This is a genomic window from Faecalibacterium sp. BIOML-A1, assembly GCF_009679715.1.
In the GTDB taxonomy this organism is placed as follows: domain Bacteria; phylum Bacillota; class Clostridia; order Oscillospirales; family Ruminococcaceae; genus Faecalibacterium; species Faecalibacterium taiwanense.
In genome coordinates this window covers 1-115343 of the sequence record NZ_WKZJ01000002.1, presented here as the reverse complement: position 1 = coordinate 115343, position 115343 = coordinate 1, and the positions used below count along the sequence as shown (strand labels likewise).

Annotated in this window: 106 protein-coding genes, 1 tRNA gene, 1 pseudogene and 3 riboswitches (1 of these 111 running past the window's edge); of the genes and pseudogenes, 27 read left to right on the top strand and 81 right to left on the bottom strand. The window is 57.7% G+C overall.

Translation table 11 applies throughout. From position 1 onward, the window contains the following. The 8 genes from GKG36_RS02780 to GKG36_RS02745 form a co-directional block, all read right to left on the bottom strand. Nucleotides 1–830, bottom strand: partial view of a hypothetical protein gene (locus tag GKG36_RS02780; RefSeq protein ID WP_120120597.1) — the 5' end (the start) only. The gene continues 1054 nt to the left of window position 1, outside the view; 830 of the gene's 1884 nt are visible here — the first part of the coding sequence; the start codon lies at nt 828–830; its stop codon lies off the left edge, out of view. Between the two features lie 12 nt (nt 831–842). After that, nucleotides 843–1226 (bottom strand): hypothetical protein, encoded by a 384-nt coding sequence (locus tag GKG36_RS02775; RefSeq protein ID WP_005944627.1) that lies wholly within the window; start codon nt 1224–1226, stop codon nt 843–845. A 71-nt stretch (nt 1227–1297) separates the two neighbouring features. Then, nucleotides 1298–1513: a hypothetical protein gene (locus GKG36_RS02770; protein WP_097775085.1), complete on the bottom strand. Its 216-nt coding sequence runs from the start codon at nt 1511–1513 to the stop codon at nt 1298–1300. A gap of 13 nt (nt 1514–1526) precedes the next feature. Continuing rightward, the gene (locus tag GKG36_RS02765; RefSeq protein ID WP_154256053.1) at nt 1527–2531 is read right to left on the bottom strand and encodes a N4-gp56 family major capsid protein; all 1005 of its coding nucleotides are present in this window, start codon (nt 2529–2531) and stop codon (nt 1527–1529) included. Between the two features lie 22 nt (nt 2532–2553). Further along, nucleotides 2554–3645 carry a ribosomal-processing cysteine protease Prp gene (locus GKG36_RS02760; protein ID WP_154259007.1) on the bottom strand — a complete coding sequence of 364 codons (1092 nt, stop codon included), beginning with the start codon at nt 3643–3645 and terminating at the stop codon, nt 2554–2556. 16 nt (nt 3646–3661) lie between these two features. After that, nucleotides 3662–5476, bottom strand: coding sequence for a hypothetical protein (locus GKG36_RS02755; protein WP_154259005.1), 1815 nt, complete (start codon nt 5474–5476; stop codon nt 3662–3664). A gap of 12 nt (nt 5477–5488) precedes the next feature. Beyond that, complete coding sequence (locus GKG36_RS02750; RefSeq protein WP_097775082.1) at nt 5489–6937, bottom strand: phage terminase large subunit; 1449 nt, start codon at nt 6935–6937, stop codon at nt 5489–5491. After that, nucleotides 6934–7215 (bottom strand): chemotaxis protein, encoded by a 282-nt coding sequence (locus tag GKG36_RS02745; protein WP_097775081.1) that lies wholly within the window; start codon nt 7213–7215, stop codon nt 6934–6936. Before GKG36_RS02745 ends, GKG36_RS02750 begins: the two co-directional genes overlap by 4 nt. Before the next feature lie 381 nt (nt 7216–7596). Between GKG36_RS02745 and GKG36_RS02740 the strand changes: the two genes are divergently transcribed. Next, complete coding sequence (locus GKG36_RS02740; RefSeq protein ID WP_120120600.1) at nt 7597–8967, top strand: NCS2 family permease; 1371 nt, start codon at nt 7597–7599, stop codon at nt 8965–8967. A gap of 138 nt (nt 8968–9105) precedes the next feature. Here the strand turns inward: GKG36_RS02740 and GKG36_RS02735 are convergent, their stop codons facing one another. From GKG36_RS02735 to GKG36_RS02680, 12 genes are all read right to left on the bottom strand, one after another. Next, nucleotides 9106–9309 (bottom strand): hypothetical protein, encoded by a 204-nt coding sequence (locus GKG36_RS02735; protein ID WP_097775079.1) that lies wholly within the window; start codon nt 9307–9309, stop codon nt 9106–9108. A 52-nt stretch (nt 9310–9361) separates the two neighbouring features. Beyond that, entirely contained in the window at nt 9362–10549 is a 1188-nt protein-coding gene (gene gltS / locus GKG36_RS02730) for a sodium/glutamate symporter (RefSeq protein ID WP_154259003.1), read from the bottom strand. A gap of 14 nt (nt 10550–10563) precedes the next feature. After that, nucleotides 10564–11550: a TAXI family TRAP transporter solute-binding subunit gene (locus GKG36_RS02725; protein WP_243145069.1), complete on the bottom strand. Its 987-nt coding sequence runs from the start codon at nt 11548–11550 to the stop codon at nt 10564–10566. Between the two features lie 100 nt (nt 11551–11650). Further along, nucleotides 11651–11971 (bottom strand): hypothetical protein, encoded by a 321-nt coding sequence (locus GKG36_RS02720; protein ID WP_097781527.1) that lies wholly within the window; start codon nt 11969–11971, stop codon nt 11651–11653. A gap of 101 nt (nt 11972–12072) precedes the next feature. After that, the gene (locus GKG36_RS02715; protein WP_173012866.1) at nt 12073–13071 is read right to left on the bottom strand and encodes a beta-methylgalactoside transporter; all 999 of its coding nucleotides are present in this window, start codon (nt 13069–13071) and stop codon (nt 12073–12075) included. A gap of 18 nt (nt 13072–13089) precedes the next feature. Next, nucleotides 13090–14631, bottom strand: coding sequence for a sugar ABC transporter ATP-binding protein (locus tag GKG36_RS02710; RefSeq protein WP_097775074.1), 1542 nt, complete (start codon nt 14629–14631; stop codon nt 13090–13092). Between the two features lie 163 nt (nt 14632–14794). After that, nucleotides 14795–15847: a substrate-binding domain-containing protein gene (locus GKG36_RS02705; RefSeq protein WP_097781525.1), complete on the bottom strand. Its 1053-nt coding sequence runs from the start codon at nt 15845–15847 to the stop codon at nt 14795–14797. Nucleotides 15848–16333: 486 nt separating this feature from the next. Continuing rightward, entirely contained in the window at nt 16334–17695 is a 1362-nt protein-coding gene (gene mgtE / locus GKG36_RS02700; protein ID WP_154258997.1) for a magnesium transporter, read from the bottom strand. A gap of 377 nt (nt 17696–18072) precedes the next feature. Further along, nucleotides 18073–20823 (bottom strand): insulinase family protein, encoded by a 2751-nt coding sequence (locus tag GKG36_RS02695; protein ID WP_154258995.1) that lies wholly within the window; start codon nt 20821–20823, stop codon nt 18073–18075. A 651-nt stretch (nt 20824–21474) separates the two neighbouring features. Continuing rightward, the gene (locus GKG36_RS02690; protein ID WP_154258993.1) at nt 21475–22731 is read right to left on the bottom strand and encodes an MFS transporter; all 1257 of its coding nucleotides are present in this window, start codon (nt 22729–22731) and stop codon (nt 21475–21477) included. Nucleotides 22732–22940: 209 nt separating this feature from the next. Then, on the bottom strand, nt 22941–23738 hold the full coding sequence (locus tag GKG36_RS02685; protein WP_154258991.1) for a zinc dependent phospholipase C family protein: 798 nt from the start codon (nt 23736–23738) through the stop codon (nt 22941–22943). Between the two features lie 215 nt (nt 23739–23953). Next, the gene (locus GKG36_RS02680) at nt 23954–25129 is read right to left on the bottom strand and encodes an NAD(P)H-dependent glycerol-3-phosphate dehydrogenase (RefSeq protein ID WP_154258989.1); all 1176 of its coding nucleotides are present in this window, start codon (nt 25127–25129) and stop codon (nt 23954–23956) included. Nucleotides 25130–25346: 217 nt separating this feature from the next. Between GKG36_RS02680 and GKG36_RS02675 the strand changes: the two genes are divergently transcribed. The 3 genes from GKG36_RS02675 to GKG36_RS02665 all read left to right on the top strand — a co-directional run bounded on the left by GKG36_RS02675 (nt 25347) and on the right by GKG36_RS02665 (nt 27847). Beyond that, nucleotides 25347–26030 (top strand): amino acid ABC transporter permease, encoded by a 684-nt coding sequence (locus GKG36_RS02675; protein WP_154258987.1) that lies wholly within the window; start codon nt 25347–25349, stop codon nt 26028–26030. 18 nt (nt 26031–26048) lie between these two features. After that, nucleotides 26049–26861: an amino acid ABC transporter ATP-binding protein gene (locus GKG36_RS02670; protein ID WP_005944678.1), complete on the top strand. Its 813-nt coding sequence runs from the start codon at nt 26049–26051 to the stop codon at nt 26859–26861. A gap of 137 nt (nt 26862–26998) precedes the next feature. Continuing rightward, the gene (locus GKG36_RS02665; protein WP_154258985.1) at nt 26999–27847 is read left to right on the top strand and encodes a transporter substrate-binding domain-containing protein; all 849 of its coding nucleotides are present in this window, start codon (nt 26999–27001) and stop codon (nt 27845–27847) included. Between the two features lie 231 nt (nt 27848–28078). Here the strand turns inward: GKG36_RS02665 and uvrC are convergent, their stop codons facing one another. The 8 genes from uvrC to GKG36_RS02625 form a co-directional block, all read right to left on the bottom strand. Next, nucleotides 28079–29926, bottom strand: a complete 1848-nt coding sequence (gene uvrC / locus GKG36_RS02660) for an excinuclease ABC subunit UvrC (RefSeq protein WP_097781518.1) — start codon at nt 29924–29926, stop codon at nt 28079–28081. A 61-nt stretch (nt 29927–29987) separates the two neighbouring features. Then, nucleotides 29988–30251 carry an HPr family phosphocarrier protein gene (locus GKG36_RS02655; RefSeq protein WP_005920365.1) on the bottom strand — a complete coding sequence of 88 codons (264 nt, stop codon included), beginning with the start codon at nt 30249–30251 and terminating at the stop codon, nt 29988–29990. A gap of 341 nt (nt 30252–30592) precedes the next feature. Beyond that, nucleotides 30593–31840 (bottom strand): tRNA (guanosine(37)-N1)-methyltransferase TrmD, encoded by a 1248-nt coding sequence (gene trmD, locus GKG36_RS02650; protein WP_154258983.1) that lies wholly within the window; start codon nt 31838–31840, stop codon nt 30593–30595. A 3-nt stretch (nt 31841–31843) separates the two neighbouring features. Continuing rightward, nucleotides 31844–32380, bottom strand: coding sequence for a ribosome maturation factor RimM (gene rimM, locus GKG36_RS02645; protein WP_005944690.1), 537 nt, complete (start codon nt 32378–32380; stop codon nt 31844–31846). A 60-nt stretch (nt 32381–32440) separates the two neighbouring features. Next, complete coding sequence (locus tag GKG36_RS02640) at nt 32441–32674, bottom strand: KH domain-containing protein (protein WP_005934928.1); 234 nt, start codon at nt 32672–32674, stop codon at nt 32441–32443. A gap of 17 nt (nt 32675–32691) precedes the next feature. Next, entirely contained in the window at nt 32692–32934 is a 243-nt protein-coding gene (gene rpsP, locus GKG36_RS02635; RefSeq protein WP_005944692.1) for a 30S ribosomal protein S16, read from the bottom strand. Between the two features lie 92 nt (nt 32935–33026). Beyond that, the gene (gene ffh / locus GKG36_RS02630) at nt 33027–34382 is read right to left on the bottom strand and encodes a signal recognition particle protein (protein WP_005944694.1); all 1356 of its coding nucleotides are present in this window, start codon (nt 34380–34382) and stop codon (nt 33027–33029) included. A 24-nt stretch (nt 34383–34406) separates the two neighbouring features. Then, the gene (locus GKG36_RS02625; protein ID WP_097775061.1) at nt 34407–34787 is read right to left on the bottom strand and encodes a sigma factor-like helix-turn-helix DNA-binding protein; all 381 of its coding nucleotides are present in this window, start codon (nt 34785–34787) and stop codon (nt 34407–34409) included. A gap of 224 nt (nt 34788–35011) precedes the next feature. Between GKG36_RS02625 and GKG36_RS02620 the strand changes: the two genes are divergently transcribed. Together GKG36_RS02620 and GKG36_RS02615 are read left to right on the top strand one after the other, a co-directional pair. Beyond that, on the top strand, nt 35012–35926 hold the full coding sequence (locus GKG36_RS02620; RefSeq protein WP_097781517.1) for a pyridoxal-phosphate dependent enzyme: 915 nt from the start codon (nt 35012–35014) through the stop codon (nt 35924–35926). Between the two features lie 20 nt (nt 35927–35946). After that, nucleotides 35947–37281 carry an MATE family efflux transporter gene (locus GKG36_RS02615; protein WP_154258981.1) on the top strand — a complete coding sequence of 445 codons (1335 nt, stop codon included), beginning with the start codon at nt 35947–35949 and terminating at the stop codon, nt 37279–37281. A 72-nt stretch (nt 37282–37353) separates the two neighbouring features. On the opposite strand, the gene GKG36_RS02610 is transcribed toward GKG36_RS02615, so the two are convergent. The 11 genes from GKG36_RS02610 to hemW form a co-directional block, all read right to left on the bottom strand. Continuing rightward, nucleotides 37354–38496, bottom strand: coding sequence for a ribose-phosphate pyrophosphokinase (locus GKG36_RS02610; RefSeq protein ID WP_044954082.1), 1143 nt, complete (start codon nt 38494–38496; stop codon nt 37354–37356). Nucleotides 38497–38954: 458 nt separating this feature from the next. Beyond that, complete coding sequence (metK, locus tag GKG36_RS02605; protein ID WP_120020500.1) at nt 38955–40109, bottom strand: methionine adenosyltransferase; 1155 nt, start codon at nt 40107–40109, stop codon at nt 38955–38957. Between the two features lie 118 nt (nt 40110–40227). Beyond that, nucleotides 40228–40326: riboswitch (SAM riboswitch) on the bottom strand. A gap of 76 nt (nt 40327–40402) precedes the next feature. Continuing rightward, the gene (locus tag GKG36_RS02600; protein WP_154258979.1) at nt 40403–41578 is read right to left on the bottom strand and encodes a GGDEF domain-containing protein; all 1176 of its coding nucleotides are present in this window, start codon (nt 41576–41578) and stop codon (nt 40403–40405) included. 241 nt (nt 41579–41819) lie between these two features. Then, nucleotides 41820–42485 (bottom strand): deoxyribose-phosphate aldolase, encoded by a 666-nt coding sequence (deoC, locus tag GKG36_RS02595; RefSeq protein WP_154258977.1) that lies wholly within the window; start codon nt 42483–42485, stop codon nt 41820–41822. 15 nt (nt 42486–42500) lie between these two features. Beyond that, the gene (locus GKG36_RS14920) at nt 42501–42635 is read right to left on the bottom strand and encodes a hypothetical protein (RefSeq protein WP_005944717.1); all 135 of its coding nucleotides are present in this window, start codon (nt 42633–42635) and stop codon (nt 42501–42503) included. A 59-nt stretch (nt 42636–42694) separates the two neighbouring features. Then, the gene (locus tag GKG36_RS02590) at nt 42695–43315 is read right to left on the bottom strand and encodes a GtrA family protein (RefSeq protein ID WP_154258975.1); all 621 of its coding nucleotides are present in this window, start codon (nt 43313–43315) and stop codon (nt 42695–42697) included. Between the two features lie 244 nt (nt 43316–43559). Next, on the bottom strand, nt 43560–45470 hold the full coding sequence (locus GKG36_RS02585; RefSeq protein WP_097775054.1) for a bifunctional 4-hydroxy-3-methylbut-2-enyl diphosphate reductase/30S ribosomal protein S1: 1911 nt from the start codon (nt 45468–45470) through the stop codon (nt 43560–43562). A 3-nt stretch (nt 45471–45473) separates the two neighbouring features. Further along, entirely contained in the window at nt 45474–46085 is a 612-nt protein-coding gene (locus tag GKG36_RS02580; RefSeq protein ID WP_097775053.1) for a lysophospholipid acyltransferase family protein, read from the bottom strand. After that, nucleotides 46082–46759, bottom strand: a complete 678-nt coding sequence (cmk, locus tag GKG36_RS02575; RefSeq protein ID WP_154258973.1) for a (d)CMP kinase — start codon at nt 46757–46759, stop codon at nt 46082–46084. Before cmk ends, GKG36_RS02580 begins: the two co-directional genes overlap by 4 nt. 347 nt (nt 46760–47106) lie before the next feature. Further along, the gene (locus GKG36_RS02570; protein ID WP_154258971.1) at nt 47107–48399 is read right to left on the bottom strand and encodes an NAD(P)/FAD-dependent oxidoreductase; all 1293 of its coding nucleotides are present in this window, start codon (nt 48397–48399) and stop codon (nt 47107–47109) included. A gap of 86 nt (nt 48400–48485) precedes the next feature. After that, entirely contained in the window at nt 48486–49568 is a 1083-nt protein-coding gene (gene hemW, locus GKG36_RS02565) for a radical SAM family heme chaperone HemW (RefSeq protein WP_154258969.1), read from the bottom strand. A 111-nt stretch (nt 49569–49679) separates the two neighbouring features. Here hemW and GKG36_RS02560 point away from each other — a divergent pair, with 111 nt between their 5' ends. Beyond that, nucleotides 49680–50390 (top strand): Bax inhibitor-1/YccA family protein, encoded by a 711-nt coding sequence (locus GKG36_RS02560; RefSeq protein WP_097775049.1) that lies wholly within the window; start codon nt 49680–49682, stop codon nt 50388–50390. Nucleotides 50391–50719: 329 nt separating this feature from the next. Further along, the gene (locus tag GKG36_RS02555; protein ID WP_173012865.1) at nt 50720–51478 is read left to right on the top strand and encodes a M23 family metallopeptidase; all 759 of its coding nucleotides are present in this window, start codon (nt 50720–50722) and stop codon (nt 51476–51478) included. Between the two features lie 112 nt (nt 51479–51590). Here GKG36_RS02555 and GKG36_RS02550 read toward each other — a convergent pair whose 3' ends face one another. Together GKG36_RS02550 and GKG36_RS02545 are read right to left on the bottom strand one after the other, a co-directional pair. Continuing rightward, the gene (locus tag GKG36_RS02550) at nt 51591–52166 is read right to left on the bottom strand and encodes an ATP-binding cassette domain-containing protein (RefSeq protein ID WP_097781505.1); all 576 of its coding nucleotides are present in this window, start codon (nt 52164–52166) and stop codon (nt 51591–51593) included. After that, complete coding sequence (locus GKG36_RS02545; protein ID WP_154258965.1) at nt 52160–52927, bottom strand: ABC transporter permease subunit; 768 nt, start codon at nt 52925–52927, stop codon at nt 52160–52162. The genes GKG36_RS02550 and GKG36_RS02545 overlap by 7 nt, the downstream gene beginning before the upstream one ends. Before the next feature lie 597 nt (nt 52928–53524). Between GKG36_RS02545 and brnQ the strand changes: the two genes are divergently transcribed. Then, nucleotides 53525–54805: a branched-chain amino acid transport system II carrier protein gene (gene brnQ, locus GKG36_RS02540; RefSeq protein WP_154258963.1), complete on the top strand. Its 1281-nt coding sequence runs from the start codon at nt 53525–53527 to the stop codon at nt 54803–54805. A 52-nt stretch (nt 54806–54857) separates the two neighbouring features. Here brnQ and GKG36_RS02535 read toward each other — a convergent pair whose 3' ends face one another. The 6 genes from GKG36_RS02535 to thiW all read right to left on the bottom strand — a co-directional run bounded on the left by GKG36_RS02535 (nt 54858) and on the right by thiW (nt 60356). Then, the gene (locus tag GKG36_RS02535; RefSeq protein ID WP_005943194.1) at nt 54858–56243 is read right to left on the bottom strand and encodes an alanine/glycine:cation symporter family protein; all 1386 of its coding nucleotides are present in this window, start codon (nt 56241–56243) and stop codon (nt 54858–54860) included. A 233-nt stretch (nt 56244–56476) separates the two neighbouring features. Next, nucleotides 56477–56614, bottom strand: a complete 138-nt coding sequence (locus GKG36_RS14545) for a hypothetical protein (RefSeq protein ID WP_165852596.1) — start codon at nt 56612–56614, stop codon at nt 56477–56479. Nucleotides 56615–56868: 254 nt separating this feature from the next. Further along, complete coding sequence (gene thiC, locus GKG36_RS02530) at nt 56869–58179, bottom strand: phosphomethylpyrimidine synthase ThiC (protein ID WP_044953845.1); 1311 nt, start codon at nt 58177–58179, stop codon at nt 56869–56871. Between the two features lie 202 nt (nt 58180–58381). Next, the gene (gene thiE / locus GKG36_RS02525) at nt 58382–59017 is read right to left on the bottom strand and encodes a thiamine phosphate synthase (RefSeq protein ID WP_097775043.1); all 636 of its coding nucleotides are present in this window, start codon (nt 59015–59017) and stop codon (nt 58382–58384) included. Further along, on the bottom strand, nt 59004–59825 hold the full coding sequence (gene thiM / locus GKG36_RS02520; protein WP_154258961.1) for a hydroxyethylthiazole kinase: 822 nt from the start codon (nt 59823–59825) through the stop codon (nt 59004–59006). The genes thiE and thiM overlap by 14 nt, the downstream gene beginning before the upstream one ends. A gap of 15 nt (nt 59826–59840) precedes the next feature. Then, nucleotides 59841–60356, bottom strand: a complete 516-nt coding sequence (gene thiW / locus GKG36_RS02515) for an energy coupling factor transporter S component ThiW (RefSeq protein ID WP_118528981.1) — start codon at nt 60354–60356, stop codon at nt 59841–59843. Nucleotides 60357–60648: 292 nt separating this feature from the next. Further along, a riboswitch (TPP riboswitch) is annotated at nt 60649–60756 on the bottom strand. Nucleotides 60757–60943: 187 nt separating this feature from the next. On the opposite strand from thiW, the gene GKG36_RS02510 reads away from it, so the two are divergent. Beyond that, nucleotides 60944–61180, top strand: a complete 237-nt coding sequence (locus GKG36_RS02510; protein WP_154256027.1) for a hypothetical protein — start codon at nt 60944–60946, stop codon at nt 61178–61180. A 162-nt stretch (nt 61181–61342) separates the two neighbouring features. Here GKG36_RS02510 and GKG36_RS02505 read toward each other — a convergent pair whose 3' ends face one another. The 22 genes from GKG36_RS02505 to GKG36_RS02400 all read right to left on the bottom strand — a co-directional run bounded on the left by GKG36_RS02505 (nt 61343) and on the right by GKG36_RS02400 (nt 82617). Continuing rightward, nucleotides 61343–62017 (bottom strand): precorrin-8X methylmutase, encoded by a 675-nt coding sequence (locus GKG36_RS02505; protein WP_005943225.1) that lies wholly within the window; start codon nt 62015–62017, stop codon nt 61343–61345. Next, on the bottom strand, nt 62014–63510 hold the full coding sequence (locus tag GKG36_RS02500) for a cobyric acid synthase (protein ID WP_154258960.1): 1497 nt from the start codon (nt 63508–63510) through the stop codon (nt 62014–62016). Before GKG36_RS02500 ends, GKG36_RS02505 begins: the two co-directional genes overlap by 4 nt. Next, on the bottom strand, nt 63507–64574 hold the full coding sequence (locus GKG36_RS02495; protein WP_154258958.1) for a threonine-phosphate decarboxylase: 1068 nt from the start codon (nt 64572–64574) through the stop codon (nt 63507–63509). The genes GKG36_RS02500 and GKG36_RS02495 overlap by 4 nt, the downstream gene beginning before the upstream one ends. Then, nucleotides 64571–65524 carry an adenosylcobinamide-phosphate synthase CbiB gene (gene cbiB / locus GKG36_RS02490; protein ID WP_154258956.1) on the bottom strand — a complete coding sequence of 318 codons (954 nt, stop codon included), beginning with the start codon at nt 65522–65524 and terminating at the stop codon, nt 64571–64573. Before cbiB ends, GKG36_RS02495 begins: the two co-directional genes overlap by 4 nt. Next, on the bottom strand, nt 65521–66120 hold the full coding sequence (locus GKG36_RS02485; RefSeq protein ID WP_005943240.1) for a histidine phosphatase family protein: 600 nt from the start codon (nt 66118–66120) through the stop codon (nt 65521–65523). Before GKG36_RS02485 ends, cbiB begins: the two co-directional genes overlap by 4 nt. Beyond that, complete coding sequence (locus tag GKG36_RS02480; RefSeq protein ID WP_005943245.1) at nt 66114–66434, bottom strand: bifunctional adenosylcobinamide kinase/adenosylcobinamide-phosphate guanylyltransferase; 321 nt, start codon at nt 66432–66434, stop codon at nt 66114–66116. Before GKG36_RS02480 ends, GKG36_RS02485 begins: the two co-directional genes overlap by 7 nt. Next, entirely contained in the window at nt 66431–67183 is a 753-nt protein-coding gene (locus GKG36_RS02475) for an adenosylcobinamide-GDP ribazoletransferase (RefSeq protein WP_154258954.1), read from the bottom strand. The genes GKG36_RS02480 and GKG36_RS02475 overlap by 4 nt, the downstream gene beginning before the upstream one ends. Then, nucleotides 67180–67701, bottom strand: coding sequence for a bifunctional adenosylcobinamide kinase/adenosylcobinamide-phosphate guanylyltransferase (locus tag GKG36_RS02470; RefSeq protein WP_154258952.1), 522 nt, complete (start codon nt 67699–67701; stop codon nt 67180–67182). The genes GKG36_RS02475 and GKG36_RS02470 overlap by 4 nt, the downstream gene beginning before the upstream one ends. Beyond that, a complete protein-coding gene (cobT, locus tag GKG36_RS02465; RefSeq protein WP_173012864.1) occupies nt 67695–68759 on the bottom strand; it encodes a nicotinate-nucleotide--dimethylbenzimidazole phosphoribosyltransferase in 1065 nt (354 codons plus the stop codon). Before cobT ends, GKG36_RS02470 begins: the two co-directional genes overlap by 7 nt. 5 nt (nt 68760–68764) lie before the next feature. Further along, nucleotides 68765–70102, bottom strand: a complete 1338-nt coding sequence (locus GKG36_RS02460; RefSeq protein WP_154258948.1) for a cobyrinate a,c-diamide synthase — start codon at nt 70100–70102, stop codon at nt 68765–68767. Beyond that, entirely contained in the window at nt 70099–71295 is a 1197-nt protein-coding gene (gene cbiE, locus GKG36_RS02455) for a precorrin-6y C5,15-methyltransferase (decarboxylating) subunit CbiE (protein WP_154258946.1), read from the bottom strand. The genes GKG36_RS02460 and cbiE overlap by 4 nt, the downstream gene beginning before the upstream one ends. Further along, nucleotides 71283–72029, bottom strand: coding sequence for a precorrin-6A reductase (cobK, locus tag GKG36_RS02450; protein ID WP_097781490.1), 747 nt, complete (start codon nt 72027–72029; stop codon nt 71283–71285). The genes cbiE and cobK overlap by 13 nt, the downstream gene beginning before the upstream one ends. After that, complete coding sequence (gene cobJ / locus GKG36_RS02445) at nt 72026–72793, bottom strand: precorrin-3B C(17)-methyltransferase (RefSeq protein ID WP_154258944.1); 768 nt, start codon at nt 72791–72793, stop codon at nt 72026–72028. Before cobJ ends, cobK begins: the two co-directional genes overlap by 4 nt. Beyond that, nucleotides 72786–73781, bottom strand: coding sequence for a cobalamin biosynthesis protein (locus tag GKG36_RS02440; protein ID WP_173012863.1), 996 nt, complete (start codon nt 73779–73781; stop codon nt 72786–72788). Before GKG36_RS02440 ends, cobJ begins: the two co-directional genes overlap by 8 nt. Further along, a complete protein-coding gene (gene cobM, locus GKG36_RS02435) occupies nt 73778–74539 on the bottom strand; it encodes a precorrin-4 C(11)-methyltransferase (RefSeq protein ID WP_097775026.1) in 762 nt (253 codons plus the stop codon). Before cobM ends, GKG36_RS02440 begins: the two co-directional genes overlap by 4 nt. A 4-nt stretch (nt 74540–74543) precedes the next feature. Beyond that, nucleotides 74544–75248, bottom strand: coding sequence for a precorrin-2 C(20)-methyltransferase (gene cobI, locus GKG36_RS02430; protein WP_154256019.1), 705 nt, complete (start codon nt 75246–75248; stop codon nt 74544–74546). Next, entirely contained in the window at nt 75236–77188 is a 1953-nt protein-coding gene (cbiD, locus tag GKG36_RS02425) for a cobalt-precorrin-5B (C(1))-methyltransferase CbiD (protein WP_154258942.1), read from the bottom strand. The genes cobI and cbiD overlap by 13 nt, the downstream gene beginning before the upstream one ends. Then, nucleotides 77185–78204: an iron ABC transporter permease gene (locus tag GKG36_RS02420; RefSeq protein WP_097775023.1), complete on the bottom strand. Its 1020-nt coding sequence runs from the start codon at nt 78202–78204 to the stop codon at nt 77185–77187. Before GKG36_RS02420 ends, cbiD begins: the two co-directional genes overlap by 4 nt. 30 nt (nt 78205–78234) lie before the next feature. Continuing rightward, a complete protein-coding gene (locus GKG36_RS02415) occupies nt 78235–79374 on the bottom strand; it encodes an ABC transporter substrate-binding protein (protein ID WP_154258940.1) in 1140 nt (379 codons plus the stop codon). 226 nt (nt 79375–79600) lie between these two features. Continuing rightward, on the bottom strand, nt 79601–80461 hold the full coding sequence (locus tag GKG36_RS02410) for an iron transporter (protein WP_154258938.1): 861 nt from the start codon (nt 80459–80461) through the stop codon (nt 79601–79603). A gap of 117 nt (nt 80462–80578) precedes the next feature. Continuing rightward, complete coding sequence (locus tag GKG36_RS02405; protein ID WP_154258936.1) at nt 80579–81811, bottom strand: sirohydrochlorin cobaltochelatase; 1233 nt, start codon at nt 81809–81811, stop codon at nt 80579–80581. A gap of 167 nt (nt 81812–81978) precedes the next feature. Next, nucleotides 81979–82191: riboswitch (cobalamin riboswitch) on the bottom strand. Nucleotides 82192–82296: 105 nt separating this feature from the next. Then, a complete protein-coding gene (locus GKG36_RS02400; protein ID WP_347563020.1) occupies nt 82297–82617 on the bottom strand; it encodes an Hpt domain-containing protein in 321 nt (106 codons plus the stop codon). A 410-nt stretch (nt 82618–83027) separates the two neighbouring features. On the opposite strand from GKG36_RS02400, the gene GKG36_RS02395 reads away from it, so the two are divergent. From GKG36_RS02395 to GKG36_RS02340, 12 genes are all read left to right on the top strand, one after another. After that, nucleotides 83028–83112, top strand: a tRNA-Tyr gene (locus GKG36_RS02395). 101 nt (nt 83113–83213) lie between these two features. After that, complete coding sequence (locus GKG36_RS02390) at nt 83214–83795, top strand: hypothetical protein (protein ID WP_154258932.1); 582 nt, start codon at nt 83214–83216, stop codon at nt 83793–83795. A gap of 345 nt (nt 83796–84140) precedes the next feature. Further along, a complete protein-coding gene (locus GKG36_RS02385) occupies nt 84141–85607 on the top strand; it encodes an aminotransferase class I/II-fold pyridoxal phosphate-dependent enzyme (protein WP_097775018.1) in 1467 nt (488 codons plus the stop codon). A gap of 13 nt (nt 85608–85620) precedes the next feature. Then, nucleotides 85621–86478, top strand: coding sequence for a polyamine aminopropyltransferase (speE, locus tag GKG36_RS02380; protein WP_044953854.1), 858 nt, complete (start codon nt 85621–85623; stop codon nt 86476–86478). Next, entirely contained in the window at nt 86478–87353 is an 876-nt protein-coding gene (gene speB / locus GKG36_RS02375; RefSeq protein ID WP_005943304.1) for an agmatinase, read from the top strand. The genes speE and speB overlap by 1 nt, the downstream gene beginning before the upstream one ends. A gap of 36 nt (nt 87354–87389) precedes the next feature. Next, entirely contained in the window at nt 87390–88649 is a 1260-nt protein-coding gene (locus GKG36_RS02370; RefSeq protein WP_005943308.1) for a saccharopine dehydrogenase family protein, read from the top strand. Beyond that, nucleotides 88649–89866, top strand: a complete 1218-nt coding sequence (locus GKG36_RS02365) for a carboxynorspermidine decarboxylase (protein WP_097775016.1) — start codon at nt 88649–88651, stop codon at nt 89864–89866. Before GKG36_RS02370 ends, GKG36_RS02365 begins: the two co-directional genes overlap by 1 nt. A gap of 269 nt (nt 89867–90135) precedes the next feature. After that, nucleotides 90136–91350: an ABC transporter substrate-binding protein gene (locus GKG36_RS02360; RefSeq protein WP_243138973.1), complete on the top strand. Its 1215-nt coding sequence runs from the start codon at nt 90136–90138 to the stop codon at nt 91348–91350. A gap of 174 nt (nt 91351–91524) precedes the next feature. After that, nucleotides 91525–92403 (top strand): branched-chain amino acid ABC transporter permease, encoded by an 879-nt coding sequence (locus GKG36_RS02355; RefSeq protein ID WP_005943319.1) that lies wholly within the window; start codon nt 91525–91527, stop codon nt 92401–92403. A gap of 5 nt (nt 92404–92408) precedes the next feature. Then, entirely contained in the window at nt 92409–93563 is a 1155-nt protein-coding gene (locus GKG36_RS02350) for a branched-chain amino acid ABC transporter permease (protein ID WP_242821953.1), read from the top strand. Next, complete coding sequence (locus tag GKG36_RS02345) at nt 93560–94402, top strand: ABC transporter ATP-binding protein (RefSeq protein WP_154258928.1); 843 nt, start codon at nt 93560–93562, stop codon at nt 94400–94402. Before GKG36_RS02350 ends, GKG36_RS02345 begins: the two co-directional genes overlap by 4 nt. Beyond that, entirely contained in the window at nt 94395–95117 is a 723-nt protein-coding gene (locus GKG36_RS02340) for an ABC transporter ATP-binding protein (protein ID WP_097775012.1), read from the top strand. Before GKG36_RS02345 ends, GKG36_RS02340 begins: the two co-directional genes overlap by 8 nt. A gap of 220 nt (nt 95118–95337) precedes the next feature. Here GKG36_RS02340 and GKG36_RS02335 read toward each other — a convergent pair whose 3' ends face one another. The 4 genes from GKG36_RS02335 to GKG36_RS02320 form a co-directional block, all read right to left on the bottom strand. Beyond that, nucleotides 95338–96048, bottom strand: coding sequence for a response regulator transcription factor (locus tag GKG36_RS02335; RefSeq protein WP_097775011.1), 711 nt, complete (start codon nt 96046–96048; stop codon nt 95338–95340). Continuing rightward, a complete protein-coding gene (locus tag GKG36_RS02330) occupies nt 96041–97924 on the bottom strand; it encodes a DUF4118 domain-containing protein (protein ID WP_154259340.1) in 1884 nt (627 codons plus the stop codon). The genes GKG36_RS02335 and GKG36_RS02330 overlap by 8 nt, the downstream gene beginning before the upstream one ends. A gap of 279 nt (nt 97925–98203) precedes the next feature. After that, nucleotides 98204–98851: a TrkA family potassium uptake protein gene (locus tag GKG36_RS02325; RefSeq protein ID WP_097781475.1), complete on the bottom strand. Its 648-nt coding sequence runs from the start codon at nt 98849–98851 to the stop codon at nt 98204–98206. An 11-nt stretch (nt 98852–98862) separates the two neighbouring features. Continuing rightward, nucleotides 98863–100200, bottom strand: a complete 1338-nt coding sequence (locus tag GKG36_RS02320) for a potassium transporter TrkG (protein WP_154258926.1) — start codon at nt 100198–100200, stop codon at nt 98863–98865. Between the two features lie 344 nt (nt 100201–100544). Here GKG36_RS02320 and GKG36_RS02315 point away from each other — a divergent pair, with 344 nt between their 5' ends. Further along, entirely contained in the window at nt 100545–101945 is a 1401-nt protein-coding gene (locus GKG36_RS02315) for an MATE family efflux transporter (protein WP_154258925.1), read from the top strand. A gap of 460 nt (nt 101946–102405) precedes the next feature. On the opposite strand, the gene GKG36_RS02310 is transcribed toward GKG36_RS02315, so the two are convergent. The 3 genes from GKG36_RS02310 to GKG36_RS02300 all read right to left on the bottom strand — a co-directional run bounded on the left by GKG36_RS02310 (nt 102406) and on the right by GKG36_RS02300 (nt 105185). Continuing rightward, on the bottom strand, nt 102406–103893 hold the full coding sequence (locus GKG36_RS02310) for a recombinase family protein (protein WP_154258923.1): 1488 nt from the start codon (nt 103891–103893) through the stop codon (nt 102406–102408). A gap of 144 nt (nt 103894–104037) precedes the next feature. Continuing rightward, the gene (locus GKG36_RS02305) at nt 104038–104601 is read right to left on the bottom strand and encodes a chromate transporter (RefSeq protein WP_015536709.1); all 564 of its coding nucleotides are present in this window, start codon (nt 104599–104601) and stop codon (nt 104038–104040) included. Then, nucleotides 104598–105185, bottom strand: a complete 588-nt coding sequence (locus GKG36_RS02300; RefSeq protein WP_154258921.1) for a chromate transporter — start codon at nt 105183–105185, stop codon at nt 104598–104600. Before GKG36_RS02300 ends, GKG36_RS02305 begins: the two co-directional genes overlap by 4 nt. Nucleotides 105186–105332: 147 nt before the next feature. Between GKG36_RS02300 and GKG36_RS02295 the strand changes: the two genes are divergently transcribed. Next, entirely contained in the window at nt 105333–106442 is a 1110-nt protein-coding gene (locus GKG36_RS02295) for an anaerobic sulfatase maturase (protein ID WP_154258919.1), read from the top strand. Nucleotides 106443–106483: 41 nt separating this feature from the next. Here GKG36_RS02295 and GKG36_RS02290 read toward each other — a convergent pair whose 3' ends face one another. From GKG36_RS02290 to GKG36_RS02270, 5 genes are all read right to left on the bottom strand, one after another. Further along, nucleotides 106484–107602 (bottom strand): GntR family transcriptional regulator, encoded by a 1119-nt coding sequence (locus GKG36_RS02290; protein WP_154258917.1) that lies wholly within the window; start codon nt 107600–107602, stop codon nt 106484–106486. A gap of 16 nt (nt 107603–107618) precedes the next feature. Next, nucleotides 107619–108974 (bottom strand): sulfatase-like hydrolase/transferase, encoded by a 1356-nt coding sequence (locus GKG36_RS02285; RefSeq protein WP_097776425.1) that lies wholly within the window; start codon nt 108972–108974, stop codon nt 107619–107621. A 15-nt stretch (nt 108975–108989) separates the two neighbouring features. Further along, on the bottom strand, nt 108990–110498 hold the full coding sequence (locus GKG36_RS02280) for a tripartite tricarboxylate transporter permease (RefSeq protein WP_154258915.1): 1509 nt from the start codon (nt 110496–110498) through the stop codon (nt 108990–108992). Nucleotides 110499–110509: 11 nt separating this feature from the next. Then, a complete protein-coding gene (locus GKG36_RS02275) occupies nt 110510–111025 on the bottom strand; it encodes a tripartite tricarboxylate transporter TctB family protein (RefSeq protein ID WP_113991662.1) in 516 nt (171 codons plus the stop codon). A 93-nt stretch (nt 111026–111118) separates the two neighbouring features. Next, nucleotides 111119–112087, bottom strand: coding sequence for a tripartite tricarboxylate transporter substrate-binding protein (locus GKG36_RS02270; protein ID WP_005941123.1), 969 nt, complete (start codon nt 112085–112087; stop codon nt 111119–111121). 954 nt (nt 112088–113041) lie between these two features. On the opposite strand from GKG36_RS02270, the gene GKG36_RS02265 reads away from it, so the two are divergent. From GKG36_RS02265 to GKG36_RS02255, 3 genes and pseudogenes are all read left to right on the top strand, one after another. Beyond that, nucleotides 113042–113476, top strand: a complete 435-nt coding sequence (locus GKG36_RS02265; RefSeq protein ID WP_154258913.1) for a plasmid mobilization relaxosome protein MobC — start codon at nt 113042–113044, stop codon at nt 113474–113476. Next, complete coding sequence (locus GKG36_RS02260) at nt 113448–114998, top strand: relaxase/mobilization nuclease domain-containing protein (RefSeq protein WP_112144086.1); 1551 nt, start codon at nt 113448–113450, stop codon at nt 114996–114998. The genes GKG36_RS02265 and GKG36_RS02260 overlap by 29 nt, the downstream gene beginning before the upstream one ends. A gap of 12 nt (nt 114999–115010) precedes the next feature. Next, a pseudogene (locus GKG36_RS02255) lies at nt 115011–115343 on the top strand (hypothetical protein); the annotation flags it as partial.

Below are 115343 nucleotides of genomic sequence, written 5' to 3'. Positions count from 1 at the left end.
CACTGGGCGCTCTCGGCGCTCTGCACCAGCGTGCCGTAAACATGATCTCCCTCCGGGCTTACCCGCACGCGCAGCCCGTTTTCCAGCACATCGTAAACTACCAGATCCCCGTCCAGCTTTGTCCACATGCCAGCCTGCTGTGCTGCCGTGCCCTGCACGGTCACGGTGTCCCACTGGGCAAATAGCCTCTGCGCGCCCGCCGCTGTGATGCGGCAGTATTCCAGCGGCACTGCCGTCCAGTTGCCGGAGGATGCGCTGTACTCTTCCAGTGTGCTGGTGCTGGCCCATGGGTGCTCCTCGTCCTCCACCTTCAAAAAGAGCTGTCCGTCTGCAGGCTTCTCCGGTTCCTCCTTGCCGTAACCGCTCACCTCGTAGGCCTTGCCCGCAGCATCGCAGGGTGCAAACTGCACGCTCTGTCCCTCTGCCTGCCATACAGCTCCCAGTGCCGAAACACTTCCGTCCGCTGTATCAAAGGCTACCTTGTCCGGGAAGATCAGGATTTTTGTACCAATGCCCACCAGTGCCTTTTTGCCGTCGGTCACTGCCTCGGTGCAGGTCACCGGGTTCGCGCCGTCGGCATCCGGCGTGTAGATCAGATCCTTCCCGCAGACGGTCAGCAGCCCGTTCAGATGATACATGCCGTTCAGCCCGGTCAACTCCCTCAGCTTGCGGCGCGGCTTGCGGGTGCTCAGCGCCGGGAAATCCCGGGCAGAAAAATTCACGCCCGCGCTGTACTCTGCTTCCGAGCAGGCATAGGTCTCGTTCAGCCCGCCGAATACCCGCACAAGACTGCGGCTGTTCTGCAGCTTCGCTCTGTTTGCCAGAACCATGCTCTCACCTCCTTACCAGCGCCACTGGGCACCCGTCAGTGTCGGGTAGCTGCGCCGCAGCCACGCCGCCAGATCTGCCAGCAGACTGTTGTACTGGGCCTGCTCCCCGACGTAGCGGTCGGTCTCACCAAGGGCCGCATCGGTCATGGCACACAGATAATGCGGATACAGCGCATCAAAAGGTGCCGGTGCCAGCAGCACATCGTCGTCCTGCAGGCTGTCGTCCCATGCAAGGTCTGCGCCCACATCGTCGTATGCATCTGTGATGCTGTTTTTAAAAAAGCGTTCCCGCAGCATCGCGTCTGCTTCCTTCAGCCACGCCTGCCGGGTGGCCAGCGCAATGCGGCTGCCCGGGCGCAGCTCTTCGGCGCGTTCCAGCGCCTGTCCTACGGTCATATGCTCACTCTCCTTTTTATAAAGGCCCGGCCGGGCAGGCTCCCCAGCCGGGCTTTTTGTCTGTTTCGGGTTTACTGGGCGGCGTTTTCTGCCGCCGCAATGCGGGCGGCGGTCAGCTCATCCTGCATCTGGCTGTGCTCCAGCACCTCGGCCACTTCGGGCGGCACTTCCACCTCCACGCCGCGGCGGATCTTATAGTTCACACCGTTCACGCTCACGAACAGATCGCCCTTGTAGCGGCTGTTATCCTTGAACAGCCGGATGCGCACATTTTTCTTTTCAGCCATGGCTCACGCCTCCTCAGTTTGCAGCAGCGGTGGCGGAATAGCTGGACGCACTTTCAATGCGCACCATGTACTGCTCCACCAGACGCTCTGCCGCACGCATGCCCTTCCAGCCCACGGAAGCGCGCTGGTTCAGCGGGTCGTCGCCGTAGCCCAGCTGCTTGACGATGTGCTCCAGACCGCCGCCTTCCAGCTCGGTCACGCCGTAGGCGTGGGCACCCAGCACCAGCGTGCCGAACACAGCCAGACCGTCCGGGCAGGTGGAATCCTTCCAGATCTTGGCCTCGCTGGTCTCGATGAAGCGGATGTTGCCCAGCTTGCCGATCTCGCCGCGGAACATGGTGTCCGGGTCTGCGTACTTGTGCACCTCAATGAACTCCTTGCTGGTCTTCAGGTCGTAGGCAGCGTAGGGGTGGATGATGGCAATGTAGCTGTCGCCGATGGGGTCGGCGTTCATCGCGCCCAGCTGCGCCGCTGCCTGAAAGAACAGCTTCGGGGTCAGGGTGCAGGTCTTGTCCAGTGCCTTGCGGCTGGCAACGGCAGTCTCGGTGCCGCCTGCGGCCAGCTTGGGCGCATAGATCACATTGGTGCCGCCCGCCAGCACATCGCGGGTAATGCTGTCCATGGTGCGGCCTGCCTGACTTGCCAGCACACGGGTGGCCTGCACCACATTGTTGTCAATGGCGGTCATCTGCAGCACGTCGGTCAGCGGAGTCCAGCCGCCGTACTGGTGCAGATCGCTGGTGATGGTGGTCACATTCAGTGCCTGACCGTTCGGGGTCACGCCCTCGGTCAGCGGAGTGGATGCCTTGGGCAGGCTGTCGTACTTGCGGAACTCAATGGTCTTGCCGCCGTTCTGGGGCACAGGGTAGTAGTCCGCAAACTGGTCGTGCACCAGACGCGGCTCTGCCTGATCGATCAGGCGCTTCTCGTAGAAGGTCTTCATCTCTTTCGACATGGTAGCGGTGGTGTTCAGGTTTTCCGCAAACAGCTGGATGTTGAAATTCTTGTTCATGCTCATATTCCTTTCTCTTGTAAAATATTCACAATTCGATCTGTGCTCCGTGGAGCACACGGCGTTCCAGTGCTTCTCGCTGGGCGCGGGTCATGCTGGCTACATCCGGGCGGACGGTAGCCGCGCCGCCGGGCCGGATGCCGTTTTCGGTGGGCCGTGCGGCCCGCTGCTGAATGCGTTCCACCACGCCCTGCTCCACAGCCTGCGCTGCAGTGCGCAGGTTTTCGTCGTAGTGGGCCAGACGGTACGCATCCCGCACCCTCATGCCGGGCAGCTGCATCAGGCGGCGCATCTCCGGGCTGCGCAGCTCGTTCTGCAGATCAAAATCCGGCTGGCTGCGGCGCATGGCCGCTTCCTCTGCCGCCCAGCGGGCATGCAGGCTGTGCACAGCAGCCTGTGTGCTGCGGGCAAAGCTGGACAGCGGCGGCAGTTCCGGGCGCTGCACAGGCAGTTCCTGCCGGGGCTTTTCCGGCTGCAGCTCTACGGTTTTCTCTGCCGAGGCCTGCGGCACAGCGGGCGCTTCTTTTGCTTTGTCCGGCTTCATGGTGCCGGAGGCCACCGCCTGCCGGGTCTGCGCTTCGCTCAGGGCAGGGGGAGCGGCTTCTCCCTCTGCAAAGAGCTGTAGCATAAAGGTTCCCCACGGGTTGCGGCTCCCAGCGTCCACTTCGTGCCTTGAGCGGCACTCGTGTTCTGCTGGCCGCTGCCCCAGCCTCGGCTCCCTGTTTCCGCCGCAGGCGGCGGTCGCCTCCGCTGCAAACAGCTGCAGATCCATCATGCTCTCCTTTCCTCTGCGGCTCACATCTGCAAAGCGGACATTCTCCGGGTAGCGTTCGGCCAGCAGCACAAAGCAGGCTTTGGCCAGCTCAAAGGCACCGCGCACCCATTCTTCGCAGGGCGCATCCACGCTCACTGCCAGACGCGGGCCGTCCGGCTCATCAAAGGCTTCGCTGTGGGCGTTCTCTTCCCCGGCCAGCAGGTACACAAGGCCCTGCATCACGGTGCTGGCTCCTGCACAAACGATGTCCTGCCCGGCAGGCGCATAGCCTGCATGACCGGCAGCTTCCAGCCGGCAGCTCAGCCCGGCGGGGGTATCCATCTCGCTGTAACAAACTTTCATCATAAAATTCACCTCCTTTTTAATGGATGTTCATGGCACGTGCAGCGGCGGCCACCGGCAGGGCATTGCCAAGGCCCGCCAGCTTTACCGCCTGCCCGTCCTTCTGCGCAGACGCACCGCCTGCACTGCGGGCCGGTTCGTCAGGCCCGGTGCCCTGCTGGGCGATCACCGCCGCCATCTGTGCCATCTGCTGCTGCATCCTAGCCAGCTGCTGGGCAAGGGTGCCGTTCTGCCGCACCCTCTGACGCACCTTCTCAATGCCTTCAAAGTCCATCATTTCCAGTGCCGCAAGGGCGGCATCGGCATTTTCCGGCTTGAAAAATCCCAGCTGATAGCACTCCTTGGCCGTCTCGTTCTGGGAAAGACGGCTGAAGGTGCTCTTCTTGGCGGCGCTCACCACGATGTCAAAGATCGGCTCCCGGCTGCCCAGTTCCACGCCGCCCACGCTGCCGCCGGGCACCGCCCGCAGCGCCTGCGCCGAGAAGGGCACGAACCGGCTCTCGCCGCTTTCGCCCACGATGCGGAACACCCGCTGCTCGTCGTAGAACTGGCGCATCAGCTCGATGATGAGATAGCACTGCTTTGCAAAAGCACGGTAGGCGCTCTTGAGCATATCGCGGCTGAGTTTGCTGCCTGCCTCCTGCAAGGCCGCAATGGCGCTGGCTGCGGTCACACCTCCGGCAGTGCCGCCCTGCGTCATGTCCCGGTTGCCGCTGATCTCCTTCAGCTCTTCAATGCGGCTCTGGCGGTAACTCAGGCTGTTGCCCTGCAGGCCCGCCGTCTGCAGCGGACGGAAACTGTCGTCGTTGAGCCGTCCCACCACATGCACGATGTCCCGGCTGAAATCGGCCAGCTCTTCCTCGTTGACCCCTGCCGTGTCGCTGAGCACATACCGCTGCTTTGCACTCAGCAGCACGTTCTCGTCCATGGCATGGTTCATCTTGTCAATGGCCGTCTGGCAGTCCTTCATCACATCGATGTAGCCAAAGCCCGCCGGGCTGTCCTCCTCCACGAACAGCGGGTCAAAAACAAAGGGGTACTGCCCGTGGTCATACAGGCCGCTTTCTGCCAGCGCCGGGTCGTTCTGGCTGGCGTACAGCACCACGCCGTTGCAGAACTTGCAGTAGTGCAGCACCATGCGCCCCGTTTCATCCGGGCGCTTGTAGTACCAGTCCACCACCACGCTCTTGGAGCTGGTGTCCTGCCCTTCATCGTGGATGTACCGGGGCACGTCCAGCACGCTGGCGGTGTGTCCTGCCAGCTGCGGGTACTGCGCGCACAGCCGGGCCGTGTCCTCAAGGCTCAGGCTGAAAAAGTCCGGCGATGCCTGAATATCCGCCACGCCCGGCTCCCAGTAGAGCATCAGCAGGTTCACGCTGCGCACCGCAATGTCGCCAATGCCGCCGCGCATTGCAGGGTCCCAGAAGATACCGGTCACGCCGGTGCCCTGTTTGAGCTTGCGCCACCAGCAGTCGCTGTACACCTGCTCGTAGTCGGCCTGTTCCAGCACCACCGGCAAAACGCTGGAAAGTGCCCGTGCGGTGTCCTCGTCATCTGCCTCTCGGGGCAGCACGTTCGGTTCCGGGTAGTTGTCCATGGCATCGGCGTGCTTGTTGGCAATGCTGTTGAACAGCCACCCGCTGGAAGGCTGAGCCTTGCCGGGCATCATGGGGTTCTGGTAGTTCTTCCAGTGGCCCATGCGGAACCACAGCTCGTTATCCACAATACGCTTGTCCAGCGCAGCCTTGCCCGCCTTGTACCGCTGCAAGGTCTGCATGGCCTCGGCCACCTGTGCTTCACCCACGGGCAAAGCTTCGTTCTCGTAATCGTCCATTGCGTTTCTCCTTTAAATTCTGTAAAATCTTGCCCGCTTGTGCAGGTTCAGCGGGTCGTCGGGCATGGGCGGCGCAGCACAGCGCACCGGCGGGCTGATAGGGTTCTCCATCAGCACATAGCGGCACTCGTCGTAAATGTGATCCTCCTGCCGGGTGTCGATGTCCTCCACGTTGCTTTCGTCGTACACAAGGTTCGGGATCGTGCGGATAAAGTGCTTGCAGGTATTGAACACCTGAAACATCGGCCTGCCGTCCGCATCAAAATTCAGCCGGTAGTGGAACTGCATCTTGCCCGCAAGCCGGGTGTTGTCGCCGGGGGACCAGCGCAGGAAGTTCGGGCTGCGCTCCATCATAGCGGCAATGCTCTCGCCGCGGCTCTCATCAAAGATGGCCGGATCGGCAATGCCGTGGATCACCCTGCCGCGCAAAAGCGGGTCGTTCTGCTCTGCCTCCCGGATGCGCCGGGCCTGTTCCACCGGGTCGATGCGCAGGCCCTCGTTCGGCCTGCCGGTGCAGCCGTACAGCTCCTTGATGCGGTACAGCCGCCCCTCCTCGTCCGCTGCGTACCACCCCACCGAGAACGGCTTGGAAAAGCCAAAGTCGAACCCGCGGTAGATCTGCCAGTGCTTCGGGATGGTGAACGGTGCGATCACATGGGTCCAGCGCTGGTCTTCGTAGCGGGCCGGGTCGTTGCGCCATTCGGTAAACACCTGCCCGGAAAAGCTGTCCCAGCTGCCGTAGAGCAGCGCCTGCTTTTCTGCTTCCGGCATACTGGCAAGGCTTGCAAGGTAGCCGGGGTCGTTTGCCAGCAGGGCGGGGTTATCAAAAATGCTGGAAGGGATGAACACCCGCGCCCGCTGCAGCTTCTGTTCGGTGCCGTCCGGCAGCTTTACCGTGTATTCTTCGGTGATAGGCGTGCCGGGCGGTGCGGGCGTGATGAACCGTGCCTTCACCCACCCGTGGCCGATGCCGCCGGGATTGGTGGTGGCCCGCATGTACACCCGCGTGCCCGGGCCGGTGGGACGGTTGCGGCTCATCATGTAGCTGTACTCTTCCCATTCAAAGTGGGTCAGCTCGTCAAAGCCGATAAAATCGAAGGCCTTGCCCTGATAATTGGTACGATCCTTGGTGTACTGCATGGAGCCAAAGTAAATTTTTGCCCCGCTGGGGAAGTTCCACACATGGGCCGTGGCGTTGTACTGTGCCTGCGGGAACGCCCTGTGGTAGTACACCTGGCTCTTGTCCACCAGATCAGAAAGCTGCGGGTAGGTCTTGCGCAGGATCAGCGCCCGGTAGTGCGGAATGTGCACCTGCCGCAGCGCTTCGATCACCAGCGCGTCGCTCTTGCCGCCGCCTGCTGCACCGCCGTACAGCGCTTCCGGTTCCGGGCGGCTCATAAATTCGGCCTGCCGCGGCTGGGGCCTCCAGACCACCGGCACTCTTGCTTGTACAATGCTCATGGTTCTTCCTCCACCGTCGGCAGCAGCACCACGCCGCACTCCGCTCCTTCTGCCTGTGCCCCCTGATCGTTCAGGGTCTTGGCTACACCGGCCAGATCCTTGAGCACCGCCGTGGCCTCCTTGAGGTCTTTCATGGTGCCTGCTCCCGATGCGCCTTCCTTTTTTGCCGCCTTCTGCCGGGCATTCAGTTCCCGCACCTGCTGTGCCAGCAGGGTGCTCAGGGTGTCCGTGGCTCGGCTCAGGCTGGCCAGCCCTCTGGCCTGTTTTGTCTGCCCCATGGTGTTGGGTATCAGCTCCTTTCCGCCCTGGTGTGCTGGGCTATGGCAAAAGGATACCACTGGTGCTGCTTTCCCAACAGTGTGCACTTTTACAGGGCCATAGCGTATATTTTAAATTCAGAAATCCGATTCGTATACTTTTATCCCTTGTAATTCATCGCTGTTTCGTATCTTTTCAAAAGCAGTGTTTTTTCTCCATCAAAATTTGTGGCAGACCCGCAGAAAACCTTCAAAGTCATACTCATTTGCGATTTTTGGACAGAAAATGAAAAAAGTGTGTTTATTTTGTGGACAAATGCTTTTGTAAAATGTTACAATAGGTTCTGTTCTTTCCCGTCCCACGCACGGACGGGATGTTTTATCTGAATCAGGAGGTTCCTCATGTTAGAAAACATCTTTCATCTGAAGGAGAACCACACCGATGTCAAGACCGAGATCATGGCAGGTATCACCACCTTCATGACCATGGCTTACATCCTTGCGGTCAATCCCAACATCCTTTCTGCTTCCGGCATGGATTCGGAAGCCGTTCTGATCGCCACCGCGCTGGCATCCTTTGTTGGCACTGCGCTTATGGCTCTGCTTGCCAACTATCCGTTTGCACTGGCACCCGGCATGGGCCTGAACGCCTACTTCTCCTACACGGTCGTTCTCACCATGGGCTACAGCTGGCAGTTGGCCCTGATGGCCGTCTTTGTAGAGGGCATCATCTTCATCGTGCTGTCCCTCACCAATGTCCGTGAGGGCATCTTCAATGCCATCCCCATGACCCTGAAGAGCGCCGTCAGCGTGGGCATCGGCCTGTTCGTTGCTTTCGTTGGTCTGCAGAACGCAAAGCTGATCGTCAACAGCGATTCCACCCTCGTCACCTACCAGCACTTCAAGGGCGACACCTTCTCCAGCGTGGGCATGGGCGCGATCCTTGCCCTGTTGGGTATCGTGATCACCGCCATCCTGCTGGTAAAGAAGGTCAAGGGCGGCATCCTGTACGGCATCCTTATCACATGGGTGCTGGGCATCCTCTGCGAGATCGCCGGCATCTATGTTCCCAACCCCGACGCAGGCATGTACTCCGTTATCCCCACCGCCTTCGTTAGCTTCGACTTCTCCGCGCTGGGCAAGACCTTCGGTCAGGTATTCAAGACCGACTTCTCCGGCGTTGGCATCCTGAACTTCTTCGCCGTCATGTTCTCCTTCCTGTTCGTTGACCTGTTCGATACTCTGGGCACCCTGATCGGTGTTGCCTCCAAGGCCGACATGCTGGACGAGGACGGCAAGCTGCCCCACATCAAGGGCGCACTGATGGCCGACTCCATCGCCACCTGCGCAGGCGCTGTGCTGGGCACTTCCACCACCACCACCTTCGTCGAGAGTGCTTCCGGCGTTACCGAGGGCGGCCGCACCGGTCTGACCGCTATGACCACCGGCATCCTGTTCCTGCTGGCCACCATCTTCAGCCCTCTGTTCCTCACCATCCCGTCCTTTGCAACGGCTCCGGCCCTGATCATCGTGGGCTTCTACATGATGGGTTCCGCCGTCAAGATCGACTTCAATGACCCCAGCGAGGGCATCCCCGCCTTCCTGACCATTCTGGCCATGCCCACTGCCTACAGCATTTCTGAGGGCATCGCCATCGGCGTCATCTCCTGGACCCTGATTAATCTGGTCACCGGCAAGGCCAAGGAAAAGAAGATCAGCCCCCTGATGTATGTGCTGACCGTGCTGTTCATCCTCAAGTACGTGTTCCTCTAAGCCGCTGATCTTACCGCAAGCAAAAAAGCTCCCGTCCTGATGATGGACGGGAGCTTTTCTGCTTCCTGTGATCCGGAACAGCCTGCGCATTCGCTCCGGGCTGTCCGGCGTGGAACTATTCTTTTTTAGCAATCGGGGTTATTTGCGCCGCGGGTGGATATGCACTTCCGGGATAGCCACGTTATCGTAGTGGATCGGCTTATCTGCCGCCGGAGTGCCGTCCGCATCCGTATGATGTGCCACCTTGCCGGTATGGATTTCCGGCAAGGCCACGGTTTCTTCCTCATGGGGATGCTCCCGCTTTTTTCCGAGCCACGTTTTCAGATGGTGATAAAGCGACATTGCACGTCTCCTTTCCCGGTGCGGAAGCCCGCCCGAACTGTAAAGATCAGCTTCAGATAAAATTGATGAACACCGTAATGACCAGACTGTTCAAAAAGTCCGCAAACAGACTGCCCACCAGCGGGATCAGCAGATACGCCTTGACCGAGGGCGAATATTTATCGCAGATGGCCTGCATGTTGGCCATAGCGTTGGGCGTTGCGCCCATGCCAAAGCCGCAGGTGCCGGATACGATCACCGCCGCGTCGTAATCGCGGCCCATGATGTTGAACACTACCAGCACCACATACAGAATCATGAACAGGGTCTGCCCAGCCAGCAGCACGATCAGCGGCAGGGCCAGCTCTGCCAGCTGCCACAGCTTCAGGGTGATCATAGCCATGCCCAGGAACAACGAAAGGCAGATGCCGCCAATGTCATTGATCTCGCCCATATACACGGTGTAGCCGCCGCCATACTCACCCACATTGCGGATGATGGCCGCCGCGATCATGGCACCGATATAGATGGGGAAGGTCATGCCCGTCAGGCTCAGGAGTCTGGACAGCACCGTGCCGATGCCCATGGCGACGATCAGCTGGAAGCTTGCCGCCGGGTACATGGTGGTGTGGCGCTCGTGCTTCATTTCTTCTTCCACCAGCAGGCTGTCATCCTCCGGCACCACCGTGGCCAGCAGGTTGTGCCGCTCAATGAGCATCTTACCGATGGGGCCGCCCATCATGCTGCCCGCGATCAGGCCATAGGTGGCCGCTGCCGTACACAGGGTGGTGGCCCCCTGAATGCCAAAGTCCTCCAGCACCGGGCCAAAGGCACCGGCGGTGCCGTGACCGCCCACCATGGGGATGGAACCGGTGCAAAGGCCCACCAGCGCATCCACGCTCAGCAGCTTTGCCAGCCCCACGGCTACAAACTTCTGGCTGACGATCAGCACGATGACCACGCCCAGAAACACGATCATCGCTCTTCCACCGCTTTTCAGCACCTTGAGGTTTGCCTGGAAGCCCACCGAGGTGAAAAACATCACCATGCAGACTTCCTTTAGAATATCATCAAATGCAAACTCGGCAACGCCGGTCACATAGCACACACAGGTAAAAATGGCGAACAGCACGCCGCCAATGACCGGAGCCGGAATGCAGAAACGTTCCAGCACCTGCACCCTTTCCCGCAAAAATTTGCCCAGCATCAGCACCAGCACAGCAACGGCCAGTGTCTGATACATATCCAATTCGATCTTCATTGCTCTACTTTCCCTCAGTTCCCAGCCGCTTCATCGACCGTAATTCCTGCCGCCTTATAATATGCGGCCGCACCCGCATGAAACGGGATGTCAACGCCCTCTACTGCGTTTTCCTCCGGGTCCAGCGGGATGCCCAGCTGCTCTTCCAGCCCTTCCCGGCTGGAGAACAGAAGCTGTGTCAGCTGCTGCACCTGCTTTGCAGGCAGCGCGTTGCTGGCCAGCAGAACGGCTTTCACGCCCACCGTCTGCACCTTTTCCGTCTGTCCGGGATAGGTGCCTGCCGGCAGCGTAACGCCGCTGTAGGCGCTGTAAGCGCTCTGCAGGCGCTGTGCTGCCGCACCGTCTACCTTCAGCAGCCGGATGCCGCACTCGCCTGCCAGAGCGGTCAGCACCGGGCTGGGTGCGCCCACTGTCATAAAGATGGCATCCACCCTGCCCGCCTTCAGCTGGGCAGCGGCATCCTCATAGTTCAGGTTTACCATGCTCACCATCTTGTCGTTCAGACCATAGGCAGATAAGATCTGCCGCGCGTTCTGCTCCGAACCGGATTCCTCCGCGCCAATGCTCACCGTCCTGCCATGCAGGTCCTCAATGGACTGGATGTCGGAATCCGCCCGCACCACCACCTGACAGATCTCGGTGTACAGCGCCGCCACGGCACCAAAGCCCCGGCTTTCCTCCTCGTTGGCAAAGATGCCGGTCTGGTCATAGGCATCCTGCACAAGGTCTGCCTGTGCAATGGCCAGCTGCAGGTATTCGCCGGCCAGCAGACGCAGGTTCGCTGCGGAACCGGCGGTAGCCTTCAGCTCCACCTGCCCGTTATCCGTCTCATTTTCCAATGCTGCGAACCGCTCACCGAACTCCCGGTAGATGCCGCCCTCGCCAGCCACGCCGAAGCGTAGCCGTTTAACGGTCTCCACCGACGAGCATCCGCTCAGCAGTGCTGCTGCCAGCAAAGCTCCGGCCAGCACCGCCGCGAGCCATTTCTTTTTCAAGATCACCACTCCTCTTCCTGCCGCCGCAGTGCGGCAGAGCTTTTATCCTAAATTATACGCATATTGCGGGTGAAATGCAATCACCTGCTGCAGAAAAGGAATGTTCTTACCCTCCGAACAGCCCGAAGAAGCTGGTGTGGGTCACGCCCAGCACAAGGAACAGTGCGATCAGTGCAAACAGTACCCCGATGATAATATCCATCTGGTGCACGGTCAGCGGAAAATGGTCGTACATTTTTTCTTTCGCATTCACAAAATTCTTGTCACCGTTGTTGAGCAGGCTCTTTTTGCCCTCCTCAAAATCCGCCTTCTGCGCGGCCAACTCTGCCTGCTCCTGTGCAAGCTGTTCTTCCCGGGCCGCAAGGGCAGCTTCCCGCCGGGCAAGCTCCTCTGTGAACTGCTCCCTTGTTCGGTTTTCCTGTGCCATAAGCACACCTCCTGATGGTGTTTTTCTTTATGATACCACACAAATGCAAATAAAAAAAGCGGGCCGCCTGCCCAAAAGCAGACGACCCACAGAAAAAGCTCTTACTTCTTTGCCAGATACTTGCGGATATCGATGGCCACAGCCACAATGATGACCAGGCCCTGAACGATGTAGGTGTAGGAGGAGTTCACGTTCATGAACTGCAGAGCCACCTTCATCAGTTCAAAGACCAGAACGCCGACCAGAACGCCGGGCACAGTGCCGACACCGCCGGTGGTGGAAACACCGCCGATGGTGCAGGCTGCGATGGCGTCCAGCTCATAGCCCTGTGCGGTGTTGACGGATGCGCCGCCGGACTTTGCAGCCAGCAGGCAGCCTGCCAGACCGAACATGCAGGAAGCCAGGATGTAGATGCGGATCTTGGTGGCGTTGACGTTGACACCGGCCACCTCAGCAGCAGCTTCGTTGCCGCCGATGGCGTACATGTACTTGCCGTGACGGGTCTTGTTGTACAGGAACCAGAAGCACCCGGCCACGATCAGAGCGATCCAGATCAGCACAGGCACACCGATGATGGTGTTGGAGGCCAGAGAGGTGAAGTTTTTGTTCAAAGAGCCGATGGGGGTACCGCCGGTGTACACCAGGCAGATACCGTAGACCACCTGCTGCATACCCAAGGTAGCAATGAAGGGCTGCACCTTCAGGTAGCTGACCACCAGACCGTTGCACAGACCCACGATGGCGCAGATGGCAATGACCAGAATGAACACCACGGGGGTGGACAGGGTGTGCATGTTGGGGTAGAACTTACCGGATGCGCCCTCGGTCTGCGCAAAAATGCAGGCCAGACATGCGGCAAAACCAGCCAGACGGCCAGCGGACAGGTCGTTACCGGTAGTGATCAGGCAGCCGGAAATGCCCAGAGCGATGATGTAGCGGATGGACACGTTCTTGAACAGGTTGATCATGTTGGTGCCGGAGAAGAAGTTGGGGTGAATGATGCCAACGATCAGAGTGATGGCCAGCATCATCATGATAATGGCGTTGTTGCTGAGCCACTTGCCCACAGCCTTGCCATTCAATTTTTTGGTAGCTTCCACGATAGACAGCCTCCTTAATTACTGATTTGCCGCAGCTGCGTCAGGTGCGGTCTCGAACTGGGTAGCCAGCGCCATGATGTTCTCCTGCGTGGCGTCCTTGCCGTCGATAAAGCCGGTGATACGGCCATCGCACATGACCATGACACGGTTGGACATACCGATGATCTCGCTCATTTCAGAGGAAATCATGATAATGCTCTTGCCCTGCTTGGCCAGATCGGCGATGATGCAGTAAATTTCATACTTTGCACCGACGTCGATGCCGCGGGTAGGCTCGTCCAGAATGAGCACATCGGGGTTGTTGGCCAGCCACCGGGCGATCAGCACCTTCTGCTGGTTGCCGCCGGAAAGGCTCTTGATCTGGGTCTTGGGGCTGGGCACCTTGATGGCCATTTTTTCCTTGTTGGTAGCCACCAGATCCAGGATCTTCTTGTTGTCCAGCATGATGGGGCCCTTGCGCAGGGCATCCAGCGATGCAATGGAGATGTTATCCGCAACACTCAGCACACCCATGATGCCGGTGGCACGGCGGTCCTCGGTCAGCAGAGCCACGCTCTTCTGGATGGCGTCGCGGGGCTGCTTGATGTTCACCTCTTCGCCCTTGATCCACACCTTACCGGAGGTATGGGCACGCAGGCCGAAGATGCCTTCCATCAGCTCGGTGCGCTGTGCGCCCACCAGACCGGCCACGCCCAGAATCTCGCCTTTTTTGATCTCGAAGCTGCAGTGGCGGAAGGAACGCGGATGGATGGATGTAAAGTCCTCCACCTTCATCATCACCTCGTCCGAGGGATGGTTCTCCAGCGGGGGATACAGGTTCGACAGCTCACGGCCGACCATCTTTGCAATGATCTGCTCCTTGGTCATGTTGGCAACGTCCCACTTACCGATGTACTGGCCATCGCGCATGATGGTGACTTCGTCCGCGATCACCTTGATCTCGTCCATCTTGTGGCTGATATAGACCAGTGCCACGCCCAGAGCCTTCAGCTCGCGCATGATGCGGAACAGCGACTCAACTTCGTTTGCGGTCAGCGAGGAAGTGGGCTCGTCCAGGATCAGCACCTTGCAGTTTGCGGAAACAGCCTTTGCAATTTCCACCATCTGCATCTGTGCGATGCTCAGAGAGCCAAGCTTTGCACGGGGATTGATCTCCAGCTTCAGCTTTTTCAGCAGCTCCTCCGTATCCTTGTACATTTTGGCGTGATCCACCACCGTAATAGGACCGTACTTTTTGGTGGGGTAGCGGCCCAGCCAGATGTTCTCGGCCACAGTACGTGCCGGGATCGGCTGCAGTTCCTGATGCACCATGGCAATGCCGCGGTTCAGTGCATCCAGAGGGGTGGTGATGGTAACTTTTTCGCCCTCGTATTCAATTTCGCCCTCGTCCATCTTGTAAATGCCAAACATGCATTTCATCAGTGTGGACTTACCGGCGCCGTTTTCACCCATCAGCGCCATGACCTTACCGGGGCGAAGCTCCAACTGGGCGTGATCCAGCGCTTTGACGCCGGGGAAGGTCTTGACCACGCCTTTCATTACCAGACGGTATTCTGACATTCCGCAGAGCCTCCTTGTCGTTTATTATAAGGCCGCAGAAAAACCTTTTTTCAAAACAAGGCGCGTGCGCGGAGAATATTTCTCGCACGCACGCGCTTTATAGCTTTGCTCAAGCCGTCAAGGTCCACTGCGCACCTTGCATTGTTTCAGGAAAACTTTGGTCTTACTTCACGTACTCGGAAGCGTTGTCCTTGGTCACCTTCACATAGTCGACCCAGTAGTACTGCTCAACCTTGGAGCCTTCAACGTACAGCTTGGTAGCCTCAGCAGCTGCGGTAGCCTGACCCACGTCGTCGTTCAGCACGGTACCGGTCATGTTGCCATCCAGAACGTCCTGAACAGCCTCTGCCAGAGCATCGACGCCGACCAGATAGATGTCCTTGCCGACGGTGCGGCTTGCCTGCTGGATGGACTGCAGAGCGCCCAGTGCCATTGCGTCGTTGTTGCAGAAGACGACTTCGATCTTATCGCCGTACTGAGACAGAGCGTTTGCAACGTCCTGCTGAGCGGTGGTCTGATCCCAGTTGTCCAGGTACTCGTACAGGCACTCAACTTCCTTGCCTGCATCGGTCAGAGCCTTGATGGAGTACTCGGTGCGGTACTGAGCATCGATGTTCTCGGGGTCGCCCTTGCACATAATGTAGGTAATCTTGCCGTCGCCGTTGATATCGCCCTGAGTCTCGGTCTCCAGGATCAGCTCGCCCTGATAAGTACCGGACTGACGTGCGTCAGCACCAACGTAGCAGCACTTGTCTGCGTAGGAGTCCAGAACGCTCTTGTCGGGCTCACGGTTGATGAAGACGATAGGAGTCTCAGAGGGCTTGACGGTATCAACGATGGTCTGTGCGGAAGTGGTCTGGACAGGGTTGATGACCAGCACGTCCACGCCCTGCTGCAGGAAGGTGTTGATCTGCTCGGTCTGGGTGTTCTGGTCGTTCTTGCCGTCCATGATGGTGACGGAGTAGCCCATGTCCTTCAGGTACTCTTCCAGATCGGAGCGGTACAGGGTCATGAAGTTATCAGCAAACTGATAGATGCACACGCCGATGTTTGCGGAACCGTTGGTTGCAGCAGCGCTGGAAGCAGCAGCAGAAGATGCAGCAACAGAAGAAGCCGCAGTAGAGGTGCTGGAAGAGCCGCCGCAGGCGGTCATAGCAGCAGTTGCACCAACAACAGCAGATGCCTTCAGGAAGTCACGACGCGAAATCATTTTCATAATAATGTTCTCCTTCAATTCGTATCTCAGCATTTTCACAGGAGCAATCTTGCATGCACCTGTAATTCCTGTTCGTATTATACCCTTGCAGCACCCCACTGTTCAAGAGAACAAGTTCACAAGATTGAAGGAGTTCTTTTGTGCTATTTCAACAAATGCTTTTTGGGCTCGCCAATTTCTTTTCTCGAAACATCACAATTTTTCATACATTTGCAACCTCCCTACAAAAGCAAAAAAATTATGTCATTTTTCTCTCAAAAAGATTACAAAATGTTGCATCGTCCGGTTTTTGCAGCTTTTTTATTTCTTGTATATCTTGAAAAATATTTTCAGGAATAGTTCATCCCTGTTCTTCCGCATTTTTTCGCTTCATTTCTGAAATTTTCTGAAAATCGCCTGTCATTCCCGGTTCCTGCCGCCCGCCTTTTGCAAAGAAAATGCCCGGAAGCTTTCCTGAGCCTCCGGGCATTCCGATCCGAGTATCTTTTACAGATGCAGCAGCATCTTTGCAATGTTGAAGTAGATCAGCAGCGTGGTGGTATCCACAATGGTGGTGATCAGGGGTGAAGCCATCACGGCCGGATCCACATGCAGCTTTTCTGCCGCCACCGGCAGAATGCCGCCGATGATCTGCGAGAGCAGGATGGTGCAGATCAAAGTCAGGCACACCACCAGCGCCACCGGAGCCGCGATGCGGTCAAACACCAGCAGCTTTACAAAGTTGCATACGGCCAGCGTGCCGCCGCACAGCAAGGCCACGCGGCTCTCGCGCCACAGGATGCGGGGCAGATCGCGGGGCTGGATGTCGCCCACTGCCATGCCGCGGATGATGGTGGAAGTGCTCTGGCTGCCCGCGTTGCCGCCTGCGTCGGTCAGCATGGGGATGTAGGCGGTCAGCACGGTCACAGCGGCCAGTGCGTCCTCGTATCCGCGGATGACCATGCTGGAGAAGGTGGCGCTGATCATTAAAAACAGCAGCCACGGCGCACGGCTCTTGTACAGGTCCCACATACTCTGCTTGAAGTAGGGCTTGTCGGAGGGGCCGATTGCGTTCATCTTTGCAATATCTTCGCTGGCCTCGTCCTGCAGGATGCTGATAGCATCGTCAATGGTCACGATGCCCACCAGCCGGTTTTCCGCGTCCACCACCGGAATAGCCAGAAAGCCGTATTTCTCGAACAGGTTGGAAACATCCTCCTGATCGGTGGTGGTGCTCACGCTGACCACATTGGAATCCATCAGGTCCTTGATAGGCTCTTCTGTGTTCTTTGCCAGCACCAGCGCCCGCAGGGACACCACGCCGATCAGCCTGCGGCTGTCATCGGTCACATAGCAGTTGTTGATGGTCTCCTTGTCAAAGCCATTCCTGCGGATGGCCTCCATAGCCTGTGCCACGGTCATGTCCGGCCGCAGCTCCATCAGCTCGGTGGTCATCACGCCGCCGGCCGAGTCCTCCGGGTACTTGAGCAGCTCATTGATCATGCGGCGGGTGGTGGGGTCGGCCTGACCCAGAATACGCTTGACCACGTTGGCAGGCATTTCCTCCACAAGGTCGGTGGCATCGTCCACGAACAGTTCGTCCACAACAGCCTTCAGCTCGGTATCGGTCAGGCCGTCGATCAGCTTCTGCTGGGTCTCAGGGGCCAGTTCGGTGAACACATCTGCGGCCAGATCCTTCGGGCACAGACGGAACAGCACCGGGAGCTTTTCTGCAGGCAGATCCTCAAATACCGCCGCAAGGTCGGGCGCGGGCAGAGTTTCCATCACATCCCGCAGGCTCTGGTATTTCTTGGCATCGTCCAGATTTGCCAGCATGGTCTTGAGGGTATCGATCGAGATTTCAGACATAAAAAAGCTGCCTCCTTTTCAGTGGCAGCTCTCGTTTCTTCTTTTCAGGGAACGCAAACATGCACCGTGTGCATTCACACACAGCAGGGTCTGCGCAAAGCAGAAACGGCGGCTGCCATCATATAAAATAATCGGGGAGAAAGACTGCTGCTACTGCCAGCAGGTTCCATGACAACCACCTCGTTTTCCTGTTGTAAAAAGACACTTTTTGCCTTTTCCGCCCATTACTTTACCACTGCTTTTTTGCCGCGTCAACCCTGCTTTTTAAATTTTTCCGTTTCTTTACAAAAAGTAAAAGTGCCCGATGACATTTTTCGTATCATCAGGCACTTTTATCCTGTCAGAGCATGTTCCGGGCGGGATGGAAGGCTCTTTGCTTACAGGGTCTCTACCGTATCAAACATTTCTTTTGCAGCTTCCACAGCTTCCTTGCTGCCAAACACCACCCGCACGCCGTTTGCCATGGCGGCACCCAGCTCTGCGGCCTGCTCCTTCAGCAGTGCGGCATCCACCGCACACAAGGCCTTGCGGTCTGCCGCCACCATTTCATCAGTGATGCCGCAGAAATACCGGCGGTCCGTCTCGCGGGCCTCAGCACGCGGCTTGCGGGGGGTGTCCAGCTTGGCCACAGTACCCACAATAAAATCGTTCAGGTCTTTTTCGGTGTACTCCCGTGCTGCCAGTTCTGCCGGACCTTTTGCAAAGGTGTCGTAGCTTTCCTTTACATGGGGGTCGCGGTAGGTGTACAGGTATTCCACGCCGTCCGAGGAGAGCATTCCGGTGCCGTAAGCGCCGCCCACCTCGCGGATGTTGTGCCACAGGTATTCGTAGCTCATCACGCGGGCCAGCGCCTTGCGGTCGCTGCGGCGCTCCATGGGCCATACCTGTACATCGTAGTTCACACCGCCGTCAATGATAAACGCTTCGTTCACCGGCGGTGTCAGCGGCTCCACATAGGGCTTCGCCGCAGCGCGGTCCTCGGCAGCAAAGCGGCTGTCCGGCAGCAGAGTGCGCAGCTTTGCAAGGGCATCCTCGCTGCCGTACAGGCTGACCGTCAGCTCCGCGTGCTGCAGCACCTCTGTGCGCAGGGCATCCAGCTTTTCACCCAGTGCTGCCCAATTGCCGCGCTCCTGCACGCCGCACAAGAACTTGTAATAGCTCACACCGCTGCAGCGTTCACTCACCGCACCGTCCACCGTGTAGTGGGCACTGGCACGGGTGGCTGCGTATACATTGCCCTGCTGGATGAACTGCTGTTCCATGTTCAACTTCTGCTGGCTCAGCACCCGTGCAAAAGCAGCTTCTGCCGCCGGGCCGGTAAGGATGGTATCATACAGCCATTCGCCGCCCAGCTCCACAGCCTTTTCCAGACTGCGTTCCAGCAGGCTCAGGCACAGGCTCAGCTTGGCATGGCAGGGTGCACCCTCCTGCCGCCCAGTCCAGATGTCCAGCTGGGTGCGGCTGTCGCCCAGCCATGTGCTGCGCAGAGTGTTCAGTTGCTGAGCGGTGTGTTCGGCGCTGTCCAGCTCGTCCAGCACATCGGTCAGCAGGTCCAGATACGGCATGTCCTCAGGCTTCACATTGCCAAGGTCATAGTAGAAGTTCAGGTACAGGCTGCCTGCCGAAGGGTGATGCACCAGCTGCGCGCCAGCCAGAAGTTCCCGCTCGCCTGGGGCCGTCCTTGCTCCGTCGCCAAGGTCGGCAACGGTCAGCGGGTGCTCCAGCGCAAGCTTGCCGTCGGTGCGGATGGGTTCGTCCTCCTCCTTTTTAGGCAGGGTGGGCACCTGCACCACCTGCACCGGAGCCGGTGCAAACAGCTCACGCAGCAGTTCATTGAACCAGCCATCGGCCATCTTTTCCCGCAGGGAAGCAAACAGCCTGTCCGTGTGCAGCAGCAGGGCGGGGTCGCCGGTGTGCAGCCAGCCAGTAGAAGCATTGATGGCATCCAGCACGCCGTCTGGCAGGGTGCCCGGGCGCTCCAGCGATGCAAACTCTGCTGCGTTCAGCGAAGCCAACAGCAGTTCCTGCGGGATGCCCTCGGCCAGAATGCCGTCCACCGCCTTGCGCACAGCGGCAGCAAACTTGCGGGCGCTCTCCTCGGTGGCACCGCGCAGCACCAGTTCCAGCACCGGCTGCAGGGTGCTGTCGTCAAAGCCAATGTCAATATCTGCGCCCAGCTTTTCGGCCAGCAGCGCCGCCTTCAGCGGGGAGTTATTGGTGCCAAGCAGGGCATCCAGCAGGATCTCCACGCCCAGCTGCCGCTCCAGGTCTGCAAAGGCACCGGTGTACCATGCCAGAGCACACTGCACCTCGTCCGGCTCCGGGTTTTCGGTATAGTAGGGCAGTTCCACGCAGGCACCCGCCTGCTCGTGCTGCACGGTCAGCTGCGGACGGCTGGTGCCCTTGGGCATTTTGGAGAGATAATCCCTGTCCAGCAGTTCCAGCTTTTCAGCCATATCCATTTTGCCATAGAGGGTAATGCAGCAGTTGTCGGCGCTGTAGTGGCGGTGATATACCCGCTTATACTTTTCATAGGTCAACGCCGGGATGCTGGCCGGGTCGCCGCCGGAAACAAAGCCGTAGGCCGTATCCGGGAACATGGCCCGTTCCAGTGCATTTTCCAACTGAGCATCCGGTGCAGCCAGAGCTCCCTGCATCTCGTTGTACACCACTCCGCTCACGATGCCGTCGGCACTGCGGTGCCAGCCCTCCTGTTCAAACACGCTCTTGTCCACCATGGCCAGCGGGCAGAACACCGCGTTCAGGTAGACATCCATCAGGTTTTTGAAGTCGGTCTCATTGGGCGTAGCGAACGGGTAGACCGTCTTATCCGGGAAGGTCATCGCATTCAGGAAAGATGCCATGCTGCTTTTGAGCAGCTGCAAGAACGGCGAGGTCACCGGGTATTTTTCGCTGCCTGCCAGCACCGAGTGCTCCAGAATGTGGAACACGCCGGTGTCATCGGACGGGAAGGTGCCAAAGCCGATGCCAAACGCCTTGTTGGTATCCTCATTTTCCACCAGCAGCACCGTGGCACCGCTCACATCGTGGGTAAGCACGGTCAGGGTTCCGTGCTGTTCAGGGCAGTCCTCGGTACGCACGAGGGTATAACCGGGAAATCGTTCCATTTCGTTTTCTCCTTTGTGGTTTTGAAATCGTTTGACACTATTGTATCATTCGAGGGCAAAAAACACAATTACAGGTTTGTTAATTATAACCAGAAGAACGGTTTTTGATGATTTGCTTCCCGTTCAGAGCGTTTTCGCGCAGATTGAGTTTAATGCCTTTTGTAAAAAGCATTACCGCCAGGTATGTTCTCTTTTGGTTGCAAAAGAGAACCAGAAAGGACGGCGGTGCCCGCAGGGCATGAAAGCCCCAGTGGGGCTTTTAAGCCGCAGACCGGTTTGCGCAGCAAATGCTGTGTGTTCAGCACAGCAAGGTCACAGCGATTTCAACGCGCTGGATCCATGAAAAAGGGGCTGCTCGCCCCTTTTAGACCCCAAAGCAGTTAGGCTCCATACAAAAAATCCAAATCGCTGCGCTAAAGGATTTTTTGTGTTCCGCCGATTTCGAGTCGCTTACGCGACGAGCTGTACGGGTAAGTTTGTGCTTTATCTGCTGCGCGGCTGACAGCGGCAATATGCCGTTTGCCATTGCGCCCTTCCCGTGAAAAAGGAAACAAGCCGGCCCCGCAGGGCTGGCTTGTTTGCAAAATTATAAAATAATATTTCCTCTGATATTGCCAAAGTGAAAGCGTCGGCAATTTTAAATCGTATTTTTTACACCTGCTTTGCGCCCTCAGTCCGGCAGGACACCCGGAACAGCACAAAGCCCACTGCAAACAGCAGCGCCAGCATCCCAATGCCCACATTGGCGCTGCCGGTCAGCTGGCTGCCCACGCTCACGATCATGGTGCCAAGGAAGGACGCGCCCTTGCCGCAGATGTCGAACAGGCCAAAGTATTCGCCGGATTTTTCAGCCGGGATGATCTTGGCAAAGTGGCTGCGGCTCAGTGCCTGCACGCCGCCCTGGAACATGCCCACCAGCACGGCCAGCACCCAGAACTGCCACTGGCTGGTCAGGAAGAAGGCAAACACCGCAATGCCGGTGTAGGCTGCGATGCAGACCGGGATAAGCTGGCTGGACGGGTATTTTGCACTCAGCCGACCAAAGATCAGCGCCGAAGGGAAGGCCACGATCTGCGTTACCAGCAGGGCAAGCAAAAGGCCGGTGGTCTCCAGCCCCAGTGCCGTGCCGTAGGCGGTGGCCATATCGATGATGGTATACACGCCGTCGATGTAGCAGAAGAAGGCCAGCAAGAACCAGAACACCTGCTTATCCTCGCGCAGATGCTTGAGGGTGTGGCCGATACGCACAAAGCTCTGCCGGATGGCGTGCTGCTCTACCTCCACATAGTTGATCTGCTTATAGCTCCGCAGCAGCGGCAGGGTGGTGCTCAGCCACCACACAGCGGTGATGAGCAGCGCCACGGAAAGGGCGGTCATCTGGCTCAGGCCGATGGCCCCGCTGCCCAGCACCAGCGCCAGACACACCACAAAGGGCACGCAGCTGCCAATGTAGCCCCATGCATAGCCCTGCGAAGACACAACATCCATGCGTTCCGGGGTGGTCACATCGCCCAGCATGGAATCGTAGAACACCAGACTGCCCGAAAAGCCGATCTTTGCAAGGATGAAGATAATCAGGAACGGCAGCCATGTAGTGGCAAGGCCCATAGCACAGCAGCCTGCCACGCCCACGAACAGGCAGAGCATGAAGATGGGCTTTTTAAAGCCTCTGGTATCGGCCAGCGTGCCCAAAATCGGCCCCAGCACTGCCGTGATCACCGTGACCACCGAGCTTGCATAGCCCCAGTAGGCCAGATAGTTCACCGGACTCAATCCCCCGGCCTCGGCCAGCGCATTAAAGAAAATGGGCACCAGTGTGGCGATCATCAGCACAAAGGCCGAGTTGCCCACATCGTACAGGATCCATGACCGCTCCAGCGGGGTCACCTTGAATTTTTCATGTTTCATCTTGTTTCCTCTCGCACCGCCGGGCGGTGCCCCCTCTTTTTAGATTTCACCATTTAAAATGGCCGCCGCATTCGCTTTGGCCATCTACAGCGGAAATTTTGTTTTTATTTTCGTGTTTGTCGCGCTCTGCGGAGCGCTCCAAACACATTTTCACCAAAAGGGTCGTAGCGGGAAACAGCATCTTTCCCTGCTGGCCTGCATCGACTTGCTCAGAACTCCCCGAAGGTGTGGTCAAAGGCCTTGCTCAGGGGCTGGTCCGTGTCCAGCTTTGCCACAAACTCCAGGATCAGCGTTTCTGCCAGCGGAAGCGCCTGCGCATACAGTTCTTCCAGCCGCTTGCCGCTCTCCACGCACTTCAGGTTCGGCTGCGGGTTTGCCACAAGTCCGTGTAGCATGTCGTATTTGCCCACCACCTTCATGCCGGTCAGCACCACCCAGCGCTTGACGGGGTTGGATGCCTGCAGCAGCCTGTGCACTGAGATCATGCCCTTGAGCGAGTCCAGCGCCACCTGCTCCGAGATGCCCTCGTAAAAGGGCGCGATCGCCTTTGCATTCTGTTCCGACGGGTGGATATGGCTGGCTGTGAAAAACTTCAGCGGGTCGTATCCGTCCCGGCGCAGCAGCATGTTGTCAAACTCGGTCTCGATCTCGCAGTGGGTCACGCCGCTTTCCCGGGTGAACTGCTCCACATACGGGTGGCAGGTGCTGTCCAGCGCAAAGTGGCAGACAAAACCCAGTGCATAGGCCAGCGCAGCATCCCGGTCTGCCTCGCAGTGCACCACCCTGCGCGCCCGGTCAAAAAAGACCCGCCCCGGCTCCTCGTGCATGGCATTGCCCAGTGCACCCACCGGGTTGGACTTGGCAGCATGGTAATAAAACAGCAGGTCCGGCCCATGCAGGCCGATATCGTAAAGCTCACGGTTCTGTTCCAGCTGAGCACGCAGTTCATCCGGCAGATGTTCCAGCACATTGGTGCCAAAGCGGCGGTGCGCATAAGTTGACGGCATGGCAGATTCCTCTCTTTCTCTCCGACAGGGTGCACAAAACGTCCCCCGGTTTTTGCGTTCTGTTTCAGTATAGCAGAAAGTTTCCCGACCTTCTACCCTTTTACGTCTGATTTTGGTAAAAAATTTGAATTATTTTGTGTTTTCGGCCAGTGGGCAGGCCGCGCAACAAAAAAGGCACAGCCATCTGCAGACAGCTGTGCCTTCTCCCTTAAAATTCAGACTTTTTCGTAGCCCTGCGGCATCTCGTTCTTCCGGTTGCGGTCCATCAGGGTGCGCAGCGCGTCGCTGGCGCTCATGCCCTCCTTCACGATGGCGTTCACCGTCTGCACAATGGGCATTTCCACATTGTACTTTGCTGCCAGCTCCATAGCGGCAGGCAGTGCATTGATGCCCTCCACCACCATGCCGACCTCCTTCACGGCCTGCTCCGGGCTTTTGCCCTTGCCGATCAGAATGCCCGCACGATTGTTGCGGCTGTGCATACTGGTCGCCGTCACGATCAGGTCGCCGATACCGGCCAGACCCGCAAAGGTGTGGATGTTGCAGCCCATGGCCACGCCCAGCCGGGCGATCTCGGCAATGCCGCGGGTGATGAGGGCTGCGCGGGCGTTGTCGCCGTAGCCAAGGCCGGTGGAGATGCCAACACCCAGCGCAATCACATTCTTCAGCGCGCCGCTCAGCTCCACGCCCTTGATGTCGGCGTTGGTGTACACACGCATACAGGTGTTGCTGAACACATCCTGCACATACTCGGCAGCGGCTTCATCCGGGCAGGCCGAAACGATGGTGGTGGGCATGTCCAGCGCCACCTCCTCCGCATGGGTCGGGCCGGAAAGGGCCACCAGCTTTGCGTTTTTGGGGCCACCCTCTTTGTTCAGCTCGTCGGCAATGACCTCAGTCATGGTATATAAGGTGTCCGGCTCCATGCCCTTTGCAACGTCCACAAGGATCTGGCCGTCCGGGATGTAAGGCCGGGCCTTGGCCGTGGTGGAGCGCACAAATACCGACGGCACTGCAAACAGCAGCACATCCTTGCCGGTGCACACTTCCTCAATGCTCTTGGTAAACTGCAGCTCTTCCGGGATCTTCATGCCCGGCAGATTGGGGTGCACCCGCGTAGCGGAAAGGTTCTCCACCTCAGCCGGAAGCGCCGACCACACCTGCACATCATTGCCGCTGACACACAGCATCCGTGCCAGAGCCATGCCCCAGGTACCTGCACCCAGAACGCCAATTTTTTTCTTCGTCACGTTCGTGTCCTCCGTGTCTGCACCGCGCAAAGGGCACTGCACCCTCTGCGGTGAATTTGCGCCTGTGCCGGGCCAAGCCCGGTGCGCTTTGTTATGTTCATTGTACACGAAAGCCGGTGCGCCGTCAACCGCTTGCCGCATTGCACAAAGTTTTCCAGATGGGTCGTCCGTTTTTGTACACATCACGCGTTTTGAGCAAACCGTTTGCACTCCATCCGGATTCATGCTATAGTATTCTGGTAGGTTTTGTAGGAATTTTAGAAAAAGCCCTTGACTTCAAGCGCACTCCAAGCCTTATAATACCTTTGTTCTTACGATTTACAAAGTATTTGAATACCGTTCTGAGGGAACATTTTTCATGTTTGAAGCATTTCTTTCCAACCGTACGATCAGCGTGCTGGCGGAGGCTCTGCCCCGTATCCTTACGGCAGGCCTTACCATGACCATCCCGCTCACGCTGGTCTCCTTCTTTTTTGCCATGATCATTGCCGTGGCCGTTGCGCTGGTGCAGTACGCCAATGTGCCGGTGCTGCGGCAGATCGCGCGGTTCTACATCTGGGTCATCCGCGGCACGCCGCTGCTGGTGCAGCTGTTCATCATCTTTTATGGTCTGCCCAGCGTGGGCATCATGCTGGACGCTTTCCCTGCTGCGGTCATCGCCTTTGCCTTCAACGAGGGTGCCTACTGTGCCGAGACCATGCGCGGTGCACTGGAAAGCGTGCCGCAGGGCCAGCTGGAAGCCGGTTACTGCGTGGGCATGAGCTGGTGGCAGATCATGCGCCGCATCGTGCTGCCGCAGGCCCTGCGCACCGCAGTGCCCGCCCTCTCCAACTCGCTCATCGGCATGATCAAGGACACCTCGCTGGCGTCCAACATCACGGTGGCCGAGCTGTTCATGGCCGGTCAGCGCGTGGCCGCCCGCACCTACATCTTCCTGCCCATCTACTGTGAGGTGGCCGTGGTGTATCTGCTGTTCTGCACGGTCATCACCAAGCTGCAGGCACTGCTGGAGCGTCGGCTCAACGCCCACGGCTTCCAGTAAGAAAGGAGTGTGGCAACCATGTCCATGTTAGAGATCAAAAACGTCCACAAATCCTTTTTCACCTACACAAAGCCCCGCCTGCAGGCAGGCATCTTCCACCGGCCCGGTGCACGCAAAGTGACCAGCGAGCTGCAGGTGCTGCGCGGCGTGGACCTGACCGTGGAAAAGGGCGATGTAGTGGCCATCCTCGGCCCCTCCGGCTCCGGCAAGACCACCCTGCTGCGCTGTCTGAACTTTCTGGAGACTGCCGACGCAGGCCAGCTCACCTTTGACGGTGAGACGTTCGACCTTGCCCAGGCCAGCCGCGCCGACATTGCCCGGCTGCGCAAAAAGACGGCCTTTGTGTTCCAGAGCTACAATCTGTTCCGCAACAAGACTGCCCTGCAGAACGTGACCGAGGGCCTCATCATTGCCCGCAAAATGCCCAAAGAGCAGGCGGATGCCGTTGGCATGAAGATGCTGGAAAAGGTGGGCCTTGCCGACCGAGCCGACTACTATCCGCGCCAGCTTTCCGGCGGCCAGCAGCAGCGCGTGGCCATTGCCCGTGCGCTGGCATCTGACCCGGAGATCATCTATTTTGACGAGCCGACTTCGGCCCTTGACCCGGAGCTGACTGGCGAAGTGCTGGCCGTGATGCGGCAGCTGGCCGAAGAGGGCATGACCATGCTGGTGGTCACCCACGAGATGGGCTTTGCCCGCAATGTTTCCTCCAAGACCGTTTTCATGGAGAACGGCGTGGTAGTGGAGCAGGCTCCCTCGCATGAGTTTTTCGCTAACCCCAAAGAGGAGCGCACCCGCGAATTTTTGCGGAAGATCGCTCACACCGAGTGAGGTTTAACCAACTCCCCCAGTCTGCTTCGCAGACAGCCCCCTCCGGGATGGGGCCTTAGGCAAAACCAGAAAGTCTCCCTCTTTGCCTGAAGGAGTTTATTTCACAAATATTTTTATAGAGGAAAGGGAATCCAACTATGAAACGCAGAACCTTTATTTCTCTTATGAGCGTCATGGCCGCTGCCGGCGTGCTGACTCTGTCCGGCTGCTCCAATTCTTCCGGCAGCACCGCTGCTTCCGGTACTGCTGCATCTGTGGCTCCCTCCGCTGGCGACCAGCTGTCCAACATCCAGTCCAGCGGCAAGCTGATCGTTGCACTGGAAGGCGCATGGCAGCCCTGGAGCTACCACGACGAATCCGATACTCTGGTGGGCTACGATGTGGAAGTCTCCCGCGCCATTGCCGAAAAGCTGGGCGTGGAGCCGGAGTACGTCGAAAGCGACTGGGACAGCCTGTTTGCCGGTCTGGACGCAGGCCGCTACGACATCGTGTGCAACGGCGTGGAAGCGACCGACGAGCGCGCCAAGACCTATGATTTCACCACTCCTTATGGCTACATCCACACTGCCCTTGCCGTCCGCAAGGATAACGATGAGATCACCAGCTTTGAGGACCTGAAGGGCAAGACCACCGCCAACAGTCTGGCTTCCACCTACATGGAGCTGGCCGAAAGCTATGGCGCCACCGTGCAGGGCATCGACACGCTGGAAGAGACCATCCAGCTGCTCACCGCGGGCCGCATCGACGCCACCCTGAACGCTGATGTCTCCTTCTACGATTACCTGAACGTCCACCCGGACGCAGATTTCAAGCTGGTGGCCCAGACCGAGGATGCATCCCACGTTGCCATTCCTCTGCGCAAGGGCGATGCCAGCGCCACCCTGCTGGATGCCATCAACACCGCCATTGAGGAGCTGCGTGCCGACGGCACCCTGAAGGAGCTGAGCGAGAAGTATTTCGGTCAGGATATTTCTGCGGAGAACTGAATCATTTGAATGCCCTCCGCTTTGCTCTGGGCATTTTCAGCGGAATATTTATTTTAATATTGCAAACCCCGGCAGACTGCGGTCTGCCGGGGTTTGCCTTCTCACGGGAAGGGCCATAACCGGCAAATGCATCAATCGCGTTTTTTCAGCTCTGCACATTCATTGTATCTGAATGCAAAAAGCTCTCCCTTTCGGGAGAGCTGGCACCGCTCAGCGATGACTGAGAGGGTTTTATTCGTGAAAATATGCGTAGATGATCTGTGCCGTCTGTTTCCCCACGCCGGGGGTGTTTTCCAACTGGTCAGGCGTGGCTTCCTTCACGGCGGTCACGCTCTTGAACTGGGCCATCAGCGCCTTGGCCGTTTTGGGGCCGATGCCGGGGATCTCCGTCAGGGTGGAGGAATAACTCTTCTGCTTCATCTGCTGCTTGCGGTAGGCATTGGCAAAGCGGTGGGTCTCGTCCTGAATGGCCGTGATAAAGGTAAAGGTGCCCCGGTTCATATTGATGGCAATTTCCCGGCCGTCGCTGTCCACAATGGCGCGGGTGCGGTGGTGGTCGTCCTTCACCATGCCGTAGAGCGGCACATCCGCAAGGGCAGTCCCGGCCAGTGCATCTTTTGCCGCGCTCACCTGCCCCCTGCCGCCGTCCATCAAAAGCAGATCCGGCTTCTGCCCGAACCAGTTGCTGCAGGGTTCTCCCTTTTTGGCAAGCTCTGCGTACTTTTCATACTCTGCCGCCCGCCGGGAGACGGTCTCTGCCAGCGATGCATAGTCGTCAGTGCCCGCCACCGTCTTCATTTTGAATCTGCGGTAGCCCGCCTTGTAGGGCTTGCCGTCCTTGAAGGTGACCATGCCGCACACGCTGGAGCCATCGCCCCAGTTGGAGATGTCGTAGCTCTCAATGGCACGGGGCGGCTTTGCAAGGCCCAGCACCTGCGCCAGCTCGTCCAGCAGTTTTTCCTCCCGGGCATAGCGGCCGCTCTCCCGGGCAAGACGCTCCACCGCGTTGGTGTGGGCCATCTCCACCAGATGGGCCTTATCGCCGCGCTGGGGCACATACAGCTGCACCTCATTGCCGCGCTTTTCGTTCAGCGCCTGCTGCAAAGCGTCGCTGTCCGGCGGCAGCTCGTCCACCGCAATGATCTTGGGGATCTGTTCGTCATCCAGATAATACCGGGGCAGAAATTCCTCCCGCACGGCGGCAATGTCCGAAGTATCGTGGAACAAAAACTCCCGCTTGTCGGTCAGCCGTCCGTCCCGGAAGCGCAGCACCGCCGCACACACGCTGTCCGGCGTGCCTGCCAGCGCCACCACATCCATCTCCACATCCGGGTCCACAATGACCTTCTGCCCGGCGCTCACCTTGGTGATGGCTGCGATCTGGTCCCGCAGCAGCGCCGCCGTCTCAAATTCCAGCCGGTCCGAGGCCTCCTGCATCCGCTCGTTGAGGATCTTCAGGATGTCCTTTTTGCCGTAGCGGATCAGGTGCACGGCGCTCTTGACGGCCTGATTGTAGTTTTCGCAGCTGATCCTGCCGCTGCACACTGCCATGCACTTGCCGATGTGGGCGTTCAGGCAGGGCCGTCCTTTGCCGATCTCCTGCGGGAAGCGCTTATTGCAGCGCGGCAGCAGAAAGGCATCCATGGCCGTTTCCGCCATCTGCCGGGCCGCAAAGCTGGAGGTATAGGGGCCGATATACTCGGCATCGTCCTCCTCCTTTTGCAGCACGAAGGAGAGCCTGGGCCATGGCTCCTTTGTCACCTTGATATAGCTGTAGCCTTTATCATCCTTGAGCAGGATGTTATACTTCGGCGTGTGGGCCTTGATCTGGCTGGCTTCCAGCACCAGCGCTTCAAACTCGCTCTGGCAGACGATCACGTCAAAGGCATAGGCATGGGCGATCATCTGGCTGACCTTGTTGTCGTGGGGCACGCCCTCGCGGAAATACTGGCTCACCCGGATGCGCAGCCGCTTTGCCTTGCCGATATAAATGATGGTGTCCGTCTTATCCCGGATGATATACACGCCGGGCAGCAGCGGCAGCATACAGGCTTTCTGATACAGTTCAGCTTTGGTCATGGATTCTCCTTGAAAAACAAAAAGCGGCAGGTTCCCCCGCCGCTCCATTTATAGACACAAATTACTCAGCAAAACCGGACTCCACCAGCTTGATCAGGCCGTCAACAGCAGCCTGCTCATCAGCGCCGTCAGCGATGATGCGGATGGTGGTACCGCCCACGATGCCCAGAGACAGAACGCCCAGCAGGCTCTTTGCGTTCACGCGGCGTTCTTCCTTCTCGACCCAGATGGAAGACTTGAACTCGTTAGCCTTCTGGATGAAGAAGGTAGCCGGACGAGCGTGCAGACCAACCTGATTTTCAACGGTAACTTCTTTCACGTACATAGTAAAGCGCTCCTATCTAATATCGTTTTGGGTATAGAATCTGTATCCTGTGCCTGTTGCGTTACGATTATTTTAGCGCAAGTCGAAACGGTTGTACAGCCCCCCGGCGCATTTTTGGCGGTTTCTCCAATGAAAAGCGGCCCATTTTTCATTATTTATACAAAGATAATAAAATTATTCCCCGAAGGTTAGAGGGTAGATACAAAAGTTTTCAACATTTTTTCGACCATCGGGCAATATCTCGGCCGTTTTTGTGCGTTTCCAGCACCATACCCTCCGGTCCGAGCATCCATTTTCGTGCCTTTTTCGCTGTCCGATGCACCTGCAGCTGCCGCCCGGAGTTACTTCTGTGCGCTGCCCTCGTACCGCATCCAGACCAGCGCGCACTTTTTCACCACAGCCGGATATTGCTCCGGCGTGAACTCCAGCTCAGTGCCGCTGGTCAGCTTCCAGCCCATGCGGGTGTAAAGCGCTATGGCGCGGGTGTTGGTGTTCAGCACGCTCAGCACCGGGTGCTCGTGCTCGCTGAGCTTTCTGCGGGCAAAGTCCAGCATCTTCATGCCAATGCCCCTGCCGCGGGCTTTTTCAGTGACGAACAGATGTTCGATGTGCCCCACCTTGTGGTTGATGCTCACGATGCCGTCCGGCACATCCTTGGTGGTGTGCAGGTAGCACACCCAGCCTGCGGCCTTTTCCTGCCGCAGCTGCAAAAGATATTCTTCCTCGTTGAGGCTGGCACAGTATTCCGGGGTCCAGTTCTCGGCACAGGTGGTGCGGCGTCCCTCCACAAAGATGCGGGCGGCAGCAGCAAACTGCTCGTCGGTCTTGACAAGGCGCATGTTCTCGCCGCGCTTCCACTTGGGCAGCTCGGTCACAGGGTGGGTCTCACACCACTTCTCGTACAGCTCCGGGCGGCGCAGGCGGGTGCGCTCCCGGCTCTGTTCCCCGCGCCATGCATCGATCTTCTGGTGGTCGCCGCCCAGCAGCACCTGCGGCACGGCGCGGCCTTCCCACACCTCGGGACGGGTGTACTGGGGATACTCCAGCAGGCCGTCCCAGTAGCTTTCTTCCTCGTAGCCCTTCTGCTCAGCCAGCACGCCGGGCTTCAGGCGCAGCACACTGTCCGCCACCACAAGGCTGGCCAGCTCGCCGCCGGTGAGGATGTAGTCACCGATGGAGATCTCTTCGTCCGCAAAAGCATCGATCACACGCTCGTCGATGCCCTCATAGTGGCCGCATACCAGTGTCAGGTTATCGTACTGGGCCAGCCGCTTTGCGTGCTCCTCGGTGTAGCGCTGGCCGCCTGCCGTCAGGAACACGATATGCGGGGCCGGACGGCCCTGTGAAGCCACTTCCTGCTGCACAGCACGCAGGCAGTCTGCGATGGGCTGAGCGTACAGCACCATGCCGCAGCCGCCGCCGTAGGGGTAATCGTCGGTCTGCTTCTGTTTGTTCAGGGTGTAGTCCCGGATCTGGTGGCAGTGGGTCTCAATAAAGCCCTTCTTTGCCGCGCGCCCGATGATGCTGGCATCCAGCACCTGCTGGCACATTTCCGGGAACAGGGTCACGATGTCCACACGCATTCCCATGGCTCACTCTTCCTCCCGTTCGCTGTCAAAGTCATCGTCCAGCAGGCCCGGAATGGGGGTGACGAGGAGATAGCCCTCCGGCGGGTTGCGCTCTTTCAGAAAAGCATCCACGCCCGGGAACATGTATTCCTTGCCGTTCGGTGCTTTGACGGTGTAGATATCCTGTGCACCGGGGTGATCCACGCTGGTCACAACGCCGTACACCCTGCCGGTGTCGGCATCCCGCACTTCGCACCCGATCAGGTCGGCCACATACCAGCGGCCTGCGGGCAGGGTGGCATCATTGCGGTCAAAGTAGAACACCTGCCCCCGCAGCGCACGGGCAGCATCCATATCGTCCACGCCTTCCAGCTGCAGCAGAGCCATCTGGCCCTGTGCGCGGATGGACACGATCTTATAGGCCCTGCCGCCCTGTGCCGAGGGGTACAGCCTGCCCACCTTTTTCAGAAAGTTGACGCCGTCGCACCAAAGCTCCAGCTTCATTTCGCCGCGCACGCCGTGGGTGGTCACGACCTTGCCCGCTTCCAGATATTGCTGCATAATCTTGCTCCTATAATCAAAAAGGCCCCTTGCCGCAAGGGCAAAGGGCCTGTAGGGTGCTCAGTCGATCTCAACAAGGACCTTTTCATCGACCCGCACAGCAGCCGCGCGCATCACCACACGAATGGCTTTTGCGATCCGGCCCTGCTTGCCGATGACACGGCCCATATCTCCCTCTGCCACGCTCAGGTGGTAGACGATGGTGCCGTCCTCGCGAGGCTCGTCCACCGTGACCTTAACGGCTTCCTTATCCTCCACGAGACCGCGGGCAACTGCCAGCAACAGCTCCTGCATGAGTCAGCCCTCCCTACTTACAGAACGTTGGACTTCTTCAGCAGGACGCGAACGGTATCAGTGGGCTGTGCGCCGTTGGCGATCCACTGCTTTGCCTTCTCAGCGTCGATCTTGATCTCGGAAGGCTCCTTGTTGGGATCGTAGGTGCCGATCTCTTCGATGAAACGGCCGTCACGGGGGAAGCGGCTGTCAGCAACAACAACACGATAGAAGGGAGCCTTCTTGGCGCCAACGCGGCGCAGACGAATCTTAACTGCCATGGTAAATATCCTCCAAAAATTGTTTTGTGCGGCCCTTGCGGGCGCATGTTGATTATATTGTACAAACCCGCAAGGGGGTTGTATCACAAAAATTATTTCAGTCCGCGGAAGGCATTGGGGTTGCCCATCATGCCGCCCAGGCGGCGGGCAAAGCCCTTGGGGCTTTTCTTGAACTGCTTCATCATCTTCTGCATCATTTCAAACTGCTTGAGCAGCTTGTTCACGTCGGCCACGGTGGTACCGCTGCCGGCCGCGATGCGGCGCTTGCGCTTGGGGTTGATGATGGAGGGCTTCTCGCGTTCTTCCTTGGTCATGGAATAGATCATGGCCTCGATGCGGTCGAATGCCTTTTCATCGACCTGACTGGGATCGATGCCGCTGCCGCCGGGCAGCATGCTCAGCATCGCGCCTGCACCGCCCATCTTGCGGATCTGTGCGAACTGGTCCAGCATGTCGTTCATGTCGAACTTGTTCTCCATCATCCGCTTGGCGGTCTCTTCGGCAGCCTTTTCGTCGGCCGTCTCCTGCGCGCGCTCGATCAAGCTCAGCACATCGCCCATGCCCAGAATGCGGCTTGCCATGCGGTCGGGATGGAACACATCCAGATCGTCCAGCTTTTCGCCGGTGCCCTGGAACTTGATGGGCTTGCCGGTAACGGCCAGCACTGAAAGTGCCGCACCGCCGCGGGTATCGCCATCGGTCTTGGTGAGGATGATGCCGTCGATGCCTACCTTCTCGTTGAAGGTCTTGGCAACGTTCACAGCGTCCTGACCGGCCATGGCATCCACCACCAGCAGGGTCTCGTCCACAGGAACGGCTTCCTTGATGTCCACCAACTCCTGCATGAGCACATCGTCGATCTGCAGACGACCGGCGGTATCCAGGATCACGATGTCATTGCCGTAATCCTTGGCGTGTGCCAGCGCCTTCTTTGCAATTTCCGGCGGCTTTGCGCCCGGCAGCGTGAACACCGGTGCGCCCGCCTGTTTGCCCACCACCTGCAGCTGATCGATGGCCGCAGGGCGGTAAATATCGCAGGCCACCAGCATAGGGCGGCGGCCCTGTTTGATAAAGTACTTTGCCAGCTTTGCGGCGTGGGTGGTTTTACCGTTGCCCTGCAGGCCGCAGAGCATGATGATCGTCTGGCCCTTGTTCTTGATGTTCAGGCGGGCCGCCTCGCTGCCGCCCATCAGGGCAACCAGCTCTTCGTTGACGATCTTGACCACCTGCTGTGCCGGGGTCAGGCTTTCCATGACCTCCTGACCCATGGCGCGCTCGGACACCTTTGCACAGAAGTCCTTGGCAACCTTGTAGTTGACATCGGCTTCCAGCAGGGCCATGCGCACCTCACGCATCGCGGCCTTGATATCTGCCTCGGTCAGCTTGCCGTGACCGCGCAGCTTTTTGAACACACCGGCAAGGCGGTCGGTAAGGGATTCAAATGCCATTGTACGGTGCTCCTTTCACAGGTTTCAGCTCTCGTTTGCTTCGTCGATGGAGCGGATGAGCTTTAACATTTTGGTCAGCTGGTGTTCGTACTCGGTGGTGGTCAGGCCCTGCGGGCCGGTGCACTCGAACCGTGCATCGATCACCATTTGCTCCAGCTCTTCCAGCTTCTGCTGCACGCGGCGGTAACGCGCCGCAAAGCCGACCTTTTCCTCCAGCTCCTTCAGCGCGTTCTCGCCATGCTTGATGGCATCCCGCGCACCCTGACGGGTGATGCCGAAGTTCTCGCCGATCTCGCTCAGCGAAAGGTCATCGTTGTAATACTGGCGCAGCATTTCGCGCTGTTTCTCGGTGAGCACCTCACCGTAAAAGTCCAGCAGATAGCCCATTTCCAGATCTTTTGCCATCCTCTGATCCCCCGGTTTTGTGCCTGTACTTTCGAGAAGTGATGTAAAGTTCATTTGCTTTACGGATGAAGTATAGCAGATGCACCGCATCCTGTCAAGAGCCTTTCGGAGATTTTTCCAGAAAATCCGCCAAAAATTCGCCGTTTTTGCTAAAACGCATCTTGACGCGCGCAGTCCTTTTGCGTTAGGATAATATTGTTGTATCCCATGAAAGGAGGGTCTTCGTGCCGATCTACCCCAATTTTTACCAGACGCTCAGCGCCTGCCCCATCGTGGAGCTGCGCGGCTATGCTGCCGCCTGCGGGCTGAAGGGACGGCTGTATGCCTATCTGGACTTTGCAGGCCCCACCGGCACGGCCCGGGACGGCCTTGCCGAAGGGATGCTGGCCCTTGCCATTGAAAAAAAGAAGCTGATCTCCGGTCAGCCCATCATTGAAGCGGCCTCCGGCCCGTTTGCCGCTGCGCTCACGCTGGCGGGCCTGACCGCCGGTCACCCGGTGGTTCTGGTGATGCCGGAGGATGCCCCCGCCCTGCGGCAGGAGACCCTGCTGCGGCTGGGTGCGCAGATCCGCCACAGCCCGGCCCGCAGCGGTGTGAACGGTGCCCGCCGTCTGGCGGCACAGACCGCCGCCGCCAACGGCTGGTACTACATGGACTGGCTTGCCAACGATGATAACCCGGAGTACCACCGCCGCGTTACCGGCCCTGCCATTGTGCAGAGCATCGCGCGGGAGGGCAAAAGCGCTGTGGACGCTATCGTGATCGGCGTGGGCAGTGGCGGCACCGTGACCGGCGTAGGCGAGACCATCAAGGCATGGACGAACGATGTGCGCATCGCCGCCGTGGAGCCTTACGAATCGCAGGCGCTGGGCGGCGGCCTGACCGGCCCCCACGGCATCAGTGATTTGGGCTACGGCTTTGTGCCGGAAAACTTCAACGCCTATGTGGTGGACAACGTGGTGGCGGTGAACACCACCGATGCGCAGCGGGCCGCGCAAAAGGTGCTGCGCACCGATGCCATCCCGGCTTCGGTGGCATCCGGTGCCGTTTTGCAGGCGGCCGCACAGCTCATCCATGTAGGTGCCAGCCGCTCTGCCCTTGCCATCCTGCCCGGACGGCAGATCGTAAATACGTTATAAGGAGAAATCATAGAGTTCCCATGACAAACGACATGACAAAGGGAGCCATTACACCGCTCCTGATCCGTTTTACTATTCCGCTGGTACTTGGCAACCTGTTCCAGCTCACCTACAACGCCGCCGACAGCATCATCGTGGGCAAGTTCGTGGGCGAGGAAGCTCTTGCCGCCGTCGGCACCTCCAACCCGCTCATGACTCTGGCCATCCTGTTTATCAACGGCATGTGTCTGGGTGCCGGCATTCTTGTCAGTACCGCATTCGGTGCCGGTAATACCCAGCTGATGGAGCGTCAGGTGTCCACCACCGCCATTGCAGGCACCGTGTTCTCGCTGGCATTCTCGGCGCTGTGCGTCATTCTGGCCACGCCCCTGCTGCAGCTGATGCAGGTGCCCGCCGATATCCTGCCCATTGCGGCCAGCTACCTGCGCATCGTGTTTGCAGGCCTGATCTTCACCTTCTTCTATAACTTCCTTGCCGCCACCATGCGTGCACTGGGCGACAGCAAGAGTGCCCTGTATTTCCTGATGATCAGCTCTGTGCTGAACATCGGCGGCGACCTGTTCTTTGTGCAGGTGCTGAACTGGGGCAGCAACGGCTGCGCCCTTTCCACCGTGGTCAGCGAAGCACTGTGCTGCGTGCTGTGCGTACTGTACATCCGCTGGAAGGTGCCCATCCTGCAGCTGGGCAGGCGTTGGCTGGTGTTTGACGGCAAGCTGCTGCGCAAAACGGTCAGCTACGGCTGGGCCAGCGCCATGCAGCAAGCCACCGTGCAGCTTGGCAAGATCGCGGTGCAGGCCATCGTGAACACCATGGGTGTCAACGCCATGGCCGCCTTTACCGCTGCTTCCCGCATTGACGACTTTGCCTATACCCCGCAGCAGAACATCGGCCACGCCATGACCACCCTCATGGCGCAGAACCGGGGTGCCGGCAAGCACGACCGTGTGAAGCAGGGCTTCCGCTGCGGTATGCGCATCGAGGCCGCTTACGGCGTTCTGATCGCCGTTGTATGCTTTTCCGGTGCGCCCTTTATCATGAAGCTGTTCGTCACCGACCCGGAGGTCGTCCATCTGGGCGTGCGCTTCCTGCGCACGGTTTCCCTGTTCTACCTGATGCCCGCAGCCACCAATGGCATTCAGGGCTTCTTCCGCGGCATTGGCGATCTGAAGGTCACGCTGGTGTCCAGCACCTTCAACATGGTGTTCCGTGTGGCGGCAGCTGCGGTGTTCGTGCTGGTGTGGAAAATGGAGATCGAAGCTCTGCCTTACAGCTATGCGGTGGGCTGGGTCGTCATGCTGCTCTACGAGCTGCCCATGCTGGTTCGGTATCTGCGCAGCCATGGAGACGAATTATAATCGTTTTATTTGATTTGTGATACGAAAAAGGCTCTGCATCGCAAGGATGCAGAGCCTTTTTTCGTATTAAACTTACTTGCGGCTTGCCAGCAGATTCTCGATCTTCTTCAGCGGATCGATGATGCTGGAAACAGACATGTCGTGGTTCAGAGCCACCACAAAGTAGGCAGCGTACTTGGAAACATCCACATCCACATACCAGTCGCGGGTGAGCAGCTCAGGCATCCGGTAGGTCAGGTTGGTGCCCACAACATAGGTCAGCTTGCCCTCGGCCACAGCCTTGTCGAACTTCTCCAGACCGCTGGTGAACAGGGGGAAGGTGGCGTTGGCGATGATGTTGGCAGCGCCGCGCTCCTTCAGGTTGCTGGCGACCTCCAGCATGCTCTCGCCGGAAGCAATGATGTCGTCTGCGATAAAGACGGTCTTGCCTTCCACGCTCTCGCCCAGATACTCGTGGGCCACGATGGGGTTACGGCCATTGACCACGCGGGTGTAATCGCGGCGCTTGTAGAACATACCCAGATTGCAGCCCAGCACGCTGGAGAAGTACATGTTGCGGTTCATGGCGCCCTCGTCCGGGCTGACCACAGTAAACTTGCTCTTATCAAAGGAGAGGTCCGGGTCCTTCTTCAGCAGGCTCTTCAGCACCTGATAGGTGGGCATTGCGTTATCAAAGCTCATCAGCGGCACAGCGTTCTGCACGCGGGGGTCATGAGCATCAAAAGTGATGATGTTGCGCACACCCATGGTCTGCAGCTCCTGCAGGGCCACAGCGCAGTCCAGACTTTCGCGCACCACACGGCGATGCTGACGGCCGCCGTACAGGCTGGGCATAATAACCGACACACGGTGTGCCTTGCCGGCCACTGCCTGGATCAGGCGCTTCAGGTTGGCGAAGTGATCGTCCGGAGACATGTGGTTCTCGTAGTTGAACAGCTTGTAGGTCACACTGTAGTTGCCGGGATCGACCACGATGAAGATATCGTCGCCGCGCACCGACTCCTTCACCAGACCCTTGGCATCGCCACTCTGGAAGCGGGGGCAGTCGCAAGGAATAATGAAGGTCTCTTTGTCAATTCCGGCAGCCTTGGCCCAGCGGACCAGATGCTTGTCGATCAGGCCGGTCAGTTCCTCTGCACCGGGGCAGGAAATCAGCCGCATATCTGCCACGCTGGGCTGCTCAAAGAACGACTTCGGGGAAATTTCAATAGACATAGTCATAACTCCTTATTGCTGTTTACGATCCGTATCATGCACACAAGAGCGCATATCTGGTTTTATTTTATCACATTTCGTCGATTCTGCCATATCAATTTGTTTCATGTCAGGATTTTCTGCGCCTTGCACAGCTGTTTTTCTTTTTTCTCAAAGAGAATGTGTGTTTTCGACAAAAAGACAGCCGATTCTTTGCCATTTCGCAAATTTCGGCTGATTTCCGTGGAAAAGTAAGACTTTTCTTTGTCTGAGCAGTCTGCCGGGATCGCTCTTCCGGGAGATAAAAATGCAGTGTGCCGGCAGCGGAGATTCTGCTGTTTTCGCTCGTTCGCCCTCCCCGGCAGAGCCGCAAAAACAAAGGCATCTGCAGCAAATTTGCTGAGCTTCAGAAGCTCAGCAGCGATCGTTGCAGATGCCTTCTTATTTTATATGATTGCGATAGGTGCTTTGTGTTCCGCTTACAGAGCAGCAACCGCAGCCTTCAGGGCATCCACGCGGTCGGTGTTCTCCCACTTCACGCCCAGATCCTCGCGGCCCATGTGGCCGTATGCGGCCAGCTTGCGGTAGATGGGCTTGCGCAGGTCGAGTTCGCGGATGATGGCGGCGGGGGTCAGGTCGAACACCTTTTCCACAGCCTGCTCGATCTTCTCATCCGAGACGGTGCCGGTGCCGAAGGTGTCCACCATGATGGACACAGGCTTTGCCACGCCGATGGCATACGCCACCTGCACCTCGCACTGCTTGGCAAGACCTGCAGCCACAATGTTCTTTGCCACCCAGCGGGTCGCATAGGCAGCGCTGCGGTCCACCTTGCTGGGGTCCTTGCCGGAGAAGGCGCCGCCGCCGTGACGGGCATAGCCGCCGTAGGTGTCCACGATGATCTTGCGGCCGGTCAGGCCGGTGTCACCCTGCGGGCCGCCCACAACGAAGCGGCCGGTGGGGTTGATGTAATACTTGGTGTTCTCGTCCAGCAGCTCGGCGGGGATGGTGGCCTTGATGACCTTTTCCATCACGTCTGCACGCAGCTGTTCCATGCTGACGCTCTCACTGTGCTGGCTGGAGATGACCACAGCATCCACACGCACGGGCTTGTTGTTCTCATCGTACTCCACAGTGACCTGGCTCTTGCCATCCGGACGCAGATAGTCCATCTCGCCGTTCTTGCGCACCTCGGTCAGGCGCTTTGCCAGCTTGTGAGCCAGACTGATGGGCATAGGCATCAGCTCCGGGGTCTCATCGCAGGCATAGCCGAACATCATGCCCTGATCGCCTGCACCGCCCACCTGATCGTTGGTGCCCAGTGCGATGTCGGGGCTCTGGCCGTCGATGTTGGAGATGACGGCACAGGTGTCGGCATCAAAGCCGAACTTTGCGCGGGTGTAGCCGATATCTGCCACCACCTCGCGGACGACCTTCTGGAAATCCACATAGCAGTTGGTGGTGATCTCGCCCATGATGTGCACAAGGCCGGTGGATGCACAGGTCTCGCAGGCCACACGGGCATCGGGGTCGTGGGTCAGAATTTCGTCCAGAATGGCATCCGAGATCTGGTCGCAGATCTTGTCGGGATGTCCCTCGGTGACGGACTCAGAAGTAAACAGGTGTCTTGCCATTTGTTTTGCCTCCTAAAGTTTTTACAGCAGGGTGTGTATTTCTTGCTCCAACATTCCGTTCAAGCTTTTTTGCGCGAAAAATAAAAGCGCCCAGAGCCCGAAAGCTCTGAGCGTTGCACTCTTATCTCTCGGTTTCCCGCAGGATTTGGCACCTTGCGCTCACGCGCAGGTTGTCGGGCTTCACAGGGCCTGTCCCCTCAGCCGCTCTTGATAAGTCGGTATTCAGTTGGTACGTTCAGTATTCTATCATTGCTTCGTCAGATTGTCAAGAAGAGTATCACTCTTTTTAGACATTATTCTGAAATTGATGGAGCGTTCCCCTGCTCCGGTACGGCATGGCCGTTCCGGGCGGCGTGGAAAGCGCGCTTTTCCGCATACATCCGCTCGTCCAGTTCCACCAGAAATTTCTCCACGCTGCCGCCCTCATACTTTGCCACACCGGTGGAGAAAGACAGCTGAAAGCTGCCCGCCGGGGCGGCGGCGTTATAGCGCTGCACCCGCTGCTCGATGGCGGCACAGACCTTATTCAGGATCTCCTCCGAGCCGTGCCGGATCAGCACCATGAACTCATCGCCGCTTATGCGGATAGCTACCGAGTTTGCCACCAGCGCCCCGGACAGGATGTGACCGATCTCCTGAATGGCGCGGTCGCCCGCACCATGACCGTAGGTGTCGTTGATCTCCTTGAAGCAGTTCACGTCCATCATGATGCCGTAAACATCCTTTTCCTGCGTGGCGTGGATGCGCTCCAGACAGTAGTTCATGTACTTACGGCCAAACAGGCCGGACAGCTCGTCGATATAGCTGCGCAGACTGCGGAGCTGACTGTCCACAAACACAAAGGCGATGGCCACCGACAGCCAGCCGAAGGCCATACCGTAGAACGCACCCTGCAGCACCGTGCCCACCGCACAGGTGATCACAAAGTAGTACACCGAGAAAAACTCCACCGTAACGCCATCGCGCTTGGCCTTATGCACCTGCCACACGCTCTCGGCATAATAGCCGAACAGCAGCAGGTAAAGCAAACTGTTCAGCGGACCGCGATGGTAAACGTTGTCCGCGGAGATGGTAAAGATCCATCCTGTGCCGAAAAGGTTCGCCGCCAGCAGCGCCAGAACAGCCAGCAGCGGCGCGCCCAGGAACAGATGCCTTCTGCGCAGGCGTCCGGTGCTGCGGTAGACCCGGAAGTCCACATACAAACACCACGCAAAGCCCACGCTCACGGCAGCGCCGGTGCAGACGGTGTTCATGAGGTACAGCCAGAACCGGCTTGCCGCGCCGGGCACGCCGTCCAGCAGAAAGCTGATCGTCTCTGTCGCCTGTGCCAGCAGAGTCACCACCAGCATCTGGCAGAACAGCTCACTTCCAACACTGTTTTTACTCTCGCCGCGCACCCGCAGCAGAAACAGAAAGCATACCAGCACCGCCCCTGTGCCATTGGCCACAAGGATCTCGGGTATATTCATTGCATTTCCTCCCCTGCCCGCCTTATCCCACAAGGCAGACAGCCCCTGTTTTATACAGTATCTATCTGTATTATATACCCTGCCGCGCCCTGCTTGCAAGGCTTGGCATCAAAAAGGGCCGCTGCACAGCAATTTGTGCAGCGGCCCTTGGGAAAACCAGACGATCCAGAACAGCCTTCGCGTGCGCTCTGGTTCTGTTCTGCGGAAATATTATTTATAATTGCATTTTTTCGCAGAAAGATCAATAGCCCTTTGCCTGCTCGCCGTTCAGAATTTTGACAGCGCGGGAGGTGCCCAGACGGTCAGCACCCAGCGCAAGGAAGGTTTCCATGTCCTCCACGGTAGAAATGCCGCCGGCAGCCTTGACCTTGCAGCGGCCATGCACACCCTTGACCATCAGCTCCACATCGTGGAAGTTTGCGCCTGCGGTGGAGAAGCCGGTGCTGGTCTTGATGTAGTCCGCGCCTGCCTCGCAGACGATATCGCACATCTTTTCCTTTTCCTCGTCGGTCAGCAGGCAGGTCTCGATGATGACCTTCAGGATCTTGTCGCCCACCGCCTGCTTCACGGCGCGGATGTCCTCGCGCACGGCATCGTACTCCTTGTTCTTCAGGCGGCCGATGTTGATGACCATATCCACCTCGGCGGCACCATTCTCAATGGCAGTCTTGGCTTCAAACGCCTTGCTGGCGGTATCCATGGCACCCAGAGGGAAGCCTACCACGCAGCATACCGGGATGCGGCCCGCCATATACTCCACCGCCTGCTTGACGTAGCAGGTGTTGATGCAGATGGATGCGGTGTGGTTTGCAATGGCTTCGTCACACAGGGTCTGGATCTGGGGCCAGGTGGCCTCCGGCTTCAGCAGGGTGTGATCGACATGGGAGAGAATTTCTTCACGAGTCATGTTTTTTTCTCCTTTTTACTTGCTGGCACGGCGCACCTTTGCCATGCCGACAGCACTCAGGGCAATTGCAGTTGCAGAGACCGTTGCACCAATGATGCCCAGCACCAGACCGGAAACCAGAAATGCAAAACCTTTCAGACCACGCTTCATAAAACCGTACCTCCTAAATTATATTGGATATTTTCTCCGCCTGCGGCGGAGAAAATATCTCACTTGCGATTTTTAAAGATGATCAGCTTGCTGAACACATAGTTCAGCACGATCACCAGTACATTGGAAAAGACCTTCACGGCAAGGCCCCACAGTGCCTGCGCATTGTAGCGGCTGGTAACGAAGATCGCCGTGGGGCCGTCTGCACCGCCGATGACGGCAATAGCGGCAGAGCCATCCGTGACCCCCGCCGGTGTGCCTGCATAGGAGGCTGCCATCTGGATGGCCGTATCCGGGCCAAGCCAGTGGGCCACCACACTCAGCACCCCCTGCATCAGCTCGTCCATCAGCGCTGCACCCTGCGCAGCCAGCAGATTGCCCAGCACCAGCATAATTGCAGTGTCCAGCAGCATTGTACCCAGACGACAGGTGACGAATGCACCAAATTCCCTCGCCATGGCCTTGCCCTGCGTTTTGCTGCGGAACACAAAGGCGCGGTTGGTGCAGTAGGCAAACAGGATGCAGATGATGTTATCCAGCACATTGCCCCAGCTGTTGGCGGCTGTATAGCCAAACAGCTTGTTGAACAGCGCATACAGCACAATGTTCAGCAGGGTGCACAGCACGCCGAAAACCAGATAGCTCAGCACTTCCCAGTGTTTCTTGAAAAAATTTATCATAGTTCGTCAAACCCTCTCCGTCCGCTCGCGCTGCTCGCGTCCACCTCTCCCGAAGGGCGAGGTTTTATTGCGGGCGCGGCGAGCCTGCCCTCTTTTGCCAAAAGCTCTCCCCTTCGGGGGAGCTGTCACCGCAGGTGACTGAGAGGGTTCTCTCCTTAACAAAAACAGCCCCGCCGCCGTTTTCCCGGCAACGGGGCTGTTGATCGCATTGTGTCAGAAGCTTTTCTTCCGAACGAAAGGCTGATTACTCAGCGTCGTCGTTCAGCAGGGCCTTCATAGACAGGCTGATGCGCTTCTTGTCGAAGTCGACATCCAGCAGCTTCACATCGACCATATCGCCGACCTTCAGTACGTCAGAGACTTTCTCAACGCGGTCATTGCTGATCTCGCTGATGTGGACCAGACCATCAACACCCGGCAGGATGCGGACGAATGCACCGAACTTGGTCAGGGAGACGACCGGAGCATGGAAGGTGCTGCCGATGGGGTAGTTGTTCTTCAGCTGCTCCCAGGGGTTGTCCTCGGCCTTCTTGTAGCCCAGAGAGACCTTGTGGTTCTCGGTGTCGATGTCCTTCACATACACTTCGATGGTGTCACCAACGGAGACGACCTCGGAGGGATGCTTGATGCGGTTCCAGCTCAGCTCGCTGATGTGGCACAGACCGTCCACACCGCCGATATCGACGAATGCACCGTAAGAAGTCAGGCTCTTGACAACGCCGGTGTAGGTCTTGCCCACCTCAACGTTTGCCCAGAACTCTTCACGCTTTGCCTTGTTCTGCTCAGCGGTCACCTTGTTGATGCTGCCGACGATCTTGCGGCCGGAGCACTCGGTGACAACCAGCTGAACGTGCTGGCCAACCAGAGCGGTGTAGTCCTCATCACGGCGCATAGTAGCCTGAGAACGAGGAACGAACACCTTGACACCCTTGACGTTGACCACAACGCCGCCCTTGTTGAACTCGGTGACATCGCCTTCGACGACCTCGCCGGACTCAGCGGCCTTAGCGATCTCTTCCATGCCCTTGCGAGATGCGAGCTTCTTGCGGGAGAGCTGGATGACGCCATCCTGATCCATAACCTTCTCGACGATGAGGTCCAGCTCATCGCCAACCTTCACCAGGTCTTCGACCTTGGCGGAGGAATCATCGGTCAGCTCGCTCAGCTTGACAAAGCCGGTCTGCTTCGCTCCGATATCCACCTGGATCTCGTTGGCAGAGATGCTGGTCACGATTCCTTTCACAATACTGCCTGCATGAACACGCTTTTCCTCGGATGCATTCAGCATCTCCTCAAAGCTCATGCTGTCATTGATTTCTGCGCTCATACTGTTAAGTACCTCCTCAATAATAGACGATGGCGTTGAAGCCCCGGCTGTCACGCCCGCCACTTTAACATCTGCAAACCATTCCGGCCGAAGTTCGCTCGCTGTCTCGACCGTTACGGCACGCGTGTGTTTTGCGGCGACCTGTACCAGCTTTTGGGTATTGGAAGAATGATGACCGCCAATGACAACAATGATGTCGCATTTTTGGCTGAGGTCTTCCGCTTCCTGTTGCCTCGCCCACGTCGCATTACATATTGTATCAAAAATTCGGGCGTTTGTATAGGCTTTTTTGAGAAACTCCGAACTTTCTTGCCATTTTGTAACCTGAAATGTGGTCTGTGCAACTGCAAACAGGGGTTTTTGCGGGTCAGAGGGGCCTTTCCATGCCTTCAACTCGGCCAGATCGGCAAAAACGAACACCTCTCCGCGGGTGTGGCCCACGATCCCCTGCACCTCCGGATGTGTCTTGTCGCCTGCCACAAGCAGCACTGCCCCCGCCTTTTCGGCCTCGGCGGCAATGCGCTGGATCTTCTGCACGAAGGGACAGGTGGCATCATGGTAGGTGATGCCGCGCGCATCCAGCTCGTCGTACACGGTGCGCGGCACGCCGTGACTGCGGATGACCACCTCGTACCCGGCGGGCACATCGGCGATGGCATCCGCCACAAGGGCACCCTTTTTCTGCATATCCTCCACAGCCTGCGGGTTATGGATCAGCGGGCCGAGGGTGGCCACCTTGCAGCCTTCGTTCAGCAGGCCATAGGTCAGGTCCACCGCCCGCTTGACACCAAAGCAGAACCCCGCCGTTTTGGCAACTCGGATCTCCATCTTTTACGCCCCCATCTTTTCCCACGCATCCAGCAGGGCCTGCTTGTTGGCACGCAGCTTTTTGGTGTCGCGGCGGCTCTCCATGGCAAACTGCTCTGCAGGCATCGGCTCGCCGTAGATCACCCGTACTTTGCAGAACAGGTGCATTTTTCCATCCGGCGTATCGTACAGGATGCGGCAGGGCACTACGTCCACCCCGGCCCCCGCCGCAATGACGAACAGTCCGCTCTTGGGCGGCAGAAGCTTCCCGTCCTTTTCGCGGGTGCCCTCCGGGAAGATGAGCAGTGTTTCGCCGTTTCTGCACTTTTCTACGGTCTGCTCAATGGCAGCCATTTCATCCTTTGTGCCGCGCACGCATACCGCGCCGCAGCAGCGGAAGAACCATGTGAGCAGGGCGTTGATCTCGAACAGTTCCTTCTTGGCGAACACGATCATCCGCCTGCTCCACCGGGTGACCACGATGAACACCGGGTCGATGGCGGAGACATGGGTGGGCGCAAGGATGCAGCCTTTGGTCTGCACCTTTTTCAGGTTTTCGCGCCCCTCTACATGGATGCGGAAACCGATATGCCACAAAAGCCACGCAAAGGGCACTAAGATGTAATATAATATCATTTTATCGTTTTATTCACTTTCTCCGCAATGATCTTCTTCATTGCAGCAAGGCTCTGTTCAAAATCCAGCTCCGAAGTGTCCAGCAGCACGGCATCGTCCGCCTGCTTCAGGGGTGCAGCGGCACGGTGGGTGTCCTGATAGTCCCGCTGCTTCACATCGGCCAGCACCTCTTCATAGGGAGTATCGATGCCCTTGGCCTGATACTCTTTCCACCTGCGTGTGGCGCGGGCTTCCGGCGTGGCGGTAAGGAAGATCTTCACCGTGGCATCCGGCAGCACCACCGTGCCGATATCGCGGCCGTCCATCAGCACGTCCTGCTTTTTGGCCATATCCCGCTGCAGTTCCAGCAGAAAGGCGCGCACAGTCGGGTTTGCGCCCACGGCAGAGGCAGCCATACCTGCGGCCTCGGTGCGGATGGCGGTGCTCACATCCTCTTCCTTTAAATAAATGTGCTGTTCGCCCTCAATGGAGGCCAGCCGCAGCTCGATCTGGGGAAGCAGCGCGTTGACCGCTGCGTTGTCCTTGGGGTCCTTGCCCGCACGCAGGGCATACAGGCCGATGGCGCGGTACATGGCACCGGTATCCACATAAATATAGCCCATTTCAGCCGCCAAACGGCGTGCCAGCGTAGATTTGCCTGCACCTGCAGGCCCGTCGATCGCAACAGATACCATGTTGTATCTCTCCTTTTTTAAACTGAACGATTTAAAATGGCCTCCGCTCACGCTCTGGCCATCTTCAGCGGAAAATTATTTTAAATATTTATAAATCTGGAAAATCTGCGGATTTTCCAGATTTGATTTTTCACAAGCGGGGCCGCAACGGCCAACTGAATCTGCTGCTCGTTCCCTTCGGGAACAGTTGCGCAGTGGTCTGTGAGACTATCCCGGCAACAACCCTTTTTGTGAAAACGTATTTTGAAAACGACCGCAGTCGTTTTCAAAATACAAATCAAAAAAATCTATTCCTATAAATATGCCCAGAGCAGCGCGGAGGGCATTTAAAATTGTTTTATCTGTAATTACAGATTATTTGCAAAGCTCTGTGCGGTGCAGAAGGCGATCTGCAGGTTGTAGCCGCCGGTATAGGCATCCACATCCAGCACTTCGCCTGCAAAGTAAAGGCCCAGCGCCTTTTTGCTCTGCATAGTTTTGGGGTCCACCTCCCGCACGGACACGCCGCCGCTGGTGATCACCGCGTGGGCCAGATCGCCACGGGCATCAACGGACACCCGCCAGTGCTTCATCAGCTGCACCAGCTTCCTCTTCTGCTCCCGGGTGATCTGGTTGGCCTTGGTAGCCGGGTCGATGCCCCAGCGCGCCACCATCACCGGCTGCATACTGGACGGCAAAAGCTTGACCAGTGCGCCCTGCGCCGCGTGGTTTGCCAGCAGGGCAAAATCCCGCGTGATGCGGTCATAAAGCTGCTCCTCGCTGAGAGCGGGCTTGAGGTCGATCTCCGCATGATACTTGTGTTTTTTCATGTCGCCCAGATGGCTGGATGCGCTCAAAGTCAGCGGGCCGCTGATGCCAAAATGAGTGAACAGCATTTCGCCCTGCTCGTCAAAAATGGCCTTGCTGTCCTCGAACAGGGTCAGGGTGACGTTTTTCAGCGCCAAGCCCATCATCTTTTTGCAGTCCGCGTCATGGCTCACAAGACTGACCAGACTGGGCACCGGCTCGATGAGGGTGTGCCCGGCCTGCTGGGCCAGTTTGTAGCCGTCGCCGGTAGAGCCGGTGGTGGGGTAGCTCACGCCGCCGGTGGCCACCAGCACGGCATCCGCCCGGTACTCCCGGCCGGAGGTGCCCCGCACACCGATGCACCGCAGTGCCGGACCTGCCTTTTTCTTTTTGGGGTGGCGCGGGTTTTCCGGTGCGGCGGGAGCTGCTTCCGGCTCCGGTGTTACCTCTTCCAATAGCAGCTTTTTCGCGCCGTCATGCACGAGTTCAGCATCCTGCGCATAGCGCAAAAGAGCCTGCCGGATCTCCTCGGCCTTGTCCGATACTGGAAACACCCGGCGGCCGCGCTCCACCTTCAGCTCCACGCCAAGGCCCTCGAACAGTTCCATGGTCTTTGCCGGTGGAAAGGCCCCCAGCGACGAATACAGAAAGCGCGGGTTCGTGCGCACATGGCGCAGAAACTCCTCTGCCGGGCAGTCGTTGGTCACATTGCAGCGGCCCTTGCCGGTGACAAGGATCTTCTGGCCGGGCTTGTCCATGTGTTCCAATACCGTCACCTGATGCCCCTGCCGCACGGCGGCACCCGCCGCCATCAGTCCTGCCGCGCCTGCGCCGACGATCAATACTTTCGCCATCCGTTTTCTCTCCCATCGCCTAATAATACGAGTATATCATACCAGAATCGACACGCAAAAGCAATGTTCTGCCGTATTTCTGCCAATTACAACAGCTGGGCAAGGATGCTGTTCTGCACGATGAGACCCGCCGGGGTCAGGGCAAGGGTGCGGCCGTCAAAGCTTGCATAGCCCGCCCGGACGCAGTTTTGCACAAAGGCCAGCTGTGCGGTGGAAAATTCTTTCCCGTAAAGTTTTTTGTATGCATCCAGCGAAAGGCCTTTGCGCAGACGCAGCTGTAAAATAAGGTAGTCCTCTGCGCCGCAGCTGCCGTCCATCACCGGGGCGGCGGCATCGTTCAGGAAAGCGGCGGTGTCCGGCGGGTAGTAGAACCGTCTGCCGCCCATGCAGGAGTGCGCCGCCGGGCCAAGGCCCAGATAGTCGCCGCAGTCCCAGTAAATGAGGTTGTGTCTGCCCTCATAGCCGGGCTTTGCAAAGTTGGAGATCTCGTACTGTTTGTAGCCGTGGTGTTCCAGCTGTTCCACTGCATAAAGGTAAAAATCGGCGGCTTCATCGCCGGTGGGCAGGCCTTCGGGCGGATGTTTACCAAAGGCCGAATCCGGCTCGATCTTCAGCAGATATGCCGAAATATGGGTAGCCCCACCACCCTCGATCAGTTCCAGCGTTTCGTCAAACTCAGCTTCGGTGTAGTGGGGCAGTGCCAGCATGATGTCGCCGCTGATGTTCGCAAAGCCTGCCCGCCGGGCGGCGGCAAAGGCAGCCCGCGCCTGCTTTGCTGTATGCGGTCTGCCCAGCGTGCGCAGCTGGGTATCCCGGGCAGACTGCACCCCGAAGGAGATGCGGTTCACGCCCGCCTCCCGGAAGCCTGCAAGACTTTCTTCCGTCACCGTCTCCGGGTTTGCTTCCAGTGTGATCTCGGCCCCCGGCATCGGCCGGGCCGCATCGATCAGCCGTTTTGCCTGCTCCGGGCGCAGCAGGCTGGGCGTGCCGCCGCCAAAATAAAGGGTGTCCGGCTGCAGAGGTGCTTCCGGCGCAAAGCGGGAAAGCTCCCGCAAAAGAGCCTCCACATAGGCATCCGGCACGCCGCGCTCACCGGGATGGGAATAGAAATCGCAGTATCTGCATTTGGAAAAACAGTAGGGTATGTGTAAATAAAGCCCAAGAGACATACAATATCACAGCCTTTTTCATGAAACGTTCATTTCTATGCAGTATACTATATTCCGTAGACCGGAGCAAGGAAAAAGTGTTCCGGCAGAAAGAGACTGGAGGAGTCCCATATGGATTACAATTACAATGGTTACGATCGAGGCTACACGGAGCCTGCCATGACCTCGGCTGACTATATGAACCGCACCTATCGCTGGATGGCGGTAGGCCTGCTCATCACCTTTGCCGCGGCGTTCGTTACAGCCGCTACCCCGCTGCTGTACGTTGTCAACTCGCTGTATCTGGTGTTCACCATCGCAGAGCTGGTGCTGGTGTATGTGCTCAGCTCCCGCGTGCAGAACATGTCGGTGGGCGGTGCAAGAGCCACCTTCTTTGCCTATGCACTGCTCAACGGCATGGTGCTGAGCTACTACTTCCTGATATTTGATCTGGGCACCCTGGTGCTGGCCTTCCTTGCCACCTCGCTGTACTTCGGCCTGATGGCGGTCTACGGCACTACTACCCACAAGGATCTGTCCGGCTGGGGTCCCAAGCTGATGATGGGCCTGTTCGCGCTCATCATCACCGGCTTTGTGGGCATGCTGTTCGGCATGAGCTTCCTTACTACGGTGCTGTACAGCGCTGTCGGTCTGGTGGTGTTCATGCTGCTGACCGCCTATGATACCCAGAAACTGAGCCAGATGTTCTCCTACTACGCCTATGACGGCGAGCTGGCCGAGAAGGCTTCCATTTACGGTGCACTGACGTTGTATCTGGACTTCATCAACATTTTCCTGTATGTTGTGCGCCTGCTGGGCATGAACAGCCGCCGCCGCAACTGATTTTTGATCCGCAAAGGCTCTCCCGAAAAGGGAGGGCCTTTTTGTTTGGTAATATCATTTAGAATATCCTCCGCTTCGCTCTGGGTATCAACACAGAAGGCCACAGAGGGAAGATGCATTTTCCGGCTGCGGCCCTTCCTGTGAAAGTGCAGCCCAGCCAGACCCGCAGGTCTGGCTGGGCTGCTATATTACAAAATATCATTTCCTCTAAATATGCCCAGAGCAACGCGAAGGGCATTTAAATAAAAGAATGCATAAAACCTGCCCTGCTGTCCCACACTAAGCCCAGAAGCAATGCGTACACAATGCAGCAGATGGGAGTAACGACAATGGAGCAGATCAAAAAGTTTTTGCGCAGCAGGGGCTTTACACTGGCACTGCTGGCCTGTCTCGTCGCAGCCGCAGCGGCGGGCGTGTGGGCAGTGCGCACCGTGCGGGATGAACTGAAAAAGAGCTACGACGACCTGACGACCCCGCAGGAAGAACCTGCACCGGAGCCGCAGCTCACCCTTGACCCACAGGAGGACGATGTATGGCAGCAGCCCGTGACCGACGCCGCAGAATCTGCGGCAAATGTACCCAAGCCCGCATCCTCTGCGTCCTCTTCTGGGGCGCAGTCTGGCTCTGGTTTGGTGCACGAACCCTCCGCACTGCAGGGCGCATCCTCGCCTGCCAGCAGTTCAGCTGCGCCTGCCTCCACGCAGCCCGTCTCGGGCAGGGTCTTGAACGCCTACAGCGGCGATGAGCTGGTGTACAGCAGCACCCTTGGCGACTGGCGCACCCACAACGGTGTGGACTACGCCTGTGCGCAGGATGCGCAGGTGTGTGCTCCCGCCGCCGGTAAGGTGACCGCCGTGGACACCGATAGCCGCTGGGGCAGTGTGGTGTGCATCGAGGACAGCGCCGGGCACCTGTGGCAGGTGTGCGGCACTGCCGGCCCCACGGTGCAGACCGGCGATGAAGTGAGTGTGGGCCAGATACTTGGCCGTGCAGGCAGCATTCCCAACGAATGCGCCGAGGAGACGCATATCCATCTGGAAGTACTGCAGGGTGAGCAGTACCTTGACCCGGCAAAGCTGCTGAACTGATGCAGTTCGCCGTATCCCCTGCGTATTTTTCAGTAAAATATTCCAAGCAGCAAAAAATCGGAAAGGCCGTTCTGGTCTTTCCGATTTTTCATTCTATAGGATAGATGCAGGCTCAGGCATTTTCCAGCTCAACCACCGGCCAGCCCAGAAGGCGGATGGCTTCGCGGTCGTGGGTAGCCAGCAAGACAGGCTTTTCTCCGCAGCGCTCCCGCAGCAGAGCCGCAGCAGCGGCAAGGGTGTCCGGGTCCATGCCGGTAAAGGGTTCGTCTAACAGCAGCGTATCGCTGGCGGCCCACAAAGCCCGCAGCAGAGCCGTGCGGCGCTTCTGTCCGCCGGAAAGCCGTGCTGCAGGCAGGGCCAGTGCGGCAGCATCCATGCCAAACTGTTGAAAATCTTTTATGATTTGCTCCTTGTATTGTTCTGCACTGCCGGGCAATACCAGCGTCACGTTCTGCACAGCTGTCAGCTGCGAGCAGAGCCGGTCTTCCTGAAACACTGCTGCCACCCGGCCAACGCCCTGTACTATGCCAGAAGTGGGTTCTTCCAGCCCCATGAGGATGCGCAGCAATGTGGTCTTGCCCCAGCCGCTGGGTGCCCACAGTACCGCCGGGCCTTCCACCGTGAGGCAGAGATCCCGGAACAGCGTTTTCTCCCCGAACTGTTTTGTCAGATGCTCGATGGTCAGCATTGCGGCACCTCCCCGGTCACGGCGCGGGTCACGCAGTCCAGAAGCAGCAGGAACAGCTTTTCAAACCCGGCGCTGAGCAGGATGATCACAAACGTCCATGCGAACAGCTCTCCGGTGGAAAGGGTGATCTTGGCCCGGTAGAGTGCATCGCCGATGCTGCCATTGGGCAGGCCGATCACCTCAGCGGCAACACCGCTCTTCCAGCAGATGCCAAGGGCCACGCTGCATCCCTGCCGGAAGGCCGGCAGCACCGCAGGCAGCCACACCGCCCGCAGCCGTCGGCCCAGCGGAAGGCGAAACACCTTCGTCATCTCCAACAGCTGTGGGTCTGCGCTCTGGATGCCGGTGCGCACCGCACCGTACAGCACGGGCAGCACCATTAAAAAGCTGATGAGCACCGAAAGCGATGCCCCCCGCACCCACACCAGCGCCAGAATGATAAAGCTTGCCACCGGCGTGGCTTTGACCAGCTGCAGCACCGGAGCAAGCAGCACATCTGCCGTGTGCCACGCCTGTGCGGCCACAGCCAGCACGATGCTTACGGCCACGCCCAGCCCAAAACCCAGCAGAATGCGCCCGGAGCTGAAACCCACCCGCTGCCAGAACTCTGCCTGCGGCAAAAGCTGCAAAAGAGTGCGCACCGCCTGCACCGGCGAAACAAGGAACACCTCCTGTCCCACCGCCATGGCGGCGCACTGCCACACCGCCAGCCAGAAGGCTGCAGCAGCCAGCCGCTCAAAAAGTTGTTTGTGTTGGTTCATTGGTATTTTCCTTGACAATCCATTCAAAAAACACTATACTACAAATAGAAAAGGCGCTGCCCGCAATGGTCAGCTCCCTCTGGCTAGATCAAAAAGAATGACCGCACGAGATTGGGAGTCTGGGGCGGTCATTTCTTTTTGCCGTTGGAAATCGTCCATGTAATCTGGAACGTGACATAAATCGCTCCGCCAAGCAGCGAAAGCAACAATACGACCTGTTCAAACGTCATGAAGCATCCCCCCTTTCCGCTTTCGCGTTAGGGAGGCAAAAGAAATTTTTCGTCCCCTTCCGCGTTATGCCGAAGGGAGCTAGACCACCTGCACTTGCAGACAGCACCTTTACACCGCCTTTATGGGCGGTGCTTTTAGTTTAACATATTTCTTTGCTGGCTGCAATATTTGTACCATATTGTATAGTATAGCATTTTCCTTTCCAAACGCCAATGACCCATGCATCATGATGCATAAGAGCTTATCATGCCTGTCATTACTTTTCTTCATGTTTTTCTTTCTTGACATGAAATGCATAAAACGATAAACTGAACTGTATAAATCACTGTCATCTTTGATGCAGGAAAGAAATGAGGTGTCTGTCCTATGCAGAAGCTTTCCGGCAAAAATCTGCTTCTGGTCGGCTTTACACTGTTTTCCATGTTTTTTGGTGCAGGCAATCTGATCTTCCCACCGCATCTGGGCGCGCAGGCCGGTACCAGCCTCTGGCCTGCCTTTGCGGGCCTTGCCGTCAGCGCCGTCGGCCTGCCCATTGCGGGCGTGGTGGCTGTGGCACGGGCAGGTGGTCTGGATAAGCTTGCCGGCCGGGTGCATCCGGTGTTCGCCATGGTGTTCACCATTCTGGTGTATCTTTCCATCGGGCCCTGCCTTGCCATCCCCCGCACCGCCAGTACCTCCTTCCAGATGCTGGTGCCGCTGATAGGCGGCGGTACCGGGCTGCAGCTGGCCTACTCGGTGCTTTTTTTTGCAGCGGCCTTTCTGGTGGCGCTGCGGCCAGAAAAGCTTACCGACTGGCTGGGCCGCATCCTCTGCCCCTGCCTGATCGTGCTCATCGTGGTGCTGTTTGCCGGGTGTCTCATCCATCCGCTGGCGGCACACTACGGCACACCCAGCGCAGAGTACGCAGCCCTGCCCGCTGTGCAGGGCATCCTGTACGGCTACCAGACCATGGACACGCTGGCCGGGCTGAATTTTGGCGCGGTCATTGCCCTGAACATCCGCGCCCGGGGTGTCACAGAAAGCCATGCCGTGGAGGGCGGCACCATCCGGGCCGGTTTTATTGCAGGCGGGCTGATGCTGGTGGTCTACGCCATGCTGGGCCACGCCGGGGCCGAGACCGGCACGGTGTATCCGGGCCTTGCCACCGGTGCCGAGGTGCTCACCGCTCTGGCACAAACACTGTTCGGCCGGGCGGGCCTTGTGCTTATTGCGGCCATTTTTGTGATCGCATGCTTCAACACCTGCGTGGGCCTGATCGCCTGTGTGGGGCAGTATTTTCATCAGCTTCTGCCCCGCATCCCCTACCCTGCCATCGCAGCTTTTTTTGCTGTGGCCAGTATGCTGGTATCGAACCTCGGCCTTGCTGCCATCATCCGGCTGTCCACTCCGGTGCTGAACGCCATTTATCCCGCAGCCATCGTGCTGATCCTGCTTTCCTTTATGCCGGGCCTTGAAAAGCACCGGGCGGTGTATCCGCTGTGCATGGGCCTGACCGCCCTGCAGAGCATCGCCGCTGCGCTGCCGCTGGGGGCAGTATCTGCCGCCGCCAACGCTCTGCCGCTGGGCAGCATGGGCTTTGGCTGGGTGCTGCCTGCGCTGGCCGGGCTTGCAGGCGGGCTGCTTTTAAACAAATCTGATCTGCAATAAAATAACCTGAAAGGCCCGGTTCCCATGTTACAGGGAGCCGGGCCTTTGCTATTTACTGCAGTTTTTTGCGTTTTTCGTAGTCGTTCAGGGCGGCAAGCGCTTCCTTTGCCATGGGCACCAAGGCTATCATGTTGAAAATGGTCATCAGGCCAATGCCCACGTCGCCCAGATCCCACACCACCGTGTAGGCCTGCATACCGCCGATCACCAGCATGGCCAACGCGATCAGCTTATACACGGTCTGGCTCCACCAGTTGTCGCCGCACAGATAGGCCACATTGCCGCGGGCATAGTACAAAACGCCCAGAAAGGTGGAAAAGCTGAACAGCGCCAGCGTGGCCGCAATGAACACGACACCAAAGCCGCCCAGATGGTACTGCAGGGCAGTCTGCAAAAGGTCCATGCCCGCAAGTCCTTCTGTGATCTCCTGCGGCACCAGCAGCATCAAAAAAGCCGTGCAGCTGCAGATCACCACAGTATCGATCAGTACGCCCAGCGCCTGCACAAAGCCCATCTTGACCGGATCGTCGCACTCTGCGGCGGCAGCTGCACAGGGTGCCGAACCGCTGCCCGCTTCGTTGGAGAACAGGCCGCGCTTGACACCGTTCATCAGCACAGCACCAAAGCCGCCAGCCACGGCCTGCCGCAGACCGAATGCTTCCGCAAAGATGCGCCCGAACACCGCCGGGAGCTTGGGCAGGTTGAACAGCACGATGCCCACGGTGATGACAAAATAGCACACCGCCATGATGGGCACCATCACGTCCAGACTTTTCACGGTGGCATTCTTGCGCAGCACGATCACCGCCGCAATGGCCGTGAGCACCAGTGTGGTAGTAAGCGGCGGAATATGGAACGCATTTTCAAACGCGGAACTGACCGAGTTAGAGATTACCTGACTGATGCCGCACCAGCAGATGAGACCAGACACCGCAAACAGCGCCGCTACCACAGAGCGTTTGAGCTTTTTGCCGCGCCTGCGCTCCGCCAGCACATGCAGATAGTAGGCCGGTCCGCCGCGCCAGCCGCCGTACAGCGGGTCGGGCTGGCGGTATTTCTGGGCAAGGGTGGATTCGATAAAGGAGGTGGACGCACCCAGAATGGCAGTGACCCACATCCAGAACACCGCACCGGCACCGCCTGCAGAAACAGCGGCCACCACGCCCACCAGATTGCCCATGCCCACGCGGGTAGCGGTGGAAATGACCAGCGTCTGGAAGGAGGAAAGGCCGTCCCTGCCCTGCTTTTTCTCGCACACGGCGGCGATCATATCCCGGAACAACCGCACCGGCAAAAGACGGGTGCGGCAGGTGAACCAGATGCCCGCCGTGAACAGCAGCACCACCATGAAGGAAATGCCGATGCCGCCGCCCAGCGGGATGGTGAATAGATCGCCCCACAGCAGGCGATAGACGGATTCGATAAGATTTACCAGCAAGGCAGATTCCTCCTGTAGATCAATGGAATGAAGACGATAACTTCATTATAGTACAGTACAGAAGAATTGTAAAATCTAAAATATTGATAGAAATAATCGATGGAACAGGATAACTTGACAAATCACATAGCTTCGATTATACTACAAACAGAAGGGGCGCTGACTGCAAAGGTCAGCTCTCCATCCCGTTAGTCAAAAAGATTGACCGCTCGAGTTGGGGAACTGTGAGGCGGTCAATCTTTTTTGTTATCATCGCTTTTCATCTGGGAAAACTTTGCCATGACCTCAACGGTCAGACGGATCACATCCACGACCAAGCTCAACAACGCGAGAATGAACGTGAGCAATGCGAGAGTCTCCAGCAGATTCATTCGATATCCCTCCCTTCGCCTTCAAGGCTCCGGGCAGGGTACTTTCAAAAAAAGTTTCCTCCCGGACCTCTGCTTGTTCTATGTAGAAATAGAAAAACCAGCGATACGGGATAGAAAGCATGACCACCAATTTTGCAATCAGCGCCTTATTGTTATTTTAACACAATCTTTTGGGAATTACAACAAAAGCCGCCCGGCGGTCATACCGGGCGGCGGAGGAAGATGCGCGCTGCTGCGCGTAAAACAGAAGATTTTTACAGAATGTCGATGTACTCACCGGCCAGCGCCTTGTTCATGCTGCGCACGGCACAGAATTTGCCGCACATGCTGCAGGTGTCGCTGTGGTCGTCCTCCGGCAGGCGGGCATCGCGGATGGCCTTTGCGGTCTCCGGGTCCAGTGCACAGGCGAACTGTGCATCCCAGTCCAGCACACGGCGGGCATCGCCCATCTTATCGTCGATGTCCCGGGCGTGGGGGATGCCCTTGGCGATATCGGCGGCGTGGGCAGCGATCTTGGAGGCCACGATGCCCTGCTTCACATCGTCCACGTTGGGCAGAGCCAGATGCTCGGCGGGGGTCACATAGCACAGGAAAGCTGCACCGCTGGCGGCAGCCACAGCGCCGCCGATGGCAGCGGTGATGTGGTCGTAACCGGGGGCGATATCGGTGACGAGGGGTCCCAGCACATAGAAGGGTGCGCCCATGCAGATGCTCTTCTGCACCTCCATGTTGGCAGCCACCTGATTCAGGGGCACATGGCCGGGGCCTTCCACCATCACCTGCACGTTGTGTGCCCATGCGCGCTTGGTCAACTCGCCCAGACGCACCAGCTCCTCGATCTGGCACACATCGGTGGCGTCAGCCAGACAGCCGGGACGGCAGGCATCGCCCAGCGAGATGGTCACATCGTGCTCGGCGCAGATCTCGCAGATCTCGTCAAAGTGCTCGTAGAAGGGGTTCTCGTTGCCGGTCATGCTCATCCATGCAAACACCAGAGAGCCGCCGCGGCTGACAATGTTCATCTTGCGCTTGTGCTTGCGGATCTGCTCGATGGTCTTGCGGGTGATGCCGCAGTGCAGGGTGACAAAGTCCACACCGTCCTCTGCATGCAGGCGCACCACATCGATGAAGTCCTGTGCGGTCAGCTCAGCCAGATCGCGCTGGTAGTGGATGACCGAATCGTACACCGGCACGGTGCCGATCATCACCGGGCACTCGTGGGTCAGCTTCTGGCGGAAGGGCTGGGTGTTGCCGTGGCTGGACAGATCCATAATGGCTTCGGCGCCCATGTTGACGGCGCTCATCACCTTCTGCATCTCCACGTTGTAGTCCTTGCAGTCGCGGGAGACACCAAGGTTCACGTTGATCTTGGTGCGCAGCATGGAGCCGACACCCTCGGGGTTCAAACACTCGTGGTGCTTGTTGGCCGGGATGGCTACCTTGCCCTCGGCCACCCACTGGCGGATCTCCTCGGTGGTGCGATACTCTTTTTTAGCCACGATCTCCATCTGCGGCGTGATGATGCCCTTGCGGGCAGCATCCATCTGGGTAGTATAAGTCTGCATACGCTCTGTTCCTCCAAATGACAGTTTATCTCTGAACAGCAGGGTGCTGGTCATACAAGGGTAGGGAAAGGCAGCCGTCATTCAGAAAAAACAGAACGTTCTGGATGCCGGCACCTGCGCAAAATACGCTTTTCATGTTGGTTTTCTCCATGAATTTTATAACGCGGCCCAAGGTGGTGTCCCCGGTTTGCCGCAGGATCGGTCAGATGATCTGCTCCGACAGGGCTTTCAACTCTTTGCACTCGGTCTCGATGTCGTCTGCTGCAAAGATGGCGCTCACAAGGGCCACGCCATCCACACCGGTGCCCTTGAGCTGCAGGATGTTCTCCTTGTGGATGCCGCCAATGGCCACCACCGGGATGTCCACGGCATCACAGATGGCCTTCAGGGTCTCGTGGGGCAGAACATCCACATCGGTCTTGGTGTGGGTGGCAAAGGCCGCGCCCACGCCAAGGCAGTCTGCGCCATGCTTGACGGCTTCCCGTGCTTCCTCCACACTGTGGACGGAAACGCCGATCATCATTCCCTCGCCCACACGGGCGCGCACCTGCGCTGCGGCCATATCCTCCTGCCCCACATGCACACCTTCGGCATGGCAGCGGATGGCAATGTCCACATTGTCGTTCACAAAGAACGGCACGCCGTAGCGCTGGCACAGAGCATGGATCTCCACAGCCTCTTTCAGAAAGGCTTCGTCGTCCAGCTCTTTTTCACGCAGCTGCACACAGGTGACACCGCCCTTCAGGGCGCTCTCCACCTGTTCATAGAGGGTCTGCTTTCCCACCCATGCGCGGTCGGTGACGGCATACAGAAGCATGTTCTGCTTATCGCACTTCATAGTTTGCTCCTTCTTCCAGCTGATCCGGGGTCATATTGTAAATGGCATCGATGATATAATTGCGGTAGGTGGAGTTGCCGTCCAGCGGGGTCAGGCGCTTGTGGGCGGTCTCGCCCGCAAGGCCCATGGCGCACACTGCAGCTGCAGCGGCTTCCAGCGGATGGCCGGGGTTGGCGGTAACGAACGCCGCCGTCAGGGCCGAAAGCTGGCAGCCCGTACCGGTGATGCTGCTCATCATGGCATTGCCGTTGCGGATGCAGTAGGCTTTTTCGGCATCGGCCACGATGTCGATGGCACCGGTAATGGCAATAACGGCACCCGTCTGGGCTGCAAAGGCCTTGGCAAAGGCCACGGCACTGTCCAGATTGGCCTCAGTAACTTTATCGGCCACATCGGCATCCACGCCCTTGGTGGTTCCCGCGCCGGAGGCCAGCGTTTTGATCTCCGAGATGTTGCCGCGGATCACGGTGAACTTTACGTCCCGGAGCAGGCGGAAAGCCGTGTCGGTGCGCAGGCGGGATGCACCCGCACCCACCGGGTCCAGCACCACAGGATGTCCCAGCTGGTTTGCCTTTTTGCCCGCCAGCAGCATGCTGGTGATGGTGCGGCTGTTCAGGGTGCCGATGTTGATGTTCAGACCGCCGCAGATGGTGGTGATGTCCTCCACCTCGGCGGCATCGTCGGCCATGATGGGCGAAGCACCGCAGGCCAGCACCATGTTGGCGCAGTCGTTCACGGTGACGTAGTTGGTAATGTTATGGATGAGCGGGCAGGTGCGGCGGACATTTTCAAACTCTGTTTTGAACATTCGGGTGCCCCTCCGTCAGGAAAGACTGTTCTGCATGGAGCGCAGTGCGCCGGAGCGCTGCAGGCTGTACACCAGCACGCCCGCAATGATGGAACCCACTGCAGTGGAGATGAGGAACGGCACGATGTAGGCATAGAACGCGATGTCGCCGGCGCTCTTGCCCATGAGGAAGATGGCCACCGGGTAAGCGCACAGGCCGCCCAGAATGCTGGTGCCGAACACCTCGCCCACCATGGTGGCAAGGATGTTTTTGGTCTTATGGTACACAAGGCCGCACAGCAGTGCGCCGAACATGCTGCCGGGGAAGGCCATCAGGCTGCCCAGACCCAGCAGATTGCGCAGCAGCGAGGCCACAAAGGCCACGCCCACGCCCCACCACGGGCCAAGCAGCACCGCGCAGGTCACATTGACCATATGCTGGATGGGTGCACATTTGCTGCCGAACATGGGGAAGCTGAATACGCTGCCCACCACGCACAGAGCGCACAGCATGCCGGCCAACGCCAGCTTTTTCACAGAGAGTTTTTTCATAAGGCAAGGCTCCTTTCCAAACCTGCGGAAGCAGCAAAAACCATACAGCGCCTCCGCAAACAGCCCGCACCCGGTGCCAGACCCGGCGCAGGAACTATAAGAAGCGGTCGAGACTTTCTGGTCTCCTCTCACGCCGGAACACGGCTTCCCATCGCTGACGGTCACAAAGCTCAGGGCGCTCCCCCTCAGCCCGCTGCGGCACTTCCGCAGAAAAGTACAAGGCATCCTCCTTAATGGTAATAGGTACACAACAAAAAAAACAGGAGACACCTTCCGCGGTGCCTCCTGCAAAAAATCATCCATTCTGACTTCCTACGGCGGCATTATCCGCATCAGGTAAAAGGGTCGAAGTTTGGGTACTTCCTCTCAGCCTGCTTTACAAGCTCCCCTGTATTTGATTGTGACTGTATTCTACACCCTTTGCGCACAAATTGCAAGAGGGGGCAAAGGCGCGCACAGCGGTGCAAAACGTTTTTCACGCAGTTTTTGGGGCGTTTCACGCAGGTTTTATTGAAAAAGAAGGTGAAATATGGTATTTTCAAGATGGACACATACCCCCCCCCGTAAGCAAAAAGGAGGAATTCCATATGAAGCAGACGACCCTGACCCAAAGGCTGCTCTCAGCCCTCGTGGCGCTGTGCATGGTGCTGAGCGTGTGCGCACCCGCCTTTGCGGATGTGACCGACCCTGATATGGCCAAGGCCGCACAGTGGTGCACCGAGCAGGGCACCATGGGTGCCAAGGGCGACCGCTTTGAGCCCGAAGGCTGGACCCCGAAGTTCAAGGTGATCGAAGTGTGGAACAAGACGTTCCCCGCAGCCTGATGCCGGCAGTGTGGATGCCGTGCTCGGTTCGGACCTTTTCCGTGAAAATGGGGCTGTTGCAAAATAGCTCTCTGAAAAAATCATGAACAAAACCCGGAACCTTTTCTCGGCCAAAACGGCTCAAAAAGGGTTCCGGGTTTTTGATGTTATGCTGTTTCCGCCTTATCCGTTCCACCCTCTGGCAGAGGGGTCCAGCATTTCGGTGGCAGAGTAAATGAGGGCGTTGCAGATGGCTGCAGCCACATTGCTGCCGCCCTTGCGGCCCATGGCGGCGATGGCAGGCACGCCGTATCGCTCGCAGGCGGCAAACAGTACTTCCTTGCTTTCCACCACATTCACAAACCCCACCGGCACGCCAATGACCAGTGCAGGCCGCAGACCGGCTTCCATTTCCTCCGCAATGGTCAAAAGGGCCGTGGGCGCATTGCCAATGGCCAGAATGGCCCCCGGGTGCTCCCGGGCAGCGCGGTGCATGGCGGCAACGGCACGGGTGGTGCCCGCCTGCTTTGCGGCTTCGGCCACAGCGGGGTCTGCCATGTAGCAGATGGCTTCACCGTTCAGTTTTTTCAGGCCCGGCTTTGTGATGCCCGCCAGCGCCATATTGGTGTCGGTAACGATGAAAGCACCCGCGTGCAGGGCCTTGACTGCGGCTTCCACCGCGCCGGGTGTAAAGCGCAGATTTTTGGCATAGTCGAAATCCGCGGTGGTGTGGATGACCCGCTTGACCACCGCAGCCGTCTCCGGCGGCGGGGTCAGGCCCAGCTCGTCCAGTTCCCTTGTGATAATGGAGATGCTCGTCCGTTCAATGTCGGCGGGCAGATGATGCTGCGGTGTCATGTGTTGTCTCCTTTTTGCATTCCCATGGCGGCATAGATAGCGGGCATATCCAGTGCCGCGCGCACACCATCGGCAAGCAGATCAAACTGCTGCTGACGGTACTGCTCCATGGGGATAAGCTCGGCCCCGGCCGGATCGATGCCCTTCCGTTTGCACAAAAATGCGGTCAGTTTTTCGGTCAGTTCGCCGGTGTCGAACAGGCCGTGCAGGTAGGTACCGAATACACCGTCCTGCACACAGCCCTCCGGCGTGCCGTCTGCAAGGATGCAGAACGCACTGCCCCGCACCTCGGTGCGGCCTGCGTGGATCTCGTAGCCCGTCAGCTTTGCGCCTGCAAAGGGTTCTGTGGTCACACAGGCTGCGGTCTGGGTCAGGTGCTTTTCGGTGCCGAACACCGTCGTGGTGGGCAGCAGGCCAAGGCCCCGCAGGGTGCAGGGGGTGCCGCTCTCCTCCCCTGCCGGGTCGCAGAGCTGTTCGCCCAGCATCTGGTAGCCGCCGCACACGCCCAGCACCGGCGTACCGGCTGCCGAAAGCCTGAGCACCGCCGCTTCCAGTCCGCTTTCCCTCAGCCAGCGCAGGTCGTCCATGGTGTTTTTGGTGCCGGGCAGGATGACGAGATCCGGTGCACCCAGCTGGCGGGTGCGCTGCACATACCGCACGCCCAGCAGCGGGTGCTGTTCCAGCGGGATAAAGTCGGTGAAGTTGGACACATGCGGCAGGCGCAGGATGGCGATATCCAGCGGTTTGACCGCAGCTTTTGTATCCAGCCGGTCGGAGAGGGAGTCCTCGTCCTCGATCTCCACCCGCAGGTACGGCACTACGCCCAGCACGGGCAGCTGCGTTTTTTCTTCCAGCATGGCAAGGCCGGGCCGCAGGATCTCCACATCGCCCCGGAACTTGTTGATGATCAGGCCCCTGATGCGGGCACGCTCGTCGGCTTCCAGCAGCTCCACAGTGCCGTACAGCTGGGCGAATACGCCGCCCCGGTCGATATCGCCCGCCAGCAGCACCGGCGCATCCACCAGCTTTGCAAGGCCCATGTTCACGATATCGTCGGCTTTCAGGTTGATCTCCGCCGGGCTGCCCGCGCCTTCGATCACGATGATGTCGTTCTCGGCGGCAAGGCTGTTGTAGGCTTCCAGAATGTCCGGGATAAGGCTGCGCTTCATCCTGAAATAATCGGCGGCGGACATCTGGCCCCGGGCCTTGCCGTTCACGATCACCTGACTGCCCACATCGCTGCTGGGCTTGAGCAGGATGGGGTTCATGCGCACATCCGGCTCCACGCCTGCAGCCTGTGCCTGCACCACCTGAGCACGGCCCATCTCTGCACCGTTGCGGGTGACGAAGCTATTCAGGGCCATGTTCTGGCTTTTGAAAGGGGCCACGCGGTAGCCATCCTGCGCAAAAATGCGGCACAGCGCCGCGCACAGCAGGCTTTTGCCCGCACCGCTCATGGTGCCCTGCACCATAATGCATTTTGCCTTGCTCATTGTGCCACCTCCGGCAGGGTTTCGGCCAGCAGTGCAAGCAGCTGCCGGTTTTCATTCTCGGTGCGCACAGCGGTGCGGTACCAGCTGGCATCAAGGCCCGGATAATTGCCGCAGCTGCGCAGCACCGCACCCTTGCGGCGCAGCGCTTCGCCCAGCGCTTCCGGCGCGCGGAACAGCAGATAGTTAGCCCGGCCCTCGATCACCCGCAGGCCCAGCGCCCGCAGGCCGTCTGCCAGCACAGGCCGCTGTGCTTCGATCAATGCACGCACCTTCGCCACATATTCCGTCTCGTCCAGCGCAGCGATGCCCGCCGCCTGTGCCAGACTGGAAACCGCCCACGGCTGGCCCGCTGCCCGCATCCGGGCAAGCAGCTCTGTGTCAGAGCACAGGCAATAGCCCAGACGCACGCCTGCCATGCCGTAAAGCTTGGTGAAGGCTTTTAAAATAATCAGTTTTTTGCTGTTTTTCAGCAGATGCCTTGCCGAAAGGCCTTCGCCCTCCGGCAGAAAATCCAGAAAGCATTCGTCCACGGCCAGCACCGCACCCACGGCTTCGCATCTGCGCAGCAGCGCTTCCACAAGGGCAGGCTCTGCCAGCTGGCCGGTGGGGTTGTTGGGCTGACAGAGGAACACCATATTTGTACCCGGGTGCACCGCGTTCAGGAGATCTTTCGTCACCGCAAAATCGTTTTCTTCCCGCAAAAAATGACGTTCCACCGTGCAGTCCACAGTTTCCAGTGCCGTGGCGTACTCGGCAAAGGTGGGCGCCGTCACCAGTGCAGTGCGGGGCTTTGCAGCCAACGCCAGCCGGAAGATGAGGTCTGCCGCGCCGTTGCCGCACAGCAGCCATTCGGCGGGCACTCCCTCAGCCACCGCCAGTTTTTCACGCAGGGCCCGACACAGCGGGTCGGGGTAGCGGTCGGCCGTGGCAAGCGCTGCCGTAATGGCCTTTGCCACCCCTTCCGGCAGACCCAGCGGGCTGACATTGGCCGAAAAATCCAGCGGGTCGCGGCCAAACTCGGCGCGGTAGCCCGCCCAGTCGCCGCCATGGGTCAATTGTTTCATGCAAGGAACCCCCGTATTGCTGCACCCCATGCCAGCGCAAAGCCGCTTGCCACATACATCATGCGGTTGGCGCGCAGGATATCCTGCGGCTCAATGGGGCGCAGGGCATCACCGATGGTAGGCTTGGGGTAATATTCACCAAAATAGTAAGCCGGGCCGGCCAGCTGCACGCCCAGTGCACCGGCGCAGGCGCTTTCGGTCTGGGCGCTGTTGGGGCTGGCGTGGTTGCGCCGGTCCCGCCGCCAGATGCGCCATGCACCTTTGGCATCGTTGCCGGTAAAGGCCGCAGCCGCCACCCACAAAAGGGCGGCAATGCGGCTGGGGATGTAGTTGGCAAGGTCGTCCAGCTTCGCGGCTGCGCGGCCAAAGTAAAGATACTTCTCGTTTTTGTAGCCCAGCATGCTGTCCATGGTATTGATAGCCTTGTAGGTCAGCGCCAGCGGTGCCCCGCCGATGAGCATATACAGCAGCGGCGCAATGACGCCGTCGCTGGCATTTTCGGCCACCGTTTCCACCGCAGCTTTGGTCACACCCTCTGCGGTCAGGTTCTGGGTGTCGCGGCCCACGATGCGGCTCACGGCTTTGCGAGCGGCGGGCAGGTCGTTCCGGACCAGCTCGTTATACACATTTGTGCTCTCCTGCGCAAGGCCCCTTGCCGCCAGCGCCTGCCCGCACCAGAACATCTGCACCGCAAGGCCCAGCCACGGGCTGAGCTTTGCCGCCGCCAGACACACAAGGCTCGTGACCAGAAAGGTGCCCACCGGCAGGCAGAACGCCGTCACGGCACCGCCCAGCAGCTCTCCCTGCGGGGTGCCGGGCAGGCGGGCGCGCAGGAACTTTTCCAGCCGGGAGATACATCTGCCCATAAGCACCACCGGGTGCGGCAGCCACGCCGGGTCGCCGAAGAGCGCGTCCAGCACAAAACCGCCGACAACTGCCTGAAGGATCATGCCCTGCTCTCCTTTGTGTACTGGACGGTCTTTACGAGATACAGCAGATGCTTTTCCGTCCAGTCCTTTGCATCCAGCACAAAGCCGCCCGCGTTGGGTCCGCACCATGCGTAATAGTCCCTGTGAGGGACGGCAAACCGCTCCATGGCGGCCATCTGGGTGCCGCCGTGGGCCAGAATGACCAGCCGTTCTTCGCCTGCGGCAAGGGCTTTATCGATCAGCTCTGCCACGGTGCGGCAGATGCGGTCTGAAAAATCCGTCTTGCGCTCTCCATCCGGGCAGGGGCTTTCGCAGTTGGCCTTCACCCATGCCTGATACTCGGGGTCCTTTTCCATCTCGATGAAATTGCGGCCCTCAAAGCTGCCAAAGCACATCTCTTTCAGGCCGTCCACCGGCACAAGCTTTGCCTCCGGGAACAGGATGCGCGCCGTCTGGCTGGTGCGCTGCAAGGTGGAAACATAGACCACATCGGGGTCAAAATCTGCCCGGCGCAGCTGAGCAGCGCCTTCGGGTGAGAGCGGGATGTCGCGCTGGCCCTGATAACGCTTCTGGGCGTTGTATTCCGTCTGGCCATGACGCAGAAGATAGATCAGCATTGAGACAATTCTCCTTTCAAAACCGTGGGGATGCCGCAGAACATCTGCACCACGCATTCGGCCCGTGCGGCCAGCAGGCAGGCAAGCCTGCCCGCCGCCTCGCGGTCTGCGCGCTGTTTGACATCCATCGGCACAACACCGCCGCCTACCTCGGTGGCGATGAGGATATCGTATTCATGGGCAAGCTTGTCTGCCAAGGCAGGCAGGTCGGCGGCATCGGCAGCCAATACCTGCACGTCCGAAAGACGCTTGCCGGGAAGTGTTTGCGCAAAGGTGCGCTTGCCGCTGTAGAGCGGCCCGGTAATAAAGATCATAGCAGCCCTCCCCACTGGCAGGCACACAGCGCCGCCAGCATCCAGAGCTCGGCCTTTTGCAAAAACCACCCGGCAAGGTCGCCGGTGATGCCGCCGAACTGCTTCCAACTCACGGCATGGTAGCGCCAGAGCACCGCCAGCGCTGCCAGCACCAGCGCCCAGCCGCTCAGCGCCGCCATGCCCACGCATAGCACTGCGGCCAGCACCGCCAGCACCCGGCGCACCACAGTTTTGTCTGCTGCAGTGGCAAAGGTGTGTGCAAGACCGGTGTTTTTTGCCATGGGGAACGATGCCACCGCAAGGCCCGAAAGCGCCCGTTCCAGCACCAGTGCCAGAACCCACAGCACACCCACGCGGGGTGTAAAACTCACACAGGTGCACAGGGCAAAATAGGCCAGAAAATAGCTGCACAGCCGGATGACCGCAAAGGCACCGCAATGGGGGTCTTTTAATATTTCCAGCTTCTTTTCTCGGTCGCCGTAGCTGGAAAGGGCATCGCAGGTGTCGGCATAGCCGTCCAGATGGATGCCGCCGGTGATCCATACCGGGATCAGCGCAAAGCCCGCCGCCTTGGCAAGGCCCGGCAGGGGCATCGCGCCACACACACACCACGCCGCACCAATAACGACACCAATGAGCGGGAAGGCGCACATGGCGTAACGCATATTCTTTTCGTTCCAGTCGAACTGCGGCACCGGGATGGCTGAAAACATGGCAAAGGCCACCGCAATGGTCTGCAAAACGATCATTTTTCCACTCCTTTATGATAGACCGGGATGCCGCATACCACCCGCACCACATTGTCGGCCCGGGCGGCAAAGGCATTGTTTACCTGCGCCAGTGCCAGCAGATAGCGGCCTGTGTCACCGGCATAGTCGGCCCCGCCGCTGAACACCTCGTTGGAAACAACGATGAGGTTTTCGCACTGGGCTGCAAGGCTTTCCAGCCCGTGCAGGATGGCTTTGGCCGCGTTTTCCCCTGCTCCCGCCGGGTCGTACAGCTCGTTGGCGGCAAGGTTGCCAAGGTCTTCCAGCAAGGCGGTGCCCCGCGCAGGCAGGCGCACATCGTCCAGATGCAAGGGACACTCCACCGTCACAAACTGCTTTGCGGCCCGCATTTTGCGGTGCTTTTCCACCCGGGCGGCACACTCGGCATCCCACACCTGCATGGTGGCAAGATAGTAGCGCGGGCCGGTGGTTTTCAGCACAAGGCTCTCGGCGTATTCACTTTTGCCGCTGGCCGCGCCGCCCAGAACCAGCGTCAGCATTGGGGCGTATACGGCGCAATGCCGCCCTCCGCAAAGGAGTAGCACCCGCCGTATACGGCCAGTGCCATATCCCACAGCGGGATGCTGGCCACCGCGCCGGTGCCCTCGCCCAGATGCAGCCCCGCCGTAATGATGGGTGCCTTGCCCAGTGCTTCCAGCACGATGCGCGCGGCAGGCTCTGCCGAGCAGTGGCTTGCAAACACAGCCTTTACCGCCGCCGGGCACAGCCGCACGGCGCACAGCGCGGCCACTCCGCTGATAAAGCCATCTGCCAGCACCGGCACACCGGCCAGTGCACCGCCCAGAAACACACCGCACAGGCCCGCGATATCAAAGCCGCCAAGCTTTGCAAGAACATCCAATGTGTCTTCCGGGTCCGGCTCATTGCAAAGGATGCCGCGGCAGATGGCATCCACCTTACGGGCAAGCCCTTCGTCCGAGAGGCCCGCACCGCGCCCGGTCATAAGCTCCACGGGCTGGCCCAGCAGCACTGCCGCCACCGCGCTGGAGGTGGTGGTATTGCCAATGCCCATTTCACCGGTGGCGATGAGCCTGTAGCCATCCTCTGCCAGTTCCCGGGCAAGGGCAATGCCCTCCCCAACGGCCTGCACGGCCTCGGCCCGGCTCATGGCAGGGCCTTGGGTAAAATCCGCCGTGCCTGCGGCAATGCGGCAGCTGCGCACGCCGGGCACCGGTTCGCCTGCCATGCCCATATCCACGGGCAGAACATCGCAGTGGGCCGTGCGGGCCATCTGGCACACACTGGTGCGCCGCATGGCAAGGTTTTCGGCCACGGCACGGGTCACTTCCTGCCCGGTCTGGCTCACGCCCTGCGCCACCACGCCGTTATCCGCGCAGAGCACCACCACCACCCGGCGGGAAAGATCAAGCTCCGCACTGCCGGTAAGGGCGGCGGCATCCTCCAGCATGGTCTCCAGCCGGCCCAACCCGCCCAGAGGCTTTGCAAGGCTGGCCCAGTGGGCGTGTGCCGCCGCGCGGGCAGCTTCGTTGGCCGGGGTGATACCCGCCAAAAGTGCATTCAGTTCCGTTTCGGTCATTTTGGTCATCCTTTTGTTTTGCTGTATCGTTCTGCCGCGCGCACAAAGCGGCCCGGCAGGGGCGTGCCCGCCCAGTATAAATGCGGGAAGCCCGCATAGAAATTCTCGTTTGCAAAGCCGCATTCCCACTGCATTTTTTCGTTTTTGCAGGCAGTAAATGCAGTGCCGTTTGCGGTGGAATCCCAGTGGTGGAATTCGTGGATGGGCAGCGTTTCTCCGGCGCAGAAGAGCATACTGTCCGCCTTGGCGGTCATTTCGGCATAGCCAAAGCGCACCAGCCTTCCCACCCGGATGCCATCGCCCGGCAGAACGTCTGCCATGGGCCACACCTTACCGTCGGCATCCTCAAGACTCCGGCCCAGATACAAAAAGCCGCCGCATTCGGCCGCTGTGGGCAGGCCCGCCTGCACGGCCTGCCGGATGGAAGCCAGCATGGTTTTGTTTTCACTCAGAGTTTTGGCGTACAGCTCCGGGTAGCCGCCGGGCAGATACAGCCCGCCTATATTTTCCGGCAAAACCGCATCCTGCACCGGGCTGAAAAGCACAAGCTCCGCCCCGGCATCCCGCAGTGCGTCCAGCGTTTCGGCATAGGTAAAGCAGAACGCCTCGTCCTTTGCCACCGCAATGCGGACGGATGTGGGTGCAGCTGCTCCCGGCAAAGCTTCCGGCGCAGGCTTTTCGGTCAGCACGGCAAGGCGCTGCCAATCCAGCACCAGTGCATCGGCCAGCAGGGCGATCTTTTCCTGCAGGTCGGCAATTTCATCTGCAGTCTTCAGGCCGAGGTGTCGGCTTTCTACCGCTGCCTGCGGCAAATGGGGCAGATAGCCCAGCACCGGCAGGCCGGTCTCCCTTTCCAGCAGGGCCTTGAGCATTTTATACAGCTTTTCGGAACAATCATTGAGCAGGATGCCCGAAACATGGCTGTTTTTGCGGAAGCTCACAAGGCCCTGAATTTGTGCGGCCAGCGTCACGCTGGCACCCTTGGGCTGTACCACCAGCAGCACCGGCAGGCCCAGCGTATCCGCCAGTTCCCAAGCGCTGGCACGGGTGGTCAGGCCCTGACCATCATAAAAGCCCATAGCGCCCTCGCACACGGCGGCACCATGCCCGGCGGCATAGCGGGCAAAAATGGCCCGCACCATATCCCTGTTGGAAAGAAACAGATCCAGATTGTGGCTGTCCACCTGCAGAGCCGAGCGGTGGAACATGGGGTCGATGTAGTCCGGCCCGCTTTTGAACGCACAGGGGTCGGCCCCGCGCTTTTTCAGCGCCGCCAGCACTGCGCAGGCAACAGTGGTCTTGCCGCTGCCGGAAGAAGGCGCGGCGATGAGGAATTGCATCATTTGCGTGTACCCGTAATGAGGAAGATGGGGTTATTGGCCATGAGCAGGTGCAGTCGGCCCGCCGGTTTTGTGCGGCTGACGGCGATCTGCGTTACCTCTGCGGTCAGGCCCCGGGCCGTGAGGGCGGCAATGGCAGCGCCCAGCGTTTCCAGCGCAATGGCCGAAATGCAGATGCGTGCGTTCGGATTCTTGCCGAGCACTTCATCCAGCACGGCTTCCATGCCGCCTTTGGTGCCGCCGATGAACACGGCATCCGGCGCAGGCAGGTCTGCCAGCACATCCGGTGCGCGGCCCTCGATGAGGATGAGGTTGCAAGCATGGAACTTTGCCCGGTTTTTACGGATCAGTTCACAGGCATCCGGTTCACACTCCACGGCGTAAACGCGGCCTTTGGGTGCCGCCAGCGCAAGCTCCACGCTCACACTGCCGGTGCCTGCGCCCACATCCCACAGAGTGTCGGTGGGCATTACCGCCAGCTTTGCCAGCGCAGCAGCGCGCACCTCCTGCTTGGTCATGGGCACCTCGCTCCGGATGAAGCTTTCGTCCGGGAAGCCCGGCGCACGCAGCTGCGGCAGATCAAAGTTTTCCACCAGAAGCACGCTGAGTGGTGCAAAGCTCTGCCCCGCCAGCTCTGCAGCAGAACCGTAGCGGATGGCTTCCGCTTCGGTGCCAAGGTTTTCGCCCACCACGCCGTGGGCTTCGCCCATACCGGCATCGGTCAGCTTCTGGCACAGAGAGGCGGGCGTTTCAGTGCCGCCGGTGAGGAAGAACACCGAACGGTTCATCATGCACTCGGCCACCGGGTCGCAGGCACAGCCATGGGCCGAGACCAGCTTCCAGTCCTGCCACGGTCGGCCCAGCGCCGCTGAAAGCAGCTGGATGCTGGAAACGCCCGGATACACCCGCGCGGGGATGCCCAGCGCCCGCAGCGGCGTGAGCAGACCGGACGCACCGGAGTAAAATCCGGTATCGCCGCTGTAAAGCACGGCAGCATCCTGCCCGGGGTTTTGTGCCAGTGTTTCCAGAATGTCAGCGGGCTGGTAGAGCGCGAACTGCCGGGCCATGCTGTCTGCAGGCAGGCCCGCCAGCAGCCGCTTTGCACCGAACACAAGGCCCGCGCTGCGCACAGCCTGCTGCGCCTGCGCCGAAAGGGCTTCCCATTTTCCGCTGCCCATGCCGATCAGTGTGACCATTGCAAAATCTCCTTGCAATACGCTAAAATTTGTGTTTCCGTCTCGCCAGTTTCCGGCGGGCGGCGCAGCACCACCAGCTGTGCGCCGGTATCGGCAGCGGCCTGCACCTTCTCGGCAAAGCCGCCCGCTGCGCCGCCGTCCTTGGTGACGAGGTACCGGATCTGGAACTGTGTTATCAACGCCTTATTCAGCGCCAGACTGAACGGCCCCTGCATGGCAATGATGTTCCGGTGCGGGACATTGGCCGCTTCACAGGCGGCAATGCCCTCCGGCGTGGGCAGGACGCGCGGGTAAAGCCGCGCCGGTTCCAGCCCGGCAAACACAGCCAGCTCCTTGGCACCGGTGGCAAGCAGGATATTGCCCTCTGTCCCGGCCAGATATTCTGCAGCCTGCGCTGCTGTTTCAAACACCGCACAGCCGGGCGGCAAGGGGCTTTGCGCACGCAGTAGGCGGCGGTATTCCACGCCCGCCTGCACCGCTGCAGCGCGGATGTTCCTGGTGGCATCCACTGCATAAGGGTGGGTGGCATCCACGCAGAGATCAGCTCCCGCCAGCAATGCCGCCATGGCATCCGGCTGCAGCCGCCCGGCGTGCACCGTGATGCCCGCCATTTCGCCCTGCTCCTCGGCCCCCAGCGGCGTTGCCACGCACACCGTTACCGCAACGCCAAGCTCTGCCAGCTTTTTGGAGAAGCGGCGGCCCTCGGTGGTGCCGCTGAACACGACCGCCTTCACTTACGGTACCCCCGCGGCGTGACCATCCGGCCCGAAAGGGCGCGGGTATTGCTGTTGCCGATATACACGGTGGTGAACATATCCACCGGCGTGTTTTCCAGCTCGGCCAGCGTCAGCACCCGGGCACTCTGGCCCTCGCGGCCAATGTTGCGCACAAGGCCGCAGACGGTATCATCCGCCTTGCCGTTTGCGCGCAGGATGCGCACTGCCTTTTGCAGGTAGTCCGGCCTGCCCTTGGAGGAAGGATTATAGAGTGCAGCGCAGAAATCTCCCTGCGCTGCGCAGGCCAGCCGCTTTTCGATGACCTCCCACGGGGTAAGCCGGTCGGAAAGGGAGATCACGCAGAAATCGTGGGCCAGCGGCGCGCCCAGCACAGCCCCGCCGCTGAGGGCGGCCGTAAGGCCGGGCACCACTTCTACGGCAACGTCCGGGTAATCCTGCGCCAGTTCCAGCACAGGGCTGGCCATGCCGTAAACGCCTGCGTCGCCGCTGCACACCATCACCACGCGCCTGCCGGTATTCGCCTTTTCCAGCGCCCAGCGGCAGCGGTCGATTTCCTTGGTCATGCCGGTGGAATAATATTCCTCACATGGGAACTCCGGCTCGATCAGGTCAAGATAAAGTTTATAGCCGCAGATGGCATCTGCGTGTTCCAGAACATTCCGGGCTTCCTGCGTCAGGTAGTAAACATCTCCGGGGCCAATGCCCACCACGTAGACTACCTTTTCCGGTTCGTCGATCTCAAATTCCATCGGGTCAAACATTCTGCCACCTCCAGTCCGGGGCATAGGGCCGCACGGCCAGCGCAAAGGTCACGCCGGTATGGGCATATTTGTGAAAAACGAGTGTCCCGCCTGCGGCCAGCACTGCCGACCGTTCACAGACATTGTCCACGCCGGTAACGCTCTGCACAAAGGCCGAAGGCGTAAAGCTGCCGGGGGCGGCACGCAGCTGTTCCGCTGTGAAAAACTGCACCGGCCAGCTGTGGCTCTTACAGAAGGTCAGCAGGCCCGCCTCGTTTTGTTTTAAGTCGATGCTTGCCGCCGCCGTGATGCATTGCGGCGCAAGGCGGTTCTGGGCACAGAAAGCTGCAAAGGCTTCGGCCAGCGTTTCGGCGCTGGTGCCGCGTTTGCAGCCCACGCCCAGCACGCCGATGCGCGGCACCAGATGCAGCGCATCTCCCGCCGGGCAGAGGGTGAGGGCAAAGTCCGGGGCATCTCCCGCCGTGATCCCATCAGGCGGTGCACCCGCAATAGGCCAGTCGGATGCGAACTGCACCGTTTTGCCCGCCAGCAGTGCACCGCTGACAAGCTTGATGCGCTCCGGCTCCAGCACGGTGCAATTCTGGTGCTTTGCCCACTCGTCCACCGCAAACACACCGTTTGCGTCGGTGGCTGTGGTGATCACCGGCACCGCACCGCACACAGCGGCAAGCGCCCGGGCAAGGTCGTTGGCACCGCCCAGGTGGCCTGAGAGGATGGGCACGGCAAAGCGGCCGCACTCGTCCAGCACCACAACGGCAGGGTCCTGTGCCTTGCTTTGGCAGTGGGGCGCAATGGCCCGCACCGCAATGCCCACAGCACCTACAAAAACAAGGGCATCGCTCCCGGCAAACTGGCGGGCCGTCCAATCGGCAAGGTGCACCTGCCCGGCTTCATGGCCGCAGCGGGCCACGCTGCCGGGATATGCCGCCGCCAGTTTTTGGGCCAGTGCAAGGCCCTTTGCCGTAAAGGCCAGATAGGCGCGGGTCACTGGTCTGTCCCCTTGCGGAACTCGGTGGTAAAGGCCGGGTCGTAGAGCTTGCTGCGCTCATAATTCCGGCCCAGAAAGCCGCCTGCCACAATGAGCGCCGTTTTGGTGATGCCCGCTGCATGAACGCTTTCCGCCAGCGTACCTACGGTGCAGCGAACCGTTTTTTCTTCCGGCCATGTGGCCTTATACACCACCGCTGCCGGGGTATCCGGCGTATAGGCACCGCCTGCCAGAAGCGCCTGCTGTACTTTGTCCACAAGGCCGATGGATAGAAAAATGACCATCGTTGCCCCGTGGGCGGCAAGGCTTGCCAGCTTTTCTTTTTCCGGCACCGGGGTGCGGCCCTCCATGCGGGTGATGATGACGGTCTGGCTGACGGTGGGCAGGGTGTACTCGGCGTTCAGTGCCGCCGCTGCGCCGCAGAAGCTGGACACACCGGGGGTATCATCGTAGGGAATGCCCTCGGCATCCAGCACATCCATCTGCTCCCGGATGGCACCGTAAAGGCAGGGGTCGCCGGTGTGCAGGCGCACGGTGATCTTACCCGCAGCTTCCATCTGCCGCATCACATCCAGCACCTGCTCCAGCGTCATTTCAGCGCTGTTATAAATGGCGCAGTCTGCCTTTGCAAGGCCCAGCAGGGCCGGGTTCACCAGACTGCCCGCATAGATGATGCAGTCGGCTTTCTGAAGCAGGGCCGCGCCCCGCCGGGTGATGAGGTCCGGTGCGCCGGGGCCTGCACCAACAAAATGTACCATAACGTTACTCCTTTACCAAAACGGTGGCAAAATAACCGGCCTGTTCCTGCGGCCGCTCAAGGGAAAGATCCGGGTAGACCCGCTCGTCCGGCAGACCGCAGTTGCACACAAGTGCGCTTTTTTTCAGCTTATCTGCCTGCTGCAGGGTATCCAATAAGACAGGCAATTGCCTGCCGGCTTTCATCAATACCTTGGTGCCGGGCATTTCCAGCACGCGGTCTGTCCAGCCGCCGGGCGCAATGGTAAGCGGCGTATCCATGCCGCCGGTCAGCGGCACATTCAGCCGCGCCGCCGCCGCACAAAAGCTGGGCACGCCTGCCGCCATGGCGGTGGCATAACCCCCGGCCTGCAAGATCTCCTGCAGGTAACCAAAGGTGGCATAGATGGAAACATCACCGATGTTCAGCATGGCAACGTCCTGCCCGGCATCCAGATACTGCCGCACCGCGGCGGCGGCTTTTTCGTGCGAAGCCGCCAGCGCAGCCGGGTCACGGCTCATGGCAAAGTACAGCGGGACGATGGTCTTGCCGTCCAGCGCTTCTCCCAGCGCACTGCGGGCGATGTCCAGCGCCAGCATCTGGCCGGAAGCAGTCTGCGGCGCGGCCAGCACCGGGCACTGCCGGATGAGCCGCACAGCCTGCAGCGTCATCAGCTCCGGGTTGCCGGGGCCGACGCTGACACCGTAAAATGTACCTTTCAGTTCTGCCATTCCTGCATCAGCTCCTTTGCCGTTTTTGTCTCGCCCAGCGGGCCGTGCTGGTTGGAGAACAGCACCACGCCCACCCGGAAGGCCCCGCCTGCCCGCCGGTCCAGATGCATCTGGATGGCGGCAAGGATGCTTTCCAGCACCGGGCCGCGCAGCTGTGCGCCGTCCAGAATGTCAAGGCAGGCATCCGTGGTGGCGGCATCCATCAGGGCAGCGCACACTTCGCGCCGGGCCCCGCACAGCGCCGCATGGGCACAGAACACCTCGGCACGGCCATCCGCCGTGTGGGAATGGGTGTTCATGACCCCTGCCGCCAGTTTGACCAGCTTGCCCACGTGGCCTACCAGAAGCACTTCCTCAAATTTGGCCGTGGCAGCCATATCCAGCGTATCCCCGATGAAGTTGGAGGTCTTGACCACCGGGAACCGCTCGAACTGCGGCAGAGCGCTGGCCAGATAGTCCAGCCCGTAGTTACCGGGGGCCAGCACCAGCCGCCGGGGGCCGGGGGCATTTTTTGCGCGCAGTGCGGCCTGATTCATTTCCAGCTGGATGGTATCCAGAATGGCCTGCTGGCTCATGGGTTCCACGATGCCGCTGGTGCCCAGAATGGAAAGCCCGCCCTCCACCCCGATGTGCGGGTTGAAGGTGCGCTTTGCCGTCTCGGCACCGCCTTCCACAGAGATGGTCACCGCAAAGCCGCCGGTGTAGGCAGCATTTTCAGCTTCCCGTTCCAGCGCTTCGGCAATCATCTGGCGGGGCACATGGTTGATGGCGGCTTCGCCTACGGGCTGGTCAAGGCCGGGCTTCGTCACCCGGCCCACCCCCTCGCCGCCAAGGATGCGCACGCCGGGGGCATCCGGTTCCAGCACCACCGATGCAATCACCGGCAGGCCCGTGGTCACGTCCACATCGTCGCCGCCGTCCTTGCGGATGGCACATACCGCACCGGCATCCGTTCTGCGGCAGTAAATGGGTGCCACCTCCACCACAATGCCCTTGGGCGTGCGCAGAGCCACCGTTTCCGGTTCGCGGCCGGTCAGCAGCAGACGCGCCGCCCCGGCAGCCCCCAGCGCGGCACAGGTTCCGGTGGTATAGCCGCAGCGCAGCAGCTTCTGCCCGCTGCGGACGTAATGCTCAAACTGCGGTTTTCCGGCGGGTGCCTTTTCGGCTTCCGGCTCCGGTGTGCCGAACAGAGCCGTGTACTGCTGTTCGGTCAGGCCGTACAGGGTGCGGATGTTCTCCGGCTGAAACGCCTGTTCCGGGGTCAGCACGCCGGAAACACCACCGGGCGAAACGCACACCACCGTGTCCGCTATTTTTTCGGCCAATTCCAGCTCGTGCAGGCTCAGGATCACCGCCAGCTGACCGGTATGGGCCAGCTCCTTTAAAATGGTGAGCAGTTCAATTTTGCCCTTGATATCCAGAAAAGAGGTCGGTTCGTCCAACAGGATCACTTCCGGCTGCTGGCACAGTGCCCGGGCCAGCAGGATGCGCTGGCGCTGGCCGTCGCTGATGCGGTTAAAATCCCGGTCTGCCAGCTGCGCCGCACCCACCAGCTCCAAAGCTCTGTGCACCTGTTGCCTGTCCTCGGCAGACAAAATGCCCAGCCGTCCGGTGTAGGGATAGCGCCCCGCCGAAACAAAGTCAAAGCAGGTGGTCAGCTCCATCCGGCGGCTGTGGGGAGCCATGAGAGCCAGCTTCTGCGCCCGCTGGGTACCGGTATAGGCAGTAAGATCCTTCCCCGCCAGCAGCACTGTGCCGCCCATAGGGGCAAGCTGGCCCGCCAGCGTTTTGAGCAGGGTGGATTTTCCTGCGCCGTTCGGCCCGATCAAGGTCAGGATCTGGCCCGGCTGCGCCCCGAGGCAAATATCCGAGAGCAGCGGTGTCTTGCCGTAGCCGATGGCAAGCTCCCGCGCAGTGCAAAGTGCTTTTTCGTTCATCATGCGCCCTCCCGCTCTGAATTGCGCCGCACCAGCAGCCAGATGACCACCGGTGCGCCGAACACGGCCGTGACCGAGCTGATGGACAGCTCCGTGGGCGCGAACAGACTGCGGGCCAGCAGGTCGCAGAACAGGCAGAAAGCCGCACCGCCCAAGCAGCACCCCGGCAGCACATGCAGCGGCTTTGCGCTGCCCAGCAGCTGCTTGACAAGGTGCGGCACCGCGATGCCTACAAAGGAGATCGGCCCCGCAAAGGCGGTGACGCAGGCCGCCAGCAGGCTAGATAGCAGCACCAGCGCTGCCGAGAAAGGCTTGACATTCACGCCCACGCTGCGGGCATATGATTCGCCCATCTGGTAGGCGGCCATGGGCTTGGAAAGCAGAAAGGATGCCGCCAGCGCAGGCAGCACCACCAGTGCCGCGGCCTGCACATTGGCCCATGTCACGCCGGAAAAGCTGCCCTGCGACCAGTTGTGCAGATTGACGATGTTGGAATCCTGCGCAAAGGCCACCACGATATCGGTGATGGCGGAGCAGATATAGCCGATCATCACACCGCAGATGACCAGAATGCTCATGCGCTGCACCCGCCGGGCCACCGCCAGCACAAAGGCCATGGAAGCCATGGCACCCGCAAAGGCAGCCGCGATCATCGTGGCCGAGCTGGTCAGCATCCCGCGGTCCAGAAACACCACCATGGTCAGGGCCACCGCCAGCTTTGCGCCGCTGGAAACGCCCATAACAAATGGCCCGGCAATGGGGTTTGCAAAAAAAGTCTGCAGCAGGTAGCCTGCCGCGCTGAGGGCTGCCCCCAACAGCGCCGCCATGACCGCGCGGGGCAGGCGCAGCTGCAGGATGATGTTCCCCGCAAGCGCATCACCGCCCTTGCCCAGCAGTGCCGTCAGCACCGCTCCCGGTGCAAGGGATACGCTGCCCCAGAACAGGTTCAGCGCAAAAAGCACAGCCACGGCTGCCGCAAGGGCAATATAGGCGGCTGCAAGGCGTCTGGTACGGGTCATAGGCTTTCCTTTCTGTAAAATTTTCCTTCTTTAGTCCACATGGGTGAGGAATTTCAGGGTACTGGCGGCAGGTGTGCCCTTGGTAAACACCCGGTTCATGTCCACGATCAGGTCTGCCAGCTCCATGCTCTGCTGGAACAGGCTCTGGGTGGTGCACCACACCTGACCGTTCTGCACCGCTTTGAACTCGTTCAACAGTGGGAAACGCTCGGTCAGCTGGTTCACCGATGCGATCATGCCCTCGATGGCGCTGTTGTAGATGAGCACATCGGCATCCTTTGCACCTGCATAGAAGTCCTCAAGCGGCAGGTTCATGGTAGCAAGGCTGTTGCCATTGTCCGTCAGGTCCGCAAAGACATAGCTGCCGCCCGCCATCTCGATCATGCGGGCCACATAGTCACTGCCCTTGCGCACAGTGGCAAGGTTGTTGGTGGTCAGCGAGAAAAAGGCGCAGCTTTTTCCCGTGGGTTCCTGCGAGAGGATGGGCTGAACGGCCGTCTCCTGCGCGGAAAACACCTGCTCGGCCTGTTCTTCCCTGCCCAGCAGGATGCCGTAAAGCTTGATCCACTCCATGCGGGCCAGCGGGTCGCTCTCGTAGCTGGAACGCTCCACCAGCACCGGGATGCCAAAGTGTTCCAGCTGTTCCTTTACCTCCGGCGTGTGCAGGATCATGGTATTCTCAATGGCAAGGCGGCAGCCCGCTGCCAGGATCTGCTCGTAATCCGGGGCGCTGTACTTGCCTGCATACGCGATTTTTCCCTCTTCCATGGCCTGCTGCACCGCAGGCAGATACCAGCCCTCGGCCTTGGTGCCGGAAAAGGCCACGCTGTCCAGTGCGTCCAGATGTAAAAGCAGATCCATCACCGAGGTGGAGACCAGATAAATATTCTCCACCGGCTGGCGCAGCACAGTCACATCAGCAGGCAGACCGTCCACCTCCGCAGCATCTTCCGGCACAACAAGGAACCGTGCATCCGACTCCGCGATGGTCAGCATGGTATAGCCGCCCTCATAGCAGTCCGCTGTGAACTGCTGTGCATAGTCCAGTTTGTAATGATGGGAGAAAGTAAGACTTTCCGTATTGGCAGGTTGAGCCTTGCTGCCGCAGCCGGTCAGCGTCAGCGCCGCAGCGGGGATCAGTTTCAGAAATTGGTTGCGAGTGATTTTCATTCAAATATCCGGACGTTTGTCGTTCCGACCCCTCTTGTGAAAAGGCGTTTGGAGCGGCCCTGCGGTTGCGCAGCAATGAAAGCCCCAGTGGGTCTTTCAAGCAGGCGAGCGATCTGCGATAGCAGATGGAAGGGCTTTGCCCTGACAAGCGTCGGGGCCGCGACAAACGCGAAATAAAAAATTGATTTTCCGCTGAGTATGCCCAGAGCGTGAGCGGAGGGCATTCTCAATCGTTAGCCTTCAGACTTGCAGAATCAAAGGTCAGCGTATACTCGATCTCGTGGGGGGTGCTCATAGCAACGGTGTCGGCGGTGACATCCAGTGCGGTATCCAGCGCCGATACCGGAATTTCAAAGGTGGAATTGCCCTCGGTGTTGGTGGGCAAATACTTCTCGCCGTCCACGATCATATAATCATAGTTCGGGCTGCTCCACACGATGGTGGCGGTCATCTTGCCATCCGCCACGGTCAGGGCTGCGGGGCTCTCCACGGTGGCACGGCCGGAGCCGCCCTCCAGCGTCACCTCACAGGTGTAGGTGCCGTCTGCCGGGGTCTCGGCTTCCGCAGCCTTTTCCACGGCATCACGCACGCTGACGACATGATCGTACCACTTGCCCTTGGTGCCCAGAATGGCCAGATCAAAGTCGGCATCCACAGCAGAGACCGGAATATCGAAGCCGTACACCTCCTCCGAGGTGCCGTCGGAATAGGTGACGGTATCTGTGGTGGGCTGCAGCCAGTCGGCCTCGTGGTCGGCGGCATCGGAAGCCTTGCCCAGATACAGGTTGACGATATGGGTGGAAGCAAGGCTGACATGGAAGGTCATCTGGCCGTTTTCCACGGTCAGGGTGCCCTTGCCGTCGCAGGCTTCGTTGGCGTGGAACATGCTGCTGTCGGTGTCAAACTCGGCGGTATACACACCATCCGGCAAAGCGGCGGTCTCAGCGGCAGAAGAAGCCACGGAAGAAGCAGCCTCCGAGCTGGCAGCGCTGGAAGCTGCAGAAGATGCCGTGGAAGAAGCGCCGCAGCCCACCAGCAGACTCAGTGCCAGAGAGGCAGCGACAACACAGGAAAAAACGCGTTTCATAGGAAATACCTCTACATTATAAAAAATCAGCTTTTATTATACCATTGTTCAGATAAAAAATGAACCCTCTCCACCGGATGCCGCAAAGCGGCCGCGAGACGGAGAGGGTTCGTTTGATCAACCGTTCAGAGAATCGATCGCCGCCTTGGTGTGGGCGACATACAGCTTCTGGACATCCTCGATCTCACCCAGACCAGCGATCTGGCAGTCGATGCTGTCAAAAGCACCGGAAGCCTTGAACTGGCTCAGCCAGGAGTCGGCATCCTCACCGGCCATATCGTTGTTGGCGTGATCGCCGGCAACCACCATCAGCGGGCGCAGGATGACCTTGGTGTAGCCCGCAGCCTTAACAGCCTCGATCACGTTCTCGCAGGCAGTCTCTTCCGGCTTGCCCTCAACGGTGCCAATGAACACATTGTCGTAGCCCAGAGTCTGCATAGTGGTCTGCATCTGGCTGTAGCTCACCTTTGCGGTGTGCGAGGTGCCGTGGCCCATAAAGACAAAGGCGACCTTGTCCGCAGCAGCGGCATCCAGACTGTCGTAGCCGGCTTCCTTCACGGCAGCAGCGGTGACAGCCTTGGCAACGTCTTCCTTATCCTGATTGATGATGGTGGCATCGGAACCGACCTCGCCCAGCAGGGGCTCAGCCACAGCGACAGATTCAAACTTGTCGCGGTAGGTGTCGATCATTTCCATCATCTCGTCGTACTCAGCACCGTGCATCAGGTGGGTGGGCTGGACGACCAGATTCTTCACGCCGTTTTCCACAGCGCGGTCCATGGCCTGCTGCATGTTGTCGATCTTTTCGCCGTCACGAGCCTGCACATGGTTGATGATAATCTGTGCGGTGAATGCGCGGCGCACAGACCAATCCGGGTATGCGGCCTGCAGAGCATCCTCGATGCCCTTGATGTCCTTCACGCGGCTGTCGTTGAAGGAGGTGCCGAAGGAGACCACCAGCAGCTCGTTGTCGCCAATGTCGTCCTGATTGCGGGCATCGTCCTTGGAAGCATCGCCGGTGTCACGGCCAAAGTAGTCGGGGTCGGCGTTCTCACCTTCCACCAGTTCCTTCTGGGTGTCGGTCAGGGCATCCCATGCAGCCTTGGCGGCTTCGCACTGGGCATCGGTATCCTCATTGCGCTCCTGCACATAGATGGCATCGATCAGGTCTGCCACGTTCTTTGCTGCCATTTCGTCAGCCTCCTCGCTGCTCGCTCCGCTGGAAGCGGAAGACGCAGCGGTGCTGGATGCAGTGCCGGAAGCAGCACCGCCGCAGCCGGTGAGCACGCCGGCGCACAGAGCCAGAGCCGTAACAGCTGCGGCCAGCTTTTTGGTTTCGATCTTTCTCATTGTTCTTGTCCTTTCCTGCTGGATAAATTGCGGTTTGAACCAAACAAAGGGTACAGGAAAGAAAGATGAAAGAAGAGGCCCTTCTGTCCTGCGGATGGCATGACAAAAAGACCTCTGTTGTTTCAGGGCTTTTTGGTACAACCAATTCCTCGTGATCTGGGGTTTGCACCCCCGTACCAACAGCAGGCAGGTTTCCTGACTGAAAGATCGCCGCCCGGCATCCCCTTCCCGGAGCAATGCTCCAGTGGCTGGTGCAAAGCACCCTGATGCGGACTCCCTTATCACAGTGACGAGATCGTGCGGGATCTGCACCCGCTTCCCTTTTACCCTTTCCGCCGTGCAGTGCATCGGCAAAAGGCACCTGCTGTTTTTCTGTTCAGTTCGTCCGGCATTATATCATAAAACTGCGCAGAATGCAATAAAAAACGGCATCCTGCCTTTTTATAAGGAAGGATGCCGTTTGGAGATCGAGCCAAATGCGGAGCTTACTGGAGCGCACGGATCGCATTGATGGTGATTTTGTACTGGCGGGTCACGCTGTCAAACAGCTCCTTGGTACCTTCCAGTGTGCCTGTGCGCAGCACCTCGGTCAAATCGTAGGTGGGCTGATACAGGTTGGTAAAGCCCAGGTTCTGGCACACGCCCTTGAGCGTGTGTGCCGCACGGAATGCTTCCTTCACATTTTCTTCCTTCAATGCCTGCTCCAGTTTCGGATAGCTGTCGTCGTTCAAAAACATCAGCGTAAATCTGCAGATCATGCCTTCGTTGTAAAGCCGCTTGAGCACGTCCTCATAATTTGCGCCCATCTGTCTATAACATTCCTGAATCGTCATGGTTTGTCGCTATGCCTTTCTTTTTCTACTTATCCCGCCTGATTTGCCACAGAGTGACAAAAGCGCCATCCATTTTGTTGCACTTTGTTGCGTTTTAAATATATCACGCCTTACTGCGTTTTTCAATGCAGAGACAAAAAGTCTTGCACTTTTCACATATTGTCCCGAGTTTTTCTTGCAATTTGCCTATCAATTTCTTCCGGCTGGCTTTTTTCTCCGACTTTGCCGTGCCTGCATGGCTGCAGGGCTTTTCCCGCCTTTGCTCTGCCGTTTCTCTGCACGGAAAACGCATTTGAAGAAAAAGGTAAAAAAACAGTTGACAAAAGCCTTTCTGCATGATAGAATAAACAAGTCGTCCGGCGAAGGACACAAAAAGTGAATATGGGCGTGTTCCCGAGTGGCCAATGGGGACAGACTGTAAATCTGCTGCTTTCAGCTTCGGTGGTTCGAATCCACCCGCGCCCACCAAAAAACCTCAGCGTATGAAAGTATGCTGAGGTTTTTGTTTTGCGACAAGGCTAAACTCACCGGGCGGGTGGATTCGAACAGCTGCGGCGACATCGTTGAAGATGGCGCAAAAACAGCCCGGTGGGCTGTTTTTAGCAGCGCGGCTCGCGACATCCACCCGCGCCCACCAAAAGACCTCAACGTATGAAAGTACGCTGAGGTTTTTGTTTTGCTGCAAAGCCAGACTCACTGGGCGGGTGGATTCGAACAGCTGCGGCGACATCGCTGAAGATGGCGCAAAAACAGCCCGGTGGGCTTTTTTAGATGCGCGGCTCGCGACATCCACCCGCGCCCACCAAAAAACCTCAACGTATGAAAGTACGCTGAGGTTTTTGTTTTGCGACAAGGCTAAACTCATCGGGCGGGTGGATTCGAACAGCTGCGGCACCGTTCAGCAGGACGATTTCCAGCAGTGCAAGGATCAGCAGAACAATAAGAACCGTAGTAACCATAGTGTACCGTGCATCATAATATTTTGCAACGGTATTCAGGTTGGTACTCTGTGCATTGATTTTTTAAATTTTTCTTCAAAAAAATCATTGACAACGCTTTCTGTGCATGATAAAATCACATTTGATTTTGAGAGACAAAGCATAGCAGAGTCTTTTCAAAGCAATTTACCATGGACCGCCCAGCGGGGCTAAGGCCATACGGACAGCCGGGTCCACTGCCGACCGGCGGCACAGCCGCCATTATTGATTGAGCGTAGCAGCTCAAATTTTATAAGTTGGTTCCTTTACAACCATGAAATTGCGCAGTCAGTGTGCAGACTTGTGAAACGGTCAATAAAGAGCAGTAAAAGCAGAATTGCTATATAGACTCTCATAATCCCGTCTTTTTTGAATCATGCGAAGCGGCCTTTGTACTCTGGTGTTTCTTCCGGGGGTCTTTGGCGGCGCATTCAAATGCTTTTCAAAGCGCAAGTCTGCACTTTTTGTGCGGTACTTGCGCTTTTTTGTTTGCATCGGGATCAGGGACGGAGGAAAAACATGAGTGAGAACCGAACACGGTTCCGGCTGAACCAGAACCGTGCGCCCATCTATGAAGCGCTGGAACAGTTCCGCAAAATGCGGGTGGTGCCCTTTGATGTGCCCGGCCACAAGCGAGGCCGCGGCAACCCGGAGCTGACCGCCTTTCTGGGCCAGCAGTGCGTGGGCGTGGATGTGAACAGCATGAAGCCGCTGGATAATCTCTGCCACCCGGTATCGGTCATCCGGGAAGCAGAGGAGCTGGCCGCAGATGCCTTTGGCGCTGCCCACGCGTTCCTCATGGTGGGCGGCACCACCAGCAGTGTGCAGAGCATGGTGCTTACCGCCTGCAAGCGCGGCGATGAGATCATTCTGCCCCGCAATGTGCACCGCAGTGTGCTGAACGCACTGGTACTGTGCGGCGCGGTGCCGGTGTATGTGAACCCCGAGGTGGACAAGCGCCTTGGCATCTCGCTGGGCATGAAGCGGGAACAGGTGGAAAAGGCCATTAAAGAGCATCCGAATGCTGTGGCTGTGCTGGTGAATAACCCCACCTACTACGGCATCTGCTCTGACCTGCGCGCCATCGTAAAAATGGCCCACGATGCCGGGATGCTCTGCCTTGCGGACGAAGCCCACGGCACCCACTTCTACTTTGGCGGCGGCCTGCCGGTGTCTGCCATGGCGGCAGGGGCTGATATGGCATCCGTCTCCATGCACAAGAGCGGCGGCAGTTTAACGCAGTCCAGCCTGCTGCTCATCGGCCCCAATGTGCACCCGGGCTATGTGCGGCAGATCATCAACCTGACCCAGACCACCTCCGGCAGCTACCTGCTCATGTCCAGTCTGGATATCTCCCGCCGCAACCTTGCACAGCGCGGGCGGCAGGTATTCCACCAAGTGGCCGACATGGCCGAGTATGCCCGCGAGGAGATCAACGCCGTGGGCGGCTACTACGCCTTTGGCAAGGAGCTGTGCAACGGCGACTCCGTTTTTGACTTTGATACCACCAAGCTCAGCGTCCACACGCTGGATATCGGCCTTGCAGGCATTGAGGTGTACGACATCCTGCGCGATGAGTACGACATCCAGATCGAGTTCGGCGACATTGGCAACATCCTTGCCTATCTTTCCATCGGCGACCGCCCGCAGGAGGTGGAGCGTCTGGTCAGCGCGCTGGCCGAGATCAAGCGCCGCTACCAGACCGATGGCTCCGGCCTGCTGAGTCAGGAATACATCGACCCCGTTGTGGCTGCCAGCCCGCAGGAGGCGTTCTATGCGCCCAAAAAGAGCCTGCCGCTCCGGGAGACCGAGGGCATGGTGTGCAGCGAGTTCGTCATGTGCTACCCGCCGGGCATTCCCATTCTGGCCCCGGGCGAGCGCATCACCAAGGAAATTTTGAACTACATCGAGTACGCCAAGGCCAAGGGCTGCAGCATGACCGGCCCCGAGGACCCGGACATCGAGCGGCTGAACGTTCTGGCATAAGGAGGGAATGCAGATGGAATTTTGGTTTTCCGAGTTTCACACCCCGGACGTGAAGCACAGCATCCGGGTGAACAAACAGCTCTACTCCAAGCAGAGCGATTACCAGCGCATCGATATTTTTGAAACGCCGGAGTTTGGCCGGGTGCTCACATTGGACGGCAATGTGATGCTGACCGAGCGCGACGAATTCATCTATGACGAGATGATCGTGCATGTGCCCATGGCGGTGCACAAGCAGGCAAAAGACATCCTTGTCATCGGTGCCGGTGACGGCGGCGTGGTGCGGGAGCTGACCCGCTACGACCGGGTGGAGCGCATCGACCTTGTGGAGATGGACCCGCAGGTGGTGGAAGCCTGCCGCGCCTTCCTGCCCAGCAACGCCTGCCGCATGGATGACCGCCGGGTGCACATCTATTTTGAGAACGCCCTCAAGTATATCCGCCGCTGCGAGGAGGAGTACGACCTCATCATCGTGGACTCCTCCGATCCCTTCGGCCCATCCGAGGGTCTGTTCACCCGCGAGTTCTACGGCAGCTGCTTCAACGCCCTGAAAGCGGACGGCATCATGGTGAACCAGCAGGGCAGCCCCTTCTATGCCGAGGATGCCAGCGCCATGCAGCGCAGCCACAAGCGCATTGCGTCCACCTTCCCCATCAGCCGAGTGTATCAGGCACACATTCCCACCTTTGCGGCTGGGTACTGGCTGTTCGGCTTTGCCAGCAAAAAGTATCATCCCATCGATGATCTGGATGCAGACGCATGGAAGGCACTGAACATGCGCACCCGCTATTACACTGCCCGGCTGCATGTCGGCGCATTTTACCTGCCGGCATTCCTTGAGGAAATGCTGCGGGAAGTGGAGGAACACTGATGCAACCCAACATTGAAAACTTCATCGGCTGTGACAGCAGCTACCGCGCCGCCAGCATCGTGCTGTACGGTGCGCCCTACGATTCCACCACCAGCTACCGCCCGGGCGCACGGTTCGGCCCGGCGGCCATCCGACACGAAAGCTATGGTCTGGAGACCTACAGCCCCTACCAGAATGCCGACCTGACCGATTTTGACATCTTCGACAGCGGCGATCTGGAGCTGTGCTTCGGCTCCAGCGAGAGCGCCCTTGCGGACATCGAAGCCCGCGCAGAGGAGATCCTGCAGGACGGCAAGTTCCCGTTGCTGCTGGGCGGTGAACATCTGGTGACGCTGGGTGCCGTGCGGGCTGCTGTGAAGAAATATCCGGATCTGCACATCGTGCACTTTGATGCCCACGCCGACCTGCGGGACGACTACCTTGGTGCAAAGCTGAGCCACGCCTGCGTGCTGCGCCGCTGCCATGAGCTGGTGGGCGACGGCCGCATCCATCAGTTCTGCATCCGCAGCGGCGACCGCGCCGAGTTCGAGTTTGCAGCCCAGCACACCGAGATGCACAAATTCGATTTTACCGGCCTTGCCGAGCTGACAGAACAGCTGTGCGAGAGCAAGGTGCCCGTCTACCTGACCATCGACCTCGACTGTCTGGACCCCTCCTGCTTCCCCGGCACCGGCACGCCCGAAGCTGGCGGCGTGAGCTTTTTGCAGCTGCTGGATGCCATCCGCACCGTGACGAAAGCCAACATCGTAGCCGCAGACCTCAACGAGCTGGCTCCCACACTGGATACCACCGGCGTTTCCACCGCCACCGCCTGCAAGGTGCTGCGCGAAACGCTGATCGCGCTGGACAAGGGCTGGCCCGGCTTTCAGGTCTGACCGAATTTGCACACATTGACATAAAGGAGAAAAATCATGAGCAAAGTTCTGATCATCGGCTGCGGCGGCGTGGCCTCCGTTGCCATCCACAAGTGCTGTCAGGTACCCGAGGTGTTCACCGAGATCTGCATCGCCAGCCGTACCAAGTCCAAGTGCGACAAGCTGGCTGCAGAACTGGCCCCCAAAACCGCTACCAAGATCACCACCGCACAGGTGGATGCCGACAAGGTGGACGAAGTGATCGCCCTCATCAAGGCTTATCAGCCCGACCTCGTGATGAACATTGCCCTGCCCTATCAGGACCTGACCATCATGGATGCCTGCCTTGCCTGCGGCGTAAACTATATGGACACCGCCAACTACGAGCCGGAGAACACCGACGACCCGGAGTGGCGTGCTATCTACGAGAAGCGCTGCAAGGAAGCAGGCTTCTCCGCCTACTTTGATTACAGCTGGCAGTGGGCCTACGCAAAGAAGTTTGAGGAAGCCGGCCTGACCGCCCTGCTGGGCAGCGGCTTCGACCCGGGCGTGACCCAGGCTTACTGCGCCTACGCCAAAAAGCACGAGTTCGACACCATTGACACCATTGATATTCTGGACTGCAACGGCGGCGACCACGGCTATGCCTTTGCCACCAACTTTAACCCGGAGATCAACCTGCGCGAGGTGTCCGCTCCCGGCAGCTACTGGGAGAACGGCCACTGGGTGGAGATCCCGGCTATGAGCATCAAGCGGGAATACAACTTCGATCAGGTGGGCGACAAGGATATGTATCTGCTGCACCACGAGGAGATCGAGTCCCTTGCCAAGAACATCCCGGAGGCAAAGCGCATCCGCTTCTTCATGACCTTCGGCCAGAGCTATCTCGACCACATGCGCTGTCTGGAGGATGTGGGCATGCTGTCCACCACCCCGGTCAACTTCAACGGGCAGGAGATCGTGCCCATCCAGTTCCTCAAGGCTCTGCTGCCGGACCCCGCCAGCCTTGGCCCCCGCACCAAGGGCAAGACCAACATCGGCTGCATCTTCACCGGCAAGAAGGACGGCAAGGAAAAGACCTACTATATTTATAATGTGTGCGACCATCAGGAGTGCTACAAGGAGGTCGGCTCTCAGGCCATCAGCTACACCACCGGCGTACCGGCCATGTGCGGCGCACTGATGCTGCTCACCGGCAAGTGGACCACCAAGGGCGTGCACACTGTGGAAGAGTTTGATCCGGACCCGTATCTGGACGCTTTGGACAAGTACGGTCTGCCCCGTTCCGAGAGCCACAGCCCGGCGCTGGTGGACTGATGCGGCTGGCCGATACCCGCCCGCCCTTTGCGGGCCTTGCAAACCTTTCTTGGGAAGCGCTTGCCTCTCTGCCCACCCCCTGCTACCTGCTGGACGAAGGGCAGCTGCGCCGCAACGGCGAACTTCTGCTGGGGGTGCAGCAGCGCACCGGCTGCAAAATTCTGCTGGCGCAGAAGGCTTTTTCCAACTTTAATGTTTACCCGGTGCTGGCTCCTTATCTGGCGGGCACCGAGGCCAGCGGCCTGTACGAGAGCCGCCTTGGCAAAGAAGAGCTGCCGGAAAAAGAGAACCATGTGTTCTGCGCGGCCTACCGGGCAGACGAGTTCGCGGAGCTGCTGCAGTACGCCGACCACATCGTGTTCAATTCGCCCAGCCAGCTGGCAAAGTTCGGCCCGGCAGCAAAAGCGGCGGGCAAGAGCGTGGGCCTGCGGCTGAACCCGGAGTGCTCCACGCAGGAAGGCCATGCAATTTACGACCCCTGCGCCCCGGGCAGCCGCCTTGGCACCACCCGCGCCCAGTGGGATGCCGCCGTGCAGGCAGACCCGGCCCTGCCCGAATTACTGGACGGACTGCACTTCCACACCCTGTGCGAGCAGGATGCCGATGCACTGGCCCTGACGCTGGCGGCGGTGGAAGCAAAGTTCGGGGATCTTCTGCCCCGGATGAAGTGGCTCAACTTTGGCGGCGGGCACCATATCACCCGCCCCGGCTACCGCCTTGCCACGCTGGAACAGTGCATTACCGAAACACAGAAAAAGTACGGCGTGCAGGTGTATCTGGAACCGGGCGAAGCATGGGCGCTGAACGCCGGGTATCTTGTTACCACTGTGCTGGACACTTTGCAAAATGGCGAGACGAGCCTTGCCATTCTGGACATGTCTGCGGCCTGCCACACCCCGGATGTGATCGAGATGCCCTACCGCCCGCCGCTGCTGGATGCCGGGGACCCCGGCGAAAAGCCGTACCTCATCCGCCTTGGCGGCCCCACCTGCCTTGCCGGGGATGTGGTGGGCGACTACAGCTTTGCCTCCCCGCTCACCGAGGGGCAAAGGCTCATTTTCGGCGATATGGCCATCTACACCACCTGCAAGAACAACACCTTCAACGGGATGCCGCTGCCGCCCATCTGGGCAATGGACGAAAACGGCACCTGCCGGGAGCTGGTGAAGTTCGGCTACAGCGATTTCAAGATGCGGCTGGGACGTGCAGCGGATTAAAGTATGACCCTTACGGCAAATCTGTATTTAGCCAAAAGACAGTCTGTATCAAAACCGCCCAAAATGCACGCTGTTCAAGTACAGTTTCTTTTTATCATCTGACGAAAATTTAAAAAAATTCATATTCAGCCTAGACAAGTTCCTTTTCATGTGCTAAAACAATGCTAAGAAACCCGCAACGATGCAGGATCTGAGGATCACTGCGCCGTTGCGGGTTTTTCTTGTTTTATCTGGGAAAGTGTCAAGAAATAATAGAGGAGGCAATTCTTATGAAAGCATTCATTTCTCGTCGTGATTTCCTGAAAGCGGCAGGCATCACCGCAGCAGCAGCTTTGGCAGGCTGCTCTTCTTCTGGCGGTTCCGCAAGCGGCTCTTCTGCAGGCGGCAAGACCATTAAGATCGGCGTGTTTGAACCGGCTTCCGGTGATAACGGCGCAGGCGGCAAGCAGGAAGTGCTGGGTGTCGAGTATGCCAACAGCCTTGCTCCCACCGTGGAGATCGGCGGTGAGACCTATAACGTGGAGCTGGTGGAAGTGGATAACCAGTCCAGCACCGATAAGGCCGTGACTGCTGCACAGGAGCTGGTCTCCAAGAAAGTCTCCATCGTGCTGGGCAGCTACGGCTCCGGTGTTTCCATTGCAGCCGCTCCCACCTTCCAGTCCGCTTCCATCCCGGCCATTGGCTGCTCCTGCACCAACCCCGCCGTGACTGAGGCCAACCCCTACTACTTCCGTGTCTGCTTCCTTGACCCGTTCCAGGGCTCGGTCATGGCAAACTTTGCAAAGGATGAGTTCAGTGCTGCCAACGCCTACGTGCTGAGCATGCTGGGCGAGGACTACGGCTCCGGTCTGGCCACCTACTTCGTCAACGCTTTTGAGGATCTGGGCGGCACTGTTACCAGCGAGCAGTTCCCCGAGGGCACCTCGGACTTCTCCGCCTACATCCAGAACGCCATCAACGCCGGTGCAGATGTGATCTTTGCTCCCTGCGCTACCACCTATGCAGCCCAGATCATCACACAGGCTGCTTCTGCAGGCTTTGACAAACCCATTACCGCAGGCGACACATGGGAGTCCAGCGTTATTCTGGATGCCCAGAAGGGCACCAGCGTGCAGGTGTATTGCTCCACCTTCTTTGATGAGAACGATGATTCCGGCGCAGCCAAGGAGTTCGTGACCGGCTTTAAGGAGTGGCTGAACGCCGACAGCCAGAAGCTGACCAACAACGGCGGCAATGACATCGTGGCAGCTGTTTCTGCACTGGGCTACGACGGCTACATGGTGGCTCTGGAAGCCATCAAGACAGCAGGCAGCACCGACGGCACCGCCATCCGCGATGCTCTGTACGGCGTAAACTACGACGGCGTGACCGGCAACATCACCTTTGACCAGACCACCGGTGATGCCAACAAGGATATGGCTTACATCAAGAAGGCTGCCGACGGCGCATTTGAGTTCGTCAAGACTCAGAGCGTGGAAGGCTGATTTGAACCTGTAAACTCCTTCAGTCAACGCCTGACGGCGTTGCCAGCTCCCTCAACGAGGGAGCCTTTTTGTAGCCTTCCGGCAGGTTTGGCTCCCTCCCTGAGGGGGCTGTCACCGGAGGTGACTGGAGGAGTTTATTTTATTAAAAGTTGTAAGAAATGGAGGGTCCCACTTATGGCTGCAAAGTTTCTGCCCTATTTGCTGGCAGGTATCTCGGTGGGCGGCCAGTATGCATTGATCGCCATTGGCTACACGATGGTGTACGGCATCCTGCGCCTGATCAACTTTGCCCACGGAGATATCTTTACCGTAGCCGGTTTTCTGATGGTGTACGCTACTGCTTCCCTTCCGCTGACCATTTCCATCCCGTTGGTGGTGGTGGCAACGGTACTGCTGGGCATCGCAGTGGAAAAGATCGCCTACAAGCCCCTGCGCACTGCGCCGCGCATGTCGGTAATGATCTCCGCGATCGGTATGTCCTACCTTTTGCAGAACTCGATGTGGTATGTCACCGGCGGTCTGGCCAAGCAGTACCCTGCCCTGCCGTGGATCAGCGACACCGTCACGGTGCTGGGCTGCCAGACCAAGCGGGTGACAGTGGTAACGCCGTTCCTCGTCATTGTGCTGGTGGCAGCACTTGTTACCCTGATCCAGAAGACCAAGATCGGCATGGCCATGCGCGCCGCTTCCCGCGATTTTGAGACCGCCCAGCTGATGGGCATCAAGATCAACAATGTCATCTCCTTTACCTTTGCAGTGGGCAGCTTTCTTGCGGCCATCGGCTCCATGATGTATTTTTCCAACTACACGGCAGTCACCCCCACTGTGGGTGCCATGCCCGGCCTGAAAGCCTTTGTGGCTGCGGTGTTCGGCGGCATCGGCTCCATTCCCGGTGCGGTGATCGGCGGCTTCATCATCGGCATCTGCGAGAGCCTTATTAAAGGTGCAGGCGCTACCACCTTCAGTGATGCGTTCACCTTTGCACTGCTGATCGTGGTGCTGGCCGTCAAGCCTACCGGCCTGTTCAGTGAAAACCTGACCGAGAAAGTGTGATGACCATGAAACAAGAGAAAAAACGCATCTATCTCCGGGCCGCACTGGCGCTGGCCGCTCTGCTGGTGGTGCTGCTGGCACTGGATAACCTGAGCTTTGTGCCCTCCATGCTGCTCACCGTGCTGCGCAAAGGTGCCATCTATGCACTGGTGGCTGTCTCCATGAACCTGCTGAACGGCTTTACCGGCCTGTTCAGTCTGGGTCAGGCAGGTTTTATGCTGCTGGGTGCCTACACCTACGCCATCCTCACCATCCCCGCCGCTTCGCAGAAGTCCATCTATCAGCGCTATGCAAACGGCGGCATCGGCTTCTCCATCCCGGAACTGCTCTCCAAACCTCTAGGCGGCTTCGGCCTGCTGCTGGGTGTTGTGTTCTGCCTGATCCTGGCCGGTTTTATCGCAGCGCTGTTCGCCTTCCTCATCGGCCTGCCGGTGCTGAAGCTGAAAAGCGACTATCTTGCCATTGCTACACTGGGCTTTGCCGAGATCATCCGTGCCGCCGTGGTTTACGAGGGCTTTGGCCCGCTGACCAACGGCTCCAACCTTCTGTACGGCTTTACCAGCTTTGCCAGTTTCAACCTTTCGCTGGGCGGCACGACCCTGCATCTGGAGACCGTGATGCCCTTCCTCTTCTCCGGCATCTGCATCGCCATCATTCTGCTGCTCATCAACTCCACCTATGGCCGTGCCTTCAAAGCCATCCGTGATGACGAGATCGCTGCCGAAGCCATGGGCATCAACCTTGCCAGCCACAAGCGCATGAGCTTTATCATCAGCAGCTTCTTTGCCGGTATCTCCGGCGCAATGCTTGCCATGTATCAGGCCAGCGTGCAGGCCACCACCTTCAAATCCAGCATGACCTACGAGATCCTGCTGATCGTGGTCATTGGCGGCATTGGCTCGGTGTCCGGTTCCATCATCGCGTCCTTCCTGTTCATCGCCAGCTCCGAGTGGCTGCTGCGCTTCCTCGACAACGAGACCTGGATCGGCGGCTTCCGTGTGCCGCTGCTGCGTTCCGGCTTCCGCATGGTGGTGTTCAGCATCATCATTATGGCGGTGGTGCTGTTCTTCCGCAAGGGCATCATGGGTGACCGTGAATTGTTCCAGAAAAAGCCCGCATCCACTGCAAAAACTGCCAAAAAGGAGGCGCGTTCCAAATGAGTGAAAACGTATTGACCATTGAAAACGCCACGATGCAGTTTGGCGGCGTGGTGGCTGTGGACAATCTGAACCTGAAGGTGGATAAAGATCAGATCGTCTCCCTCATCGGCCCCAACGGTGCCGGCAAGACCACCGCGTTCAACGTTGTCACCGGCGTGTATGCGCCCACCAACGGCGCGGTGTGGTTCGAGGGACGCAAGATCATTGAGAACACGCCCCACGGCAAGATGAAAAAGCTCTATAAGGGCCAGAACGCGAGCAAGTATTCCCACATTATCGCCCCCACGCCCGATAAGATCACCCAGATGGGTATTGCCCGCACCTTCCAGAATATCCGTCTATGGAAGAGCCAGACCGTGTTTGAGAACGTGCTCATCGCCAAGCACTGCCGCCGCTCGGCCAACCTGCTGAGCGCTACCTTCCGGCTGAATGCAGACGAGGAAAAGCGCCAGCGCGAGGAGTGCGAAAACCTGCTGCATGTGCTTGGACTTGAGGATGTGCGCAATGAACTGGCTACTGGCCTGCCCTACGGCCTGCAGCGCCGGGTGGAGATCGCGCGCGCGCTTGCCACCGAGCCGAAGCTGCTGCTGCTAGATGAGCCTGCTGCCGGTATGAACCCGCAGGAGACCGAAGAACTGACCGCCTTTATTGACCGCATCCGCACCGATTTCAGACTGACCGTGTTCATGATCGAGCACCACATGGATCTGGTGATGGATATTTCCGACCGGGTCTATGTGCTGGACTTTGGCCGCTTGATCGCCGAGGGTACGCCCGCCGAGGTGCAGAACGACCCGCGAGTGATCGACGCTTATCTGGGGGTGGACGAAGATGCTTGAGATCAAGGATTTACATGTTTCCTATGGCGGCATTCAGGCCTTGCGCGGTGTGTCGCTGAACGTGCCGGACGGCAAGATCGTTACCCTGATCGGTGCCAACGGCGCAGGCAAGTCCACCCTGATGCGCACCATTTCCGGCCTTGTAAAGGCACAGAGCGGCTCCATTTTGTGGAACGGGCAGGAACTGCTGGGCAAGCCCATCGACCAGATCGTGGCCAGCGGCATTGCCATGTCGCCGGAGGGCCGCCGGGTGTTTGCCGACCTGACTGTGCTGGAAAATCTGAAGATCGGCGCATACCTGCGCAAGGATAAGGCCGAAACCGAAAAAGACCTTGAGTGGGTGTACAGTCTGTTCCCCCGCCTGAAGGAGCGCAGCTGGCAGAGCGCCGGCACCCTTTCCGGCGGCGAGCAGCAGATGCTGGCCGTGGGCCGCGCCCTGATGAGCAAGCCGAAGCTGCTCATGCTGGACGAGCCAAGCCTCGGCCTTGCGCCCATCGTGGTGCGGGAGATTTTTGATATCATCCGCACCGTGAACCAGCAGGGCATCACCGTGCTGCTGAACGAACAGAACGCCAACATGGCCCTGAAGGTGGCCGATTACGCCTATGTGCTGGAGACCGGTACCCTGACCCTTTCCGGCACGGGTGCTGAACTGCTGACCAATGAACAGGTCAAGGCCGCATACCTCGGCAAAAAGCGCGTTGACCGCACCTGAAACTTTATAAGAACCGCTAACGGCAGAGAGGGGCTGCTGCAAAACAGCTCCATGAAAAAATAACGCAAAAAAATGCCTCAGTATGGCAGGCGGAACAGGCTCATCATGCAAACAACGAAAAACAGGAAGTTCTCTCCGGTGGGGAACTCCCTGCTGTACATATCGCTATCGCATGTGGCTTTTGGCAGGGTGCGTCCGGGTGGACACGCCCTGTTTTTTACTATGCTTCATCATTTTCTGCGCGCAGCATCCGGTATCCGACACCAACATGGGTCTGGATCAGATGCGGCGCATCCGGGTATCGTTCCAATTTTTTGCGCAGGGATGCCATGTAAACTCGCAAGGAAGCGATGTCATTTTCCTGCGTACTGCCCCATACTTTCTGCGTAAGGGAGGTATGTGTCAGCACCTTGCCCACATTATGCGCCAGCACACACAGCAGTTTGTACTCGATGGGGGTCAGATGCACTTCATTCTCACCCAGCCAGACGCAGCCTGCCGAGAAGTCGATCTTCAAAGGACCATTGACAAAAACCGGACTGTTTATGCCGTCAGAAGCCAGCAGATTCAATCGGCGCTGCGTTACACGCAGTCTTGCCAGCAGCTCGTCCACGGAAAACGGCTTTGTCAGATAATCGTCTGCGCCGTTGTCCAGTGCCTCGATCTTATCAGAATCTTCGCTCCGGGCACTCAGGACGATGATGGGCAGGTTCGACCATGTGCGGACGCTGCGGATGACCTCGATGCCGTCTATATCGGGCAGCCCAAGATCCAGCAGCATGATGTCCGGATTGTGGCTGGTAGTCATCATGATCGCCGTTTCCCCATTGGAAGCAGTCAGATATTTATAGCCGTGGGTCTTCAGGGTCGTTGTGATCAGACACCGTACAGGAACATCATCCTCTACGACCAGAATGGACGGCTTATTCATGAATGTTCACCTCACTTTGCGGCAATGCAAAGGAAAAGACACTGCCATTGGGAATGTTGTCACGCAGGGTCAATGTTCCGCCGTGAGCCGTCAAGATCGCACGGCAGAGGGGCAAGCCCAAGCCAAGGCTGCGGTGGCTGTCTGCGATGCGGCTCTGCCCGGTATAAAACATCTCGAACACCTGTGCTTTTGCGCGATCCGGAATGCCGGGACCGTTATCTGCCACTTCCACTACGACCTGATGGTCTTTCCGGTAAGCCGAAATCTGAATGACCGAGCCCACGGGGGTGTATTTGATGGCGTTATCCACCAGATTGACAACGACCTGCATGATCAGCCGTGCATCCACATTGACAAGAAGGATCTCGTCCCCATACTGTGTTGTGATGGTGTGTTCGCAGCTTTTCCGGTTGACATGATGCAGCGCTTCTTCGATCATTTCGTCCATCAGCTGCGGTGAGATCTGCAGATTCATCCGCCCATCCTCAATGCGAGTGATGGAAAGCAGATTTTCCACTAAACCAATCAGCCATTGTGCATCATCAAAAATATCGGTGCAGATCTTGTTCCGGGTCTCTGTATCCAGCGTTTCTCCGTTGGAAAGCAGATTGCTGGCATTGCCGGAAATGGAGGTCAGCGGGGTGCGCAGGTCATGGGAGATCGTGCGCAGCAGATTTGCCCGCAGCTCTTCATTTTTTGCCTGCACGGTTGCCTGCTCTTTTTCCAGCGCATTTCTGCGGTTTTCGATGGCCAGTGCACCTTCGCCCAGAATGGAAAGCAGCACACTGTTTTCAAAGGCATCCAGCGGTTTTTCGGACAGATCGATCCCGATCACTCCAAACACGCCGCCTCCGGTCCGAAGTGCAAGATAAAGTCCCTTTGCATCCGGGTAGCTATCCGTGCCTGCACCGGAACGCTTTTTGTTGGCAAACGTCCAGTTTGCTGCATCCCGTTCTTCCGGTGCAGAAAAGATGTTTTGCGCCGTTTCCCCGTCAACTCCAAAAACCTGTTCTGCCCCAAGACCTCCGTTTTGTTCCAGGTAGACGATCAGACTCCGGTTCAGCAGCTTCATCAGCTGGGAAGCTGTCAGCGAAAAGATTTCTTCTTCACTTTTGGCTTTCTGTAAAAGCTGATTCGTATCAAATAGTACTTTTGTCCGGAATGCTGCCTGCGCAGACATTTTTGCATGGTCTTTCAACCGTGTCGTCAACGTACAGGTAATAATTGCAGAGGTCAGCATCAGGGCAAACGTAACCTGATAACCGGGGTCATACGCATGGAATGTCAGGCGCGGTTCCGTCAGAAAAAAATTGTACAGCGCAACACTGGCAACAGAGCCCAGCACACCGCAGGTGTAACCGCTGGTACACAATGCGGTGAACAGCATCCCCAGCATATAGAGCATAATAATGTTATAACGCGCAAAGTCCAGCTGCAGGAAAAAGAAGCCGATGAGCGTGATGCAGCTCAGGATGCCTGCGGTGATCAGCAGATCACGGACAGACGGCAGAAGCGGACGGGTGAACAGCTTCCGTCCTGAACCGTAGCCGTTCTCTGCAGAAGCATCCGGGATGATGTAAATATCCAGATTAGGCGCAGTCATCGTCAATTTTTCAGTCAGTGACGGTCCACTCCAGAAATGGCGGCGATGTACGCTGGAGCTCCCCAGTACGATTTTTGTAATGCCGGAGATGCGGGCAAACTCTGCGATCTGCTGCGGAATGTCATCCCCATAGATCGTAGAAATGTCGGCACCTGCCTGCTCTGCCATACGAATGTGCTGCTGCAAGCGCCGACAGTCTTCTTGTCCCATCTGATCCGAATCCGGAGTCCGGACATACAGAGCTGTAAAGGTCCCTCCAAACGCCTTTGCCATCGTTGCTGCCGTCCGCACGATCTTTGCATTGGAGGGAGAGGACGACAGACACGCCAGAATATGTTCAGTGGGTGGGTCGTTCTGATTCATAAAAATCACCTGCCTTGCCCACAGTATAGCACAATTTGATGGTCACGACCACCAGCCACGTCTTTTTCCTTCCTGTTGAAGGATCTCCTTCCGCATGTGATCCAGCGCATCTGCTGCCCAAAAACCACTCAACATGACTCCAAGAACCATCAGTAACAAAACGACATCCATATGATCCGTCCTATCTTTTCAGAGCCGGAAACACTTCTGGATCGATGCGTATTTTCCCAAAACCAGCATACTTTCATCCCGGCACAGCTGCGTATCCGGCGTGATGCTCATATCGAGCTTTCCGTCTTTTTTCAGCGCAAGAATGTTGATGTTATACTTTTTTCGGATATTGATCTCACCGATCGTGCGATCCACCCATTCCGGCGGAATGGTCACTTCCATGATGGCGTGGTCGTCCTGCAGCTCGATATAATCCAGAATGTGTTCGGAGCTGTATCGGATCGCCGCCCACTTTGCCAGCTGCTTTTCCGGGTAGACCACTTCATCCGCACCGTTGCGCAGCAGGAACTTGGCTTGTACATCCCGCTCTGCACGCGAGACCACAAGCTTTGCGCCCAGCTCCTTGAGCAGTGATGTTGTTTCCAGTGAGTTTTGAAAATTGCCGCCGATGGTTACGATACACACATCAAAATTGCCAACACCAAGGGAGCGCAGAAAGTATTCGCTGGTGCTGTCACCGATCTGTGCATTCGTCACATAGGAAAGCACGGCGTTCACACGGTCTTCGTTGCTGTCGATCGCCATGACCTGATGACCCAGCTCATTCAGTTCCTGCGCAATATGGCGGCCAAAACGGCCAAGCCCAATCAAAAGAATCGATTTCATACTTGTCTCCTTTATCCGATTGCGATTTTCTCCTGCGGCAGACGAGAGTGGGCAGGGCTGCTGCCAAATGCCGCATAGATCAACGTCAATCCACCAACACGTCCCAAAAACATCAGTGCGATCAGCACCCCCTGCGAAAGGACCCCCAACTGCGGCGTGATGCCCAATGTCAGACCCACCGTTGCCACAGCCGAAGCAGTCTCATACAGACAGACTGACATCGGCAGCTGCTCGGCCGCAGCAATGACAAAGGCTCCGAGGAAGAACAGCGTCAAATACATCCCTGCGATCGTGGCAGCATTTTTGACCGCAGAACCATCTATGCGCCGCCCGAAAAATTCGGCATCTTCTCTGCGGCGGAAGGTCGCCCACATATTGGCCAGCAGAACGGCAAATGTTGTGGTTTTCATGCCGCCTGCCGTAGAGCCGGGCGAACCGCCTAACAGCATCAGAACCACCATCAATGCCTGTGAAGTGCTGCCCATCGCAGCAAGATCGGCGGTGTTAAAACCGGCAGTACGGGGGGTAACGGATTGGAACATCGACAATAAAATGCGCTGCCGGGCAGAGCCTGCCGTGAACTCGAAGCAATAAAAGTACAGCGTCGGCAGTACCAGAAGAAATGCCGTTGTGACAAGGATCACCTTGCTCTGCATCCGGTAACGGTGAAAATCAAGGCGATATGTACAAATATCCTCCCATGTCAGAAAGCCAAGTCCGCCAAAGACGATCAGGGCCGCGATCACTGTGGTAAGCAATGGGTTTCCTGCATACTGTGTCAGCGAAACAAATTTTGCCCCCTCTGTTCCCAGCAGGTCAAAACCGGCATTGCAGAACGCCGAAATGGAATGAAACAATGCGTACCAGATTCCGCGCAAACCATAATCGGCGCAAAATGTCGGCAGCAGCAGTGCAGCACCGACCAATTCAAACAGGGCGGTGATCCGCAGAATAAAGCCTGTCAGCCGCACGATGCCGCCCATCTGCGGGGCAGCAGTAGCTTCCTGCATCGTGCTGCGCTGCTTGAGGGAGATCTTTCGCCCGGAAAGCAGCGCAAAGGCAGCGCCCACCGTAATGACACCCAGTCCTCCGATCTGAATCAGAAGAAGGATCACGCTTTGCCCAAAAGCCGACCAGTAGCTGCCGGTATCCTGAACCACAAGTCCGGTCACACAAAGGGCAGAGGTGGAGGTAAACAGTGCCTCATGGAACGGTGTGACGCACCGCTGCTGTGCAGCGATCGGGAGCATCAGAAGCAATGCGCCCACCAGATCGACTGCCGCAAAACCTGCAATAATAACCTGAAAAGAAGAAAAACGGTGCCGCTTGTAACGAGGATACTGAATCATAAAAGCTCCTTTACCTATCCGTGTGCATAAAGATTAGCATGGAATAGATAAAAGAGCCGTAAAAAAAATTGTAGAAGTATAAAGATTCCATTAAAATTGATCGATCAACTTTATTGTACCACGGTAGGTTGGCGGGCTTCAAAGGGCATCTTTCACAAAGTTTTCCTCGTGCAATCTGCGCAGAATGCCCAGTACAATTCTTGTGCAAAACTGCCTTTGCAAATTCCAGACAGGCAGGCTATAATGATTTCGTACAACGAGTAGCACTCATGCGTAAAACCGGTTGCATGAGGGCTGCCCGTTGTTTTTGTTTGCCCCAAAATGGAAAGGTAAAGGTGAACCCCATGGAAAGTTCCAATCAATTTCTCGGCACGGAGCGCATCAGCAAGCTGATGCAGAAGTATGCGATTCCGTGCATTATTTCGCTTCTGGTCGGCGCACTGTATAACATCGTGGACCAGATCTTTATTGCAAACGCCAGCTATCTGGGCTCCTACGGCAACGCCGCCAACACCGTTGTGTTCCCGCTTACGGTTGTGGCACTGGCTATTGCCGTGATGATCGGTGACGGCTGCTGCGCCTTCGTCAGTATCAGCCTTGGACAGAACGAAGTTCCCAAGGCAAGGCGGAGCGTCGGCAATGCAGTGGTGATGTGTCTGGTCAGCAGCATTGTGCTGGCCGCGCTCTATCTGATTTTTGCGGACAACATTCTCGCCATGTTCGGCGGAACGGTCAACGCCGAGACCTACCACCACTCCCAGGAGTATTTCTTTTATATCACGCTGGGCGTGCCCTTTTATATGTTTGGGCAGGCCATGAACCCCATCATCCGCGCGGATGGCAACCCCCGGTTTGCCATGATCTCCACCCTTGCGGGTGCGGTGCTGAACATTATTCTGGACCCCGTTTTCATTTTCGGCTTGCGCTGGGGCATGATGGGCGCGGCGGTGGCTACTGTGATCGGTCAGCTGGTCACCGCAGCGCTGGCAGTGTGGTATCTGCTGCACATGAAGATCATCCGTCCTGAAAAGGGCGACTACCGGCTGAAAGGCTCCATCTGCGGCCGCACCCTGACCCTTGGCATGACCAGCTTTCTGTCCCAGATCAGCCTTGTGGCGGCTATGGCAGCCATCAACAACATGATCCGCAAATACGGCGCACTGGACACCGTGTTCGGGCAGGAGCAGTATGCACAGATTCCCATGGCAGTTGTTGGCATCGTGATGAAGTTCTTCCAGATCGTCATCTCCATCGTGGTGGGCATGGCGGCTGGCTGCATCCCCGTGGTGGGTTTCAACATGGGCGCAAAAAAGCCTGCCCGTGTGAAGGAGCTGTTCACAAAACTGCTGCTGGCAGAAGCCACCGTGGGCGCCGTTGCACTGGTGCTGGTGGAGCTGCTTCCCCGGCAGCTCATCGCCCTGTTCGGTGCTGCCAACGAGAGCGTCTACTACACCGATTTTGCAGTGCGCTCCTTCCGCATCTACCTGTGCATGATCATTCTGGCCTGTGTCAACAAGGCCTGCTTCATTTTTTTGCAGGCCATGGGCAAGGCAGTGGAATCCACCGCCCTGTCCATGGTGCGTGAGGTGGTGTTCGGCGTGGGCTTTGCCCTGCTGCTGCCTCGGTTCTTCGGGCTGGACGGCGTGCTGTACTCCATGCCTATGTCGGATATCCTCACCTTCCTGATTGCAGGCTATCTGATCTGCAAAACCTACCGTGAACTGAACCAGAAAGAAGAAGTCTAATGGAAAAACATATCATTACCATCAGCCGCGAGTTTGGCAGCGGCGGCATTAAAAAGAGTGCGGAGATCATTGAAAGTCTTTCATAATTTCCGGCAGTCCCAGAGCCGATAGTGCAAAACGCCGCCCATCTGCGTTCCGTTACGCAGGTGAGCGGCAGTTTTTGTCAATGGAAATTTTTCTCCCATCCCGGAGCAGCAGTTCCACGCAGCCGGTGTCCATGTTACCCACTGTTACTGCTAAAGGGAAACTGCCGTGTAAAACAAAAAAGACAGTAGACAGTCTGCCTCCCGGTAGACATTCCTACAGGTTGGGAACCGCAGCGGAATCTGGTGGTCAGGGCCTTACGGGTTGCGTTTTCTGATTTTTCTGCAGCCCCTTGGCAGGGCTTTGAAAAATCAGAACGCGGCCCCAGCAACTCCTCCCTGTTTCAGCCGCTGGCTGCGGTCGTCGTCGTTGCTGTTCAAGTCCTCTTATCCGCAGTAAAGCAATCCAAATCCGAACCATTTCCCTTTGAAGCAACTTCTGTCGCTTCTCCAAAGGTGACGGTCTGTGTTCCTTCTTTATAATTAAAAGTTATCAAAACCTTATCATCATACAGATAAATCGCATTGATAAACGTATCCACCAGCGCCTGCCGCTGGTCTTTCAGGCTCATGTCCAGCTTGCGAAACCGCAGCAGCCAGAACCGAATGAATTCTTCGGTCACTTTCGGCTTCGTCAGCTTTTCTTCCGCAATGCGGGCTTCAAGCTCACGCTTGGTTTCTTCCAGCTGCTCCAGCCGCTCCTTGGTGGAACTGGTCAGGATTCCAGCTTGAATCGCGTTCAGCATATTCTGGATACCAGATTCCGCATCCCGAAGCTGCTTCTCATAGAGTGGAATGTTGGTGTTCTCCTTATTTTGCAGTTCCATCACCTTGGCGATGATGGATTCCATAGCGGCATCGTCTTTCACAAGCTGCATGGTCTGGTTGACTACCAAATCTTCCAGCCACTGTTTGCGGACGGTCTTTTTCTTGCAGCCCTTGTGCTTTTTGGCAGTAGCACATTTATAGTAGCGGTGAACTTCACCCGTCCGGCTTGTGCCGCTCTCGCCAAACATCAACGCCCCACAGTAGCCGCAGAACAGCTTGGTGGTGAGCAGATAATCGTCCTCTGCCTTTCTACGGGCAGGGGCTTTCTTGTTTTTTGCGATCTTCTCCTGCACATCCTCAAACAGTTCCAGTGGAATGATGGGCGGGATAGCATTCGGCACGACCACATCCCGGAATTTCAGTTCTCCGATGTACCGCCGGTTTTTGAGCATATGTTCGACACTGTTATAAGTGAACGCACCGCCCACCGGGTTCTTGATGCCGTTTTCGTTCAGCCAGTCCCGGATCTCCTTCATGGTGGAGCCTTCATTGTACTTCTTGAATGATTCCAGCACAAAAGGCGAGGTGAGAGGATCAATATGGAACTTCCGCTCGGGATCCAGCGTGTAGCCAAAGGTTCCACGACCACCGTTGCAGCGGCCTTTCAGGATGTTCTCAGTCTGTCCACGCACGACCTTCTCGGCAAGGTCGGCGGAGTAGTATTCCGCATAACCTTCCAGCACCGATTCCAGAATGATGCCTTCCGGCCCCTCGGAGATGATCTCGGTGGCAGACATGAGCTTGACGCCATTCTTCTTCAGTTGGGTCTTGTACCGGGCACTGTCGTAGCGGTTCCGAGCAAAACGGTCCAGCTTCCAGACCAGCACAATGTCAAACAGCTTCTTGTCGCTGTCCTTAATCATCTGCTGGAACTCCGGGCGGTTGTCCGTCTTGGCGGAGATAGCACGGTCAATATAGTGCTTGACGATGGTGATGCCATTTTTCTCGGCATAAGCCGTGCATTCCCGGATCTGGCCTTCGATGGATTCTTCGCGCTGGTTGTCCGAGGAATAGCGAGCATAGATCACGGCGGTCATGGCGGGCACCTCCATTTTATACGTCATTGAACGGTAATACGTTCATCAAAGCAATGTTTCGTATAATGTATATACCACAGTTTTGCCCTGATTGCAAGCCCAATGATTTATTTTCATGATTCCAACAGACAAATTGTCTTAAGATTATATTCCGAGCAAAATGTGAAGTCCAAGCCCGGCCACGCCGCACAGGCACATGGTCAGGATGGGATTCCACTTGAGCTTCCGTAGGACAAAAAATGCCGATGCAAAACTGCCGATGCCGATCCAGTCTACGTTGGCGAGCGTCTTTGCACTCTCTCCGAACACCACCATAGACAGTATAGAAAGACCTGCACCAAAGATAAGCGCTACAATGACCGGACGCAGGCAGGCCAGAACACTTTGCAGCAGAGAAATATCCTTGTATTTACGATAGATGTAGGATAGAAGTGAAACAAAGAACAGCGCCGGTGTAATGCAACCTAGTGTTGCAATGATGGCTCCGGGTACCTGCGCGATACGCAAACCAACAAAAGTTGCCGAGTTGACCGCAATGGGACCAGGGGTCATTTCTGCAATCGTGATGAGGTCAGTAAACTCCTGCATCGTCAGCCAGCCATGTTGTTCCACCACTTGGCTCTGGATCAGGGGCATGGCCGCATAGCCGCCGCCTACGCTGAACATACCCACCTGCAAAAAGCTGAGAAAAAGCTGTAAGTAGATCATTTTGCACCACCTTTTTTCCACTGGACCAGAGCCAGCACCACGCCGAATACTGCAGCGGCAAGGATGACCACCACCACATTGACATCAAACACCGTATTTGCGACAAACGCTGCGACCATCAGGGCAATATACACCCATGAGCGGGTCTTCAGCACCTTGCCGCCGAGGTCGAATACAACATCCAGAATGACCGCCACCACACCAGCCTGCATTCCCTTGAGTAACAACGCGATATAGCGATTGGTGGCAAAAGCATTGTAGAACACAGAAATGACTGAAAGAATGACCATAGGTGGGATGATGGTGCCCAACACTGCCACGATCATTCCAATCAAGCCTTCTACCTGCCAGCCTACCAGAATTGCAGCATTGACCGCGATTGCGCCCGGAGAGGACTGCGCCAACGCTGTCATATCCAGCATTTCCTGTTCATCGATCCAGTGCAGCTCATCTACAAATTTTTTCTTCATAAAGGTCACGATGACAAAGCCGCCGCCGAAGGTAAAGCTGCTAATGTACAGCGTACTCAAAAACAGCTTCCAAAGCCGTGCTAACCGTGTACCGTATGTTTTATTTTCATCCATACAAGTTTTCTTCTCCTTTTTTTGATTTTCGGACAACTATATTCGTTTTCTTACTATTTCAAACAGCTTTTAACTGTTACTGCTTGCGAAAGCCCATATTTTCCGGTATCCTTGTTTTAAGAACTGCGAAGCACGGAGGGAATCTCTATGAAACATAATACATTTCTCGTCAAGCCAGCGTCCAGTCTGTGCAATCTGCACTGCCGGTACTGCTTTTATGACGATGTTTCCAGCAGCCGAACCTGCAAAAATATGGGCCTGCTCTCCCATGAAATGGCAAAGGAGCTGATTGAAAAGGCATTTGCGGCCACAGAAGAGGGCGGAAGTGTTCATTTTTTGTTTCAAGGCGGTGAACCAACGCTTGCCGGACTGGATTTCTTCCGTTTTTTTCTGGAGACGGAGCGCACCCTGCACCGTAACATTTCCGTGTTTCACAGCATCCAGACGAACGGCATCTGTCTGAACGAAGAATGGGCTTCTTTTTTTAAGTCCAATTCTTTCCTAGTAGGTCTTTCTTTGGATGGCACTCAGGAAAACCATGATATGTACCGTCTGGATGCGGCCGGACGCGGCACATGGGACGCAGTGACCCGCTCACTTGCTTTGCTTGATGCCTATGGCGTTGAAACGAATCTGCTCTGTGTTGTAACCGGACAACTGGCCCGAAAGCCGCAGCGGGCGTTCAAAAGCCTCTGCGAACTAGGACTGCACAATCTGCAATTCATCCCATGCCTTGACCCGCTTGACACGATTGGTGGGCAGGCATATTCCCTAACGCCGGAACTCTATGGCCGTTTTCTGTGCGGCATTTTTGATGTTTGGTATCAGCAGCTGCAGCAGGGACATTATATCAGCATCCGTAATTTCGAAGATTATCTGCGCATCTTGCTGGGAATGCCGCCGACCTCCTGTGCATCCTCCGGCTCCTGTGGACACTATCTTGCAGTAGAGGGTGACGGAAGTCTTTATCCCTGCGATTTTTATGTTCTGGACGAGTGGAAACTTGGGGAGATAAAACATTGCACAGTTGAGCAGGCGCTTAATTCCCCCACCAGCCAAATGTTTCTGGCACAGGGCCACAAGCGGCCCGCAGAATGTGCAGCCTGTGCTTACCGGCTGCTCTGCCGGGGTGGCTGCAAGCGCGACTGGGATGCCTCCGGAAGCAACCGATTCTGCGCAGCATACAAACATTTTTTCGCCTATGCTCTTCCACGTCTGCAAACCGCTGCGCGTTTTCTCGCACAACAGAACCGATAAAGAGATTCTCCCGAAGGCATTTATGGCCTCCGGGAGAATTTTTATTTTGCCTTCTGAATCTTCCGGATGGAGTGTCCATCATAGAGGATGGGCTTCATCACATAAGTGTAATTCCGGTCATCACATTCGCCGGTGGAAATCATCTCCATGAGACGCAGCGCAAGCTGGCGTCCCATTTCAAAGCCTTGTTCCACAGAACAGGTAACATCCTCCTGTCGATACGTCTCTTCCGAATAGTCAAAACAGACCAGCGAATAATCCTTCGGAACCGTCTTGCCCATTTTCTGCAAAGTCTTTATCACCAGACGATAGATGATATAGTTGCAGCAAACGATCGCCGTACATTTTGGAATGCCTTTCAAGAATTTTTCAATCGCGCGAACGTAGCTTTCGTTGTGCGCCTCGTCGGAAATGCACCATTTGATGTAATCGTCCTTCAGCTCCAGCCCGCTGTCCCGCATCGCTTCCGCCATGCCTTGAAACTTTTCGACACTTTGGTAGTTGTCGTACACGAATATCCCGGCAATATTGCTATGTCCGGCATCGATCAGGCGCCCTATCAACTGATGCGCACATTCAATATCATTGATGGTCACACGCGGACAGCGCAGATTCCGATAAAAATTGTTGTAGAATATCACCGGAATTTTGCGCCGATAAAGTTCCTTGTAGCAGTCAAGATTCGGGCTGAGGATACTCGACTTAACACCGTCCACGATAAAGCCATGAAAATTCTGATGCACCACTGTTTCCAGACAGCGGCGTTCGTTGCAGAACTTGTTATCGGTCAGAAATACGTGCAGATCCACCCGTTCCTGTGTCAGAACGCTGCGCACACCCTCAATCAGCCCCGAATTTGCACTCGTATCCTGACCTTGCAAAACAAGGCCGATCTTATAAAGTGCATCCTCGGTGTTCAAATCGCGCGTCATCACCTTTTCCCGGTGGAAATAGGTGCCGCTCCCTTTGACTTTGTACACGATTCCTTCATTCACCAATCGGTCAATGGCAACTCGAATCGTTTCCCGGCTGACGCCCAGCTTTCGGCAGAGTGCATTTTCCGAGGGCAGTCGTTGATTTCCAGAAAACTTGTTTTCGTCGATATAAGCCAGAAGCCAACGATATACCTGAGCAGATTTTTTCTCAGCAGCCGAGAGCATGGGCAAACGCTCCTTTTCAGTCGGTGATGGTGGGGCGGGTGCCTTCTGCGTGCTGTATCCAGTTCAGCAAGCGCTCACGAAGCTCCGCTTTGACGTCGGCGTATGCAGGATCTGCGACAACATTGTTCAGCTGCCACGGGTCTTTCTGCATATCATAGAGGAAGTCGTCCGCATACACATCAGATGCCGCAGCCTCGCCGCCATTGACACCGGGGGCATAGACAGAGTACATATAATCTGCCGTGCGGATGCAGCGGCCGCAGCGGCTCTCCGAGATTTGGGCGTAGACCTCATTAGCTCTATTATGATTTTTCTTTTCCACAACGTCAAGCAGATTTTCGCCGATCATCTTGTCGCCGACATCCACGCCTGCCAAAGCCAACAGAGTCTTGGGGATGCTCTCGGTGCTGACCAGCTCGGTGACTTCCTTGCCGCCCTTGAACGGGCCGCCGCAGATGACCAGCGGCACATGCAGGCAGCCGTCGTGGCACGAGCGCTTATAGTCATCGTATCCGTTCAGATGGGCGTCGCGGTTGCGGGTCTTGAAATGAGAGCCATGGTCGGAAGCGTAAAGGATAACAGTATTCTCATACAGACCCTTTTCTTTCAGTTTTTCCACCAGCTTGCCGAGGTTCTCGTCGAGGCTTGCGCACTGTCCCAGATAATCCGGATACTCTTCTGCTGCATTGCCGCCCAGAGCCTTCAAGTCTTCGGGGAGGACAAAATCCGCAAATCGCTGCTTCGAGCCGTTGGGGCCTTCGTAGTGGTTGTGGTCATTCTGATGGTGCGGCTCAATTTGGGATACGGTCATGAAGAAGGGCTTTTCGCCGGTGTACTGGTCGAGGTAGTCCAGCGCGAACTGGTTGATGCAGTCAGCACGGTAGCCCTTAAAATCGATGCGGTTGTTGTTCTCGTCGAACACATAGCCGTCGTAGCCGTGGGAGGTAAATTCCAGCACATCGGCTGCACGCCAGTAGCCGGTGTAGCCGCCGCGCAACTCCAACGGAACGGCTGTAATGGTATGGTCAATGGTCGGCTTCTTTTCCAGCTCGCCATCCGAGGCCAGATGCCACTTGCCGACATAGGCAGTTTCGTAGCCGGCATCTTTTTCCATATACTCGCCCAGAGTCTTGATATTCGAGGGCAGCATCAGGTTATTGCGGAAACAGCCTGTCTCAGTGGGGTATTTTCCGGTCTGGAACAGGGCGCGGCAAGGGCCGCACACCGGCTGGGGAGAGAAAGCATTGTCAAATTTTACGCCCTCCTCTGCCAGCTTGTCCAGATTGGGTGTGACGTTGAGCGGCTGGCCGAAGCAGCCGCAGGTATCCCAGCGCTGCTGGTCACTGAAGTAGAAAATAATGTTATATGCCACGGTCTTTACCTCCTTTTACTGTTCCACTTTCGCGTTCTTCGTTTCCTTCATCTTGCCGCGCAGGATGCCGATGATAACCACCACGATTAGCGCGATAAAAATCCAGCAATACACACTGCTGAAGAAGATTTTGGGACTTCCATCCGAGATGAGCAGGGCGCGGCGGAAGTTCGTCTCGGTCATATTGGCCAGCACCATGCCCAGCAGCACAGGGACAGCGGGCAGCTCCAGCTTGCGCATGAACCACGCCATCACGCCGAACACCAGCGCAACGCTCAAATCAAAATAGCTGCTGTTCACCGAGTAAGCACCGGCGAAACAGAAAATCACGATGATGGGGGTCAAGATCTGCTGAGGGATGGAGACGACCTTTGCAAACAGGCTAGTCAGGTATTTGCCCTGCAGGAACATGAAGATGTTCACGAGGATAAGGCCCAGCATGATGGCATACATGATAGCGCCGTCGGTGGTGAACAGCGAGAGACCGGGGTTCAGGCCATTTATCATCAGGGCCGACAACATGATGGCCACGCAGCCGTCGCCGGGGATGCCCAGCGTCAGCAAGGGAATCAGGGTCGCGCCACAGACGGCATTGTTGGCAGACTCAGCAGCCGCAACGCCCTCCACAGAACCGTGGCCGAATTCCTCGGGATGCTTGGACAGGTTCTTCGCAGTGTTGTAGGAGAACCACGAGGCCTCCGACGCACCCGTGCCAGGTACGATACCAACACAGGAACCGATGATAGAACCCATCAGCACTGGTCGGAACATCCGCTTGTATTCATCTTTTGTGATTTTGCCGTCATCATTGCCGATTTTTCCGGCGTGAAGGTTCAACTCATTCCGCTTCAGCTCTGCCTTGCCAATGATTTCCACCAGTGCGAACAAACCGATGAGGGTAACGGCAAGGTCAAGACCCAGATACAGACGGGGAATACCAAATGTAAAGCGGTCATAGCTGGTCATGGGGTCTGCGCCCACACAGGAAATAAGCAAACCAAGGCAGGCGGCGATGATGCCCTTGACAAGGCTCTTACCAGAAACGCCTGCAATAATCGTCATGCCGAACAGGCAGACCATAAAGTACTCCGCCGTGCCGAGCTGTGCCGAAATTTTTGCGACCTGAGGGCCGAGGAAGAGCAGCACCAACGCAGAGAAGATACCGCCAAAGGTAGATGCATAAAGTGCAATTTTCAACGCCGCCTTAGTGCGGCCCATTTTGGACAGCGGATAGCCGTCCAGCATAGTAGCCGCCGCGTGGGGCGTACCCGGCGTGTTGATAAGGATAGCCGATACCGAGCCACCATAGCCGCCTGCGCAGTAAATGCCCAACAGGAACATCATGCCGGGAATCGCACGCATGGTATAAGTGACAGGCAGGAATAGGATGATGCAGAGGATAACACTTAATCCCGGGATGGCCGCGAACACGCAGCCAATAAAGACGCCGAGGTTTATCCAGATGATATTTTCGAGGGTGAAAAGCAGCCCGGAGGCCGGGCCGATAAAGTCAAACAAACCCATATTCTGCCTCCTCAGAAACTAACATTCAGCACAAAGTGGAATACGACCCAAATCAACACAGCCATTGAAACTGTGATGGCATAGTAAAGGGGTTTCTTGCAGCGGAAAAAGACCAGAAATGCCAGTGCGCAGAATACAGCGCCCACAACAAACAGATCCGTGACCTCTGCCAGCAGATAAGTGACCACCAGAATGAGGACGATGACGAGTGCTTTTGTTTCCACCAAAAGATTCAGCGTTTTAGTTTTGGTCGGGCGGTGCATCACCATGTTGTATGCCTCGCGGCCCACCAGAAGGGCGCTCATGGCCAGCATGAGCCAAATCAGCATCGTCGGGAAAGCGCGGCCATTCACAACGTCTTTTTCCGAGATCTGCACCTGCTGCGGCATGATGAGCAGCAGCACGATGCCAATGACCAGAAACAGAATGCCGCAAATCAGGTCTACCGGGTACTCGATGTTCTTCTGTTCGAGCTTTGCGCCCCATTCATCCAGTTTTGCTTCGGCACGTTCTATCAGATTTTTCACTTGTTTCAACTCCTTTTGAAAACATAAAAGCAGGGAGAAGGGGATGTCCCCGTTCCCCCTGCTTCAGCTTTTTGTCGCTATGAGGGCTTTTTATCAGCCTGCCACGATGTCCTTATACTGCTCGACAATGCTCTTGACGTTCTCAATGTGAGCCTTCACATCGTCCTCGGTCATGGTATCGACTTCCAGCAGCATGGTGTCGTTCAGCCACTCGACCATCTCATCATCGGCGAGGATCTTATCATACAGCTCTTTCAGCTCGGCAACCTTTGCGGCGTCAGTACCTTTGCGAGCCATGACGAAGCAGCGGTTGCGGAAGTAGGGGTAGCCCTTGGAGCCAACGCCCTCAACGCCTGCGAAGGGGCCGTTTTCGATAGCCTTGTCATCGAATGCGCAAACCACATCAACGCCGCCCTGCTGGTAGGTCTCAAGAATCTGAGACTGGTGAGAGACCGCGAAGTTCGTTTCACCCTTAGCTACAGCCTGTGCAGCCTCCGCAGCGGACTGGTACGGAGTCAGTTTCAGCTGGTCGCCGGCACCCATAGAGCCGAACAGAGCCGCTGCCAGGAAAGCCTCGGAGCCGGTAGCGCCGTTAACGGCCACGGATACGGGGTTGCCTGCCTTGACATAGGCCTCCAGATCGTCCAGATTCTTGAGGTTCAGTGAAGAATCAGCGGACAGGACGAAGACGGAGGAGTACAAGTTCTCCACGAACTCGAAATCGTCGTAGCTGAACTGCAGCTTGGCCGGATCCAGAGTCTCGGTAATGGCGAACAGACCCTCACCGGCGAAGACCAGTTCCTTATCATTTGCCTTAGTACTGGACACCCAAGTGTTGACAGTAGCAGCATCGCCCTTGACGGCTTCAGCAACCAGTGTGATTTTATTATCAGAATAATCAGGGGACTTGGCAGCAGCCTTTTGGCTGACCATCGCTGCTACACCAGACGGTGCCCACGGGCAGGTAACTTTCCAGCTCTCCTGTTTGCTTCCGCAGCCGGTAAGCATCGACAAAGCAAGGACACCGGCGGTGACCAACGCCGCAATACGCTTTTTCATCATTTTACTCTCCTTTTTTGTTTTGCCTTTTCGTGTGGTAGCAAGCACTTCACCGTGCTTTTGTTACCAACAAGATAACATTTCAAGCAATTTTAAGTCAACAAATTTTTTTATTTTACAAAAAAAGTTGTCTGGCAAAAGAGCTAAATGACCACATCTGTATTTTGCTGTAGAAAACTTATTGTGCATATTGCACATCCGCTTGAATCATCTTTGTGCAGCTTAAATTCTTTCATGATGTAAAGTGTATCATATTCATAATAGAAGTCTTACTATTGTCTCCATTCATCAATAATTTCTTCGGAATCATCTTGACGTACCTTACGAACCATGATATTCTCTATCACAAATCCCACTGAACTTGTAGATTGATTGCAAATCTTCTGCAAAAGTGGTTGGTTATCACCGTGAGACCCACCACTTCAGTGAGGGAAAGTCCGCAAAAGAATTTACCGCCCCGCAACACACCCGATTCATTTTGCCGCTGTTTCACCCGACAAAATCCATCGCTATGCTGCATGGGCGGTATTTTTCTTTTACGGGAAACGCACCTTGAAAATCTCATGAGCCGTCCGAACGTGATACCGACTTTCCGTCAACGCCGCTGCACAAACAGGGGTAGGAACTTCGTTCGGAGCAAACGGTGACCCCATTACATGAGCAGCACAACCTCTACTTGTTTTTTTGCGTCTTAACAATTCGGAAACAATTACCCAGAAACGGTTTTGAGCGCAGCGGTAGAGGGCAAGAATCGTCCCGTGGCCACAAATTTTCAATTCTTGAAAATGTTGTGCTCCACCGGGACTTCACATCTGCAACTCTTGCGAGTTTTGATGTGATCTTGTTGGGGCGTACCTGCCCCAAACCCTGCTCATATTCGCACCTTGCGGTGCGAAAGAACGGCGTGTCGTGCTTACATAGCTCCACCGAGGAGCTAGCGAAACGACAGGAGGTTCAATGAACAAAACGAATGTCAAAACGAAACCCAGCACGACCCACCGCCACGACACGCCGAACAACAAAACGCACATCATCAAGTTCCGTGTGACGGAAACTGAAAAGATGGAACTCCAATGCACAGCAAAACTCCTTCATCTCTCCCTGTCCACCCTCATCCGCCGTGCGCTGCACAATGCGAAGATCGAGCGCACCGTTGTCGTTGCCGGCGGCGGAGAAGAAACCCTGACTGCCGTTTCCACTCTGCTTGCCCAGTGCAGCAGGGTGGGCGGAAACCTCAACCAGCTTGCAAGGCACTTCAATTCCGGCGGTGCAGACACCGAGCAGATCCGGGCGAAAATCCTTGACGAACTTGCAGACCTGACCGCATTTCGGCTGCACGCCGAGAAAGTTCTGGGTAAACTGTATGGCAACGCTGAAGCATATCGCCTCTAAAAATTCGGACTACTCTGCCGCTGAGACCTATCTGGTTTACCAGCACGATGAATTTTCCGGCAAGAAAATTCTGGATGAACAGAGCAGACCCAAGCTGCGGGAATCGTACATTCTGGACACCCTTGAATGCGGCGAAGCCTCGTTTGCAATGGCCTGCCTGCTGGCAAACCGGAAGTACGACAAGAACAACCACCCGGATGACATCAAGAGTCACCAGTATATCATCAGCTTCGACCCGCGGGATGCAGCCGAAAATGGGCTGACGATGGAAAAGGCACAGGCCCTCGGCCTGAACTTCTGCAAAGAGAACTTTCCCGGTCATCCTGCTATCGTCTGCACCCACCCGGACGGACACAACCATTCGGGAAATATCCATGTCCACATCGTGATCGGCAGCGTCCGGACACGAGAAGTGGAGCGCAAGCCCTATATGCAAAAGCCCCGTGACTGGCGTGAGGGCATGAAGCATTCCAGCACAGCCCAGACCATGCGGCACCTGCGTGTCGCAGTCATGGAAATGTGTCAGGATGCCAAGCTGTACCAGATCGACCTGCTCAGCTCGAAAAAGCGTGTGAGCGAGCGTGAATACTGGATGAAACGGCGCAGTCAAATGAAACTCGACCGTGAAAACGCTGCCCTGCTTGCCGCCGGACAGCAGCCTACACAAACGGAGTTTGAAACCGCAAAGGAGACTTTGCGGAAACAGATCTCGGATGTGCTGGACAATGCAGCGAGCTTTGAAGATTTCTCGGACAGGCTCTTGCAGCAGTACGGCATCACGGTCAAGAAAAGCCGTGGGCGGCTCAGCTACCTGCCAGCCGGAAGAAAGAAGTTTATCCGGGCGCACAGCCTCGGTGACAAGTTTGAGAAAGAACTCGTGCTTGCCACCTTGAAAGAAAATGCCAAGAGCCAGCCCATTATCCTCCACAGCAATCTTGAGGAAAAACCCGACCGAATCAAGAAGCTGGTGGACATTCAGGCAAAACTGAAGCAGGGCAAGGGCATCGGCTATGAGCGTTGGGCGAAGAAGCACAACCTCAAAGCCATGGCGCAGACCTTGATTCTTTTGCAGGAGAAAGGTCTGCTCAACGAGGACGCACTCGACCAGAGAATTGCAGAGCTTGACACCAAGTTCCATGAATCGCTGGCCGTAGTGAAAGACCTCGAAACCCGCATGGCAAACAACCAAACACTGCGCCGTTATGCTGCTTCCTACAAGCAGTACCGACCGCTCGCGCAGAAACGGAACGCTGCCAAATCCCCCGCAACCTTTGAAGAACAGCATCGTGCAGAGCTGACAGCATACCGGACAGCAGCAGCCTATCTCAAGGCAAACAACATCACTAAACTGCCAAGTCCGAACAAGCTGGAAGCGGAATACTGCGCTCTTGCTTCCGAAAAGGCCCAGTTCTATGAGCAGTACAAGGAAGCCAAGATCGAACTGCTCAAGCTGAAAGATGCAAAACAGAATGTTGCCCTGTTCTTCCGGGAGGACGAACGGACGCAACATCACGAGAGATAAGGAGTTGTGCGTATGATCAATCTGAAAATCGACCCGGAGTTCCAGAATCAGATCCCGCCGCTGACGGACGATGAGTACAAGCAGCTTGAAGAAAACATCCTCAAGGAAGGCAAGCTGCTCTCTCCTTTGATCGTCTGGAACAACACCCTCGTTGACGGCCACAATCGTTATGCAATTCTCCAGAAGCACCCGGAGATTTGCTTTTCCACCATGCCGCTCCGATTTGAAAGCAGAGAAGAAGTCCTCGCATGGATCTGCAAGAATCAGTTGGGGCGGCGCAACCTCACCCCGGAGCAGAAGCTGTTCCTCATCGGGAAGCAATATGAAGCGGAAAAATCCTCTCAT

Coding starts and splice junctions, on each gene's coding strand:
- rpsP (WP_005944692.1), bottom strand. CDS start 32,934: ATGGCAGTTAAGATTCGTCTGCGCCGCGTTGGCGCCAAGAAGGCTCCC.
- GKG36_RS02690 (WP_154258993.1), bottom strand. CDS start 22,731: ATGAAACATGAAAAATTCAAGGTGACCCCGCTGGAGCGGTCATGGATC.
- GKG36_RS02300 (WP_154258921.1), bottom strand. CDS start 105,185: ATGGATGAAAATAAAACATACGGTACACGGTTAGCACGGCTTTGGAAG.
- GKG36_RS02355 (WP_005943319.1), top strand. CDS start 91,525: ATGGCTGCAAAGTTTCTGCCCTATTTGCTGGCAGGTATCTCGGTGGGC.
- trmD (WP_154258983.1), bottom strand. CDS start 31,840: ATGGGAATGCGTGTGGACATCGTGACCCTGTTCCCGGAAATGTGCCAG.
- GKG36_RS02775 (WP_005944627.1), bottom strand. CDS start 1,226: ATGACCGTAGGACAGGCGCTGGAACGCGCCGAAGAGCTGCGCCCGGGC.
- brnQ (WP_154258963.1), top strand. CDS start 53,525: ATGCAGAAGCTTTCCGGCAAAAATCTGCTTCTGGTCGGCTTTACACTG.
- GKG36_RS02590 (WP_154258975.1), bottom strand. CDS start 43,315: ATGATAAATTTTTTCAAGAAACACTGGGAAGTGCTGAGCTATCTGGTT.
- GKG36_RS02405 (WP_154258936.1), bottom strand. CDS start 81,811: ATGAGAAAGATCGAAACCAAAAAGCTGGCCGCAGCTGTTACGGCTCTG.
- GKG36_RS02755 (WP_154259005.1), bottom strand. CDS start 5,476: ATGGACGATTACGAGAACGAAGCTTTGCCCGTGGGTGAAGCACAGGTG.
- GKG36_RS02760 (WP_154259007.1), bottom strand. CDS start 3,645: ATGATGAAAGTTTGTTACAGCGAGATGGATACCCCCGCCGGGCTGAGC.
- GKG36_RS02685 (WP_154258991.1), bottom strand. CDS start 23,738: ATGCCGTCAACTTATGCGCACCGCCGCTTTGGCACCAATGTGCTGGAA.
- GKG36_RS02400 (WP_347563020.1), bottom strand. CDS start 82,617: ATGGGCGCAAATTATGAGGACGTGCTCAAGCGGCTTTACAACGAAGGC.
- cbiE (WP_154258946.1), bottom strand. CDS start 71,295: ATGGTCACACTGATCGGCATGGGCAGCGGAAAATGGGAAGCCCTTTCG.
- GKG36_RS02305 (WP_015536709.1), bottom strand. CDS start 104,601: ATGATCTACTTACAGCTTTTTCTCAGCTTTTTGCAGGTGGGTATGTTC.
- cobI (WP_154256019.1), bottom strand. CDS start 75,248: ATGGCAGAACTGAAAGGTACATTTTACGGTGTCAGCGTCGGCCCCGGC.
- cbiD (WP_154258942.1), bottom strand. CDS start 77,188: ATGATGAACGAAAAAGCACTTTGCACTGCGCGGGAGCTTGCCATCGGC.
- GKG36_RS02360 (WP_243138973.1), top strand. CDS start 90,136: ATGAAAGCATTCATTTCTCGTCGTGATTTCCTGAAAGCGGCAGGCATC.
- GKG36_RS02290 (WP_154258917.1), bottom strand. CDS start 107,602: ATGCTCTCGGCTGCTGAGAAAAAATCTGCTCAGGTATATCGTTGGCTT.
- ffh (WP_005944694.1), bottom strand. CDS start 34,382: ATGGCATTTGAATCCCTTACCGACCGCCTTGCCGGTGTGTTCAAAAAG.
- cobT (WP_173012864.1), bottom strand. CDS start 68,759: ATGACCGAAACGGAACTGAATGCACTTTTGGCGGGTATCACCCCGGCC.
- GKG36_RS02280 (WP_154258915.1), bottom strand. CDS start 110,498: ATGGGTTTGTTTGACTTTATCGGCCCGGCCTCCGGGCTGCTTTTCACC.
- thiW (WP_118528981.1), bottom strand. CDS start 60,356: ATGAAAAAACTCTCTGTGAAAAAGCTGGCGTTGGCCGGCATGCTGTGC.
- GKG36_RS02485 (WP_005943240.1), bottom strand. CDS start 66,120: ATGCTGATCTATCTTCTGCGTCATGGCCAGACGGAATACAACGCCCAG.
- GKG36_RS02625 (WP_097775061.1), bottom strand. CDS start 34,787: ATGGCAAAAGATCTGGAAATGGGCTATCTGCTGGACTTTTACGGTGAG.
- GKG36_RS02720 (WP_097781527.1), bottom strand. CDS start 11,971: ATGGCACAGGAAAACCGAACAAGGGAGCAGTTCACAGAGGAGCTTGCC.
- GKG36_RS02580 (WP_097775053.1), bottom strand. CDS start 46,085: ATGATATTATATTACATCTTAGTGCCCTTTGCGTGGCTTTTGTGGCAT.
- GKG36_RS02550 (WP_097781505.1), bottom strand. CDS start 52,166: ATGCTGACCATCGAGCATCTGACAAAACAGTTCGGGGAGAAAACGCTG.
- GKG36_RS02390 (WP_154258932.1), top strand. CDS start 83,214: ATGGCGCAAAAACAGCCCGGTGGGCTGTTTTTAGCAGCGCGGCTCGCG.
- thiE (WP_097775043.1), bottom strand. CDS start 59,017: ATGAAGTGCGATAAGCAGAACATGCTTCTGTATGCCGTCACCGACCGC.
- GKG36_RS02560 (WP_097775049.1), top strand. CDS start 49,680: ATGGATTACAATTACAATGGTTACGATCGAGGCTACACGGAGCCTGCC.
- cobM (WP_097775026.1), bottom strand. CDS start 74,539: ATGGTACATTTTGTTGGTGCAGGCCCCGGCGCACCGGACCTCATCACC.
- GKG36_RS02665 (WP_154258985.1), top strand. CDS start 26,999: ATGAAACGCAGAACCTTTATTTCTCTTATGAGCGTCATGGCCGCTGCC.
- GKG36_RS02340 (WP_097775012.1), top strand. CDS start 94,395: ATGCTTGAGATCAAGGATTTACATGTTTCCTATGGCGGCATTCAGGCC.
- hemW (WP_154258969.1), bottom strand. CDS start 49,568: ATGTCTCTTGGGCTTTATTTACACATACCCTACTGTTTTTCCAAATGC.
- speE (WP_044953854.1), top strand. CDS start 85,621: ATGGAATTTTGGTTTTCCGAGTTTCACACCCCGGACGTGAAGCACAGC.
- cmk (WP_154258973.1), bottom strand. CDS start 46,759: ATGGTATCTGTTGCGATCGACGGGCCTGCAGGTGCAGGCAAATCTACG.
- GKG36_RS02745 (WP_097775081.1), bottom strand. CDS start 7,215: ATGGGGCAGACAAAACAGGCCAGAGGGCTGGCCAGCCTGAGCCGAGCC.
- GKG36_RS02675 (WP_154258987.1), top strand. CDS start 25,347: ATGTTTGAAGCATTTCTTTCCAACCGTACGATCAGCGTGCTGGCGGAG.
- GKG36_RS02545 (WP_154258965.1), bottom strand. CDS start 52,927: ATGAACCAACACAAACAACTTTTTGAGCGGCTGGCTGCTGCAGCCTTC.
- GKG36_RS02310 (WP_154258923.1), bottom strand. CDS start 103,893: ATGACCGCCGTGATCTATGCTCGCTATTCCTCGGACAACCAGCGCGAA.
- GKG36_RS02740 (WP_120120600.1), top strand. CDS start 7,597: ATGTTAGAAAACATCTTTCATCTGAAGGAGAACCACACCGATGTCAAG.
- GKG36_RS02640 (WP_005934928.1), bottom strand. CDS start 32,674: ATGCAGGAGCTGTTGCTGGCAGTTGCCCGCGGTCTCGTGGAGGATAAG.
- GKG36_RS02610 (WP_044954082.1), bottom strand. CDS start 38,496: ATGTCTATTGAAATTTCCCCGAAGTCGTTCTTTGAGCAGCCCAGCGTG.
- metK (WP_120020500.1), bottom strand. CDS start 40,109: ATGGCAAGACACCTGTTTACTTCTGAGTCCGTCACCGAGGGACATCCC.
- GKG36_RS02735 (WP_097775079.1), bottom strand. CDS start 9,309: ATGTCGCTTTATCACCATCTGAAAACGTGGCTCGGAAAAAAGCGGGAG.
- GKG36_RS02410 (WP_154258938.1), bottom strand. CDS start 80,461: ATGAAACGCGTTTTTTCCTGTGTTGTCGCTGCCTCTCTGGCACTGAGT.
- GKG36_RS02670 (WP_005944678.1), top strand. CDS start 26,049: ATGTCCATGTTAGAGATCAAAAACGTCCACAAATCCTTTTTCACCTAC.
- GKG36_RS02475 (WP_154258954.1), bottom strand. CDS start 67,183: ATGATCGTTTTGCAGACCATTGCGGTGGCCTTTGCCATGTTTTCAGCC.
- GKG36_RS02695 (WP_154258995.1), bottom strand. CDS start 20,823: ATGGAACGATTTCCCGGTTATACCCTCGTGCGTACCGAGGACTGCCCT.
- GKG36_RS02265 (WP_154258913.1), top strand. CDS start 113,042: ATGAACAAAACGAATGTCAAAACGAAACCCAGCACGACCCACCGCCAC.
- gltS (WP_154259003.1), bottom strand. CDS start 10,549: ATGAAGATCGAATTGGATATGTATCAGACACTGGCCGTTGCTGTGCTG.
- GKG36_RS02420 (WP_097775023.1), bottom strand. CDS start 78,204: ATGACCCGTACCAGACGCCTTGCAGCCGCCTATATTGCCCTTGCGGCA.
- GKG36_RS02505 (WP_005943225.1), bottom strand. CDS start 62,017: ATGACACCGCAGCATCATCTGCCCGCCGACATTGAACGGACGAGCATC.
- cobJ (WP_154258944.1), bottom strand. CDS start 72,793: ATGTTTGACCCGATGGAATTTGAGATCGACGAACCGGAAAAGGTAGTC.
- cbiB (WP_154258956.1), bottom strand. CDS start 65,524: ATGATCCTTCAGGCAGTTGTCGGCGGTTTTGTGCTGGACGCGCTCTTC.
- GKG36_RS02370 (WP_005943308.1), top strand. CDS start 87,390: ATGAGCAAAGTTCTGATCATCGGCTGCGGCGGCGTGGCCTCCGTTGCC.
- GKG36_RS02705 (WP_097781525.1), bottom strand. CDS start 15,847: ATGAAAATGATTTCGCGTCGTGACTTCCTGAAGGCATCTGCTGTTGTT.
- GKG36_RS02510 (WP_154256027.1), top strand. CDS start 60,944: ATGAAGCAGACGACCCTGACCCAAAGGCTGCTCTCAGCCCTCGTGGCG.
- GKG36_RS02385 (WP_097775018.1), top strand. CDS start 84,141: ATGAGTGAGAACCGAACACGGTTCCGGCTGAACCAGAACCGTGCGCCC.
- GKG36_RS02750 (WP_097775082.1), bottom strand. CDS start 6,937: ATGAGCATTGTACAAGCAAGAGTGCCGGTGGTCTGGAGGCCCCAGCCG.
- GKG36_RS02615 (WP_154258981.1), top strand. CDS start 35,947: ATGACAAACGACATGACAAAGGGAGCCATTACACCGCTCCTGATCCGT.
- mgtE (WP_154258997.1), bottom strand. CDS start 17,695: ATGTCTGAAATCTCGATCGATACCCTCAAGACCATGCTGGCAAATCTG.
- GKG36_RS14545 (WP_165852596.1), bottom strand. CDS start 56,614: ATGAATCTGCTGGAGACTCTCGCATTGCTCACGTTCATTCTCGCGTTG.
- GKG36_RS02330 (WP_154259340.1), bottom strand. CDS start 97,924: ATGGCAAAGGCGTTTGGAGGGACCTTTACAGCTCTGTATGTCCGGACT.
- GKG36_RS02350 (WP_242821953.1), top strand. CDS start 92,409: ATGAAACAAGAGAAAAAACGCATCTATCTCCGGGCCGCACTGGCGCTG.
- GKG36_RS02710 (WP_097775074.1), bottom strand. CDS start 14,631: ATGTCAGAATACCGTCTGGTAATGAAAGGCGTGGTCAAGACCTTCCCC.
- GKG36_RS02470 (WP_154258952.1), bottom strand. CDS start 67,701: ATGCTGACGCTGGTTCTGGGCGGCGCGGCCAGCGGCAAAAGTGAATAC.
- GKG36_RS14920 (WP_005944717.1), bottom strand. CDS start 42,635: ATGAAGCGTGGTCTGAAAGGTTTTGCATTTCTGGTTTCCGGTCTGGTG.
- GKG36_RS02270 (WP_005941123.1), bottom strand. CDS start 112,087: ATGATGAAAAAGCGTATTGCGGCGTTGGTCACCGCCGGTGTCCTTGCT.
- GKG36_RS02500 (WP_154258960.1), bottom strand. CDS start 63,510: ATGAGCAAGGCAAAATGCATTATGGTGCAGGGCACCATGAGCGGTGCG.
- GKG36_RS02345 (WP_154258928.1), top strand. CDS start 93,560: ATGAGTGAAAACGTATTGACCATTGAAAACGCCACGATGCAGTTTGGC.
- GKG36_RS02335 (WP_097775011.1), bottom strand. CDS start 96,048: ATGAATAAGCCGTCCATTCTGGTCGTAGAGGATGATGTTCCTGTACGG.
- GKG36_RS02415 (WP_154258940.1), bottom strand. CDS start 79,374: ATGAAAATCACTCGCAACCAATTTCTGAAACTGATCCCCGCTGCGGCG.
- uvrC (WP_097781518.1), bottom strand. CDS start 29,926: ATGACCAAAGCTGAACTGTATCAGAAAGCCTGTATGCTGCCGCTGCTG.
- GKG36_RS02600 (WP_154258979.1), bottom strand. CDS start 41,578: ATGAATATACCCGAGATCCTTGTGGCCAATGGCACAGGGGCGGTGCTG.
- GKG36_RS02655 (WP_005920365.1), bottom strand. CDS start 30,251: ATGTACGTGAAAGAAGTTACCGTTGAAAATCAGGTTGGTCTGCACGCT.
- GKG36_RS02570 (WP_154258971.1), bottom strand. CDS start 48,399: ATGGCGAAAGTATTGATCGTCGGCGCAGGCGCGGCAGGACTGATGGCG.
- GKG36_RS02765 (WP_154256053.1), bottom strand. CDS start 2,531: ATGAGCATGAACAAGAATTTCAACATCCAGCTGTTTGCGGAAAACCTG.
- speB (WP_005943304.1), top strand. CDS start 86,478: ATGCAACCCAACATTGAAAACTTCATCGGCTGTGACAGCAGCTACCGC.
- GKG36_RS02680 (WP_154258989.1), bottom strand. CDS start 25,129: ATGCGGCAAGCGGTTGACGGCGCACCGGCTTTCGTGTACAATGAACAT.
- GKG36_RS02770 (WP_097775085.1), bottom strand. CDS start 1,513: ATGGCTGAAAAGAAAAATGTGCGCATCCGGCTGTTCAAGGATAACAGC.
- GKG36_RS02555 (WP_173012865.1), top strand. CDS start 50,720: ATGGAGCAGATCAAAAAGTTTTTGCGCAGCAGGGGCTTTACACTGGCA.
- GKG36_RS02585 (WP_097775054.1), bottom strand. CDS start 45,470: ATGGAGATCCGAGTTGCCAAAACGGCGGGGTTCTGCTTTGGTGTCAAG.
- GKG36_RS02320 (WP_154258926.1), bottom strand. CDS start 100,200: ATGATTCAGTATCCTCGTTACAAGCGGCACCGTTTTTCTTCTTTTCAG.
- GKG36_RS02460 (WP_154258948.1), bottom strand. CDS start 70,102: ATGATGCAATTCCTCATCGCCGCGCCTTCTTCCGGCAGCGGCAAGACC.
- GKG36_RS02495 (WP_154258958.1), bottom strand. CDS start 64,574: ATGAAACAATTGACCCATGGCGGCGACTGGGCGGGCTACCGCGCCGAG.
- GKG36_RS02365 (WP_097775016.1), top strand. CDS start 88,649: ATGCGGCTGGCCGATACCCGCCCGCCCTTTGCGGGCCTTGCAAACCTT.
- GKG36_RS02295 (WP_154258919.1), top strand. CDS start 105,333: ATGAAACATAATACATTTCTCGTCAAGCCAGCGTCCAGTCTGTGCAAT.
- GKG36_RS02480 (WP_005943245.1), bottom strand. CDS start 66,434: ATGATCTTTATTACCGGGCCGCTCTACAGCGGCAAGCGCACCTTTGCG.
- GKG36_RS02325 (WP_097781475.1), bottom strand. CDS start 98,851: ATGAAATCGATTCTTTTGATTGGGCTTGGCCGTTTTGGCCGCCATATT.
- rimM (WP_005944690.1), bottom strand. CDS start 32,380: ATGCAGCAATATCTGGAAGCGGGCAAGGTCGTGACCACCCACGGCGTG.
- GKG36_RS02260 (WP_112144086.1), top strand. CDS start 113,448: ATGGCAACGCTGAAGCATATCGCCTCTAAAAATTCGGACTACTCTGCC.
- deoC (WP_154258977.1), bottom strand. CDS start 42,485: ATGACTCGTGAAGAAATTCTCTCCCATGTCGATCACACCCTGCTGAAG.
- GKG36_RS02315 (WP_154258925.1), top strand. CDS start 100,545: ATGGAAAGTTCCAATCAATTTCTCGGCACGGAGCGCATCAGCAAGCTG.
- thiC (WP_044953845.1), bottom strand. CDS start 58,179: ATGCAGACTTATACTACCCAGATGGATGCTGCCCGCAAGGGCATCATC.
- thiM (WP_154258961.1), bottom strand. CDS start 59,825: ATGTTCAAAACAGAGTTTGAAAATGTCCGCCGCACCTGCCCGCTCATC.